Raw genomic sequence first — 115,343 nt, 5'->3', positions numbered from 1 at the left:
GTAAAGGTTCCCGAAGGCCGGATCTTCGTCATGGGCGACCACCGGTCCAATTCCGCCGACTCCCGCTACCACCTCGGCAACGGCTTCGACGGCACGGTGCCGCTGTCGGACGTCGTGGGGCGCGCCGTGGTCATCGCCTGGCCGGTGGGAAGCTGGGCCACGCCGGGCCACCGCGACGCGTTCTCCGGGGTGCCGGACGCGGCGGCGGGAGCGTCGGCCGCCCCCGGTCTCTCGCATAGTGTGTCCCACCAGGATCCCTACGGAATGATCCCGCTCCCGACCCCTGCGGAACTCCCGCTCGTTATGGGAGTGATGGGCCTGCGTCGCATCCGGCGCGGGCCGTGGCACGGATTGAGGAGTGGATGTGGGGGATTTGGCGGTCGGCGCACGATCCGGACACGACGAACCCGAGGACCGGCCCGGACGGGACGGGGACCCGGCAGAGGCGGCGGCGGACCGGACGGGGGATGACGACACTCCGGACAGTGCTGCCGGAGGCCCCAAGCAGCGCTCCTTCTGGAAGGAGCTGCCGCTCCTCATCGGGATCGCGCTCGTCCTGGCCCTGCTGATCAAGACCTTCCTGGTCCAGGCGTTCTCGATCCCCTCGGACTCCATGCAGGACACGCTCCAGCGCGGCGACCGGGTGTTGGTGGACAAGCTCACCCCGTGGTTCGGCTCCGAGCCGGAACGCGGCGAGGTCGTCGTCTTCCACGACCCGGGCGGCTGGCTGGAGGGTGCGGCCACCCCCGATCCGAACATCGCGCAGAAATTCCTCAGCTTCATCGGGCTCATGCCCTCCGCCGAGGAGAAGGACCTGATCAAGCGGGTCATCGCGGTGGGCGGCGACACGGTGGAGTGCAAGCAGAACGGCCCCGTCACGGTGAACGGGAAGGCTCTGGACGAGAAGTCGTTCATCTACCCGGGCAACACCCCCTGCGACGACAAGCCGTTCGGCCCGATCAAGGTCCCCGAGGGCCGGATCTGGGTCATGGGCGACCACCGTCAGAACTCTCTGGACTCCCGCTACCACCAGAACCTCCCCGGCCAGGGCACCGTCTCCGTCGACGATGTCGTCGGCCGTGCCGTGCTGGTGGTCTGGCCCGTCAACCGGTGGGCGACGCTGCCGGTGCCCAGCACCTTCGACCAGTCCGGCCTGAACGCCGCGGCGGCGGTCGGTCCGGCCGCGCTCGGGGTGGCAGGAGCGCTCCCCCTGGTCTTCTGGCGCCGCAGGAGGCTGACCGGCGGTCGTACCGACGGGTAGTGTGCCGACTCGGATCAGCGATTGTCGATCTCCGATGGGGGACGCTGGGATGAGTGGAACAGGACGTACGGGAGACGGCCACGGTCGGCTCGGCAGTGTGCTGTCGGGTCTGACCGTGGCCGTCGGCTGTGTGCTTTTCCTCGGCGGGTTCGCCTGGGCCGCACTGGTGTACCGGCCGTACACCGTGCCGACCGATTCGATGTCCCCGACCGTGGCGGCCGGGTCCAAGGTGCTGGCGCAGCGGATATCGGGCGACGAGGTGCGGCGCGGCGACGTCGTGGTCTTCACGGACAAGGTGTGGAGCGACTCCCCGATGGTCAAGCGGGTCATCGGGACCGGAGGCGACATCGTGGTCTGCTGCGACGCGAAGGGCCGGCTCACCGTGGACGACGTGCCGATCGAAGAACCGTATCTGCAGAAGCCGGTGGGCAGCTCCGGAGATCTCGGGGACTCCGGGGCTTCCGGGGCTTCCGCAGAGAGCGAGGGCTCCGCCCCGGCGGCCTCGTCGGAGTTCAGCGCGGAGGTCCCCGAGGGGGAGCTCTTCCTGCTCGGGGACAACCGGGTGACCTCCCTGGACTCCCGGGTCCACATGGCGGAGGAGGGGCAGGGTGCGGTGCCGCGCGACACGGTCGAGGCGCGGGTGGACGCCGTGGTCTGGCCCTCCCGCGGCATGCTCGACCGGGCGGACGGGTTCGCCGCGCTTCCCGGCGGGATCTCGTCCCGGGGTCCGCTGCCGCTCCAGCTCTCGGCCGTGGTGCTGGGCGTGATCCTGATCCTGGGCGGCTGCGCCTACGGGCCGGTGGCCGCGTGGATCCGGCGCGCCAAGTCCGCCGAGGCGGTGGCCGGTGTCCGCTGAGATCCGGACGGTCGCCCGGGTCGTCCTCCTCGACCCGCAGGAGCGGATTCTGCTGCTCCACGGCTTCGAACCCGAGGACCCCGCGAAGACCTGGTGGTTCACTCCGGGTGGCGGGCTGGAGGGCGACGAGAGCCACGAGCAGGCCGCCCGCCGCGAGCTCGCCGAGGAGACCGGCATCACGGACATCGAACTCGGTCCGGTCCTCTGGAAGCGCAGGTGTTCCTTCCCCTTCGACGGCCGCCGCTGGGAACAGGACGAGTGGTACTTTCTCGCGCGAACCGAGCAGACCGCCACCGACCTGGGGGGTCTGACCGAACTGGAGCGCCGCAGCGTGGCGGGTCTCAGGTGGTGGACTTCCGCCGAACTGCGGGCGACCCGTGAGACGGTGTATCCGACCAAGCTCGCCGAACTGCTGCGCACGCTGCTCGACGAGGGTTCTCCGAGCGTTCCGCAGATTCTCGCCCCCGAAATCGCCTGAACGTCCGGGGGCGTCACCGGCTGCAGCACAATGGGGGGACGCACGGCTGAAGGGGACGCATGCCATGAGCGCCGAGGACCTCGAAAAGTACGAGACCGAGATGGAGCTGAAGCTCTACCGGGAGTACCGCGACGTCGTCGGTCTGTTCAAATACGTGATCGAGACCGAACGTCGCTTCTACCTCACCAACGACTACGAGATGCAGGTCCACTCGGTCCAGGGGGAGGTGTTCTTCGAAGTGTCCATGGCGGACGCCTGGGTCTGGGACATGTACCGGCCGGCGAGATTCGTCAAGCAGGTGCGTGTGCTGACCTTCAAGGACGTGAACATCGAGGAGCTCAACAAGAGCGACCTCGAACTCCCGGGCGGCTGACCGCCACCCGGCGAGAGGGCGGGGAGTCGGGCCGGGGCGTGTGACGGATCGTTTCCCCACTCGTCAATGCGGGCGACCCGGTCATCCTCAAGGGTGGCCGGGTTTTCCACATCCGGGAAGTTGTCCACCAAGATCCACAAGGATCGGCCGCCCCGCGCAGAGTCGGTGCCGGAGGTGGTGCCGGATGAAGAACGCACGGGGAGCACTCGGGCGGTACGGCGAGGAGTTGGCGGCGCGGCTGCTGACCGAGGCGGGCATGGCCGTGGTGGAGCGCAACTGGCGCTGCCGGGCCGGAGAGATCGACATCGTCGCACGCGACGGTGACGCACTCGTCGTCTGCGAGGTGAAGACCCGCAGATCGGCGGAGTACCAGCACCCGATGGCGGCCATCACCCCCGCCAAGGCGGAACGGCTCCGGCGGCTCGCCGAGTTGTGGCTCGACGCGCACGGAGGGCCGCCGCGGGGCGGCGTGCGCATCGACCTCGTCGGGGTGATCGTGCCCCGGCGAGGCGGTCCGGTCGCCGAGCACGCGCGGGGGGTGGCCTGAGATGGGGTTCGCGCGAGCCTGTTCCGTCGCCCTGGTCGGCGTGGAGGGCGTGGTGGTGGAGGTCCAGGCGGACCTGGAACCCGGAATCGCGGCCTTCACACTGGTCGGACTGCCGGACAAGAGCCTGGTCGAGAGCCGGGACCGGGTCAGGGCGGCCGTCGTCAACTCCGGGGCCCAGTGGCCGCAGAAGAAGCTCACGGTCGGTCTCTCCCCGGCCTCCGTACCGAAGTCGGGTTCGGGTTTCGATCTCGCTGTCGCGTGCGCGGTGCTCGGCGCCGCCGAGCGGATCGATCCGGCGGGGATCGCCGACGTCGTCATGATCGGGGAGCTGGGCCTGGACGGACAGGTACGCCCGGTGCGCGGAGTGCTGCCCGCGGTCCTCGCCGCCGCCGAGGCCGGATACCACCACGTCGTGGTCCCCGAGCAGACCGCGGGGGAGGCGGCACTGGTGCCGGGAGTCTCGGTCCTGGGCGTACGGAGCCTCCGCCAGCTGATCGCGGTCCTGAGCGACGAACCGGTGCCGGACGAGCCGGCCGGTCAGCAGAGCAGGCCCGACACCCTGCTCGCCGGACTGATGGTGCCCGGCTCCGGATTCGGTGCGGGACTCGCGCTGCCAGGAGGGCCGGGCGGGACGTACGCCAAGGACCTGAGCGACGTCGCGGGACAGGGCAGGCCGCGCAGGGCCCTGGAGATCGCCGCGGCCGGCGGACACCATCTGCTGCTCTCAGGACCCCCGGGTGCCGGAAAGACGATGCTGGCCGAGCGGCTGGCGGGCATTCTGCCACCGCTGACACGGCGCGAAGCCCTGGAGGTGACCGCGGTGCACTCGGTCGCGGGAATCCTCCCGCCGGGCGAGCCACTGGTGAGCGCCGCACCGTACTGCGCCCCGCACCACTCGGCCACCATGCAGTCGCTCATCGGCGGGGGCAACGGACTGCCGAAACCCGGGGCCGTCTCCCTGGCCCATCGAGGAATCCTCTTTCTGGACGAGGCCCCCGAGTTCTCGGTCAGGGCCCTGGACGCCCTGCGCCAGCCCCTGGAGTCCGGCCACGTGGTGGTCGCCCGGGCGGCGGGGGTGGTCAGACTGCCGGCGCGCTTCCTGATGGCGCTGGCGGCGAATCCGTGCCCCTGCGGCCGGCACAGCCTGGCCGGGGCCGGCTGCGAGTGCCCGCCCTCGGTGATCCGCCGCTACCAGGCCCGGCTGTCCGGGCCCTTGCTGGACCGGGTGGACCTGCGGGTCGAGGTGGAGCCCGTCACCCGCGCGGACCTGGTGGACGGCGGGGGCCGGGGCGAGTCGACCGCCGTCGTGGCCGACCGGGTGCTCGAAGCCCGTGCCCGCGCGGCCGGGCGGCTGGCCGGCACGCCCTGGACGACCAACAGCGAGGTGCCGGGCCATCAGCTGCGCACCCGGCTGCTCGCGGCTCCCGGGGCGCTGGCCGCCGCCGAACGGGACATGGAGCGGGGCGCCCTGACGGCGCGAGGCCTCGACCGGGTGCTGCGGGTGGCCTGGACCGTCGCGGACCTGCGCGGCGCGGACCGCCCGGACGCCTCGGACGTCACCGTCGCCCTGGAACTGCGGACCGGCGTCCCGCGCGGAGTGCCCGTGAACGCGAGGGCCTCGTGACCGGGGCGCGGCGGGAGCCCGTGCCGCAGGGGCCCGTGCCCCAGGACCCCGTGCCCCAGGACCCCGTGCCCCAGCAGGGCCTTCCGCCGGGGAGCCCTCTGCCGGGGGGCCGGGAGGCGACGGGGGGCGGGGGTACGGCTCCGGGGAGGCCCGACGCCGAGCGCCTGGCGCGGGTCGCGCTCACCAGGATCGTCGAGCCCGGCGACGAGCGGGCGGGCCGGTGGCTGCGGACGCACGGACCCGCCGAGGTGCTGCGTCGCCTGACCGCGTACGACGGGTCTCCCCAGACGCTGCCCGGTATGACGGCGGCCCGGCTCGCCGGTTACCGGATGCGGGCCGCCGTGGCCGACCCGGAAGCGGACCTGGAGGCCGCGAGCCGGGCCGGCGGGCGGTTCGTCGTCCCGGGCGACCCGGAGTGGCCCGGTCAGCTGGACGACCTCGGCGACGCCCGCCCGGTGGGGCTGTGGATCCGGGGCGCCGCGGACCTGCGGCTCTGGGCGTTGCGCTCGGTGGCGGTGGTCGGTGCGCGGGCCTGTACCCCGTACGGCGCCCACATGGCCGCGACGCTGGGCGCCGGGCTCGCGGAGCGGGGCTGGGTGGTGGTCTCCGGCGCCGCCTTCGGCGTGGACGGCGCCGCGCACCGGGGGGCCCTGGCCGCCGGCGGCGCGACGGTCGCGGTCCTGGCGTGCGGGGTGGACGTGCCCTACCCGCGCGGCCACGCGGAGCTGATCGGCCGGATCGCGCGGGAGGGCCTGCTGGTGGGGGAGCTGCCGCCGGGCACCCATCCGACCCGCAGCAGGTTCGTCCTCCGCAACCGCGTGATCGCCGCCCTGACCAGGGGCACCGTCGTCGTGGAGGCCGAATACCGCAGCGGCTCCCTGGTGACCGCCCGGGGCGCCCAACGGCTCGGCCGCTCCACCATGGGGGTCCCCACACCCATTTCCGGGGGTGCCGCTCTGGCTCCGATCCGGTTCCGGGTGGCCATCGCCGCCTGAGCCCCAGTCTTCGCCCTCGCCCTGGCGCTACGCTGATTCAGATCGGCGTAGCGCCAGTTGATGTGAATCGGGGGCCTCAGGTTGGCGACAGATAGAGAAGACAGACCCACAAGTTCCCTCTTCGGGGTCACAGGCTCCGACGAAACGGGGCAAGTTACTCAGGATCGGCTGCAAGCTGCGACGCAAAACGCGCTGGAGACGCTTCGGAACATGATGCGGGACAGTGCCAACACCACCGAGGTGCGCCAAGAGGTCTCGAACGGTCAGATCGTCAACGTACAGCTGGGCACCAACACAACGGTCCACACCCCCAGCGATGGCCACCCCACCCTGGCTGAACAGCGGCAGGAATTCTTCTTCGACTTCTTGAAGCACTCGCTCAAGCAGGCCGAGTGGACGTTCCGGCTGAGCGTGTGGTTCATGGCTGGTGGCGCGGCCATCATTCTGACTGCGGCCGTCCTTGGCCTGGTGCACGCCGGAAACCCGGACCTCAGTTACCTTCCGATCGTGACGTTCCTGACGGGCGCACTGATCACGGGCGGCGGCGGCGCGCTGGCGGTTCACGCTCGGCGGGCCAGGGCTCACGTCACAGAGCAGGCCGACCGGATGGACGTCAAGATCGACCTGGACCACAAGATGGAGACAGCCACCACCTTCATCGATCGCGTCGACGATCCGGCCGTGCGTGATCGGCTCAACTCGGCCGCTGCCATGAAGGCGCTCGACATGCAGTCGACTCCCGAGGTGATGGTCGACCGTCTCTTGCCCGAGCGGGACAGCCGCCCGCCGGGCGAGATCGAGCCCGGCGGCGCAGCCCGCTGAACACCGCGAGGCCCGGGAGGGCATTCTCCCGGGCCTCGCGGTGTTCAGCGGGCCCGGGAGGCCGGGGCGGGGTCTCGTGCGCTCCGTGGTGCCACCGGAGGCCGGGACGGCCTATGCGGTGGGCTGGGAGTGCACTCCCTCCGGCTGTTCTTCCTCGGTTTGCTCCTGCTTCAGGTCACGCCAGGCAATCCGAGCACGACGTGCCGAAGCGAAAACGTCCGGCAACTGGTCGAGGAACCCTCGGATGGCGAAGAGCAGGATCGACAGCACACCGAAGATGGCGAGGATGCCGAGCGTCACGGCCGCGTCCAACAGTCTCAGTACCTTTCAGGCAGGTGACCGAGCCGGGTCTCTTGCGCAGGGCATTCGTCAGCTCGGCCACGGTGAAGTGGCTCGAACCGAGAAGCCCCACGCTCGACGCAACGCTGGGTGTCTCAGTGGCCGAGGCGGGTGCGCTCGGCAATACGGTGGTTCTTCATAGAGCTGTAGCGAGTCGAAGCTCCTCAAGCGACCTTGCGAGCCGACATCGATTGGATGTGACCAGCGGGTATCCGACCCGCCTGCCTCATCCCGGTCTCGCGCCTCCTGGAACGCCCTGCACCATCTGGATGCAGATCACAAGAAGCGAAGCAAAGGGCTTCGACTGCATGCGAGAGCTTGCAACCTCCCACACGCAGAACTGATAGTAAGTCAAGCTTGGGTGAGAACGCAGCTCGATCCTCCATAAAGCGAGCCCCGTCTCAGTCGAGTTGACTGGACGGGGCTCAGCTTCCTTGCGGCCTACGCCGCGAGGGGCGGCTCCTCCTCGTTGTCGGGCGCAGGCGGTTCGTCCTGCACGACGGGTTCGCCCTCCTTACCCCGGAAACGGCGCCACGCGGCGCGGGTCTGAGAGGCGGAATCCAGCAAGCCAGACACCTGATCCAGGGCGACCTTCAACGCGATGAGAATCGCGGCCACAGAGGCGATGGCGACAGTCACGGCCGTGTCCAACGGTCTCGAACCTTTCAGTTACGGGTGACCGAGGCAGGGCTCATGCTCAGGGCATTCGTCAGCTCGGCCACAGCAAGGTGGCTGAACTGAGAAGCCCTGCTTCCGACGCATCGCCGGGTATCTCAGACGGTCAGGCTCTCGCCCAACCGGTGAATCAGTACTCGAAAATCCCCTGAACAAGTATCAGTAGCCATGGTGATGATGACCCGGCGTCGGATGGCCTTCAGTGCCGTGCAGTTGGCAGCTATCAGGCCCGTCGGGTCGCTGTCCTCTGGAACGCCCCGCATATCGGATGCGGATCGCAGAGGCAACCACATGATCTTGTCCGCTACCCAGGCAGAAGAGTTCGCAGCTTCCGCCGCCTAGGTATCTCTCACGAGGATAGCGCCCCGTGCCTTAACTGTCGCCCTGCGCAGCGGGGTTGCTCTCTGGCCTGCTGAAACGCGGAAGCCCCGCACCGGAGAAACCGATGCGGGGCTGCGGACTCGGCCGGAACGGCCTACGTGGAGGGGGCGGCCCCGGTGAGGTCTTCCCAGCCGAGGTCGGCGGCCACTCGCGCCGCGTCCCTGTCAACCACCGTGGTGCCTGTCGTTCGGCGGACCTGGTGGCCACCCGCCCTCGCTTGAATCAGCAGCGATTTGAGCTTGGCGTCGTGCCCGGGAGCGAAGGTGCGTTTGGTCGTGGCCGTGCAGTCGGTTGTCGTCTGCTGCCATACCTTGTCGCCCTCGGTGTTCTCGTGAACGAGGACCAGGAGCGAGTAGCCGGAGCACTCGCAGGGCTTGGCGGTCTCAGATGTCGTCATGCGGTTGCCCCCACAGGTCGAATACGGTCGAGCGGCACATCCCACTCAATACCCCCGCCCTGGGGGCGCATGAACGCCTGACGGCTGACCACCCGCCCGCCTTCCTTGAGTCGTTCCTCGACGACGCCGACCAGGTGGCCCGTGCGCTCCGAGATCGTGTCCTCGACCAGGGTCCCCACCGGATACGGCAGGGCCCCGTGGCTCAACGTCGTCGGTGGCTTCTCGTTCATGGCGTCCGTCCCCTCGTCGGTCTGACCAGCAGGTATCGCGATATCGCGATGTCGCGTGATCGCATATTACTGCGGTAGCGCGGGTAACGGCGTGCTCTTACGGTCAAAGGGTGACTGGGGATCTTGACCGAAGCCGACCGATCTGGCGCCAGGTGGCCGCGACCATTGAGGCGCGCGTGGCCGATGGCACCTACCCGCCGGGCAGCCGCGTGCCGGGCATCGTGGACCTGAGTGCCGAGTTCGGCATTGCCACGTCGACTGCCCAGAAGGCGTTGGCGCATCTGCGGACGGCCGGCGTCGTGCGCACCGAGTTGGGCTTGGGTACCTTCGTCGCCGACGCAAGGTGACGAGGTCCCGGGGGAGGCCCCGGGACCTCCGAGCCCTCAGAGCACGCTGATCGAAGTGAGTGCCACTAGGCACAGCGTCAGCGCGCCCCCGAAGACGCCCCCGCCGTACAGGATTGCGGGTCCCTTTGGGGTGTTCGGCCGGTGGCTGATTAGAGCCGCCACCATGCCGACGATGACTGAGAACAGAAAGCAGACCGCGAAGACGAGCAGCTTGACGCTCAGGGAGAGATTCAAGGGTCCGAAAACCTTTCCGGTGATCGGACCGTGGCACGTCAAGCCTCAGCCGACCACCACGCTGAACACGTGTTGATCTTGCTGAGGCCCACCGACGCTGGGGCTCATCTCCCGCTGGCACCCCGTTTAGGTGCCCCACTTCTCCCGTCAAGCCTGTCGCAGGCTGCGCTAAAGCTGGGGCTCTACCCCTGCTATGCCCCTAGCCGTCGGTGCCGGTGGCCGCCCTGCGGAGTTCTTAAGGCTCAACTTTACCAAAGGCGCGGCGTCTTGACGTGGCGCCCGAGTGAGAGCCCGCGCGGGCGCGCCCCGCGCCTCGTGCTGGCGGGTACGGTTCCGCGAGCCCCGGGTGAGCACCAGAGGCCACCGGAGCCCCCACGGGAGGCCGGGACAGGGCGCGCAGTGTCCGCTGGCCGGAGCCCCGGACGGCCGGCCGTGGCCTCCGGGGCTCCGATGCGTTCTCAGAGCACGCTAATCGTGGACAGCACGGCCAAGCAGAGAATCATGCATCCAGCGAACGCCCCGCCGCCGGAGAGCACCGCGTCACCGAGCGTCGCGCCTGAGGCGCGATTGATCCACGCGGCCACCATGGCCACGATGATCGAGACCAAGGCGCACATGGCAATGATCAGCACCTTGACACCGAGAGTGATTTTCACTTCCGACCTTCCCGTTTCGGGTGGTGATCGGAGTCCGTGGCACGCAGCCCTCAGCCGACCACCACGTGTAAAGACGTGTGGTCCTGCTGAGGCCGTGCCGACGTTCAGGCTCTCGGTGCCTTTCCAAGGCTGACTTGGATTACTTCACCCTCTGACTGTGCGCCCTGCTGAACGCCTAGCTTTGGTTGTACGTCACGAGGAAGCTTGCTCGAGATCGCTGGACCCTCTGTGGCCCATCCATGTCTGCGATGCGGTCCGAACTGGATCCATCAACTGAAGACGGCCAGCTACTCAACCTACGGGGGCGTCGGACACCCCGCTCGCAGCACGAACAACGTTACCTGAAACAGAGGGCGTTGAGTGACCGGGTGGTCACAGCACCGTCAACGCTCAGCGCCTTCCTGTGTCAACTTCGCGCTTCAACAGGACGACGTACCAGGCGATAGCGCCGATGACCGAGGTAACGCCGAGGAGGATCATGATGAGCCCAATCCGTGCAAGCACGGACAGAACCGGGTCGCCCGCCTTGGAAGGGTCGTCACAGTGCATGGCTGTTCCACCGTCCAGGGGACAGCTGAGGGCGTCACCGGCAATCGTGAACAAGATGCCTCCGACGAACAGGTTCACGAACATCGAGGACCACAGGGCCAAGGCTCGCTTGGGGTGCCGGGCCGCCCACCGTTGCATCGTCGTCTGCCGCATAGAGTCCCCCTCTGGATAGCGTTGGCACATTAAAGCTCGTGAAGTCCACGGGGGCCCTCCCCGGACTTCGTGCTGGCGGGTACGGCCGCACGCCCCGGGTGAGTACCAGAGGCCGCCGGAGACCCCACGGAAGCCCGCCGCTGGGTATGCCGCCGCAGCGCGCTGGGCCGCAGCGCCGCCCCCTGTCGTGTTGAACCCCGCAGTCGCGGCCGGCCGTCACCACCCGTGTTGAAAATCGTCACCTCTCGTGACAGCCGCGGAAGGGTCGGGAACTCCCTGCGTGCTTGCGCAGTAAGCAAATTGTGCGCGGCTCGACCCCCGTGTTTTTCTGGGATCAGCCGGGCGGCTCAGCCCCCGGTCAGGCCCCCGCTTCGGCGGCGCGTGCCGAGGTTCCCGCTTTGGGCGGCTCTCCCACTTCACACCTATGACAGGACCGTCATGCCTGCACGCACATTCAGCCCAGACGCGTTGCGCCGGATTCGGCGTGATCGCGGGGTGACTCAGCGGAAGTTGGCGGCCGAGATCGGCCGTGACTTCACCACGGTCAGCCAGTACGAGACCGGTCGGTGCGCGCCCTCGGTCGGCACGCTGGCCACCATCGCCGCTGCCCTCGACGTCCGCCTGGATGACCTCGTCAAGGCTGCCGCGTGATAGCCGACGAGGCACGCCCCATGACGGACGCCGAGCGTCGTCGGCTCATACGACTCCTGTTCGGCCCCCGGCCGACCGAGTCGAAGTAACCCACCCCAAACACAGTTCGGCCCCGCTCGGTCTGCCAACCGGCGGGGCCACGAAAGGAACTGTCGTCATGATGATTACAGCATCCAGTTTCCCCGCTCAGCAAGTGGTGTCCGACGAGGCCGCCGACAGCATCCGCCAGCACTGGGCCAAATACGCCGACCAGGGCCTGACGATCTTCCCCCTCAAGAAGGGCGGGAAGAACCCCGGCACCGACTTCGGCATCAAGTGGCAACAGGACTGGGTGCAGGCCGGACGGGCCACCTTCCCTGACCTCGCCGACACCTACGAAACCGGTACGTACGGCCTCTGGCTGGCGACCGGCCAGGTGAGCAAGCGGGTCGTCCTGGACATCGACAGCCCCGAGGCCGAGCGGTATTGGCGCGAGAAGCTTGGCGAGGCCGTCTACAACCGAGCGCTCAAGGTCACGTCCGGCCGCGCCAAGGGCAACTTCACCGGGCACCACCTTCACTTCCGCATTCGTGAGGACGACGACCGGGCATGGTCTGGCCACTCCTGCGACGGCAGCGACGGCGACAGCAGCCGGAACGGGACCGGGGCGTACGACTTCCGGGCGGACGGCGGGGGCGTGGTCATGCCGCCGAGCATCCACAAGACGGGCGTCCGGTACGCCTGGCTGGCCGGTGAACTCCAGGACGCGCCCGAGTGCCTGCGCAAGGAAAACCAGCCGAAGCGCGTCAGGACGGGCGATGGCCGGAGCAGCGGATCGGTCGTGACCGACGACCTGTTGAAAGCACCCGACGACCCCGGACGCGGTAACAACTGGCTCTCTCGGGTGGGCGGTTACTTCGCGCGGACCGAGCGCCGGAACTACGAGCGGTACATCGCCATCTTGCGAAACCTCAACTGGGCCAGCACCGACCCGATCGAGGAGGGCGACTTCAACAGGACTGCCGAATCGATCTGGGCGGCCGAGCAGCAGCAGGGCGACCGGCACGAGCAGGCGAACGGCTGGCTCGTCGGCGACGGCGAGCGCCTGTTCACTCTGGTGGAGGTCGGCCAGGGCGACGAGAAGAAGCTCGTTCCGGCCGAGTGGTCGAACTTCGATATCAAGGTGACGGGCATCGCCACCCGCGCCGACGGGACTCGGACCTACGACCTCGATATGACTGTCGACGGCCGGACGATCCGGGACATCGAGTTTGATCCCACCATCATCTCGCAGGAGGCCCGGCTTACCGGATGGCTCGCCGCTCGCGGCGCGCTCGTCCTGGCCGCGCCCTTCGACAAGTACATGAGCTACCCGCAGCGGGTCCGGCTGGCCAAGTACCTCATGAGCCAGGCCGCACCCGAGTCGCTGATCGTGGACCACCTTGGATGGAGCAAGCAGCACAAGCAGTACGTCACCAACACAGGCGTGATTCTCGCTGGAGCGGCCGAGGAAGCCCGGTTCAACGGCGTCCGGCCGCATCGTGACGCGGTGCGTGACGCCAAGGTGCGGTACGGATTCGAGGCGACCCCGGCTGAGGCCGTCGAGATCCTGCGCGAGGTATTGACCTGGCACGACGAAGAGGCAACCTCGCTCATCGGGGCGTGGCTGATGATGGTGATTCTGCGGGGTCAGTACACCGAGCACGTGAAGCCGGGTCTCCAAATCGACGCACATAGCGGCTCAGGTAAGAGCACGTTGATGCGGATGGTGCTCCAGCTCATCGGCTACACCCGCAAGGGCGGCAACTGGACCCGGGCAGCTCTCGAAGACGCGCTGGCGGCCAACCTCAACGGCGTGGTGTGGCTGGACGACAAGGAGATTTCCGAGGAGTTCCAGACCATCATCCGGCAGGCATCCACGGGTGGTGGCAAGCAGAAAAAGCGCGCCGGAGAAGGCAGCGAGGACGGCGGACGCGATTACGTCGCGGCCACGGTCATCACGTCGGAAGGCATGCCGGACACCTGGAACACCCAGCAGGCCAACCGAGACCGGTTCATCCGGATCGGGCTGCCCAAGGTGACCGACCGGATGAGCCTCAAGGACCCGAGCCGCCAGCAGATCGAGGACATCAACGAGCTGTGGGGCGTGAGGTGGGGCGAGGACTTCACCCGCGTTGCCGGATCACTGACGGCCGAGGTCCTCACGCACATTGACGCGGTGGAGCCGATCCGGGGCGGATCGCGTGAGGAGCAGAAGTACGCACTCCTCCGCAACGGCGCTCGGGTGCTGGCCCGGGTGCTGGATGACGAACGCCACCCCGCCCGGGTGGATCAGTGGATCGGCAAGCAGGGCAGCCGGGGCAACGCGTCCACTGTGACCCTGGAGGCCATCCCCACTGTGTGGCGGAGCCTCGGGTTTCCGGTGAGCGCCGGAGTCGACGGCAAATGCATTCCGGTAGCGGTCTACCGGGACGGCGAGGACGGGTCGTTCTGGGTCAACGCGGCAAAGCTGGCCGACGCATTCGCCACCCTCCCGGATGGCAAGGGCGACCGGATGAAGGCGCTGATGAGCCAGACCGGTATCAGCAACGAGCTTCGGGCGATTGGTGCAGGACCGGGCGAGAGCAAGCGCACGGGGCTTTATGGGAAGGGCGCTGTTCTCAAATACCGCGAGATCCCCGAGCGGTACACCGAGGAAATCCACCGGATTGCGACGGGTGACACGGAATAGCCTCGGCTGTAGCGGCCAGCACCGCTACAGCCACCGCTACAGCACCGCTACACAGCCAAAACAGTGACGGCGCGTTAATTAGCCCGAGATGCAAATTGCTTGTAGCGGTCTCGTAGCGGTGCTGTAGCGGGAGGTACCGCTACGGCTCTCTGGCCGGTGAGAGGGGTTTGTAGCGGTGTAGCGGTCCTAGAGAACAGTTTTTTGGGGGTGTGGGTGTAGCGATAACTCCTCGTGGTTTTTCCTGGGAGAGGGGGGTGTGCGCGCCGGAGGACCGCTACACCGCTACGCCGTCCCGGACAAGTTGTCAGAACAGCAAAACGGAATGCCGATGGCGGGTCATGAGAGCTGAGGCCCAGGACAGTACTCCGGAGACCACGAGAGCGGCCGGGCGGCACGAGGCCCCGGGGCGGGCCCAGAGGCCACGGGAGGTACGGCCGGGGGCCGGGACGACACCAGGGCGCGGCGGCGAGTGGCCCCGGAGGCCGAGCCTAGTAACGACGCGTTTCAAGCAATCACGGGAAGTAAGGCCGGCGGCGGGTTAACCCTGAACACGCCAGAGCCCCAGACCGGTTACTACGGTCTGGGGCTCTTTGGTGCACCCGCTGGGACGTCCTAGTCCCGGCGTCAACCCGCGCCATGCCCAGAAAATACCCCATGGGATACCTGTGTCTATTTGCGCGAGAGGCAAGGCCCAATGGGTATTCCAGAGGGAAATACCTGCCTGCTGGAATTGGGGTACGGCAGGGAGAGAGGAGGCCCGGATGTTCTCGGGTCAAAAGTTGCGGGCTGTAAGGGAAAATCGCAACATCTCGCAACGCAAGCTGGCCGCTCGGATGGGGGTTAGCGCCTTCTATCTTTCGAGATGGGAAGGCGGCCGATCCGCGCCGAACGGCGTGAACATGGTCCGACTCCTTCAAGTGCTCGGATGCGAATTGGAGGAGGTGACGGAATGAGTGGGCTCGTGAAAGCGGACGCGGGGTGGGTGGCCATCGAGAGCGACCCGGAATTCGGAATCAAGGTGCAGCGGGTGCGGTTCTTCGAAGTGGACGACGAGGGCGTCCGACCGCTGGTCAAGAACCGGGACGGCCTGATGGTCGAACCGAGCCACCGCACCACCGACGTGATCAGGGCGACGCCGATTAACACCCTGCGGATCACTGCGTTGCGGGAGCTGCTCCGACTCGCGGGGCGGGCCACCACGCAAAAGCAGATGAACGGCATTGCCACCGGTCAGGCGCTGATCATGCGGGGCCCGGTCGGCGAGGAGCTGACCGAGGGGCCCGGCTGACCGGTTTGACACTCATGCAGGTGGGAGCGGTTCAAGGTCTGAACGAGGACCTTACGCACGCCCGGCTCTCGCTCCGCACCGCGTTCCATTCGACAACCCGATCATCGAATAGCAGGAGGAAAACAGAATGCCGAACCGCGATTTCAGCCAGGTGGCGCAGGGACCGACGACGCCGGACGGACCTGGCGTGGACGAGATCCGGGCAGACCTGTACGGCAGTTCGTCGGTGGGAACGCACGCCCTCCGGGAGATCCGGCGGACGGCCGGGATCAGATCCGAGGTCCGGAAGGCGTTGCCGCCGCAGATCGACCCCGTGGCGGGCGAGCCGGTCCGGATCTGCGCCAGCGGCCGTACCGAGCGGCCCCCGGCCCCCAGCGCGTAGCCCCGGCGGCGGACGGAGCGCCTCTCGTCCCGCCAGGGCCCCACGGGCCCGGCCAGCCGCCGGGAGGTCCAGGGAGAGCCGCCCCGGAGCACCGCCAGAACGACACCTGATACGGGCGTGAGCCCGCCCGTTCCGGGTGGACCTCCGTCTGGAGATCCGCCGGGTCCGCCGGACCCACGCTGGCAGGTCCACCGGACCCGGTCTGCCAGATCTCGCGGACCCGCCACCAGGTCCGGACTCAAGGGCCAGATCCCATCCCCAGGTCCAGACCCTAAGCCCAGACCCCGCCCCCGGGGTCCAGATCTCCGGGCTTCCGGGTCCGGACTCACGGACCTCAGGTCCGGACCGCACTTGCCGATCTCGCACAGACCTGCGGCGAGATCCGATATCTCATCAAGGAGTAACCGCCGTGACCGAAGAAGACCTGATGCAGCTTGCCCGCCAGGCGATCGAGGACGGAGACACCGACTGGCTGAACGCCAAGGCCGCAGAGCTGGCCGCAGCCGACGAGCTTGCGAAGGAGGCCGCCGCGAAGGAGGCCCACCGCCAAGCCGTCAAGGCCGCAGCCGAGGAGGCCATCAGGGCCGAGGGCGTGACGCTCCCCGACCTGGGCCGCAAGTTCGATGCGGCGGTGGCCGCCCTGGTTGAGCTTGCCCGTGGAGCCTGCGCGCGCAACGAGGTGATCCGTCAGCACGCGCCGGGCATTCAGACGGTTGGCCTCGTCGATGCCGCGCCGACCCCCGCGCGGGAGCTGCTGGCCCGAGCGGTGGCCGTGGCCGCGAGCGAGGTCGGCACGCCGGACAACGGACTCAACCAGCTGGCCTCTGGGGTCGGGAAGTACTCCGGCCCCCTGCACCGCCAGACGCCCGTGGAGCTGGCCGTCCGGTAGGGCCCGTCCCGGGCGTCCGTGGTATCTCCCGCCGCACGAGAGATCCGCCCCGGCCTCTGGGCCCGCTGGCGGCTCTCAGGCTCTCGGAGATACCACGGGCGCCCTCGGCCGGCCGAAGGTTAACGACGCACGCTGAAAGGCCCGGGAGGGACCGCTCGTGACCACGCACAAAACGTTCAGGCCCGAATTCCGTACCCGTACCGGAAAGCGCGTCAGCTTCGGCGCGAACTACACCCACGACACCACCGCAAAGCGTCGCGCGGGATTCACCAAGAACGGCCGTTCCCGGGGTTCCGCCGTGGGCGCTGGCACGGTCGTCCGGCGTCCCCGCCGCTGGATTCCGTGGGCAGTGTTCGGCGTGAATTCTGCGGCAGCGGGCGGGGCGTACGCCGTTCACGAACTCGGGCCCGTACCCGGCGCGCTGGTGGTCGGCGGCGGCCTCTACTTCGCTTACAGGGTCGCCCGCTGGACCGTGGGGGAGGTGGCCCACTGGAGTGTCAAGTCCCGGCAGATCAAGGGGGGCGGGCAGGTGGCCGTGTTCGCCAGCAACGGCCTGCCGATCCCCCAGGCCCCGGCCGACACGGTCAACCACTCCGGCTTCCAGCGGTAACGAGCCGTAACGACTGGAACCGTAATCGCCGGAACTGGAACGCCCCTCCCATACCCCCTGTGCCCGGGCACATATGGGGTGGGAGGGGGGCGAGTTCCAGCTTCCAGCTTCCAACTTCCGACTTCCAGTCGTTACGAGAGGTGACGAGAGAGGCCCGTCACGTGCCGTGAATGGCGGTGCGCCAAAGCGTGGTCACGCCGATTCTTCTTGTCATTTTTATTTTGGTTCAATTTAGGAAATTGTGCGGCGCGCAAGTCCCGTGATTGGATTTTCCTGGCAATTTCGGCACGGTGTCGGAATTCTGGAACTCGGGAGTCTCAAAATGGCCGCCAAAAAGAATGCCGAAGCCGATAAGGGTGAACGCTGGGTGCCGTGCACCTGTTCGCAGTTCTCCACCGGGGACGGCAAGACCACCGGCTGCGTCGCCACCACCACGCGCCAGTTCGCCCCGGGTCACGACGCCAAGCTGAAGTCGTTCCTCATCAAGGCCGGTGCTGGGGCGCAAGAGGTCACCCGCACCCGGGACGGCATCGTCACCAGCGGCCAGGCCGCCACCATGGCGGACGGGTTCAAGTTCGGCTACATGGTGCAGGCCGGTGTGGCGCGGGCCAAGGACAAGGCCGCCGAGGCCGCCATCCGCGCCGAACGGAAGGCCGAGGAGCGCGCCGCCAAGAAGGCCGCCGAGGACGAGACCGCCTGACCACCACCCCGCCGCCGGGGTGGTCGGTTCAGCCACCCCGGCTCCCCTGAGGAGCCCCAGTGTTCAAGATCCAGTTCCGTAACTCGCGCGGCCGTCTGGTTTCCGCGCGGTGCAGCAACGCCGACACGATCCGCCAGATGGCCGACAAGGCCCGACGCGAGATGCCCGAGACGCACGAGCTGAGGGTGCGCCGGATGGTCATGGACGACGTGTCCGGCGACTTCATCTGGGCCGACTGCACGGCCGATTTCACCCGCTGACGGACGGCCCGACCGGGGGTGCCACCCCCGGTCGGGCCGAATGCTGAGAGACGAGACCCATCTATGAAGCAGAAAGACACAGACGCTCTCGATATCGCCTTGGGAGTAGTCGAGCGCACCACCGAGTCGGTCAGATTGCGGGCCGTCGCCTATGCCCGTGTGTCCACCGAGGAGCAGGCCAAGGGTTACGGCGTGCAGGCCGCCTTGAAGAAGATCACCCGATACATCGCGCGCAAGGACTGGGACCACGTTGGCACCTACACCGACGAGGGCGTCAGTGGCTCCCTGAAGGCCGCCGACCGCGAGGACCTCAGTCGGTTGATGGCCGACGCCCACCGCAAGCCGAAGCCCTTCGACATCGTGGTGGTGAGCGAGGGCCGCGCCATCGGCCGAACAGGCCGGGCGTTCTGGCAATGGGTGTGGGAGCTCCAAGACATCGGCATTTTCGTCGGCGTAGTAGAGGACGACTACGACAACAGCACCTCCGAGGGTCGCAAGAAGATGCGCCGCGATGCCGACTACGCGGAAACCGAGTACGAGGTGATCCGCAAGCGCACCCAGGGCGGGTTGCAGGAGAAGGCGGAGGAGGGAGGGTGGCCCGGTGGCCAGCCCCCCTACGGTTACGAGATCGCTTGTCAGGGCCAGAAGGGCAAGTCGCACCTCGTCCAGTGCGAGGCTGAAGTTCTGGTCCTCCGAGCCATGTGGGGGCTGGTTGTCGAAGACGGCGTTAACACGAACCAGCTGGCCGAGCGGCTCAACATCATGGGTCTCTTCACGAGGTCGGGCGTGCCGTGGTCGGCGGCCAACGCTCGGGCGAAGCTCCTGTCCGAGTCCACGCTGAACGCCCGCGTGATCTTCAGGAACCCCAACCGGACGAACGCGGGGCACGGCGCCAAGTTCGGCCGCGACGGCAAGCCGCTGAACGGTGACACCGTCATCATCAAGCTTGTCCCTATCTTTACGCCGGACGAGGTGGCCGCCCTGAAGCAGGCCATGGGGCGGCTGGCGAATGGCAAGCCGAAGTCGCAGCCGCTGACGTACCCGCTGTCGAAGCGACTGTTCAATGAGCACACGGGCTGTTTGTCGCACCACGTCGGCATGGCGCGGTCATCCCGGGCCGGCCGCTGGTACCGATGTTCAGGGTTGGCGGCTAAGCATCCCGGCGGCCCGGTGTGCACCTGCAAGATGGTGGACGCCGACGCGATGGAGTCGGCCGTCTGGGGCGAGGTCGTCAATCTGCTGGGTGACCCCGCGCGGCTCAAGTCGATGGCGGCTGAGTGGGTCGGCATGACCGAGGGCGACAAGGTGCAGCACGGTGACCGCATCGCCGACTTTGAGCGCCAGATCGCGAACCTGGACAAGGCCATCACCACGATGGTCACGGAGTACGCCAAGGCGGGCCTTCCGGCGTCGGCGGTCGCGGCGGCCACCGCAGCGCTCGCGGAAGAGCGACGCCAGCTCGCCGACCTGCGCAACGAGGCGACCTCATGGCTGGAGGAGACCGAGGCCACCGCCCAGCGCGCCCGCGACCTGGAAACGCTGGCCACTCTGGCGCGCACCCGGCTGGCGGACATGAAACCGTCCGAGCAGGCCGAGGTACTGGCCCTCCTGGACGTGCGCGTCACGATCACCGGCCCGGTTCCCAAGCCGAAGCTCGGTCTGTCCTGCTCGCTGGCCGAGTGGTTCACGGCTGCCAGGCGAGGGGTGCCCCCGGAGCTGACCGACGAGGCATGGGCGCTGGCCCAGCCCGTCGTTAAGGCGTGGGAGCCGCCGAATCACAGGCTCGTGCCGGGACGCCTGATGCTCGACGCGATGTTCTACAAGGCGAGGACCGGAGTCCGCTGGCAGGACTTGCCCGAGCGGTTCGGCTTGTGGAAGGGCATTCACACCCGGTACAAGACGTGGCGGACCTGCGGGGTGTGGGACGAGGTGATGGCCGCCTTGCCGGTGGACGGCCCCGGCTACCTGCCGATTCCTGAACACAACCTCGTGCCGCCGTTCCGGGTGGAAGGACGAGTCGACCCGCGTGTCCTGACGGGCGCCGATATCCAGGAAGAAGCGGTGGTCCCGGAAACAGGTGTCCCGGGGCCCGCGACCAGCTCACTGTCGGCCGGTGTCCACGAACTGCTGCGCGGCGAAGGGGTACTGGTCACCGACGCGGCCGAAGTGGTCGAACTGGTCGGCGAGATCGGCGACCTGGCCCCGCTCCGGCGCGGGCCCGTGCTTCCCAGGGACCTGCTCGGCCCGGTGGCCGCCGCGGTCCTGGACGCGCTGCCCCGCGCGGGGACCGCGCGGGTACGCGATGTCGCCCGTGCCGCGGGCACTTCGGCCGACGAGGCACTCGCTCGGCTGTACGAGCTGCACTCACTCGGGTTCGTCGAACGGGAGGGCGACACCTGGCGGTCGGCGCCCGCGCCGAGACCCAACGACGACACCCGGCGAGGCGGTACTTGACCTGGGGCATTCGGGTGAAAAGGTAAGCCGGGTGACCTCGGTGGTTCGTACGGCGCCACTCCCGGGGCCGAGGCGTACGGTGTCGGCCCCGGTCGTCCCGTACGCCCGGCGGGTGGAGCGCGCGCGGCACCAGCGCGCTCCGACCGCCCTCTCCGGACGCGCAACGCGACGCCTCAGTCACGCTACGCTCACATGTCTCCGCTCCCCACAAGTCCCCAGTACTTCACGGCAGAACGGCTCAAGGCACCACATGCCCCAGCACACCTCCGGGTCTGACCGCGCGGCAGTACCACCCGCTGCGCGTGGCACTGTGCGGCCCCCCGCCCCCTCCTCCCTCGAAGAGTTGTGGCGCACGTACAAGTCCACGGGAGACGAGCGGCTGCGGGAGCAGTTGATCCTGCACTACTCACCGCTCGTCAAATACGTCGCGGGCCGGGTCAGCGTGGGGCTCCCGTCCAACGTCGAGCAGGCGGACTTCGTGTCCTCGGGCGTCTTCGGACTGATCGACGCCATCGAGAAGTTCGACATCGAGCGGGCCATCAAGTTCGAGACATACGCGATCACCCGCATCCGGGGCGCGATGATCGACGAACTCCGGGCGCTGGACTGGATTCCGCGCTCCGTACGCCAGAAGGCGCGGAACGTCGAGCGCGCCTACGCCACACTCGAAGCCCAGTTGCGGCGCACCCCGTCGGAGTCCGAGGTCGCCGCCGAGATGGGGATCGCCCTGGAGGAACTGCACGCGGTATTCAGCCAGTTGTCGCTGGCGAACGTGGTGGCACTGGAAGAGCTGCTGCACGTCGGCGGGGAAGGCGGCAACCGGCTCAGCCTGATGGACACGCTGGAGGACACGGCCGCCGACGACCCGGTGGAGGTCGCCGAAGGCCGTGAGCTCAGACGGCTGCTCGCCCGCGCCATCAACACCCTCCCGGACCGGGAGAAGACCGTGGTCACCCTCTACTACTACGAAGGGCTGACGCTCGCCGAGATCGGCAACGTCCTCGGAGTCACCGAGAGCCGGGTCAGCCAGATCCACACCAAGTCGGTCCTCCAGCTGCGCGCGAAACTGGCCGACGCGGGCCGCTGAGCGGCCCGCGTCCACCGGACGCCGAGGTCGGGCACCTCGCGGGCGGCCCCTCCGCCGTACAGTGGAGCCGTGCCCAGGATTCGAGCGGCCTCCGTGGCCGAGCACCGGACCATGCAGCGCGGCGCCCTCCTGGACGCCGCGCGCTCCCTGCTTTCCGAGGGCGGGACGGAGGCGTTGACCTTCCCCGCGCTCGCGGAACGCACGGGCCTCGCCAGGTCGTCGGTGTACGAGTACTTCCGTTCCCGCGCCGCCGTCGTCGAGGAACTCTGCGCCGTGGACTTCCCCGTGTGGGCGGCCGAGGTCGAGAACGCCATGGCGACGGCCGGGACGCCCGAGGAGAAGATCGAGGCGTACGTCCGCAAGCAGCTCGAACTGGTGGGGGACCGGCGTCACCGAGCCGTGGTCGCCATCTCCGCGAGCGAACTCGACGCCGGGGCACGCGAGAAGATCAGGGCCGCGCACGGCGGGCTGATCACCATGATCGTCGAGGCGCTGGGCGATCTCGGGCACACGCAGCCGAGGCTCGCGGCGATGCTGCTCCAAGGCTCCGTCGACGCGGCGGTGCGCCGGATCGAGCTGGTGGTGGCCGAGGAGCCGGGCGTGATCGCCGAGACCGCCGTCGCCATGATCCTGCGCGGCGTCCGGGGCTGATCCCGCTCCGCAGCCGGGCGGGGGCCGCGACCGCCGGTCCGTCCCGGCCCACTCCTTACGGCGCATCCCCCGGCAGCGGGACGCCCGACACCGGCAGCAGCCGTGACGGGCCGCGCGTCAGCAGGGCGGGCGGCAGCAGCGAGAGCGGGTCCACATAGGTGTCGCCGCGCCGCACGCCCCAGTGGAGGCACCCCGACGGGCAGTGCGAAGGGCCCGGCTCCGTCACCGCCACCGGCGCGCCCGCCCGGACCTCGTCGCCGACGCGCACCAGCGAGCGAACGGGTTCGTACGTGGTGCGCAGCGGCGGATCGCCACTCTCCGCCAGCTCCACGGTGAGGACCCCGCGCCCGGCCACGCGGCCCGCGAACACGACGTGTCCGGCCCCGACCGCGCGGACCGGGGTGCCGGTGGGTGCGGCGAGGTCGACGCCCCGGTGGCCGGGCGCGTACGGGCCCGGCGGCGGCTCCCATCCCCTGACGACCACTGGCCGGCCCGCCAACGGCCAGCTCCGGGCGCCGTCGTCGCCGCCGGTCCCGGCCGGCGCCCGGAGAGCCCCGGCTCCGGCCGGGACCCAGCCCGGCGGCGGGGGCGCCGGAGCGCCCGCCGGGGCCAGGAGGCAGGTCACCAGAAGTGCGAGCAGGGGCAAGAGGACCGGGCCGGACCGGGCCGCCGCCCGCACCCGTGGCCGAAGCCGTGCCCGTGACGGGTATGTGGTCGCGCGTGTCCACCGCATGCCGCAACTCTCCCGCCGGAGGCCGTCTGCCGGGGGATCTTGGGCCCACCCTGTGGAGTACTCGCCGGTTGTGGACAACGCCGTCACCCGGCACGCGAAGGGTCCCGTACACTTCTTGTGGCGACCCGGGTGACCGGGTCGACTTCGCACGCCCCGCCACCTCCCTCTCAGCGGACGGTGGCCGCGCCTCTCGGTCCTTCGTGGCACGGCGCGTGGGGCGTCAGGCGCGACAGCAATCCTGCGGTCGCGGAACCGAGTACTTCAAGGAGATGGCCATGGCCGTCGTCACGATGCGGGAGCTGCTGGAGAGCGGCGTCCACTTCGGTCACCAGACCCGTCGCTGGAACCCGAAGATGAAGCGCTTCATCTTCACCGAGCGCAACGGCATCTACATCATCGACCTGCTCCAGTCGCTGTCGTACATCGACCGCGCCTACGAGTTCGTCAAGGAGACCGTCGCGCACGGCGGCTCCATCATGTTCGTGGGTACGAAGAAGCAGGCCCAGGAGGCCATCGCCGAGCAGGCGACGCGCGTCGGCATGCCGTACGTCAACCAGCGTTGGCTCGGTGGCATGCTCACCAACTTCTCCACCGTCTACAAGCGCCTTCAGCGTCTGAAGGAGCTTGAGGTCATCGACTTCGAGGACGTGGCCGCCTCCGGCCTCACCAAGAAGGAGCTCCTGGTCCTCTCGCGCGAGAAGGCCAAGCTGGAGAAGACCCTCGGTGGTATCCGCGAGATGCAGAAGGTGCCCAGCGCCGTCTGGATCGTCGACACCAAGAAGGAGCACATTGCCGTCGGTGAGGCGCGCAAGCTCCAGATCCCGGTCGTCGCGATCCTCGACACCAACTGCGACCCCGACGAGGTCGACTACAAGATTCCGGGCAACGACGACGCGATCCGCTCCGTCACCCTGCTCACCCGCGTGATCGCCGACGCCGTCGCCGAGGGCCTCATCGCCCGTTCCGGTGCCGCCACCGGTGACTCGAAGCCGGGCGAGAAGGCCGCCGGCGAGCCCCTCGCCGAGTGGGAGCGCGACCTGCTCGAGGGCGACAAGAAGGACGACGCCGAGGTCCAGGCCTCCGCCGAGACCGAGAAGGCCGCCGACGCCGAGCCGGCCGAGGCCGCCGCCGAGACCGCCGAGGTCGAGGCTGCCGCCGAGACCGCCGAGGTCGAGGCTGCCGCCGAGACCGAGCAGGCCTGACACCTCCGTCACGGCTGACTGACGGCGGGGGCCGGTGCCACGCGCACCGCCCCCGCCGTTCACCCGTAGATCTTTCAGACTTCGAGAGAGAAACCCAGACTCATGGCGAACTACACCGCCGCTGACGTCAAGAAGCTCCGCGAGCTCACCGGCGCCGGCATGATGGACTGCAAGAAGGCGCTCGACGAGGCCGACGGCAGTGTCGACAAGGCCGTCGAGGCGCTCCGTATCAAGGGTCAGAAGGGCGTCGCCAAGCGCGAGGGCCGTTCTGCCGAGAACGGTGCGGTCGTCTCGCTCATCTCCGACGACAAGACGTCCGGCGTTCTGCTCGAGCTGAAGTGCGAGACCGACTTCGTCGCCAAGAGCGAGAAGTTCCAGGCCGTCGCCAACACGCTCGCCGCGCACGTCGCCGCGACCTCCCCGGCCGACCTGGAGGCGCTGCTCGCCTCCGAGATCGAGGCCGGCAAGACCGTCCAGGCGTTCGTGGACGAGGCCAACGCCAACCTCGGCGAGAAGATCGTCCTGGACCGCTTCGCGCAGTTCACCGGCGGTTACGTGGCCGCGTACATGCACCGCACCATGCCCGACCTCCCGCCGCAGGTCGGCGTGCTCGTCGAGCTGGACAAGCCGAACGCCGAGGTCGCCAAGGACGTCGCGCAGCACATCGCCGCCTTCGCCCCGAAGTACCTCAGCCGCGACGAGGTCCCGGCCGAGACGGTCGAGAACGAGCGTCGTGTCGCCGAGGCCACCTCGCGCGAGGAGGGCAAGCCCGAGGCCGCCCTCCCGAAGATCGTCGAGGGTCGCGTCAACGGCTTCTTCAAGGACGTCGTCGTCGTGGAGCAGTCCTTCGCCAAGGACGCCAAGAAGTCGGTTCAGAAGGTTCTCGACGAGGCCGGTGTCTCCCTGCAGCGCTTCACGCGCATCAAGGTCGGCATCTGAGTCCCGTCCGCGAATGACGGTGGACCCGGGATAGGGTCTGATGCAGTCGTCGGCCGCACACCTGCCGAGCGACCGCAGATCTGACGAGGAGGCCATTGCCGCTGAGGGACACCAGACCCACCGGCAATGGCCTTCTTCGTATGTGCACGAGGAGAATTTCCATGGACAAGGGCGCGGACGCCAAACAGGTTGACCACAAGCGCGACGAGAAGGTGCCCGGACGCTTCATGCTGAAGCTCTCCGGTGAAGCGTTCGCCGGTGGCGGTGGACTCGGGGTCGATCCCGACGTCGTGCACGCCATCGCCCGCGAGATCGCCGCGGTGGTGCGCGACGGTGCGGAGATCGCCGTCGTCATCGGCGGCGGCAACTTCTTCCGCGGCGCCGAGCTCCAGCAGCGCGGCATGGACCGGGCCCGGTCCGACTACATGGGCATGCTCGGCACCGTGATGAACTGCCTGGCGCTCCAGGACTTCCTGGAGAAGGAGGGCATCGACTCGCGCGTACAGACCGCCATCACCATGGGCCAGGTCGCCGAGCCGTACATTCCCCTCCGTGCCGTGCGCCACCTGGAGAAGGGGCGCGTCGTGATCTTCGGCGCCGGCATGGGCATGCCGTACTTCTCCACCGACACCACCGCCGCCCAGCGGGCCCTGGAGATCGACGCCGAGGCGCTCCTGATGGGCAAGAACGGGGTCGACGGGGTCTACGACTCCGACCCGAAGAAGAACCCCGGCGCGGTGAAGTTCGACGCGCTGGAGTACAGCGAGGTGCTCGCCCGCGATCTGAAGGTCGCCGACGCCACCGCGATCACGCTCTGCCGCGACAACCGGCTCCCGATCCTGGTCTTCGAACTGACCACCGCGGGCAATATCGCCCGTGCCGTCAACGGTGAGAAGATCGGCACCCTCGTGAGTGACGAGAGCACCCGGGCCTGACGGCCCACGGATGGACAACGGCCTGCCGGTCGGACACCGTGCAGGTGAGGACGCGACGCAGGATCCGCAGGGCCCGGCGATGACGATGCCGGGCCCACTCAAGACACGCAGGAGCACGTGGTGATCGAAGAAATCCTCCTCGAGGCCGAGGAGAAGATGGAGAAGGCCGTAGTCGTGGCGAAAGAGGACTTCGCCGCGATCCGGACCGGCCGCGCGCACCCGGCGATGTTCAACAAGATCGTCGCCGACTACTACGGCGCGCTGACCCCGATCAACCAGCTGGCCTCGTTCTCGGTTCCCGAACCGCGGATGGCCGTGGTGACGCCGTTCGACAAGACCGCGCTGCGCAACGTCGAGCAGGCGATCCGCGACTCCGACCTGGGCGTCAACCCCAGCAACGACGGCAATATCATCCGAGTGGTCTTCCCGGAGCTCACCCAGGACCGCCGCAAGGAGTACATCAAGGTCGCCAAGACCAAGGCCGAGGACTCCAAGATCTCGATCCGCTCCATCCGCCGCAAGGCGAAGGAGGCGCTCGACAAGCTCGTCAAGGACAAGGAGTCCGGCGAGGACGAGGTGCGCCGCGCGGAGAAGGAGCTCGACGACACCACCGCGAAGTACGTCACGCAGGTGGACGAGCTGCTGAAGCACAAGGAAGCCGAGCTGCTCGAAGTCTGATGAACGACTCCTCCCTGGGCGCCCCGCAGGGTGCCGGCTACTGGGGCTCGTCCGAGATCGCGGCCGCTCCGGCGGGTCCTGCCCACGATGCGCACGGCGCCCAGCAGACTCGGCCCATGCCCATCGTGCCGGACACTCCCGACGCAGGTAGAGACGACGCAGACGACCACGACGGCCGGGACGGGGACGCCACGCACATCAGTGGCCCCCTGTTCCGCGACGAGGTGCCGCAGGCACCCGCACCCGCCCCGCGGACACCCGCGCCTGTCCCGCCCCCCGCTCCGCAGAAGAAGCGGGCGGGGCGTGACCTGCGGGCCGCCATAGGGGTCGGCGTGGGCCTCGGCGCCGTCGTCGTGGCCTCGCTGTTCGTCGTCAAGGCCGTCTTCGTCGGTGTCGTCGCCGTCGCCGTCGTCGTCGGCCTGTGGGAACTCACCTCCCGGCTGGACGAGCGGAAGTCGATCAAGGCTCCGCTCGTCCCGCTCGCGGTGGGCGGCGCCGCCATGGTCGTGGCCGGCTACGCGTGGGGCGCCGACGGCGCCTGGATCGCGATGGCGCTCACCTCGCTGGCCGTGCTCGTCTGGCGGATGACCGCGAAGCCGGAGGGATACCTGCGGGACGTCACGGCGGGTGTCTTCGCCGCGTTCTACGTGCCGTTCCTGGCGACGTTCGTCGCGCTGATGCTGGCCGCGGACGACGGCCCCTGGCGGGTGCTCACGTTCCTGCTGCTGACGGTGGTCAGTGACACCGGCGCGTACGCGGTCGGCTGGCGGTTCGGCAAGAACAAGCTCGCCCCGCGCATCAGCCCCGGAAAAACCCGTGAGGGTCTGTTCGGGGCCATCGCCTTCGCGATGGTGGGCGGCGCGCTGTGCGTGCAGTTCCTGATCGACGACGGCTCCTGGTGGCAAGGGCTCCTGCTGGGGCTCGCGGTCGCCGCCAGCGCCACCCTCGGCGACCTCGGCGAATCCATGATCAAGCGGGATCTCGGCATCAAGGACATGGGTACGTTGCTGCCCGGTCACGGCGGGATCATGGACCGGCTGGACTCGCTCCTGCCGACCGCCCCGGTCGTCTGGCTGCTGCTGGTGCTGTTCGTCGGCAGCGGCTGAGGCGATACGTTCCGGCTGAGGTGCTCCGAAGCCGGTCCCATCGGCCGGAATGTTCCCGCGCCACCCGCTCCACCTGCGTCTTCTTGCGTCAAGGGCCCGCTGTCCACAGGACGGCGGGCCCTTCCCGTCGCGTCTGCGACACTGGAAGAACCATGCCTAAGCCCGGAGAACTCACCTTTGTCGCGCCCCGCGGAGCCAAGAGGCCCCCGCGGCACCTCGCCGACCTCACGCCCGCCGAGCGCAAGGAGGCAGTCGCCGCGACCGGCGAGAAGCCGTTCCGCGCGCAGCAGCTCTCGCAGCACTACTTCGCGCGGTACGCGCACGACCCGGCCCAGTGGAACAACATCCCGGCCGGATCTCGGGAGAAGCTCGCCGAAGCGCTGTTCCCGGACCTCATGTCCGTGGTCCGGCACATCAGCTGCGACGACGACACCACCCGAAAGACGCTCTGGAAGCTGCACGACGGGACGCTCGTGGAGTCCGTCCTCATGCGCTACCCGGAGCGCGTGACGATGTGCATCTCCTCACAGGCCGGCTGCGGGATGAACTGCCCGTTCTGCGCCACCGGACAGGCGGGGCTGGACCGGAACCTCTCGACCGCCGAGATCGTGCACCAGATCGTGGACGGCATGCGGGCGCTGCGCGACGGCGAGGTGCCGGGCGGGCCCGCGCGTCTCTCCAACATCGTCTTCATGGGAATGGGCGAGCCGCTCGCCAACTACAACCGCGTCGTCGGCGCCATCCGCCGGCTGACCGACCCCGAGCCGGACGGCCTGGGCCTCTCGCAGCGCGGCATCACCGTCTCCACCGTGGGCCTGGTGCCCGCCATGCTGCGCTTCGCGGACGAGGGCTTCAAGTGCCGGCTCGCCGTCTCGCTGCACGCCCCGGACGACGAGCTCCGTGACACCCTCGTGCCCGTGAACACCCGCTGGAACGTCCGCGAGGTGCTCGACGCCGCATGGGAGTACGCGGAGAAGTCGGGCCGCCGGATCTCGATCGAGTACGCCCTGATCCGCGACATCAACGACCAGGCATGGCGCGGCGACCGGCTCGGCCGGCTGCTCAAGGGCAAGCGGGTGCACGTCAACCTGATCCCGCTCAACCCGACGCCCGGCTCGAAGTGGACGGCCTCCCGTCCCGAGGACGAGAAGGCTTTCGTGGACGCCATCGCGGCCCACGGCGTACCCGTCACGGTGCGTGACACCCGTGGCCAGGAGATCGACGGCGCCTGCGGGCAGCTGGCGGCCTCCGAGCGCTGAATCCACGGCGTGGGGGCGTTCTCCCCGGTCAGGCCGCCGTCGTCGGCCCGACCGGGGAAAGCCCCGTACAGGGGCCCGTGTAGCCTGGCCCCGCATTCAACTTCATATTCCGACAGGGGAGCGCCACAGCGCTGAGAGTGCGGCACCGGTGAGACGGATGGCCGCAGACCCTCTGAACCTCGCCCGGGTCATTCCGGGTAGGAAGTTCGGACCTTACTCAAGCTGTTGCGCCCTGCCCGCTTCCGGTTTCCGCCGAGGCGTGCGGGGCCGCGTCTCTTCCTGGTCACCTCCAGGAGGAACCACATGCACACCACGACGAAGTACGCGGCGACCGCGCTCGCCGCCGCACTCGGCGTCACCGCGCTCGCCGGCTGCGGGAGCTCCGACGACGACACGTCCGGCTCCGGCACCTCGAAGGGCAGCAAGACCGTCACCCTGGTCAGCCACGACTCCTTCAACGCGTCGCCCGACGTGCTCAAGGAGTTCACGAAGGAGACCGGCTACACGGTCAAGGTCCTCAAGAGCGGCGACGCCGGCGCGGCCCTCAACCAGGAGATCCTCACCAAGGGCTCCCCGCGCGGCGACGTCTTCTTCGGCGTGGACAACACGCTGCTCTCCCGCGCCCTCGACCAGGGCCTCTTCACCCCGTACGAGGCGAAGGGGCTGGACGCCGTCGCCGCCGACACCCGGCTCGACGCCAAGCACCGGGTCACCCCGGTCGACACCGGCGACATCTGCGTCAACTACGACAAGAAGTACTTCGCCGACAAGAAGCTGGACCCGCCGAACTCCTTCGCGGACCTGCTCAAGCCCGAGTACAAGAACCTTCTCGTCACCGAGAACGCCGCCACCTCCTCGCCCGGCCTCGGCTTCCTCCTCGGCACCGTCGCCGACTCCGGCGCCGACGGCTACCAGGACTACTGGAAGAAGCTGAAGGCCAACGGCGTCAAGGTCGTCGACGGCTGGGAGCAGGCCTACAACGAGGAGTTCTCGGGTTCGGCCGGCGGCAAGAAGGCGCATGCCGACCGCCCGCTCGTCGTCAGTTACGCCTCCAGCCCGCCGGTGGAGGTGTACTACGCCGACCCGCAGCCCACCGAGGCTCCCACCGGCGTCGCCACCGCGACCTGCTTCCGCCAGATCGAGTTCGCCGGACTGCTGGACGGGGCGAAGAACCAGGCGGGCGGCAAGGCGCTGCTGGACTTCCTGATCAGCAAGACGTTCCAGGAGGACATGCCGCTCCAGATGTTCGTCGACCCGGTCGTCAAGGGCACGAAGCTGCCGGAGGTCTACACCAAGTTCGGCACCACCGTGGACAAGCCGTTCACCGTGGACCCGGCGAAGATCGCCGCCAACCGCGAGCAGTGGGTCCAGGCGTGGTCCTCGATCGTCGTGAAGTGACGAAGGCGTGACGAAGACCGCGGGCCCCGCCGCGCGCCGCCGCACCACCGGCGGCGCGCGCTCCGCCCTGACGCGGCTCGGCCTGATGGCCGTGCCCGTCGCGTTCTTCGCGCTGTTCTTCGCGTACCCGGTCGCCGCGATCGTCGCCCGGGGGCTGAAGACCGAGGACGGCTGGCAGTTCGCGCGCTTCGGCGAGGTCCTCGGCCGCGCCGACCTGCTGGACGTCCTCTGGTTCACCACCTGGCAGGCGTTCGCGTCCACCGCGCTGACGCTGCTGATCGCCCTCCCCGGCGCCTACGTCTTCGCCCGCCTCGAATTCCCCGGCAAACAGATGCTGCGCGCGATCGTCACCGTGCCGTTCGTCCTGCCGACCGTCGTCGTCGGTACGGCGTTCCTCGCCCTGCTCGGACGCGGCGGACTGCTCGACGAACTCTGGGGCGTGCGTCTCGACACCACTGTCTGGGCGATCCTGCTGGCCCATGTCTTCTTCAACTACGCCGTGGTCGTGCGGACCGTCGGCGGCCTCTGGTCACAGCTCGACCCGCGCCAGGAGGAGGCCGCCAGGGTCCTCGGCGCGGGGCGGTTCGCCGCCTGGCGGCGGGTGACGCTGCCCGCGCTCGCCCCCGCGGTGGGCGCCGCCGCGCTGATGGTCTTCCTCTTCACGTTCACCTCGTTCGGTGTCGTGCAGATTCTCGGCGGTCCCGCCTACTCCACGCTGGAAGTGGAGATCTACCGGCAGACCGCGCAACTGCTCGACCTGCCCACGGCCGCCGTGCTGACCCTCGTCCAGTTCGTCGCAGTCGGCGCCATCCTGGCCGTGCACGCGCGTACGGTACGCCGCCGGGAAACCGCGCTGCGCCTCGTCGACCCCTCGCAGACCTCCCACCGCCCGCGCGGCGCCGGACAGTGGGCGCTCCTCGGCGGCCTCCTGCTGACCGTGCTGCTGCTGATCCTGCTGCCGCTCGGTGTGCTGGTGGAGCGGTCGTTCGACCAGCCGGGCGGCCACGGATTCGCCTACTACCGGGCCCTGGGTTCCGCCGAGGCGAGCGGTTCCACCTTCCTGGTCGCCCCGTTGGAGGCGATCGGGAACTCTCTCCAGTACGCCCTCGCCGCCACCGGCATCTCGCTCGTCGTCGGGGGACTCGCCGCCGCCGCGCTCACCCGCAGGGCGGGGCGGCTGGTGAGGGGCTTCGACGCGCTGCTCATGCTGCCGCTCGGCGTCTCCGCGGTGACCGTGGGCTTCGGCTTCCTGATCACGCTGGACGAACCGCCGCTCGACCTGCGCACCTCGTGGATCCTGGTGCCGCTCGCCCAGGCGCTGGTGGGCGTCCCCTTCGTCGTACGGACCATGCTTCCGGTCCTGCGGGCGGTGGACGCCCGGCTGCGGGAGGCGGCGGCGGTCCTCGGTGCTTCGCCGCTGCGGGCCTGGCGGGAGGTCGACCTTCCGCTGGTGCGCCGGGCGCTGCTGGTCGCCGCCGGTTTCGCCTTCGCCGTCTCGCTCGGTGAGTTCGGCGCCACCGTCTTCATCGCCCGTCCCGACCGCCCGACCCTGCCGGTCGCCGTCGCGCGGCTGCTGGGCCGTTCCGGGGATCTCAACTACGGCCAGGCGATGGCCCTCAGCACGATCCTGATGCTGGTGTGCGCCGTCTCCCTGCTGCTCCTCGAACGCATCCGTACCGACCGATCCGGGGAGTTCTGACCATGCTGGAGCTGGAGACGGCGACGGTCCGTTTCGGCGGACGAGCGGTGCTGGACGCGGTGGACCTCTCGGTCACCGACCACGAGATCGTCTGCGTGCTCGGCCCGAGCGGCAGCGGGAAGTCCACCCTGCTGCGCGTCGTCGCCGGGCTCCAGCCGCTCGACGGCGGCCGGGTGTTCCTCGGCGGCGCCGACCAGGCGGGCGTCCCGGTCCACCGGCGGGGCCTCGGGCTGATGTTCCAGGACCACCAGCTCTTCCCGCACCGGGACGTGGCCGCCAACGTCGCGTTCGGGCTGCGGATGCGCGGGGTGGACCGGAGCGCCCAGCGGGCGAGGGTCGCCGAACTCCTCGATCTGGTGGGCCTCTCCGGGGCCGGCCCCCGGGCCGTCGCGGGACTGTCCGGCGGTGAGCAGCAGCGGGTGGCGCTCGCCCGCGCCCTCGCGCCCAGCCCCCGACTACTGATGCTGGACGAACCGCTCGGCCAGCTCGACCGGGGGCTGCGCGAGCGCCTCGTCGTCGAACTCCGTTCGCTCTTCACGGACCTGGGCACGACGGTGCTCGCCGTCACCCACGACCAGGGCGAGGCCTTCGCGCTCGCCGACCGGGTCGTGGTGATGCGGGACGGCCGGATCGCCCAGGCCGGCACCCCGCTGGAGGTCTGGCAGCGCCCCGCCTCCGCCTTCGTCGCCCGCTTCCTCGGGTTCGACAACGTGGTCGGGGCGACCGTGACCGGCACGGCCGCCCGTACCCCGTGGGGCGAGGTGCCCGTACCGGAGGGATCGCCGCAGGGCCACTGCGACCTGCTGGTACGGCCCGCGGGCGTGCGGATCGGCGCTCCGCGGGACGGTCTGCGGTGCACGGCCGGAGCGCGTACGTTCCGGGGCGACCGGGTCGCCGTACGGCTGACCCCCGAGCACGGTCCGGTCGTGGAGGCCGAGTGCGCGCTCGCCGACACCCCGGCCGAGGGCGCGGTCGTGGGAGTCACCTTCGACGCGTCGGGCACGGTGGTCCTGGCGGCCGAAGCGGAGTCCTGACCGTCCCCGAGTCCTGACCGTTCGTCCCCGAGCCGATAGCCTCCCCGCAGGGGGGTTGCGGTGGAACGAATGGTCTTCGAGTGCCTCACGTACCGGGCCGAGTGCCAGGACTGCGGCGCCGAGACGACGTGCTCGGGTGTTCAGGCACTCGTGGGCGGCTCCCTGACCTGGGACACGGAGATCAGCTGCCCGTCCTGCGGGTTGGCGCTCGCCGATCGCGGCGGTGACCTGCCCGCGGAACTGCGGGACCGCCTGCTGGCCGAGCACGGTGCGGCGCGGCTGACAGTGGATCCGGCGGCGAGCGAGGCCGTGGCCATGCGCGTGCTGAGGACCGTACTCGGCCTCGCACTGGCCGACGTCACGTCCGTGTTCCACGAGGTCGTCGCGGGCCGGTACGTGGGCACGATGCCCGAGATGGAGCGCCTGGCCCGCGGACTGCGGGCCGCCGGGGTCGATGCCGTGGCCGCCCGGACGTGAGCGGCGATCCGCCGCCGGGCGGGGGCGCGCCCCCGTGGAGGCCGGCCGGGTGGTGACTACGCTGCCGCGCATGACGACCCCGCAGCCGGCCGAGCCGCGCATATCCGTCCTGTACGACGACTCCCGCCGCGATCTGCGCGACGACTCCGCACCCCGCCCGGTACGGCTCTACGCGTGGGAGCCGGTCCGCAGGGTCACCGACGCGGGGCCGCTGGTCGTGGTGTCGCACGGAACAGGTGGTTCCGGCAGTGCGATGAACTGGCTGGTACGCCCGCTGGTAGGCGCGGGATTCCGTGTGATCGCGCTCGACCACCACGGCAACAACTTCGTCGACGGATACGAGCCCGAGGGCTTCCTCCTCGGCTGGGAACGCGCCCGGGACGTCACCTTCGCACTCGACGCGCTGGCCGCCCGGGGGCCCCTGGGGCCGGTGGGTGCGGCCGGGTTCTCGTTCGGTGGCTACACCGCCGGCGCACTCGCCGGGGCGCGGGTCGACCGGGACCTGGTGGCGGCCATGCTCGACGGGAAGGTGCCGGAGCCGTTGATCCCGGAGTTCCCCGCCCTGATCGCGGCCCTGCGGAAGAAGCGGTCGGCCGAGGAGCTGGCGGCGGCCGTCCAGGACTCCGGGGCGAACGTGTCCGACCCTCGCGTGCGGGCCGTCTTCCAGGTGGCGCCCGGCCTGGGTTCGCTGGTGACGCCCCAGAGCCTGGCGGCGATCCGGATTCCGGTGGAGATCCACTGGGGCGGGGCCGACACCATCACCCCGTACGCGGAGGACACCGCGCCGTATCTGGCACACGTTCCCGGGATCACCGGGGTCTGCGCCGGTCCGGGTGTCCGGCACGAGGACTTCTTCGAGCACGTGGAGGGCGACGAGGACGCACGGAAACGGACCGGCGCGGGTGCCGCCGCGTTCTTCCTGCGGCACCTCACCGGGCCCACTTTGGGCGGCCCGGACTCCTGACCGCCGCCGCGACAGCCCGGACCGGTCGGCGCAAGCTGGGAACGGGCCCGGAAGCCGCCGACCGGAGAGCGGGCCCCACCGGGACCGGAAACGGCCCCCGGCCCCGGCAAAGGAGACTGACGCGGATCATGAGCCACTCAGCACGCGAGGGCATCGACATCACCCGCGTACTCGACGCCCCCAGGCAGCGTGTCTTCCGGGCATGGACCGATCCCGAGGACTTCGCGGCCTGGTACGGCGGCGACGCGGAGGTTCCGCTCGACCGGATGTCCATGGACGTACGCCCCGGGGGCAGCTGGAGCCTGGTGCTGGTGGTGCCCGGCACCGAGATGCCGTTCCACGGGACGTACCTCGAAGTCGCGGACCCGGAGCGGATCGTCTTCACGCTCCAGGACGCCACCGCGTCCGAGGACGCGGGCGAGACGGTGACCGCCATCTTCCGCGAGCGGCCGGGCTCCACCACCGAGCTGGTCTTCCAGCAGCGCGGCGGCCATCTCACGCCCGAGCAGTACGCCGCAGCCGAGGACGGCTGGGAGGCCTTCTTCGACGCTCTCGCCGCGCGTCTGGCCGCGCGTCCCTGAGGTCCGCTCCTCGCCGGGACCCGGCGAGGAGCGGGACCCCTGTGTCCTCAGCCCGACAGGGGGAGGGCCGCCAGCTGGGCGATGGCCCAGGTCAGCGGCGCGAACACCAGCACCAGCACCACCGCCCGCAGCGCGGTCGCGGACCGCAGGACGGACGCGTGGGCGCCCATCCGGTGCAGGGTCTCCGCGTTCCGTGCCCTGTCCTGCCTCGCCTCGATCGCCGAGGTCAGCAGGGAGGCCGTCGTGCAGCCCAGCACCAGGACCGCCCCGAGCGCGGTGAGCGGCCCGTACGGGCGAGCCCCCGGTTGGTACAGCGCCATCGCCGCGACGGCGCCCGAAACCACGGCGCACACGATGCCGAGCGGCCGGCCGATGCGGCGGGCCTCGTCCATCAGGACCCGGCCCGCCAGCAGCCGCACGGCCCCCGGTCGTGCCGACTGGAGCAGCCGGCCGCAGAGGTGGGTGAGGCCGGGCCCGGCGAGAGCCAGGCCGGTCGCGGTGAGGACCCAGCCCGCCAGCACCCCGGCCGGGGTTGAGTCGAGCCGGCCGGGCAGCGGGAAGGGGCTGCCCCCCGATCCCCGGCTCGCGTACGCCTCCACCGCCAGCCCGGCGGCGGCGAGCGCCACACCCCAGGGCAGGCCGGCCGGAGCCGGAACGGGGGAGGGGGGCTCCTCCGCCGCGAACGGTTCGTCCCGGACCGGGGCCGTGGGCCGGGACCGCAGGGCCAGCGCGCTCGCCACGGACGCCGATACGGGAACGAGCGCCAGCAGCACCAGAGCGGCGGCGAGCGGCAGCGGGGTACCGGCGCCCAGGAACGCCGCCGCGCCGCCGTCGAAGGGGAGTCCCGTCAGATCGCCGCGCAGATGCAGGAAGAAGAGCAGGGCCACCATCGAGCCGAGGGTGGTGGCGACCGCCGTGGAGACCGCGGCGAGCACCGACAGCCGGATGGGCCCGAGGCCGAGGGAGGAGAGGCCGGTCCGCGGCCGGGTGCTCGGGTCGGTCCGGGCCACCGCGACGGCGAACTGCACGGTGGCCGCCAGAGGTACCGAGCACCACAGCAGGCGCAGGACCGAGCCCGCCGCCTGGGCCGGGTGCCCGGCGGCGTGGCCGAGCGTGCTCAGCAGCAGGAAGCCCACCCCGGCGGACGCGGAGGCGACCAGCAGCCGCCTCACCTGGACGAGGGGATGGGAGCCGCGGGCTAGACGGAGAGCGAGCACGCCGAGCGGCCTTCCGTATCGGCTCCGGCGGGCAGTTTGACGGTGGCGACCCGGCGGCCGTCCAGCATCGGGACCGTACGGTCGGCGAGTGCGGCGATCTCCGCGTCGTGGGTGGCGATCACCACGGTGATGTCGTGCGAACGCGCCGCCGCCGTGAGGGTCCGCAGCAGCTGGTCGCGGTCGGCACCGTGCAGGGTCGCGGTCGGCTCGTCCGCGAAGATCACGGAGGGGGAGGCGGTGAGGGCGCGCGCCACCGAGATCCGCTGACGCTGGATCTGGAGCAGCGCGTGCGGCCGCTTCTTGGCGAGCGGCCCGATGTCCATGCGCTCCAGCCACTCCATGGCGGCCTTCTTGGCGGCGCGGTGGGAGGTGCCGCGCAGCAGCAGCGGCAGCGCCGCGTTCTCCCAGGCGCTCAGCTCGGGGACGAGCTGCGGGTCGGAGGCGATCCAGCCGAACCGGTCGCGGCGCAGCTGCTCGCGCATGCGGGGGCCCATGGTGTGGACCGGCACACTGTTGAACCACACCTCGCCCTGCTGCGGCACCAGTTGACCCGAGAGGCAGTGCAGCAGAGTGGATTTGCCGCTGCCGCGCGGCCCGGTCACGGCGAGGATCTCGCCTTCGCGGACACCGAGCGAGACACCGCTGAGGCCCGGCGATCCATTGTGGGAGTGATGCAGGGAGCGTGCCCAGATCACGTCGTTGTCCGGCGGGGCCACCATGGCGTACACCTCGGTTCAGGTCAGTTTCCCGTTCCCTCGTACGGGGGAACGAAGACGCGGCCGATCGGTCACTGGGCACGGTAGGGAGTCGTGCCGAGGTGTGCGAACAGCACGCGGCCCGGACGAGTCCGTTCTCACTCGAACGGGTGCATTCGGGTCGAGGTGGCCACAGAGGGCGGGTCGGTGTGCAAGAGCTTTCGGGGCGTGGCTCGGGCCTCTGTCAGGACGGTCCGGAGGAGACCTTCGGTCCCGTCGAAGGAGGACGGAGGTCCTTGCTCACGGCTGTCGGGTTCCCCGCGTGTACGTCCGCTTCTTGAGCTTGAGACAGATGAAGCTCTCGGTGGAACGCACGCCGGGAATGGTCCGTATACGGGTGCCGATCGTCTCCAGGAGGTGGTCGTCGTCCTCGCAGACGATCTCCACCATCAGGTCGAACGACCCGGCGGTCATCGCCACGTACGCGCACTCGTCCATCGCCGTCAGCGCTTCGGCGACCGGTTCGACATCACCGGCCACACGGACGCCGACCATCGCCCGCCGGCGGAATCCCACGGCCAGCGGGTCGGTCACGGCGGCGATCCGCATGACGCCCTGGTCGAGCAGTCTCTGTACGCGCTGGCGCACGGCGGCCTCGGAGAGGCCCACGGTCTTGCCGATGGCCCCGTACGGCCTGCGCCCGTCCTCCTGGAGCTGTTCGATGATCGCCAGGGACACGGCATCGACCGCCGGGGTCGATCCGTTCCCGGTCCGGGACTCCGCGCTACGACTGGCCACGGGCATCACTGTGCACCGCGACCGAGGGAGGTGCAAGCATCCATCGATGGAATTCGTTGTCCTGGTACCGGAGTTCGACTGAATCCGCACATGGTGGCGGTGAGGCATGTCGAGAGCGTCTGTGCGCCCGTGGGTGCGCCGTAGGCTGGCCAGGAGACACCGGCCGACGAAGAGACCGACGAGAAGGAGGGGTGGCTGTGACCACCGAGGTGCGCCGACTGCGCAACTACATCGACGGGGAATTCCGGGACGCCGCGGACGGGCGGACCATCGACGTGGTCAACCCGGCCACGGAGGAGGTCTACGCGACGTCGCCGCTCTCCGGGCCGGCGGACGTCGACGCCGCCATGGCCGCCGCCGCCGCGGCGTTCCCGGGGTGGCGCGACACCACGCCCGCCGAGCGGCAGAAGGCCCTGCTCAAGATCGCCGACGCGTTCGAGGAGCACGCGGAGGAGCTGATCGCGGCGGAGTCGGAGAACACCGGCAAGCCGCTGGCGCTCACCCGAAGCGAGGAGGTCCCCCCGATGGTGGATCAGATCCGCTTCTTCGCGGGTGCCGCCCGCATGCTGGAGGGGCGCTCCGCCGGTGAGTACATGGAGGGCCTCACCTCGATCGTGCGGCGCGAACCGGTCGGTGTCTGCGCCCAGGTCGCGCCGTGGAACTACCCGATGATGATGGCGGTCTGGAAGTTCGCCCCCGCTCTGGCCGCGGGGAACACCGTCGTCCTGAAGCCGTCGGACACCACTCCCGCGTCGACCGTCCTGATCGCCGGGATCATCGGCGAGATCCTCCCCACCGGTGTCTTCAACGTCATCTGCGGCGACCGCGAGACCGGGCGCGCGATGGTGGAACACCCCACCCCCGCGATGGCCTCGATCACCGGTTCCGTCCGGGCCGGCACGCAGGTCGCCGCTTCGGCGGCCAAGGACGTCAAGCGCGTCCACCTGGAACTCGGCGGCAAGGCGCCCGTCGTGGTCTTCGAGGACGTGGACATCGACAAGGCGGTGGCCGGGATCTCCGAGGCGGGCTACTTCAACGCCGGCCAGGACTGTACGGCGGCGACCCGGGTGCTGGTGCACGAATCGGTGCACGACGCGTTCGTCGCGGCCCTGGCGGCAGTGGCCAAGGAGACGAAGACGGGCCTGCCGGACGACGAGGACGTGCTCTACGGCCCCCTCAACAACGCAGGCCAGCTCGCCCAGGTCAGCGGTTTCATCGACCGCCTCCCGGCGCACGCCACCGTCGAGGCGGGTGGCCACCGGGTCGGCGACAGGGGCTACTTCTGGGCGCCGACCGTCGTCTCCGGCCTTCGCCAGGACGACGAGATCATCCAGAACGAGGTCTTCGGCCCCGTCATCACCGTGCAGTCCTTCACCGACGAGGCCCAGGCCCTGGAGTTCGCCAACGGCGTCGAGTACGCCCTCGCCTCCTCGGTGTGGACCAAGGACCACGCCCGCGCGATGCGGATGTCCAGGAGTCTCGACTTCGGCTGCGTCTGGATCAACACCCACATCCCGCTGGTCGCCGAGATGCCGCACGGCGGGTTCAAGAAGTCCGGCTACGGCAAGGACCTCTCGGGATACGGCTTCGAGGACTACACCCGGATCAAGCACGTCATGACCTCGCTCGAAGGCTGACCGGCGCCGCGCGGCTCCCCGACGGCCCCCGGTCACCCGGGGGCCGTTCGGCGTCTCCGGGGTGCGGGACAGGCCGGCCGGGGCCCTTTTGAACGTGTTCATAAAAGGCGTAGAGTGCGGGGCATGAGCGAACGGGCCCTGTTGCGGCGCATACGCGTGTGGTTGGTCTTCTTCATCGTCTGCCTGGTGCTGAGCGGGCTCACCGCCTTCCCGCTCGTGCACGAACTCCGCTGGACCGAGGAGCTGCTGTCCTCCTCCGCGTCACCGGTCCCCGAGCACCTGCCCGCTCTCATGGAGTGGATCACCCGGGTGCGCGCCGGGCTCGACGACGCCGACGCGCGCCACCCCTTCGTGCTGTACGGGACCGACTGGCTCGCCTTCGCCCATCTCGTCATCGCCGTGGCGTTCTACGGGCCCTACCGCGATCCGGTCCGCAACATCTGGGTCGTGGAGTTCGGCATGATCGCCTGCGCCGGCATCCTGCCCCTCGCCCTGATCTGCGGGCCGCTGAGGGGTATTCCGTTCTGGTGGACGGTCATCGACATGTCGTTCGGCGTCTTCGGAGTGGTTCCGCTGCTCGTGGTGCGGCGGATGATCAAGAGGCTGGAGGTGGCGGGGAGTACCGCCGGCGGGCCGTCTTTCCGGCAGGCGCCCGCTCCGGCGGGGTGAGGAGCCGACCCGGTCCCTCGGTGGTTCAGTGCGCGGACGGGGGACCGTACGCCGCCACGATGACGCCCCGGTCCGTGGGGTTCAGCTCCTGGCGGAAGTGCGTGAGCCGTCCGAAGCCAGGTCCGCGCGGCGGCGGACCCGGCGGTCATGGTGCCGGACGACGGCCGGCCGGGACGTCCCGCAGAGGTCAGCTGCCCGTGCTGGAGGCGGAGTCGGTGAGCAGGCGGCGCAGCGCGTCGATCCGGTTGGTGGTGATCGAGTCGACGCCGTGGGAGACCAGCCGCCGCATGGTGCGCCCGGTGTCGGCCGTCCAGGCGGAGACGAGCAGGCCGTCCCGGTGTACGCGGTCCGCGAGGTCCCGCGTCACCAGCCCGAACCGGTAGTTCAGCCAGCGCGGGCCGATCGCCGCGAGGAGTTCGGGGCGCGGCGGGGCGAGGGTCGTCCAGGTCAGGGCGATCTCGGCCGAGGGGTCGTTGGCGCGTACCCGCAGCATCGCGTCGGGTCCGGCGCAGTAGTAGGCGCGCTCACCCGCCCCGCACTCGCGCACCGTGCCCACGATCGTCCGCACGGAGGCGTCGGTGGAGCCGGGCAGGTCCACCATCACCCGGTGCGGGCCGGCCGCGGCCAGCGCCTCGCGCAGGGTCGGCACCCCGCCGCCGGTCCGCTCCGTCAACTCGGCGTGGTCGAGGGCGTCCAGTCGGCGGTCGATGCCCCAGAGCCGTTCCAGCGTGGCGTCGTGGAGCAGTACGGGGACCCCGTCCCGGGTCACCCGGACGTCGATCTCGACCGCGGCCGCCCCCCGTTCGAGGGCGGACCGGATCGAGGGCAGGGTGTTCTCACGGACGCGGTAGGGATCTCCGCGATGCCCCACGGCGGTGACGGTGCGTGTCATGGGGCCATTGTTGCCTTCGGGACGGCCTTCCGGGCCGGTTCAGCGGCCGACCGCCGCCAGCCACTGTGTCGTGTACGTGTCGATCTCGGAGGCCAGCTTCCGCTTGCCGGCGGGGTCCATGAAGGAAGCTTCCACGGCGTTCTTCGCCAGCTCCGCGATCCCGCGCTCGTCGAGGTCCAGCAGGCGGGCCGCCACGGCGTACTCGTTGTTGAGGTCGGTGCCGAACATCGGCGGGTCGTCGCTGTTGACGGTGACCAGCACGCCGGCCGCGACCATCTCCTTGATCGGGTGGGCGTCCAGGTCCGCCACCGCGCGCGTCGCTATGTTGGACGTCGGGCAGACCTCCAGCGGGATGCGCCGCTCCGCGAGGTGCTGGAGCAGGGCCGGGTCCTGCACGGAGGTCGTGCCGTGCCCGATGCGCTCGGCACGCAGCGCCGTCAGCGCGTCCCACACCGTCTGCGGGCCCGTGGTCTCACCGGCGTGCGGCACCGAGTGCAGCCCCGCGGCGATGGCGCGGTCGAAGTACGGCTTGAACTGCGGACGGTCCACGCCGATTTCGGGTCCGCCCAGGCCGAACGAGACCAGCCCCTCGGGCCGCAGGTCCAGGGCCAGCCGCGCGGTCTCCTCGGCGGACTCCAGCCCCGCCTCCCCGGGAATGTCGAAGCACCAGCGCAGCACCGTGCCGAACTCCGCCTCGGCCGCCTTGCGCGCGTCCTCGATCGCCTCCATGAAGCCCTGGTCGGGGATGCCGCGCTTGACGGAGCTGTACGGGGTCACGGTCAGCTCGGCGTACCGGATGTTCTGCCGGGCCATGTCACGGGCGACCTCGTACGTGAGCAGCCGGACGTCCTCGGGGGTGCGGATCAGGTCCACCACCGAGAGGTACACCTGGATGAAGTGGCCGAAGTCCGTGAAGGTGAAGTAGTCGGCCAGCGCCTCGGGGTCGCCGGGCACCTGGGAGTCGGGGTGGCGGGACGCCAGTTCGGCCACGATGCGGGGGGAGGCCGAGCCGACGTGGTGCACATGGAGTTCGGCCTTGGGCAGCCCCGCGATGAAGGGGTGGGGGTCGGTCATCAGAGGTCTCCGGTGGTTCTCGGTACGCCGGCGCCGGCCGCCCAGGGCGCCCGGATTCTCCGGCGGGGACCGCCGGTGGCACCGGTAATCGTAGGCGGCTCCGGAAGGCGCCGGCCGGGCCGTAGCATGACGTGACCACGAGGGGGGAGTCACATGTCAGAGAACACCGAGCCGCCCGCAGGCGCGGAGCCGCCCCGCGATCCCTGGGCGGCGCCGGACGGCCGGGTCGAGTGGGGCAAGCAGGGCGGAGACGTCCGGCCGCCCGCGGTTCACGACCAGCCGACCGTCATCGCCGGGCCGGGCTCCGAAAGCCCGCAGCAGGGTGCCTGGACGGCCCCGGCCACAGGAGGCTTCGGCCCCCCGCCCGCGCAGGGCGGCTACGGGCCGGGGCCCTCGACGATGCCCCCGCCGCCGGTGTCCCCGAACGGGCCGGGGCAGCAGCCGGTGGGCCAGTACGGTTACCCGGCGCCGCCGCAGCCGTACCCCGCCTACACCGGCTACGACGCGTACGGCGGCCAGGGAGTCTGGGCGCCCGTGCCGTCGAACGGGATGGGCGTCACGGCAATGGTGCTGGGCATCGTCTCGATCTGCCTGTTCTTCCTGTGGGGGGTCGTGAGCATCGTCCTGGGGGTGCTGGCCCTGGTCTTCGGCATCCTGGGCCGCAAGCGCGCGCGACGGGGCGAGGCCAACAACGGCGGCCAGGCGCTCGCCGGCATCATCACCGGGTCGGTCGGCATTTTCATCGGCGCGGTGGTCATCGGACTCATCGTCTGGTCCATCGCCGTGTTCGAAGGCGAGATCGAGGACGGCGGCGATTCGTACGACGACCCGTACGCGTCCTCGCTGGTGATCGACCAGGACTGAGACGGCCGGTCCCGTCCGGGCCGTGCGGCCGCGGCCCGGACAGGGATCAGGCGGGCCCGGGCGTTCCTGGCACCGGCGCCCCGTCACGGAGCCGTTCCCGCGCCTCCATCAGCGCGAAGCCCAGCAGGTTCAGCCCGCGCCACCGCCGGGGGTCCTCGGCCCGCTCGTCGTCCTTCGCCAGCCCGATGCCCCAGACGCGGTCCAGCGGGCTCGCCTCCACCAGCACACGGTCTCCGGTGGCGAGCAGATACGCGCGCAGCCCCGGGTCCTGGCCGAACTTGTGGACGCTGCCCGCCACCACGAGCCCGAAGCGCTCCCGCGCCCAGACCTCCTCGTCGAAGCCCCGGACCAGGCGCCCCGCCTTCTTCGCGGCAGCTGGTGTGCGGGCCTCCCGCGCGGCCGGCTCCGCCTCGGCGTCACCGAACAGCCGCGCTTTGCCCGCCATCATCCAGTGCTCGGCCGAGGGGTACGTCACTCCGTCGACGGTGAACTCCGACGGCCACCACTGGCTGAGGCAGGACGGGCCCAGTCGGCCGTCCGGAAGGGGACGGTGCCCCCAGAACAGGAGGTACTTGACCCGCTTTCCGCGCTGGGTCCGGGCGACGAGATCGTCCATCTGTTCCATGAGGAGCAAGTGTGACAGCCGCCTGTGACAGCCCCTCCGGTGAGAGGGGCCAGGCTTCGGCGAGCGGTGGACGGAGTACGCGCGATCACCGCGAGTGAGTTCGGCGATACTGACAGTCCGGGGCGGGCGTGTATAGCATCGCGCAATGCATGGTGACGTGGGTGATCTGGTGGCGGCCCTGAACAAGGGCGAGTTGAAGCCGTTGCGCGACTGGCTGACCACCAAGCAGGTGGAGACCGGCGCGCTGCGCGAACTGCCGCAATGGGATTCCTCGCGCTTCCCCGCGCTGCTGTCGTCGAGCCGTCGGCTGGCCGACCGGACGGGATTCGCCCATGCGGAGACCCTCGCCCAGCTGCCGAAGGCCGCCGCCGAGTCGGGCGGGGTGCCGCTGATGCTGCTCTTCGTCCTCCATTCGGTCGAGGAAGAGTGGGAGATCTCCTACCATTACCAGCCGATGTGGGACACCCTGAGCGGTGCGCAGGAGTGCCTGCACGCCCACGGCGCGATGGTGACGGGGGAGGACGCGCTGCTGACCAGGGCCGTCCTGGCGCTCATGGCGAGCCTCTCGGAGCAGATACGGGCGGAGAACGCCATGACCTCCGGGCAGTGGGCCGGCCATGTGGCCGCCCTCGACGCCGCGGCGGCGCATGCGCGCGAGGCGACCGCGCTCGCCGGTCGCGCGGTCGGCGCGCACCCGGAGGTCAGTACCCACGTCATCGAATGCGCCGAGGAGTGGGTGGCCTACAACGTGGCCGTCGCCGTCGCCGTGCGCTCGGTGCGCGACTTCCTCTCGACGGGCGATTCGCTCGACGGGACCATCGCGGAGCTCGAAGCGGCGGAACGCGGTGGCGAGATCACCGACTCCGCGTACATCAGCGAACTGCGGGCCCACCGGTTCTCCCTGATGGAGCTGAACCGTGTCCGGCACGACCCCTGGTTGAGGATCGACCGGGGAAAAATCGTCTACCTCTACCCGTTCGCCACCCTCGGGGTTCCGACCCAGGCCGTGCTGGACGGCATCGGCGCGAAGGCGGCGGACTGGATCCTGGGGGGCGTGAAACCCCTCTCGGTACAAGGTTCGCTCACGCTCGACGACGTATGGGACGGTTCGGACGCGTTCGGGCGGCACTACCAGGGCGCTCTTCTCGCCCTTCCCGATGTGGTGATACCCACAGACGTCGGCGAATCCGTGCGGCTGCAGGCCGAGATCCGCTTCTCGGAACTGGGCAACCACTACGTGCGTTTCACCACGGGCATCAAGGACGCGATGCCGGGCGAGCTCTACGCGATGATGCTGCGTGCCGCACCCGAGCACGGCCGCGTACGGGTCGACTTCGAGGGCGCTCCGGACGCGCCGGCTGCCCCGGACGCGCCGGACGCTGCGGACACCGGCTGGCCGCGACTGGGGGATCTCGCGGTGCAACTGGCGGAGGACGTCGGCAGATGCCTGCGCCTCGACGCGGCCCTGAAAGAGACGGACGTCGTGGCCCGGCAGGGCATGTTCCAGCTCGTCGTCACCGTCGACGCGGCCTCGACCGCGCCGGGCCCGGCGAACTCCCAGCCCCGGCGCGAGGTGCGCTCCGCGAGCGACCTGCTCGACGCGGTGGGGGCGCAGGTGCTCACCAACCCGGTCGCCTTCATCATCGGAGGGCTCACGGAGTGGATCCGCTACGCGGCGGAGAACGAGCTCTCCTCGACGGCCACCGGTCTGATCGGGGAGCGGACCGTCCGCACCTCCAACACCACCGTCGTCCTGGCGCCCGGCGTGGCCGAGTTCACCCAGGGGACCCGTGGGAGCGTGGCCGAGTTCGCCGCCACGCTGGACGGCCTCTTCGCCGGCTGGTCGCTCGAGCTCGCCGGCCACTACCAGCGGGTCGGGGGCATCGAGGCACAGGTGAACGCCGCGGAACGAGGCGAGGACGCGGGCCCCCCGGCGCCGAGCCCGCTCCCGCGGACCGGGGACCCGGCGGGCAACGACGAGGACACGAGCGCCCTGACGCTGGGCCGGCTCTCGAGAGCCCTGGACGCCGAGAAGCTGCGACTCAACGACTTCGCCGTCCGGGTCCGGTCCACGGTCGCGTTCATCCGCTCGCCTTCCCTGATGGCGTCACCCGTCGCGGCGGACAGCCTCCGGCTGCTGCTGGAGTGCTCCGGCTTTCAGGAGCGAGTCGCGGAGCTCAACGCCACGATCGAGGAAGTGACGAACGAACAACTCGGCCTGACCATAGAGAAGCTGGCCAGGCAGCGCGAGGAGCGGCAGCGCGCCAAGCTGGAGGTGCTCCTCGCGGTGATCGCCGCGGCGGGCGTCTCGGGAGTGATCCAGGTGCTCCAAGCCGGTTTCTTCCAGGACGACATGGCCGCGCGATGGGCCATCGGGGGCGTGGTCGGCATTGTCGCCCTCGCGCTCCTGCTGGGCCTCGTACTGTGGCCACGACCCCGAAGGAACCAGTGACGGGCCCGCCCGCCCGTCCGGAGATCGGAGAAGGACGCTTGGCGACACACCCTTCGCCGCAGGCGCGGACGCGCGTCGTGGATGTCGGCGACAGCAGTCCGCTGGTCGGAGTGATCTACGACGAGATCCTCCACGGGGCCTTCATCCCCGACGAGTTGATCTCGTGCGACAGGCTGCGCGCCATACTGCGGGACGGCCTCGGCGTGCTGACCGCCGTAGTGGACGGTGAGGGAAGGCCGCTCGCGGCGGCGGTCGGCGAGTGGGACCCGGGGAGCAGGGTCCTGCTGCTCTCCTACGTCGCCGTACGCCGGGAGAGCCGGTCCGGCGGCCTCGGACGGCTGCTCATGGACGAGGTCCGCGGAGCCTGGCAGCAGCGGTTCCGGCCGGAGATGACACTCGCCGAGATCGAACACCCGGCGGCCCACTCCGGAGACGAGGAACGCGGTGACGCCGCGGCCCGGGTGCGCTTCTACGAGCGCCTCGGCGCCCGGGCCCTGGACCTGCCGTACTTCCAGCCCGCTCTGCGCCCCGGCGCCGAGCGGGTGTACGGGATGCTGCTCATCGCGTTGCCTCCCCTGCCGGGAGGCGGCGGCCCGGACGGTCCGGTCGACTCCGCCCCGGTGCGCGCCTTCCTCACCGCGTACTTCGTCGAATCCGAGGGAGCCGTCGGCACGGACCCGGCGTCGGCGCGGCTGTGGCGGGCGGTCGACCAGGCGGGCGGCATCGCCCTCCTGCCGCTGAGCGATCCGTCCGCGCTCCCGTTGTCGCACGCCTGACGCACCGTCCGTCACGGGAAGGCCCTGTGAGTCACCTCACAGGACATTGGTGGCTCCGACTCGCGTCATGATCCCGGCCCTCTCCCCTCTCAACCGTGTGGACGCACCGTCCGCGCATACGGAAGAGGGAGGCCGGCGTGGCTGACGCAAGGGCAGGGGCGGCAATCGGGTGGCTGGCATCGGCGGCACCCGATCCGGCGGCGTGCAGGCGGGAGTGGGAGCGCGATCCGCGGGGGATCGCGCTCCTGCCCACCGGCCGGCGCTGGGACGTGCTCGTCCTGTCCGCCAGTCTCGGTTATCCGACGCTCGACGTGCTCACCCGCCTGGTCGACCGGCCGGGCCCGGTGCTGGCGGACTTCGGCGACGCCCGGATGGGCTTCCTCGTGCCGCCGGGCACCGCCGCGCGGTGGATCGGCACGGGGGTGCGAGGCCTGGGGGCCGGTACCTGGATCGTGGTTCCGCGCCCCGGGCGGGCCGTCGGGGGAGTGCGCTGGCTGGTGCCGCCCGACGGGTCGGGGACGCTCACCGACCCCGTTCTGCTGGAACTCGCGATGCACGAGGCGGCGGCCGTCCTGGCGGCCCGTGAACGGTACGCGGAAGGCGGTGACCTGGGCCGATGAGCCGGCTGGGCGCCCGGCGCGTGGTGGTCGGGCGCGGGGTGCGGCGTGTGGTCCGGTGTCAATGGTCTTGACAACTCGATTGGTCTGGACCATGTTGTGCGCGCCGCCCCATTCCCCCCTTGTACGGAGGCAGTTGTGGAACGCACACGATGTCCTGCCCGATTCACCAGAGCTCTGGCCGCTTTCTCCGTGAGTCTGTTGGCGGCCGGCACCCTCGCCGCCGTCGCCCCGGCGGCCGTCGCCGCCGACACCGACCTCGCGCGCAACGGCGGCTTCGAGTCGGGCCTGAGCGACTGGGCCTGCTCGGCCGGGAGCGGAGCCGTCGTCAGCACGCCCGTGCACGGCGGCAGCTCCGCGCTGAAGGCAACCCCGGTCGGCAGCGACTACGCCAACTGCGCCCAGACCGTCACGGTGAAGCCGGGCTCCACGTACACGCTGAGCGCCTGGGTCCAGGGCGACTACGTCTACCTCGGCGCGACCGGTACGGGCACCACCGACGTCTCCACCTGGACGCAGTCCTCCGGCGCGTGGAAGCAGCTCACCACCACCTTCACCACCGGCTCCGCCACCACGTCCGTCAGCATCTGGACCCACGGCTGGTACGGCACCTCCGCCTACCACGTGGACGACCTCAGCCTGGTCGGCCCCGGCGGCGCCCCGGTCGCCGTGCCCGCCGCCCCCACCGGGCTGACGGCAGGCACCCCGACCGCCACCTCCGTACCGCTGTCCTGGACGGCCTCCTCAGGAGCCACCGGCTACCAGGTCTACCGGGGCGGTACGAAGGTCGCCGCGGTCACCGGCACCTCCACCACGGTGACCGGCCTCACCGCCTCCACGGCGTACAGCTTCCAGGTCACCGCCACCAACTCGGCCGGTGAGTCGGCGAAGTCGGCCGCCGTCGCCGCGACGACCGCCGCCACCGGTTCCACCGGCGGCGGGAACAACGCAGGGCTGCCCGACCACGCGCTCGTCGGCTACCTCCACTCCAGCTTCGCCAACGGCTCCGGCTACACGCGGATGGCCGACGTCCCCGCCTCCTGGGACGTCATCAACCTCGCCTTCGGTGAGCCGACCTCCGTCACCTCGGGCGACATCCGCTTCTCGCTCTGCCCGGTCACCGAGTGCCCGAACGTCGAGTCGGAGGCCGAGTTCAAGGCGGCCATCGCCGCCAAGCAGGCGGCCGGCAAGAAGGTGCTGATCTCGATCGGCGGCCAGAACGGCCAGGTCCAGCTCTCCACCACGGCCGCCCGGGACGCCTTCGTCACCTCGGTGTCCAAGATCATCGACACCTACGGGCTGAACGGTCTGGACATCGACTTCGAGGGGCACTCGCTCTCGCTGAACACCGGTGACACGGACTTCCGCTCGCCCACCACGCCCGCCATCGTCAACCTGATCGCGGCGGTGAAGACCCTCAAGGCCAAGTACGGCTCCGGCTTCGTGCTCACCATGGCACCGGAGACCTTCTTCGTGCAGCTGGGCTACCAGTACTACGGATCGGGCCCCTGGGGCGGCCAGGACCCGCGCGCCGGCGCCTATCTTCCGGTGATCCACGCCCTGCGCGACGACCTCACCCTGCTGCACGTCCAGGACTACAACTCGGGCTCCATCATGGGCCTGGACAACCAGTACCACTCGATGGGCGGCGCCGACTTCCACATCGCCATGACCGACATGATGCTCACCGGGTTCCCGGTGGCCGGCGACCAGACGAAGATCTTCCCGGCGCTCCGGCCCGACCAGATCGCCGTCGGCCTCCCCGCCTCCACCCAGGCCGGCAACGGGTACACCACCCCCGCCGAGGTCACCAAGGCGCTGAACTGCCTGACGAAGAAGACCGACTGCGGGAGCTACCAGACCCACGGCACCTGGCCGGGACTGCGCGGCCTGATGACCTGGTCGATCAACTGGGACCGCTTCAACAACGGTGAGTTCGCCCGGAACTTCGACGCCTACTTCGGCTGATCGGGACTCCCGGCCGCGGATCCGTCCCCGGCCGGGACTTCACCGGTACCGGTGGTCCGCCCGGGTCCGTCCCCGGCCGCGATCCCACGGTTGCCGGTCCTCCCGGTCCACCGCCGGGCGCACCACAGCGGGACGAGCAGCAGACCGCTCAGCCACAGGCTGCCGAGCACGTCGAGCGGCCAGTGGTAGCCCCGCAGCATCAGACCGGCGCCCGTCGCCGCCGTCAGCAGGGCGGCGGCGACGGGCGCCATCCAGCGTCGTGGCGGGTACGCCATGAGGAGCAGGGCCGACGCCCCGTACGCCACCGCCGCGGTCGCCGTGTGCCCGGACGGGTAGTAGCCGGTGTAGGGAACCAGCGGACCCTGCCGGTCGGTCCACACCTTCAGCGGTACGACCACCAGCGGCACCGCCACCATGGTCAGGGCCGCGATCAGCACGGTGCCCCGCGCACCCCGCCACAGGGCGTACAGCAGCGCGCAGGCGAGTACGGGCAGGGCGACCGGCATCCCGCCGAGATCGGAGAAGACCTGGGCGACCCCCGAGGGGCCGTGGCCGATGAGTCTCCTGCCGACGCGCTCGTCGAGCCGCAGCAGCGGTCCGGCCACCGCCACCTGCCAGGTGGTGAGGGCGAAGAGGGCCGCCATCAGGCAGGTCCAGGAAAAGAGGAGGGCCGGCCGCCGGGGAACAGGGGGGGTTGTTCCGGGACGGCCGGCCGGATCGGTCCGCCGCGCGCCCCGGGGGGTGTGGGGCGGGCGGCCGTCCGATCGGTGAGGAGTACCGGAGCCAGAGGCTCCAGTGGTGCGCGCCAGGGCGCCACCGGGCAGGTGCTGGGGAAGCCCCGGCCCGGTGCTGTCCGCAGTCCCCTGCGGACGGGGTGTTTCTCTCATCTGCCGAAACCGTACGGCAGCGGGGGCCGAGGGGGACAGACGGAACGTGATCCCGCCATCGACCTCGCACACCTTCTTCACAGGCCCTCACTCCACTGCCGCGAATCCCCTGGGAAACGGCTCTCCGCAGGGGACTCGCGTTCGCACGGATCAGACAGTGGCGAAGGACTGTTCGAGGATGTCGAGGCCCTCGTTCAGCAGCTCCTCGCCGATGACCAGCGGAGGCAGGAAGCGCAGCACGTTGCCGTAGGTGCCGCAGGTCAGCACCAGCAGGCCCTCGGCGTGGCAGGCCTTGGCCAGCTTGCCGGCGGTCTCCGCGTCCGGCTCCTTGGACCCGGACTTCACCAGCTCGATCGCGATCATGGCGCCGCGACCGCGGATGTCACCGATGATGTCGCCGTTCGGCAGCTTGTCCCGCATCGCGGAGAGACGGTCCTTCATGACCTCCTCGATGCGCTTGGCCTTCTTGTTGAGGTCCAGCTCGCGCATCGTCTCGATGGCGCCGAGCGCACCGGCGCAGGCGACCGGGTTGCCGCCGTAGGTGCCGCCCAGGCCACCGGCGTGCGCGGCGTCCATGATCTCGGCGCGGCCGGTCACGGCGGAGAGCGGCAGACCGCCCGCGATGCCCTTGGCGGTGGTGATCAGGTCCGGGACGATGCCCTCGTCCTCACAGGCGAACCACTGGCCGGTACGGCAGAAGCCGGACTGGATCTCGTCGGCGACGAAGACGATCCCGTTGTCCTTGGCGAACTGCGCGACGGCCGGCAGGAAGCCCTTGGCGGGCTCGATGAAGCCGCCCTCGCCGAGCACCGGCTCGATGATGATCGCCGCGACGTTCTGCGCGCCGATCTGCTTGGTGATCTCGTCGATGGCCTGCGCGGACGCCTCGGCACCGGCGTTCTCGGCACCCGTCGGCCAGCGGTAGCCGTAGGCGACCGGGACGCGGTAGACCTCGGGGGCGAACGGGCCGAAGCCCTGCTTGTACGGCATGTTCTTCGCCGTCAGCGCCATCGTGAGGTTCGTCCGGCCGTGGTAACCGTGGTCGAAGACGACGACCGCGGTGCGCTTGGTCCAGGCGCGGGCGATCTTCACCGCGTTCTCGACCGCCTCTGCGCCCGAGTTGAAGAGCGCGGACTTCTTGGCGTGGTCGCCCGGGGTCAGCTCGGCGAGCTGCTCGCAGACCTCCACGTAACCCTCGTACGGCGTCACCATGAAACAGGTGTGGGTGAAGTCGGCCAGCTGCGCGGAGGCGCGGCGCACGACGGCCTCGGCGGACGCGCCCACCGACGTCACGGCGATGCCGGAGCCGAAGTCGATCAGACGGTTGCCGTCCACGTCCTCGATGATCCCGCCACCGGCACGCGCGGCGAAGACGGGCAGCGTGGAGCCCACACCGGCGGCGACCGTGGCGACGCGGCGGGCCTGCAGTTCCACCGACTTCGGGCCGGGGATCGCGGTGACGACGCGGCGCTCCTGCGGGATTGCGGACATGAAGGGCTCCTGGGGGGGTGATGCGGACGGGGGCTGCGCCGACGGGGATGACGCTTCTGCTGCTTGCAGGCTAGGGGCGCGGGAGGCGACCGGTCATGCTCCGATCGGGAGTGGTACGGACGTGTCCTTGTCCGTCACGGACAGAACGAAGACGGAGCGAAACCGGGCGTACCGTCCGGGGGCCCGACCCGGCGCACGGACCTGCCGCGAGCCCGGCCCGGAACGAGGCACAGGCACTAGATTGGCCGGGGCAGCGGACGGACCTGGCTGGTCAGGGGGGAACGGTTCATGGAGAACGACGGCACGCACGGCGTCCGGGACACGCGGTCGGGGCGGGTGCCGCATCCCGTGGGGCCGCCGCCCCCTTCTCCACCGGTCCCGCCCCGCCCCCGCACCGCGCCCTCGGCGGTACCGTCCGTCGACGCCTGGCTGAGTGCCCCGCGCCCGGCCGAGGAACCCGGCGTCTGGCGGTACGGCCACCGGCCGCCGCCCCCCGAGAAGTCCGAGGAGGCCGAAGGGCGCCAGCTGCTGACCGGCGCCCTGATCTCCGTACTCGCCGGCATCCTGCTCTGGTCGCTCTGGCGCAACGGCTACCTCCCCTACCGCCTGCTGCCCCTGCGGGCGTTCACCCCGAGCGACTGGTGGTACGCGGGCACGAACAGCCCCGCCACCGTCGAGGGCCGCGACGCCATCAGCGTCTACGAGGGAATCCTCTTCGGCGTCCTCCTCTACGGCTGCGGCCGGCTGGGCAACTGGTCCGAGGTGTTCCGCCGGTACGTCGCCGAGCGCGGACAGCCCTTCCGCGCGGTGACCGCGCTCGGACTCGCCGGCTTCGCACAGCTCCTGGTGTGGAAGGAGACGATCCCGGTCGCGCGCCCGGTGCTCGCCCTCGTGGTGTCCGTCGCGGGCGGGCGGTTCCTCCAGAGCCAGGCCGCCTCCAACTGGATCTACGCGGCGATCACCCTCGCCGTGCTCGCACCCTTCGCCGTCCTCGGCGACTGGCGCTCCCTGCTCACCGGTCGGTCCAAGCCCGCCGCCGCCACGGACGGCACGCCGGACGGAGCCGGCGCCGCCGCCCCCGAAGGGTCCCCGGCCCGCTGGCCCGAACTCCGGGCGGCCGGCCAGACCGAGGCCGCCGAGACGCTCACCGCGGCGGTGCGGTCCGGCCGCATGAACGACGTGGACTGCGCCCGGCTCCGGCAGGCCTGGTCCGTGGCGCGGCAACGGCCCGACACCGTCGCCCCCTTCACCCACTCCGTGCTGCGCGAGGGCGGAGCCGCCTTCCTGCACCCCTCGGGTCTCCGCGACCTGCCGTCGCGCACCGCCGCCCACGACCTGCTCACCGGACAGGTCCGCATCGGCCGCTGCTCCGCCGACCCGCACAACCCGTACGTCCGCCGCGGCTCCGGCGTCGCCCTGGAGACCGCCCTGCTCGGCACCTCACTGCTGGCGGTCGGGCCTCCCGGCAGCGGCAAATCGGCCCGGCTGGTGCGCCCGGCCGTCGAATGCCTCGCCCTCCAGGCGCTCGCCGGGCGGGCCGCCGTACTCGCCGTTGGCGGGGGCGGCAGCGACCTGGGGCCGGACGGCCTCTACGACGTGGTGGTGCGGATCGGCGGGCGCGAGGCGGCCCACGGCCTCGACCTGTACGGCGGCACCACCGACCCCGACGAGGCCGCCGCGGTGCTCGCCGAGGGGCTCGTCGGAGACGTGGAGACGGTCGACGTACGCCGGGCCGTCACCGTGCTGGCCCAACTGCTCGGCCCGTACCGGGCGGTGTACGGGGTCTTCCCCTCCGTGCCGGACCTGCGGGAGCTCCTCGACGGCCACCCGGCCGCGCTCGCCGCGCTGCGGGAAGCGGCCGAGGCCGGCGGCCACCGGGCGATGCTCCGCGAGCTCGACGCCCGCACCCGGCAGTCCGGAGGCCCCGGGGACCCCGGCCCGGTTCTGGCCGACCGGCTCGCCCTGCTCGACCGGCCCGCGCTCGCCCCCTCCTTCGCCACCGGCCCGGACGCCGCACCGTTCTCCCTGCGTTCGATGGAGCGGCTGCCGCTGCGGGTCAGGATCGACCTGCCCGAGCGCGCGCACGCCGAGGCGTCCCGGCTGCTCGCCCGGCTGATCCTCGCGCAGTTCACCGCCGTCGCCGCCGCGCGCCCGGACCGCACCCTCTTCCTCGGGCTCGTCCTGGACGACGCGACGCGGGCCGTCACCGACGAGACCGTGCGCGGCATCCGCAGGCTCCGCTCCGTCAACGCCGGGGTGCTGCTCACCCTGCGGACCGTCGACGACGTCCCCGAGCGGCTGCACACGGCGCTGCTGGGCGCGGTCGGCTGCAGCATGGCCTTCGCCGGGGTCACCACCTGGGACGGCAAGCGCTTCTCCGAGGCGTGGGGCAAGGAGTGGATGGAGACCCGGGAGGTCGCCCAGCACGCCGTCTTCGCCGACCAGAGCGTCACCCGAGCCCTGCACGCGCTCCGCAAGCTGGTGACCGGAAAAGCGGTGACCCGCGACGCGGTGACCGTGCGCAGGGTCGAGCGGGAGCGCTGGTCGGCCTCCGAGTTGGCGTACGCCGTGCCGGCCGGCCACGCGGTGGTCTCCCTGACGAACGTCGCGGGCGAGCGCACCCCGCCGCTCCTGGTGGAGCTCGGTGGATGAGCTGACGAACGGATGAGTGGATGAGCGGATGAGCGGACGGGTGAACGAACGGACGAGCTGACGAGTGCATGAGCGGATGAGGTGGGAAGCCGCGGTTGCACCGGGGCGGCGTGGCGATTGTGCCGCCCTGGCACAATCGGATGTGCCCGTTCGTACAAGACGGCGCATCGCGAGCCGGTCGACCCGAGCCGGTTCCGGCGGCCCGACCCGACCCGTACCCGATCCCGAGGGTTTCGTTCCATGCCCCCCACGCTCGCTTCCCTCGTCCAGCACACGGCCCTCAGACTCCGCGTCCGCGCGGCGGCGGACCGGCTCGACACCCCGGTGCGCTGGGCCCACGCCAGCGAGCTCGCCGACCCCGTCCCGTACATGGACGGCGGTGAGCTGCTGCTCGTGACCGCCGCCAACCTCGACGCCGAGAACCCGCAGGAGATGCGCCGCTACGTGCGGCGGCTGACCGACGCCGGGGTCGCCGGACTCGGCTTCGCCGTGGGCGTCGTGCACGAGGCGGTCCCCGCGGCCCTCGTGGACGCCGCCGAGGAAGCGGGGATGCCGCTCCTGGAAGTGCCCCGGCCGACCCCGTTCATCGCCATCAGCAAGGCGGTCTCCGCCGCCATCGCGGCCGACCAGTACCGGGCGGTCACCGCGGGGTTCGAGGCCCAGCGGGAACTGACCAGGGCCGCGCTCACCGCCGAAGGACCCGCCCCGCTGCTGAGCCGCCTCGCCGCCCACGTCGACGGCTGGGCCGCCCTGTACGACACCTCCGGCGCGGTCGTCGCGGCGGCGCCGGAGTGGGCCGCCCGCCGGGCCGCCCGGCTCACCCCGGACGTCGCCCGGCTGCGCGAGCGGCCCGCACCGGCCAGCGCCGTGGTGGGCGCGGCGGAGGACCGGGTCGAACTCCAGACCCTGGGCACCGGCCGCCGGGCCCGGGGCGCTCTCGCCGTCGGTACGGGCGCCGCCCTCGGCACCGCCGAGCGGTACGCCGTCAACTCGGCCGTCGCGCTGCTCACCCTGACCACGGCCCGCTCGCGCGCGCTGCACAGCGCCGAGCAGCGGCTGGGGGCCGCGGTGCTCCGGATGCTGCTCTCCGGCGAGCCCGACCACGCGCGGGCCGTCGCGGGAGACCTCTACGGCGGGCTCTTCGACGCGCCGTTCCGGCTGCTGATCGCGGAGCCGGCGGCGGGGGCGGGTGCGAACGGCGCGGCGGGCAACGCCGTACCGGCCGTGGTGGAGGTCCTCGCCGAGGTTCTCGACACGGCGGCCATCCGGGCCGGCGAGCCGCTCCTGGCGGTCCCCGAAGGCGAGCGGCTGGTGGTGCTGGCCGTGGACGGGGGCGCGGCGGTCGCCGCGTGCGCCGCGTACGCGGAGGCGCAGGACGCCCGGCCGGTGCGCGACAAGGGCACGGACGGGGCTCGCCTCGTGGTGGGACTCTCCGCACCCGCCGGGCCGACTGCGGTCGCCGCCGCGTACAAGCAGGCCGGGCAGGCGCTCTCGGTCGCCCGCCGCCGCGGCAGGGCCCTCGTGGAGCACGAGGAGCTGGCGGCCGGTTCGCTGCTGCCGCTCCTCGGGGACGACGCGGTACGCGCCTTCGCGGACGGTATGCTCCGCGCCCTGCGCGAGCACGACGCCAAGGGGCGGGGCGACCTGGTGGCGTCGCTCCGCGCCTGGCTCTCCCGGCACGGCCAGTGGGACGCCGCCGCCGCCGACCTCGGGGTGCACCGGCACACCCTGCGCTACCGGATGCGGCGGGTCGAGGAGATCCTCGGGCGCTCGCTCGACGATCCGGACGTCCGGATGGAACTCTGGCTGGCCCTGAAGGCGACGGCCTCGCCGGCGGCGGACGACTGAGCGGACCGGACGACTGAGCGGACCGGACGACTGAGCGGGCCGGACGGTCGAACGGACCGGACGAGCGGACCAGGGCCGGGGCGTGCCGCCTTCGACAATTCGGCGTCCCACGGTCCGTGCCTGCTCCACCACGGACAAGCCCCACGGGCCGGGCCCCGTCCTACGGTGGGCGGGCGACACCCGCGACGGCGGGCCGCCGCACCCCACGAACCCGGGCGTGACACGACGGGCGTCCCGCGCACCGCGCGACGCACCGTACGGCGCACGTCACGCGCACCACACGACCTCCGAAGGGCCGGACTCCATGACCTCCACCCACGCCTTCTGGCTGGCCGGCCGCCAGGCCACCGGCGAGGACAGCTTCGCCGTCACCAACCCGTGGGACGGCCGGCTCGTCGGCACCGTCAGTGTGCCGACCGACGCGCAGATCGAGGAGGCCGTCGCCGCCGCGCACGCCGTCCGCGAGGAGTTCGCCGCGACCCCCGCGCACGTCCGGGTCGCCGCGCTCGACCACGTCGTACGCCGCCTCGCGGAGCGCACCGAGGAGATCGCCCAGCTGATCTCCGCCGAGAACGGCAAGCCGATCAAGTGGGCCCGCGGCGAGGTCGGCCGCGCCGTCTCCGTCTTCCGGTTCGCCGCCGAGGAGGCCCGCCGGTACAACGGCGGCGACTCCCAGCGGCTGGACACCGACGCGGGCGGTACCGGGCGCCTCGGCCTCACCCGCCGCTTCCCGCGTGGCACGGTCCTCGGTATCGCACCGTTCAACTTCCCGCTCAACCTGAGCGCCCACAAGGTCGCCCCGGCCATCGCCGTCGGCGCCCCGATCATCCTCAAGCCGGCCCCGGCCACCCCGATCTCCTCGCTGATCCTCGGCGAGCTGCTGGCCGAGACCGACCTGCCCGCCGGCTCCTGGTCCGTGCTGACCGTCCCCAACGACCGGATGCCCGCACTCGTCCAGGACGAGCGGCTGCCGGTGATCTCCTTCACCGGCTCCGGCCCGGTCGGCTACTCGATCATGGAGTCGGTGCCGCGCAAGCACTGCACCCTGGAGCTCGGCGGGAACGGCGCGGCCGTCGTCCTCGGCGACTACGCCGGCGAAGAGGACCTGGACTGGGCCGCGACCCGCATCGCGACCTTCTCCAACTACCAGGGCGGCCAGTCCTGCATCTCGGTGCAGCGGGTCATCGTCGACGCCTCGCTCCACGACCGCCTCGTCCCGAAGATCGTCGCCGCCACCGAGGCCCTGGTCACCGGCGACCCCTCCGACGACGCCACCGACGTCGGCCCGCTCGTCAGCGAGGACGCGGCCAAGCGGGTCGAGTCATGGGTCGACGAGGCCGTCGCCGCGGGGGCCCAGCTCCTCACCGGCGGCAAGCGCGACGGCGCCACCTACGCGCCGACCGTCCTCGCCGGCCTCCCCGACTCGACCACCCTCGCCCGCGAGGAGGTCTTCGGGCCGGTCATGTCGATCCAGAAGGTGGACGGCGAGGCGGAGGCGTTCGCCGCCGTCAACTCCTCGAAGTACGGCCTCCAGGCGGGCGTCTTCACGCACGACCTGCAGGCCGCCTTCCGCGCCCACCGGGCCCTGGAGGTCGGTGGCGTGATCATCGGCGACGTCCCCTCGTACCGCGCCGACCAGATGCCGTACGGCGGCGCCAAGCAGTCCGGCGTCGGCCGCGAGGGCGTGCGCTACGCGATGGACGACTACACCTACGAGCGCGTCCTGGTCCTGACCGGCCTCGCTCTGTAGGAAGGGTCCCGGCCGGCGCGAGTCGGCCAGGGACGCGTCACCACGGCCGGAGCCCACTGTGCGGGGGCTCCGGCCGCGGGCGTCCCCGGCGCGGGACGCCCGCCGCTGCGGTGGTGGGGGTGGGACGAATCGGGTAGATACGGACGTGTGCCACCGGTCGCAACCCCGCGGGCGCGGAGCCGGTCACCCGCCGTCAGGCAGTCCCCCGATCCGCCCCGCGGAGAGGTGTAGCCCCCATGTCCGCACCGCAGGCACCGCAGGACCTCCCCGAGCGCCCGGACCCGGCCGCCCGCTCCCGTACCCACCCGCCGCGGACGACGGTGACCGAGCGCGAGGCGCGCCGCGTCGCCGAGGACGCCCGTGAGCAGGACTGGCACCGGCCCAGCTTCGCGAAGGAGCTGTTCCTCGGACGGCTCCGTCTCGACCTGATCCACCCGCACCCGCTGCCCGCCGGGGAAGACGTCCGGCGCGGCGAGGAGTTCCTCGCCCGGCTGCGCGCGTTCTGCCTCTCCCACGTCGACGGAGCCCTCATCGAACGCGAGGCGCGCATCCCCGACGAGGTGATCGCCGGACTCAAGAAGCTCGGCGCGCTCGGCATGAAGATCGACCCGAAGTACGGCGGCCTCGGCCTCACCCAGGTCTACTACAACAGGGCCCTCGCCCTGGCCGGCTCGGCCAGCCCGGCGATCGGCGCGCTGCTCTCGGCCCACCAGTCGATCGGCGTACCGCAGCCGCTGAAGATGTTCGGCACCCAGGAGCAGAAGGACACCTTCCTGCCCCGGCTCGCCAGTACCGACATCTCTGCGTTCCTGCTCACCGAACCCGACGTCGGCTCCGACCCCGCCCGGCTCGCCACCACCGCCGTACCGGACGGCGACGCCTACGTCCTGGACGGCGTGAAGCTCTGGACCACCAACGGGGTCGTCGCCGACCTGCTGGTCGTCATGGCCCGGGTGCCCGAAGGTCCGGACCACCCCGGTGGCATCACGGCGTTCGTGGTGGAGGCGGACTCGCCGGGCATCACCGTGGAGCACCGCAACGCCTTCATGGGGCTGCGCGGCATCGAGAACGGCGTCACCCGCTTCCACGGCGTACGGGTGCCGGCCGCCCACCGCATCGGCCCCGAGGGCGCCGGCCTGAAGATCGCGCTGACCACGCTCAACACCGGCCGGCTCTCGCTCCCGGCGATGTGCGTCGGAGTCGGCAAGTGGTCCCTGAAGATCGCCCGCGAGTGGTCGGCCGTCCGCGAGCAGTGGGGGAGGCCCGTCGCCCGGCACGAGGCGGTCGGCGCGAAGATCTCCTTCATCGCCGCCACCACCTTCGCGCTGGAGGCCGTGGTCGACCTCGCCTCCCAGATGGCCGACGAGGACCGCAACGACATCCGGATCGAGGCCGCGCTCGCCAAGCTGTACGGCTCCGAGATGGGCTGGCGGATCGCCGACGAACTCGTCCAGATCCGCGGCGGACGCGGGTTCGAGACCGCCGACTCCCTCGCCGCCCGCGGCGAACGGGCCGTCCCTGCCGAGCAGATGCTCCGGGACATGCGGATCAACCGGATCTTCGAGGGATCGACGGAGATCATGCACCTGCTGATCGCCCGCGAGGCGGTCGACGCCCACCTCAAGGTCGCCGGCGACCTCATCGACCCCGACAAGCCGCTCGCCGACAAGGCGAGGGCCGGCGCCGCGGCGGCCGGCTTCTACGCCCGCTGGCTGCCGAAACTGGTCGCCGGACCCGGCCAGGTGCCCAGCTCGTACGCGGAGTTCCGGCCCGCCGGACACCCGGACCTCTCCCACCACCTGCGGTACGCCGAGCGCGCCGCCCGCCGGCTGGCCCGCTCCACTTTCTACGCGATGTCGCGCTGGCAGGGACGGATGGAGACCAAGCAGGGGTTCCTGGGCCGCACCGTCGACATCGGCGCCGAACTCTTCGCGACGAGCGCCGCCTGCGTCCGCGCCGAGCTGCTGCGCGGCCAGGGCGAACACGGCCGCGAGGCGTACGAACTGGCCGACGCCTTCTGCCGGCAGTCCCGGCTCAGGACGGAGGAGCTGTTCGGCCGCCTCTGGGCCAACACCGACGACCTGGACCGACGGGTCGTCGACCGGGTCCTCGCGGGCTCGTACACCTGGCTGGAGGAGGGGATCATCGACCCCAGCGGCGACGGCCCCTGGATCGCGGACGCCACCCCCGGCCCGGCCCGGGGCGAGAACGCCCGGCGCCCCTACCGGTGAGCCCGGTGGCCCGCTGAGCCCTCCGGCACACCGGGCCTGCCTTCCGGCACACCAGGCCTTCCGGCGCACAGGGCCCCGGGGCGCGTCCACCCGCTGGACGCGCCCCGCCCCGCGTGCGCGGACACGGCAAAATGACCCACCGTGACCGTCATCCAGATTCCCGGCTCCAAGTCCGTCACCGCACGCGCCCTCTTCCTCGCCGCGGCGGCGGACGGCACCACCACCCTCCTGCACCCGCTCCGCTCGGACGACACCGAAGGGTTCACCGAGGGCCTCACCCGCCTCGGGTACGCGGTCACGAAGGAGCCGGACCGCTGGCACATCGAGGGCCGCCCGGCCGGACCCGGCGTCACCGACGCCGACGTCTACTGCCGCGACGGCGCCACCACGGCCCGCTTCCTGCCCGCCCTCGTCTCCGCCGCGTCCTCGGGCACGTACCGGTTCGACGCCTCCGCGCAGATGCGGCGCCGCCCGCTCGCCCCGCTCAGCCGGGCACTGCGCGAGCTCGGCGTCGACCTGCGCCACGACGCGGCGGACGGCCACCACCCGCTGCGCGTGCACGCCGCCGGCATCGAGGGCGGCCGGATCACCCTGGACGCGGGGGAGTCCTCGCAGTACCTCACCGCCCTGCTGATGCTCGGCCCGCTGACGGCCGGCGGCCTGACGATCGACGTCACCGAGCTGGTCTCGGCGCCGTACATCGGGATCACGCTCGCGATGATGCGGGACTTCGGGGTCGAGGTCACCCGCGAGGGCGACACCTTCACCGTGCCGCCCGGCGGCTACCGCGCCACCACGTACGGAGTCGAGCCGGACGCCTCCACCGCCAGTTACTTCTTCGCGGCCGCCGCCCTCACCGGTGGCGAGGTCACCGTGCCCGGCCTCGGTGCGCACGCCCTCCAGGGCGATCTGCGCTTCGTCGACGTGCTGCGGCGGATGGGCGCCGACGTGACGATCACCGAGGACGCCACCACCGTCCGCTCGGACGGCACCCTGCGGGGCATCACCGTCAACATGCGGGACATCTCCGACACCATGCCGACGCTCGCCGCCCTCGCCCCGTACGCCGACGGGCCGGTCCGGATCGAGGACGTGGCCAACACCAGGGTCAAGGAGTGCGACCGGCTGGAGGCGTGCGCCGAGAACCTCCGTGCCATGGGCATCACCGTGCACACCGGACCCGACTGGATCGAGATCCACCCCGGGACCCCGCGCCCCGTCGAGATCACCACCCACGGCGACCACCGCATCGTCATGTCCTTCGCCGTCTCCGCGCTGCGCAACCCCGGCACCGCCTACGACGACCCGGGCTGCGTGCGCAAGACCTTCCCGGACTTCCACGAGGTGTTCGCGCGCTTCTCCAGCGGCCTGGTCCCGCAGGCCGGCTGACGGGCGTCCCGCGCGACGACTTCGGCGGCGTGCCGCAGGAGGTCACGACCGCGCAGTGGGAGAGATTCCGGGCCGCGCGAGGCTGAACCCGCGGGCCCGGACTCGTGCGAGCCGGGACGCCCTGTCCTCACGCACAGCGGAAGCGGCAACAATGGGGGCCATGACCGACAGCCCTGCCCCCCTCGCCGATCCGCATCTCGTCCACGACGCGACGGAAGGCCGCCGGGACCTCGTGGTCCTCGGATCCACCGGGTCCATCGGAACCCAGGCCATCGACCTGGTGCTGCGCAACCCCGACCGCTTCCGGGTCACCGCGCTCTCGGCGGCGGGCGGGCGGGTCGCCCTGCTCGCCGCCCAGGCGCGCCGGCTCGCGGTGGACACGGTCGCCGTCGCCGCCGAGGACGCCGTACCCGCCCTGCGCGAGGCACTGCGCGCGGAGTACGGCACGGGGGAGCCGCTCCCCGAAATCCTGGCCGGCCCCGACGCCGCCGCCACCCTCGCCGCGAGCCCCTGCCACACCGTGCTCAACGGCATCACCGGCTCCATCGGCCTCGCGCCGACGCTGGCCGCGCTGAAGGCGGGCCGCACCCTGGCCCTGGCCAACAAGGAGTCGCTCATCGTCGGCGGCCCGCTGGTCAAGGCGCTGGCCAAGCCCGGCCAGATCATCCCGGTCGACTCCGAGCACGCCGCGCTCTTCCAGGCGATCGCCGCCGGTACCCGCGCCGACGTGGCGAAGCTCGTCGTCACCGCGTCCGGCGGCCCGTTCCGGGGCCGTACCCGGGCCGAACTGGCCGACGTCACCCGGGAGCAGGCGCTCGCCCACCCCACCTGGGCGATGGGCCCGGTCATCACGATCAACTCCGCGACCCTCGTCAACAAGGGGCTGGAGGTCATCGAGGCGCACCTCCTCTACGACATCCCGTTCGAGCGCATCGAGGTCGTCGTCCACCCGCAGTCGTACGTGCACTCCATGGTCGAGTTCACCGACGGGTCCACGCTCGCCCAGGCCACCCCGCCCGACATGCGGGGACCGATCGCCGTGGGCCTCGGCTGGCCGCAGCGCGTACCGGACGCCGCCCCGGCCTTCGACTGGACCAAGGCGTCCACCTGGGAGTTCTTCCCGCTCGACACCGAGGCGTTCCCCTCGGTCGGCCTCGCCCGGCACGTGGGCGCTCTCGGCGGGACCGCGCCGGCGGTCTTCAACGCCGCCAACGAGGAGTGCGTCGACGCGTTCCTGTCCGGCGCGCTCCCCTTCAACGGCATCATGGACACCGTCACCGCGGTGGTCGCCGAGCACGGCACCCCCGCCCCGGGAACTTCACTGACGGTCGCGGACGTCCTGGAAGCGGAGACCTGGGCGCGCGCCCGGGCCCGTGAACTCTCGGCGAAGTCGACGGCGGAGGCGCACGCATGAGTCTGAGCACGATCCTGCTGACGGTCCTGGGAATCGCCGTCTTCGTGGTGGGCCTGCTGTTCTCGATCGCCTGGCACGAGCTCGGCCACCTCTCCACGGCCAAGCTCTTCGGCATCCGGGTCCCGCAGTACATGGTCGGCTTCGGCCCCACCATCTGGTCGCGCAAGAAGGGCGACACCGAGTACGGCTTCAAGGCCATCCCGGCCGGCGGGTACATCCGCATGATCGGCATGTTCCCGCCGGGGCCGGACGGCAGGATCGAGGCGCGGTCCACCTCGCCCTGGCGGAGCATGATCGAGGACGCGAGATCCGCCGCCTTCGAGGAGCTCGAACCCGGCGACGAGAGCCGCCTCTTCTACACGCGCAAGCCGTGGAAGCGCGTCATCGTGATGTTCGCCGGTCCGTTCATGAACCTGGTCCTGGCCGTCGCGATCTTCCTCGGCGTCGCCATGACCTTCGGCTTCCAGACCCAGACCACCGAGGTGGCCGGGGTCCAGAAGTGCGTCATCGAACAGAGCGAGAAGCGCGAGAAGTGCGAACCCGGCGACCCGGTCTCCCCGGCGCTCGCCGCGGGTCTGCGTGAGGGCGACAAGATCGTCGCCTTCGACGGCGCGAGGGTCGACGACTGGGACAAGCTCTCCGACCTCATCCGCCGGACCATCGGCCCCGCCGACATCACCGTCCAGCGGGGCGGCCAGGAGGTCACCCTCCACGCCGTGCTCGCCAAGAACGTCGTGGTGAAGAAGGACGACAAGGGCGAGGCGGTCGAGGGCAAGTGGGTGGACGCCGGTTACCTCGGCTTCGCCGCCCGCAGCGAGATCGTGCCCCTCTCCTTCGGCGACTCCGTCGTGCGGATGGGCGACATGATCGAGAACGGCGTCGACTCGATCATCGCCCTGCCCTCCAAGATCCCCGGACTGTGGAACGCCGCCTTCGACGGCGGGGAGCGCGCCGACGACTCCCCGGTGGGCGTGGTCGGAGCCGCCCGGATCGGCGGCGAGGTGATGACCCTCGACGTCCCCGCGCAGAACCAGATCGCGATGATGCTGTTCCTGCTGGCGGGCTTCAACCTCTCGCTCTTCCTCTTCAACATGCTGCCGCTGCTGCCCCTGGACGGCGGCCACATCGCGGGCGCCCTCTGGGAGGCGCTGCGCCGCAACCTGGCCAAGGTCTTCAAGCGGCCCGACCCCGGCCCGTTCGACGTGGCGAAGCTCATGCCCGTCGCCTACGTGGTGGCTGGAATCTTCATCTGCTTCACGCTCCTGGTGCTCGTCGCCGACATCGTGAACCCGGTCAAGATCAGCTGACCGTGACCTCGCCGACCTCGTGAACCCGGCGGGAATGGCCGGGCACGGGGCAGGAGTGGCGGCCGGGCGCACCCGTGGCGTCCGGCCGCACCCACGGACGGAACCCGTCGGCGTTCCGAACCGGGTGCTGCGTCCGCCGGGCCCTCGGTGCCGTAACCTCGAAAGCTGTAGCCCGCCGATTTCCGGGCCTCGATCCACACCTTGGGGATGCTCAGCGCATGACTGCGATTTCTCTCGGAATGCCGGCCGTTCCGATCAAGCTCGCCGACCGACGCGTCAGCCGTCAGATCCAGGTGGGATCGGTGGCCGTCGGCGGGGACGCTCCCGTCTCGGTGCAGTCGATGACGACGACGCGCACCTCGGACATCGGTGCGACGCTCCAGCAGATCGCCGAGCTGACCGCCTCCGGCTGCCAGATCGTGCGGGTGGCGTGCCCCACGCAGGACGACGCCGACGCGCTGGCCACCATCGCCAGGAAGTCGCAGATCCCCGTCATCGCCGACATCCACTTCCAGCCCAAGTACGTCTTCGCCGCCATCGACGCCGGCTGCGCCGCGGTCCGGGTCAACCCGGGCAACATCAAGCAGTTCGACGACAAGGTCAAGGAGATCGCCCGCGCCGCGGGCGCGGCGGGCACCCCGATCCGGATCGGCGTGAACGCCGGGTCCCTCGACGCCCGTCTGCTGAAGAAGTACGGCAAGGCCACCCCCGAGGCGCTGGTCGAGTCCGCCCTCTGGGAGGCGTCCCTCTTCGAGGAGCACGGCTTCCGGGACATCAAGATCTCGGTCAAGCACAACGACCCGGTGGTCATGATCAACGCCTACCGCCAGCTGGCCGCCGCGTGCGACTACCCGCTGCACCTCGGCGTCACCGAGGCCGGACCGGCGTTCCAGGGCACCATCAAGTCCGCCGTCGCCTTCGGCGCGCTGCTCTCCGAGGGCATCGGCGACACGATCCGCGTCTCCCTCTCGGCCCCGCCGGCCGAGGAGGTCAAGGTCGGCCTCCAGATCCTGGAGTCCCTCAACCTCAAGCAGCGCCGCCTGGAGATCGTCTCCTGCCCGTCCTGCGGTCGCGCCCAGGTCGACGTGTACAAGCTCGCCGACCAGGTCAGCGCCGGCCTCGAAGGCATGGAGGTGCCGCTGCGCGTCGCCGTCATGGGCTGCGTCGTCAACGGTCCGGGCGAGGCCCGCGAGGCCGACCTCGGCGTCGCCTCCGGCAACGGCAAGGGCCAGATCTTCGTGAAGGGCGAGATCATCAAGACCGTCCCCGAGTCGAAGATCGTCGAGACCCTCATCGAGGAGGCGCTGAAGATCGCCGAGCAGATGGAGAAGGACGGCATCGCCTCGGGCGAGCCCCAGGTCGCCGTCAGCTGACCACCGCACCGGGGCGTACCCGACCGCGCCGGCACCCTCCGCGCTCCGCCAGGACGACACCGTCCGGGCGGGGCGCGGCGGCGTTCCCGCGGCCGGCTCCGTGCGGTCCGCTGCCCGGCCTTCGGATGCGGGCGGCGCCCCACAGCCTTGTTGGGTACAGTGCGGAAATCAGCAGACCGTATGGTGAGGCCCCCTCGTGTTGACGCACACCACCACCCGGGTCCTCGAACCCAGTGACCTCGGCGCCGCTCTGGCCATTCTGGAGAGCGATCCCGTGGCCAACGCCTTCGTGACCTCCCGTGTCCAGATCGCCGGGCTCGACCCCTGGCGCCTCGGCGGTGAGATGTGGGGCTGGTACGCGGACGGGATGCTCCGCTCGCTCTGCTACTCCGGTGCCAACCTCGTCCCCATCTGCGCGGGACCCGAGGCCGTACGCGCCTTCGCGGACCGCGCCCGCAGGGCCGGGCGCCGCTGCTCCTCCATCGTCGGCCCGGTCGAGGCCACCGCACTGCTGTGGCGCCTGCTCGAACCCGGCTGGGGGCCCGCCCGCGAGGTCCGCGCCAACCAGCCGCTGATGGTCACCGACCGCCCCTCCACCACCGTGGACCCCGATCCGTACGTCCGCCGCATCCGCAAGGACGAGATGGACGTGATCCTGCCCGCCTGCGTGGCGATGTTCACCGAGGAGGTCGGGGTCTCCCCGCTCGCGGGCGACGGCGGACTGCTCTACCAGGCACGGGTCGCCGAACTCATCGGCGCGGGCCGCTCGTTCGCCCGCATCGACGACGGCAAGGTCGTCTTCAAGGCCGAGATCGGCGCGGCGACCGACCGGGCCTGCCAGATCCAGGGGGTCTGGGTCGCCCCGGAATTCCGGGGCCTGCGCCTCTCCGAGACCGGGATGTCCGCCGTGCTCAACCACGCGCTCGCCGACGTGGCCCCGCTGGTCAGCCTGTACGTCAACGACTTCAACACCGCCGCCCGCCGGGCGTACAGCCGGGTCGGCTTCCGGGAGACCGGGGCCTTCATGAGCGTCCTGTTCTGACGCCCCGCCCCGGGCGCCCCGCCCCGGGCGTGCGTACCGGTTCCGACGACGGCCGCGCCTCGTGCACCGGCCGTGCGGTGGGCGTCGCCCGGCCGACCTATAGTCGGCAAGGGGGACCGCTGAGGGCCGCTGACCGGTACGTCCGGGACGCCGCCGCCCTCCGACGCGAATGAGCACGCCGATGACCGAGACCGCGTCCCCCGCCGACGACCACGCCGCCCCGCCCACCACCACCGCCCCGGCGGGGGCGGACGCCCGTACGGCCTGGGAGGCGTGGCGCGAGGAGCGCCACGCCTCCGTCACCGCGCCCACCGGCAACCTCGCCCTGGTGGAGACCCGCCCGACGGCTCCCGGAGAGGTGCCCGACCCCGTCGCCGCCGCCGAGGGCCTGCCCGGCAGCGTCACGGTGACGGTCGTGGAGCGGACCGAGCCGGTCAGCGGAGCACCCGAACACTTCCTGCGCTTCTGGGACGCCGAGGCGCCCGCGATCCACTCCTTCCAGCGGATCGACACCTTCCCGTACGACCCGGCCTGGGTGCTCGACGCCGCCTACACGCCCGTCGAAGGCGCCCGCAAGGTCGCGTTCGAGCACATCCGCGACAACGGCGGCACCCGCGACCTGGTCGTCCCCGGCGACATCGCGCTGACCGTGGACGGCACCGATTACACCCTGAGCGCCTTCGACGACGACGGCACCCTGCTGCTGGTCTTCGGCGACCCCACCAACGGCGACTCCACCTACGGCGCCGGACGGTTCCTCTTCGTCCCGCACGAGGCCGGAAGCGACCGGGTCACCCTCGACTTCAACCGCGCCTTCGTACCGCCCTGCGGCTTCTCGGACCAGTACAACTGCCCGATGCCGCCCCGGCAGAACCGCCTCCACCTGCCTGTCGAGGCGGGGGAGAAGCTCCCCGTGGCCGAGGAACCGGACGGCACCGGGCACTGAACCCGCGCCGAACCGCACCCCGGTCGGCCCCCCGAGGCCCTCCCGGGCGGCCGGAGTAGTCTCCCGTGCCATGCCGCACTTTCCCGGAGACCTCAGCGAACCACCCCTGATCGGGCCGCTCGACCTCGCGTCCCGCGTGGACGAGGCGCTCCAGGTGCAGGCCCTCGCCTTCGGGCTCGACGCCCCGGAGGTCGCCGTACGCCGCCAGATCGTGCTGCGCCACCTCACCCTCCCCGGCGCCCGCGCGCTGGGCGCCACCTCCCCCTCCGGACGGCTGCTCGGCTTCGTCTACGGGCTGCCCAACGACCGCGGCCACTGGTGGTCGGGGGTGGTCGAGCCCTACCTGCGCGAGCGGGGAACCGAGGAGTGGCTGGACGACTCCTTCGTCATCACCGAACTCCACGTCCACCCCGGCTTCCAGCAGCACGGCATCGGCCGCGCCCTCATCACCGGGCTGACCGACTCCGCCGCCGAGCCGCGCTCCATCCTGTCGGCCATCGACACCGACAGCCCCGCACGCGGTCTCTACCGCTCTCTCGGCTACCGCGACCTCGCCCGGCAGGTGGTCTTCCCCAGCGCCCCGCTGCCGTACGCCGTCATGGGAGCCCCGCTGCCACTGCGCCGCGGAATCTGACGGATTTCCGCCCGCACCCGCCGCCCGGCTAATCTCGGGGCCATCACCTTCGGGGGTCCGGGGGCGTCCCCCCGGAAGACACAGTCGAGCAGGAGTTCACCATGGCCCAGGTCCAGCGCATGTCCCGATTGATGATCAAGACACTGCGCGACGACCCGGCGGACGCCGAGACGCTCAACCACAAGCTGCTCGTCCGGGCCGGTTACGTCCGCCGCACCGCCGCCGGTATCTGGTCCTGGCTGCCGCTCGGCAAGAAGGTCCTGGAGAACATCACCCGCGTCGTCCGCGAGGAGATGGACGCCATCGGCGGCCAGGAGGTGCTGCTCCCCGCGCTGCTGCCCAAGGAGGCGTACGAGGCGAGCGGCCGGTACGACGAGTACGGCGACCTGCTCTTCCGCCTCAAGGACCGCAAGGGCGCGGACTACCTCCTCGGCCCCACCCACGAGGAGATCTTCACCCAGGTCGTCAAGGACATGTGTTCGTCCTACAAGGACCTGCCGGTGATCCTGTACCAGATCCAGACCAAGTACCGCGACGAGGCCCGCCCCCGCGCCGGTGTGCTGCGCGGCCGCGAGTTCCAGATGAAGGACTCGTACTCCTTCGACACCACCGACGAGGGCCTGGCCGAGGCGTACCGGCTGCACCGCGCCGCGTACATCCGGATCTTCGAGCGCCTCGGCCTCGACCACCGCATCGTCTCCGCCGTCTCCGGCGCCATGGGCGGCTCCGCCTCCGAGGAGTTCCTCGCCCCGGCGCCCGCCGGCGAGGACACCTTCGTCGACTGCCCGAACTGCGACTACGCAGCCAACACCGAGGCCGTGACCTTCAAGGCCACCGCCGTGGACGGCTCGGCGCACGGCCCGGTCGAGGAGCTGGACACCCCGGACACCCCGACCATCGAGACCCTCGCCGCCCACCTCGGCGTCCCGGCCTCCGCCACCCTGAAGAACCTCCTGGTCAAGGTCGACGGCGAGATCGTCGCCGTGGGCGTCCCCGGTGACCGCGAGGTCGACCTCGGCAAGCTCGGCGAGCACCTGGCCCCGGCCGTGGTGGAGCTGGTCACCGCCGAGGACTTCGTGGGCCGCCCCGACCTGGTGCGCGGTTACGTCGGCCCGCAGGGCCTGGAGAAGGTCCGCTACATCGCCGACCCCCGCGTCGCCGCCGGCACCTCCTGGATCACCGGCGCCAACAAGGACGGCAAGCACGCGAAGAACGTCGTCGCGGGCCGCGACTTCGAGGTGGACGACTACCTCGACGTCGTCGTCGTCGAGGCGGGCGACCCCTGCCCGAAGTGCGGCACCGGCCTCCAGGTGGACCGTGCCATCGAGATCGGCCACATCTTCCAGCTCGGCCGCAAGTACGCCGACATCTTCAACCTCGACGTCCTCGGCCAGCAGGGCAAGCCGGTCCGCGTCACGATGGGCTCCTACGGCATCGGCGTCTCCCGTGCGGTGGCCGCCCTCGCCGAGCAGACCGCCGACGACAAGGGCCTGTGCTGGCCCCGCGAGATCGCCCCGGCCGACGTGCACGTCGTCGCCGCGGGCAAGGCGCTCCAGACCGAGCTGGCCCTGGAGGTCTCCGAGAAGCTGAAGGCGGCGGGCGCCCGGGTGCTGGTCGACGACCGCGCCGGTGTCTCCCCGGGTGTGAAGTTCACCGACGCCGAGCTGATCGGCGTGCCGACCATCCTCGTCGCGGGCCGCCGCTCCGCCGAAGGCGTGGTCGAGCTCAAGGACCGCCGCACCGGCGAGCGCGAGGAGCTCACCGTCGACGAGGCGATCGCCCGCATCGCCGCCGACCTGGGCTGACCTTCCGGCCCTTGGTACGACGAACCCCCCGCGCACCCGGTGCGCGGGGGGTTCGTCCGTACCAAGGGCGGGGAAGCGCGGGTCAGAGCCAGCCGGCGAACTCCAGCGACATCTCGCCGGTCTGCCGCCGCCCCTCGGCCAGTGCCCGGGTGCCCGACTCCACCGCACGGAACAGCGTCCAGCCGTGCAGCCGCTCCTGGCCCACCTCCAGCGAGTCCGCCAGCTTGCGCACCCGGCGCCGCGCGGTCGCGGGCCCGCCCGGCGAGGCGATCAGGTCCTCCACCCGGTCGCGCACCAGACGCGCGAGGTCGTAGGCGCGCTCACCCACCAGCGGCTCCGGCCCGACCGTCAGCCAGGGCGCCCGCTCGCCCGACAGCACCTTGCTCTGGCGGAAGTTGCCGTGCAGCAGCAACTCCTCGGCGGGGTCCGCGACCAGCTCCTCGCGGACCGTCAGCGCCGCCTCCACCAGGGGCGCCAGCTCCGGGTCCCCGGCGGCGAACGCACGCATCGCGCCGGTCCGCCGCCCGGTCCGTTCCGCGACCGTCTCGAACGCGTGCCCCTCGGGCGGTGTCACCCAGAGTCTGCGCACGGTGCCCGCCGCCTCCAGCAGGGCCTTGGCCTCCGGCAGCGAACGCAGCGACACCTCCGGATGCAGGCGTTCCAGCAGCATCCCGCCGCCGGGCTCCGCCCCGGGCGCGGCGTCGGGCGGCGACAGCAGGCGTACCGAGCCCCAGCCGTTCCAGTGGGCCAGTGCGGCGCGCTCGGCGTCCGGCGCCGCCCCGGGCGGGGCGATCTTCAGCGCGGCCGGGGTGTCGTCCGCCCGGCGTACCAGCAGGACCACGCTGGTACGCCCGCCGGGGGCGGCCACCCGGTCGACGGAGAGGTCCCGGCCGCCGGCGGACAGTTCCGCCTCCACCAGTGCGCCGAGCGAGCCCAGCCACGCGTCGGCCGCGGCCCTCCCGTACTGCTCCTCCAGCGCCCGCGCCAGACGTTGCGGCGGTTCGAAACCCATACCTGACCTGTACCTTTCCGAGGCCGGTCCAGTGACCCGTCTCAATGCGTCCCGGCGGCGCCCGCGGCCTCCAGGGGAGAGGGGGACCCGGTCCCCGCCCGCCCGGCCCGTTCCGCGAGCCCGGGGAAGGCCGTGCCGGAGCCCCGCCAGTGGGCCGCGCGCACGGCGGCCTCCCGCAGGGCGAGCGCGGCGTCCCGCCGGGCGGTGCCCTCCGTGGCGCGTACGAGGTCGGCGCAGGCACCCGCGACGCCGTCCTCCAGGACGGCCGCCAGCCGGAGCGCTGCCGCACCGTCACGCACCGCGAACGGCAGAGCGTACGCGGCGTCCGCCGCCACCGGTACACCGCCCAGGTCCCGCACCGCCCGGGCGAGGGCGTCCCGGCGGGCCCGGTGCGCGTGGTACGCGCCCGTCGCCTCGGAGCGGCGGCTGCCGGAGGCGCGCGCACCCACCACGCCGTAGCCGTACACGGCCGCGTGCTCGGCGGCCAGGGCGGCCTGCGCCGCCTTCAGTGCCTGGGCCGTCATGATGCCGGGGTCTCCTTGGCCAGTTCGGTCAGCAGGTACGCGTGCACGCCGCAGGCGGCGGCGACCGACGCCAGCAGCCGGGACAGCTCGGGTTCCGCCTCCAGCAGCGCGGCGGTGTGCGCGTCGCCCGCCCGCCGGGCCTCGGCCGCCAGCTCCTTCAGCGCCGTCCGCGCATCCCCCGCCGGGGTGGCGGACGGGGCGGGGGTGCTGCCGACCGCCTCGGTCGAGGGCGCGGCGGTCGCGGAGGGCAGCGGGGCCGGGTCGGTCGCCGACGGGCTCGGCGACGGACTCGTGGTGCCCTCGGCGAGCGCCTCGGCGTGCTGGCGTACGGCCGCTCGCAGCGGGGCGAGCCCGGCGTCGGTGACGGGGTGGGCGGCGGCGACCTCGTCGTACCGCGCCAGCAGGGCGGCGCTGGTCCGCACGCCGGCCGTCCGCAGTCTCTGCTCCGGGCTCGTCCGGACGGTCCGGGCGGTCCCGGTCCGCCCGGACGGCGACCGCTCCTCGCCGTCGCAGCCCGCCAGCACCCCTCCCGCCGCGAGCGCCCCGGCGGCGGTGAGTGCCCCCCTGCGCGTCGTCCCCGTGCGCCGCACTTTTCTCCTTCGGGCCTGAACAAGTCCTGACAGGATCTGTCCTGAAGTGATCACCGCAGGCGAGCGTACCCGCGCGAGGGCGCCCTGAGGACGGCAACACCCCCCGCGACCGGATACCCTTTGTCCTGACGCACGACGATCCCCACAACAGCAGACGCGGCCGAGGAGTCACCCGGATGAGCACCAACCAGAGCGAGAGGCTGCGCGGGCTGCTCGAACCGCTCGTCGCCGCCGCACAGCTCGACCTCGAAGAGATCGAGGTGTCCCGGGCCGGCCGCCGCCGTGTGCTGCGGATCGTCGTCGATTCGGACGACGGCGTCGAACTCGACACCTGCGCGGAGCTGAGCCGCTCCCTCTCCGAGAAGCTCGACGAGACCGACGCGATGGGCGAGGACGAGTACGTCCTGGAAGTGAGCTCGCCGGGCGCCGACCGCCCGTTGACCGAGCACCGCCACTACGTCCGCGCCACCGGCCGGCTGGTCAAGTTCAAGCTGACCGCCGAGGCGGGCGCCGACGAGTTGATCGCGCGCATCCTGGAGGCCGACGACGAGGGCCTCGACCTGGAGATCCCGGGCGTCAAGGGCCGCAAGCCCACCGCACGCCGGATCGCCTTCGCCGAGATCGACAAGGCGCGCGTGGAGATCGAATTCAACCGCAAGGACAAGAAGGAAGAGGAGGCGTAGCCGTGGACATCGATGTGAAGCTTCTGAAGGGCTTGGCGCAGGACAAGGGAATCCCGTTCGACGTGCTCGTCGGGGCGATCGAGTCGGCCCTCCTCATCGCGTACCACCGCACGGACGGCAGCTTCCGCCGGGCGCGCGTGGAGCTGGACCGCAACGGCCACGTCACCGTCTGGGCGACGGAGGACCCGGCCGACCTGGAAGAGGGCCAGGAGGCCAAGGAGTTCGACGACACCCCGTCCGGCTTCGGCCGCATCGCGGCGACCACCGCCAAGCAGGTCATCCTGCAGCGGCTGCGCGACGCCGAGGACGACCGGACCTTCGGCGAGTACGCGGGCCACGAGGGCGACGTCGTCACCGGCGTGGTCCAGCAGGGCAAGGACCCGCGCAACGTCCTCGTCGACATCGGCAAGCTCGAAGCCATCCTGCCGGTGCAGGAGCAGGTGCCGGGCGAGGAGTACACCCACGGTCTGCGGCTGCGCACCTACGTCGTCCGGGTGGCCAAGGGTGTTCGCGGCCCGTCCGTGACGCTGTCGCGCACCCACCCCAACCTGGTGAAGAAGCTCTTCGCGCTGGAGGTCCCGGAGATCGCCGACGGTTCCGTCGAGATCTGCGCCATCGCCCGCGAGGCCGGCCACCGCACCAAGATCGCGGTCCGCTCCACCCGGTCCGGGCTCAACCCCAAGGGCGCCTGCATCGGCCCGATGGGCGGCCGTGTCCGCAACGTCATGGCCGAGCTGCACGGCGAGAAGATCGACATCGTGGACTGGTCCGACGACCCGGCCGAGATGGTCGCCAACGCGCTGTCCCCCGCGCGGGTGAGCAAGGTCGAGGTCGTTGACCTCGGCGCCCGCTCCGCCCGGGTGACCGTGCCCGACTACCAGCTCTCGCTGGCGATCGGCAAGGAGGGGCAGAACGCCCGTCTGGCCGCCCGCCTCACCGGCTGGCGCATCGACATCCGCCCGGACACCGAGACGGACGAGGAGCGCGACGTCGCCGACCGTGAGCGGGCCGAGCGGGCCCGGGAGCGTTCGGAGCGCGGCTGACCGCCGTACGGTCACCGGCTGCCGGAGCCGTACCTCCGCGGCCGGGCCGCCGGAGCGGTGCCGCCCGCGAGGGTGGGCGCCCCCGGTGGAACCGGGGCCCTGAGGGGCCGCGAGGAATAGATCGACGCGGTAACCCGCTGGAGATCACAACAACATCCGTTCGATTTTTGCCCCAAAGGGGTGAGGTCGGCGCGGGGAGGTAGACTTAGCCGTGTCTGGCCGGACGCAAGCCCGCGCTTGTCCCGAACGCACCTGTGTGGGATGCCGGGAGCGAGCGGCCAAGAGCGAGTTGCTGCGCATCGTGGTGGACGAGGGCGCTTGTGCGCCTGATCCACGCGGTACGCTGCCCGGCCGGGGTGCCTATGTGCACCCGGCATCTGTCTGTCTCGACCTGGCGGTCCGCCGCCGGGCATTCCCCCGGGCCTTCAAGGCCAAGGGGCCGTTCGACACCTCCGCGTTGCAGCGGTTCGTCGAGCGGGTGGCACCGCAGGAAAAATGAACGTGAACGGCACGGGTCCCCGTGCGGTCAGGTACCTCGCGAGTTGGAAGTAGGTCGAGATTGCGATGAGCACTCGATGAGTACGCGATGAGTACGCCCATGAAGTAGCGACGGTCCGGCGGTAACCCGGACCTAAAAGGAGCGAAGTGGCTAAGGTCCGGGTATACGAACTCGCCAAGGAGTTCGGCGTCGAGAGCAAGGTCGTCATGGCCAAGCTCCAAGAACTCGGTGAATTCGTCCGTTCGGCGTCCTCGACGATCGAGGCGCCGGTTGTACGCAAGTTGACCGATGCACTGCAGGGACCCGGCGGCAACGCCGGCAAGTCCGCTGCCAAGCCGGGAGCGCCTCGCAAGGCCGCCCCCGCCAAGCCCGCGGCGCCCTCCCCGGCCGCTGCGGCACGTCCCGCCGCCCCCAAGCCCGGCGCACCGGCTCCCAAGCCGACCGCCGAGCCGGAGGCAGGCGCCCCCGCGGCTCCCGCCGCACCGTCGGCCGGTCCCCGTCCGGGCCCGCGTCCGGCTCCCCGGCCCGCCCCGGTGACCCCGGTCCCCGTCGCCGAGTTCTCGGCGCCGGCCCCGGCCCAGCCGGCCGCGCCCCAGCAGCCCCAGGCCCCGCGTCCCGCGGGTGCCACTCCGGGCCCGCGCCCCGCCCCCGCCCGTCCGGCCCCGGCCGGCGGTCAGCGTGACGGCGGCCAGCGCGACAACCGTGACGGCGGTCAGCGTGACAACCGCGGCGAGCGTGGCGGCGACCGCCCCGCGCGTCCCGCGGGTCAGGGCGCCCCGCGTCCCGGCGGCGCACGTCCGGCCGGTCCCCGTCCGGGCAACAACCCGTTCACCTCCGGCGGCTCCACCGGCATGGCGCGCCCCCAGGCGCCCCGTCCCGGCGGTGCCCCGCGCCCCGGTGGGCAGGAGCGCCCCGGCGCCCCGCGCCCGCAGGGCAACACCGGTGGCCCCGGCGGCGCTCCGCGTCCGCAGGGTGCCCAGGGCGGCGCTCGTCCGACCCCGGGCGGGATGCCCCGCCCGCAGGCTCCGCGTCCCGGCGCCCCCGCCGGTAACCGTCCGAACCCCGGCATGATGCCGCAGCGTCCCGCTGCGGGCCCGCGTCCCGGCGGTGGCCCCGGCGGTGGCCGTGGTCCCGGCGGCGGTGCGGGTCGTCCCGGCGGCGCCGGCGGTGCCGGTCGTCCCGGTGGCGGCGGCGGCTTCGCGGGTCGTCCCGGTGGCGGCGGCGGTGGCGGCTTCGCCGGCCGTCCGGCCGGTCCCGGTGGTGGCGGCGGCGGTGCCGGTCGTCCCGGCGGCGGTGGCGGCGGCTTCGGCGGTCGTCCCGGCTTCGGTGGACGTCCCGGCGGCCCCGGTGGCCGTGGTGGCACACAGGGTGCGTTCGGCCGTCCCGGCGGTCCGGCGCGTCGTGGTCGCAAGTCGAAGCGGCAGAGGCGCCAGGAGTACGAGGCCATGCAGGCCCCGTCGGTCGGCGGCGTCATGCTGCCTCGCGGCAACGGACAGGCCGTCCGTCTGTCGCGCGGTGCCTCGCTCACCGACTTCGCCGAGAAGATCGGCGCCAACCCGGCGTCGCTCGTCGGCGTGATGATGAACCTCGGCGAGATGGTCACCGCCACGCAGTCCGTCTCCGACGAGACGCTGAAGCTCCTCGCGGACGAGATGAACTTCGTCCTGGAGATCGTCAGCCCGGAGGAGGAGGACCGCGAGCTGCTCGAGTCCTTCGACATCGAGTTCGGCGAGGACGAGGGCGGCGAGGAAGCACTCATCGCCCGTCCGCCGGTCGTGACCGTCATGGGTCACGTCGACCACGGTAAGACCCGACTCCTCGACGCGATCCGCAAGACGAACGTCGTCGCGGGCGAGGCCGGCGGCATCACCCAGCACATCGGTGCCTACCAGGTCTCCGCCGAGGTCAACGGCGAGGACCGGAAGATCACCTTCATCGACACCCCGGGTCACGAGGCGTTCACCGCCATGCGTGCCCGTGGTGCGAAGTCGACCGACATCGCGATCCTCGTGGTGGCGGCCAACGACGGTGTGATGCCCCAGACGATCGAGGCGCTGAACCACGCCAAGGCGGCCGACGTGCCGATCGTGGTCGCGGTCAACAAGATCGACGTCGAGGGTGCCGACCCGGTCAAGGTGCGCGGTCAGCTCACCGAGTTCGGTCTGGTGGCCGAGGAGTACGGCGGCGACACCATGTTCGTCGACATCTCCGCCAAGCAGGGTCTGAACATCGACTCCCTGCTGGAGGCCGTCGTCCTCACCGCCGACGCCTCGCTCGACCTGCGGGCCAACCCGGAGCAGGACGCGCAGGGTATCGCCATCGAGTCCCACCTCGACCGCGGTCGCGGTGCCGTCGCCACCGTCCTGGTGCAGCGAGGCACGCTGCGGGTCGGCGACACGATGGTCGTGGGCGACGCCTACGGCCGTGTCCGCGCCATGCTCGACGACAAGGGCGAGAACGTCGAGGAAGCGGGTCCGTCGACCCCCGTCCTCGTCCTCGGTCTCACCAACGTCCCGGGTGCCGGCGACAACTTCCTGGTCGTCGACGAGGACCGCACGGCCCGGCAGATCGCCGAGAAGCGTGCGGCCCGTGAGCGCAACGCCAACTTCGCCCGCAAGGGTGTCCGGTTCTCCCTGGAGAACCTCGACGAGGCGCTCAAGGCTGGTCTGGTCCAGGAACTCAACCTCATCATCAAGGGCGACGCGTCCGGTTCGGTGGAGGCTCTCGAGTCCTCGCTGCTCCAGCTCGACGTCGGCGACGAGGTCGACATCCGCATCCTGCACCGCGGTGTGGGTGCGGTCACCGAGTCGGACATCAACCTGGCGACCGGCTCCGACGCCATCGTGATCGGCTTCAACGTGCGTGCCGCAGGGCGCGCGCAGCAGATGGCCGAGCGCGAGGGCGTGGACGTCCGGTACTACTCGGTCATCTACCAGGCGATCGAAGAGATCGAAGCGGCCCTCAAGGGCATGCTCAAGCCGGAGTACGAAGAGGTCGAGCTCGGCACGGCGGAGATCCGCGAGGTCTTCCGCTCGTCCAAGCTGGGCAACATCGCCGGTGTCCTGGTCCGCTCGGGCGAGGTCAAGCGCAACACCAAGGCGCGCCTGCTCCGCGACGGCAAGGTCATCGCGGAGAACCTCAACATCTCCGGTCTGCGCCGCTTCAAGGACGACGTCACCGAGATCCGCGAAGGCTTCGAGGGCGGTATCAACCTCGGAAACTTCAACGACATCAAGATCGACGACGTCATCGCGACGTACGAGATGCGCGAGAAGCCGCGAGGCTGACCCGTACCTCAACAGTCGGGGCCGATCGGCGGAAGGTAATTCCGTCGATCGGCCCCGGCCGTTCCGTGTACGGTTCTCGTGTCCCTGCCACGCGTGAGCAGGGCGCGAACCCGAACCGGCGGGACATCCGGACATCCATGTATGTGGGGACTCTGTCCTTCGATCTGCTCCTCGGCGACGTACGGTCGTTGAAGGAGAAGCGTTCCGTCGTCCGGCCGATCGTCGCCGAGCTCCAGCGCAGATTCGCGGTGAGCGTGGCGGAGACGGGCGATCAGGATCTCCATCGCAGGGCCGAAATCGGCCTCGCCGTGGTCTCCGGGGAAACCCGGCACCTCACTGACGTGCTGGACCGGTGCGAGCGACTCGTCGCCGGCCGGCCGGAAGTGGAGCTGCTGTCCGTACGGCGGCGGCTGCACAGCGACGAAGACGATTGAGCAAGGCAGAAGGAGACGGACCAGTGGCCGACAACGCGCGGGCGAAGAAGCTGGCGGACCTCATCCAGCAGGTGGTCGCCGAGAAACTGCAGCGCGGGGTCAAGGACCCCCGGCTGGGTACCCATGTGACGATCACGGACACCCGCGTCACGGGTGACCTGCGGGAGGCCACGGTCTTCTACACGGTCTACGGCGACGACGAGGACCGGGCCAGCGCGGCGGCCGGCCTGGAGAGCGCCAAGGGCGTTCTGCGGTCGGCGGTCGGAGCGGCGGCGGGGACGAAGTTCACCCCCACCCTCACCTTCGTGGCGGACGCCCTGCCGGGCAACGCCAAGGCGATCGAGGACCTCCTCGACCAGGTGCGGGCCTCGGACGCCAAGGTGCGCGAGGCGTCCTCGGGCGCCACGTACGCGGGCGGCGCCGACCCGTACCGCAAGCCGGAGGACGAGGACGACACCTCCGCATGACAGAGCAGATCAAGACGCCGGACGGCCTTGTCATCGTCGACAAGCCGTCCGGCTTCACGTCGCACGACGTCGTCGCCAAGATGCGCGGCATCGCCCGCACCCGGCGCGTCGGCCACGCCGGCACGCTGGACCCGATGGCGACCGGGGTACTGGTGCTCGGCGTGGAACGGGCCACCAAGCTCCTCGGCCACCTCGCGCTCACCGAGAAGGAGTACCTCGGTACGATCCGGCTCGGCCAGGACACCGTCACCGACGACGCCGAGGGCGAGATCACCTCGTCCACCGACGCCTCGAAGGTCACCCGTGAGGCCGTCGACACCGGTATCGCCGCCCTGTCGGGGCCGATCATGCAGGTCCCGTCCAAGGTCAGCGCCATCAAGATCGACGGCAAGCGGTCGTACGCGCGGGTGCGCGGCGGCGAGGAGTTCGAGATCCCGGCCCGTCCGGTGACGGTCTCCTCGTTCCGCCTGTACGACGTCCGCGAGGCGGTCGCCGAGGACGGCACCCCGGTGCTGGACCTGGTCGTCTCCGTCGTCTGCTCCTCGGGGACGTACATCCGGGCCCTCGCCCGGGACCTCGGCGCCGGGCTCGGTGTCGGCGGGCACCTGACCGCGCTGCGGCGCACCCGGGTCGGCCCGTACGGCCTCGACGCGGCCCGGACGCTCGACCAGCACCAGCAGGAACTGACCGTGATGCCGGTGGCCGAGGCCGCCGCGTCGGCCTTCCCGCGCTGGGACGTGGACGAGAAACGGGCCAAGCTGCTGCTCAACGGGGTCCGGCTGGACATGCCGGCGTACCCGTCGGGGCCGGTCGCGGTCTTCGGGCCGGACGGCGCCTTCCTGGTGCTGGTGGAGGAGGAGAAGGGCAAGGCCAAGAGCCTCGCCGTCTTCGCCTGAGCGGTCTGCGGGTGAGTGCGTGCGGGTGGAGTGTGTGCGGGTGAGCCGTCACCGGCCCTCGCACGGCGTTCCCGTACGGCGTTTCCCCGCACAGCCTTCTTCGCGGGCCTGTCTTCCGTCCGGTGCGCACCGGACGGAAGACAGGCCCGCCGTCGTGGAGCAGGCCCCCGGCTCTCCACGCCCCCCCGCCGAGCACTCTGTCCATGAGGGCCCCCGAACTCACCCCAATGGACGGGCGCTCGGAGTGAAACAGGGGCGTGAGGGGGCGTATTCACCCGTTCTGGCCTATCGGCCCGCCTCCGCCCGCCTACCTTCTGAACCATGGGTAGCGGGGACCGTACGACGCTGGTGAGGATCTGCGACCAGGCCGGCCGGCCCCGGGGCACCGGATTCCTGGCCGACGACCGGGGCACCGTCGTGACCAGCCACCAGGTCCTCGACGGCTTCCTCACGGGCGGGCCGCTTCTCCTGCGGGGGCCGGGGCCGGACGGCGTCACCCGGCCGGTGGGCCCCGACGACGTCCTCCCGCTGCCTGCTCTCGGTCTCGCGCTGCTGCACACCGCGGACGCCGCCGCACTCGGCCTGGAACCCCTGCCCATCGCGGCGCCCGAACGCGCGGAGCCCGGCGCGTACGTCCACATCGCCGCCCACGGCATCCGTCAGGCCCGCGTTCTCGGTACCACCCCGGCCACCTACACCACCCGGGACGGCCACGGGTACCAGGTGGCCACCGCGCTGGAACTCGCCGTCGGCACGGACGGCCGCGACGCGCTGCGCTCCGGCGGCGCCGCGATCGGCGGACCCGTCACCGACCCGCGTACCGGAGCCGTCCTCGGCGTGCTCTGCCCGGCTCTGCGCGCCGGACACGAGGCGGCGGGGCTCGCCGTGCTGCTGCACCCGGGCGACGGCGGCCCGCTCGACGAGCTCCTGGAACGGAACGCCCTCACCGTCCCCGGCCACGGCCCCGATCTCAACCTGGCGGGCGCCCTCCGGCTCACCGCCGCCACCGCGGGCGGGGCCGGCCCCGCCGAGCGGGGCCCCTGCCCACGCCCCGTCGCACGCGAGGACGTCGCCGCGGAGCTCGACGCCTTCGGCGGCGGTACGGCGACCGTCCTCGGCCTCGTCGGCGCCTCCGGCACCGGCCGTACCACCGAACTCGTCGCCCTCGCCGCCCGCCGCGCGGAGACGGCCGTCCGCGCGCCCACCCTGTGGCTGCGCGGCGCCGATCTGCGGGCCGACGACCTCTCGGTGGCCGACGCCGTCGCCCGGACCCTGGAGCGGGCCGCCCGCGTCGTGGGCGCGGCGGACGGCCCGGCCGCCGCCCCGGAGGAGTCGGCCGGAGCCACCCCCGAGCGGATCGCCGCCCTCGCCGCCCGAGCGGGGCGACCCCTGCTCGTCCTGCTGGACGGGCCCGAGGAGATGCCGCCCGCCCTCGCCCGCAGGCTCGCCGGATGGACCTCCGCCACCGCGGGCTGGCTCCGCGCGCACGAGGTCCGCATGGTGGTCGCCTGCCGCCCCGAGCACTGGGAGACGGCGGGGGCGCTCCATCCGCCGGGAGTCCTGCACCGTCCCGCGCGCCCCGTCGCCGGCCTGCCGCCCTGTCTGCTGCTGACCGATCTCGACCGGGCCCGGGCGGCCCTGGCCAGGGAGCGGTACGGCATCGCCGAGGGAGCCGTCGCGGCGGGCCACGACCGCCACCCGCTGACCCTGAGGCTCCTCGCCGAGGTCCGCGCGGTGCTGCCGCCCGACGTGCCGGGCAGCCCGGACACCGACGACGTCTTCGCCGCCCACCTCGACCTGACCTGTGCCCGGGTGGCCACGCGGATCGCGGCGCCCGCCGTGCCGCCCATGGGCGGCACCGCCGTGCGCAGGCTCGCCGCACGGGTGGCGGGCCAGGTGCACGAGGCGGCCCGCCGGTGTCTGGGCCCCGGCGAGGGGGAGCTGGACCCGGCCGCCTTCGAGGAGCTCTTCCCCCGACGTACCGGCTGGGCCCGTGCCGTCCTGGCCGAGGGCCTCCTCGTACCGGCCGGCGCGGGGTACCGCTTCGCCCACGAGGAGGTCGGCGACTGGGTGCAGGGCGCCCACCTCGACCTGGACGCCGCCCTCGGCTTCCTGGTGCACCGCTGGCACGCCGACGACGCGGCGGCCGGGAGCCCGGGGCCCTCGCAGCACCTGCCCGTACCCCGCCACCGCGTCGGGCCGGTCGTCCAGGCGCTGCTGCTGGCAGGGCGGCGCCACGGCGACGCCGCGCTCGCGCACCGGATGGCCGACCTGATCGAGGCACTGGACCACCTCGGCGCCCGCGCACGGGAGGGCGGCCCGTCGTCGCGCCCCGGCCACGAGGACGCCGCGTGGTGGGCCGCCCGGCTGCTGCGCGAGACGCTGCTCAAGGTCGCCGACGCCCGCCCGTACGCCGGGGTGCTGCGGGTGCTCGCCGGGCGCATCACCCGGGCCGCCGCCGGGCCCCTACGGGGCGGGGCGTACGCCGCGTTCGACCCCTGGTTCTGGCTGCGGCTGAGGCTGCCGGTGGAGGACCGCACCGATCTGCTGCGGATGCTGATGCCCGCCGACGGGGCTCCGGGACGCGACGGACAGGAGAGCTTCCTCGACTCGGCGGACCGCTTGCTGACGGCCGACCCGGCAGTGGTGCGGCGGCTGCTGTGCGGCTGGTTCACCGACGAGCGCCCGCTCCGCACCGACGGGTCCGACGAACGCGGCGACGGGTCCGACGAACGCGCGGACGGCCCGCCGGACCGGCGGCCCACGGTCGCCACCGCCGCGCAGACACTGCTGTACGCGCGCCGCGCACTCGCCCCCGACGACCTCACCGAGGCGCTGGTGGACACCCCGCACCCCTGCGCCGCGGAACTCCTCCTCGCCCTCGCCGAGGACGAGCCCGCCATCCTGAGCCGCGCGGTCGCCCGCTGGGCCCGCGACGACGAGCGGCCCGAGCGCCGCGCCGCCGCCGCGCGGTACGCCGGCGTCGTCCTCGGCCGGGCCGACGCGGCCGAGGACCGGGCGCTGCTGCGGGCCGCCGCCCTCGCCCTGCTCGGGCGGACGGAGGACGCCCCGCTGCACGGCCCGGCGCTCGCCCTGCTCGTCCGCGACCCGCAGACGCGGGACCGGTGGCTGCCCCAAGCGCTGCGGGCCTACGCCGAGGGCGCACCGGGCCTGCCGACCGCCCTGGTGGCCGAGGCGCTGCCGTCCTTCCCCCAGCCCGTGCTGACCGCCCTCCGCGACCGGTTGTCCCGGCCGGGGGAGGAGGCGGGCAGGGCGCTCGCCGAGCTGGCCGCCCTGGACCTCCCGGCTCTCTCGCTGCACACCGCCGGACTCGTCCGCACCTACGTCCAGCGTTCCGGGGACGGCGGGGGCTCCGCCGGCGCACGGGTCGCGGCCCTGGTGGACCAGCGGCTGGAACAGGGCGCCGCGGCCCGCGCGCTGCTGCTTCCACTGGTCGCCTCGCTGCTCCGGGACCCGCCCGCGCCCGCTCCGGTCCGCGCCGCGCTGGTCCGGACACTCGCCGCGGGGGGAAGCCCGGCGTCCCGGGCCGCCCGTGCAGAGCTGCTGGAGACGCTGATGGAGTACGAACAGACCACCGGACGCGATCCGGACGTGCTGCACGCCCTGCTCCGGACTGCCGCCACGGGCTCCGCGCGGCGCCCGGAGGCCCGTACCCGCGCGCTGGTGCACCGGACCGGGACACTCCTCGCCCGGTCGGCGGAGGGGGCCGGCCGGTTCGACCGGGAGCTGGTCGAACTCGCGTCCGACGTGCCGGGGTTCGCGCCGATGGTCTGCCGGTGGCTGGCCGCCGCTCCCGAGGAGTGGGCGGCGGTCGTGGGACCCGGTGCGCGGGCTGCCCTGGAACGGCTGACGGAGTCCCGGCGCACGATGAAGGTGCCGATGCAGTCGGCCGGGCACGAGCATGGCAGTCTTAGACCTGCGTAACCCACACACATGCAGGTTCGGGCGAGGAGCGGTCACGGTGCAGTGCTGGCGCGGCTTGGAGGACATCCCCGAGGACTGGGGACGCAGCGTCGTCACCATCGGGTCCTACGACGGGGTGCACCGAGGACACCAGCTGATCATCGGCCGGGCCGTGGAACGCGCCCGCGAGCTGGGTGTGCCGTCCGTCGTGGTGACCTTCGACCCGCACCCCAGTGAGGTCGTCCGCCCGGGGAGCCACCCGCCGTTGCTCGCGCCGCACCTGCGCCGCGCGGAGCTGATGGCGGAGCTGGGTGTCGACGCGCTGCTCATTCTGCCGTTCACTCCGGAGTTCTCGAAGCTGGCGCCGGACGACTTCATCGTGAAGGTGCTGGTCGACCGGCTGCACGCGCGGACCGTCATCGAGGGCCCGAACTTCCGGTTCGGTCACAAGGCGGCGGGCAACGTCGAACTCCTCGCCGAACTCGGCGCCACCTACGACTACACGGTCGAGGTCATCGACCTGTTCGTCAGCGGAGAGGCGGGCGGCGGACTGCCCTTCTCCTCGACGCTGACCCGCCGGCTGATCGCCGAGGGCGACGTCCTGGGAGCCGCCGAGATCCTGGGCCGGCCGCACCGGGTCGAGGGCATCGTGGTGCGCGGCGCGCAGCGCGGTCGCGACCTGGGCTTCCCCACCGCCAACGTCGAGACGGTCCCGCACAGCGCGATCCCCGCCGACGGCGTCTACGCGGGCTGGCTGAACGTGGCCGGCGAGTGCATGCCGGCCGCGATCTCGGTCGGCACCAACCCGCAGTTCGACGGTGTCGAGCGGACCGTGGAGGCGTACGCCATCGGCCGGATCGGCCTGGACCTGTACGGCATGCACGCGGCGGTGGACTTCCTCGCCTATGTGCGCGGGATGCTGAAGTTCGACTCCGTCGACGACCTGTTGGTGGCGATGGCCGCCGACGTCGAACGGTGCACCGAGCTGATCGCCGCGTACTAGGGCGTGCGCCGCATTCGCGACGCGCTTGAGGAGTGCCCTGAAGATCTTGCGATCACGCCCGGCTCGCACCGGTTCATGGCGATGGGCATGTACCGGCGATTCGGGATGATCCGGGTGGCCTGAGCAAGATCTTCAGCGGTCTTCCAGGGCGTGTGCATCGAGTTCTGGACGCCGCGAGCCCGGGCCCCCGTTACGGGCCCCGGGCCGGGCGCGGCGCCTGACCGCGCCCGGCCCCCGCCACTACGCCGGAGCCGGAGCCTGAGCCGGTTCCTCCCCGGCGGTCGAGTGCGCCCAGTGGCAGGCGACCTGCCCGGCGCCCGAGCCGTCGAGAACGGGCAGATCCCTGGTGCGGCAGGCGTCCGCCACTCCGGCCCGTTCGGCCTCGCCCGAGGCGAACACCTGGCAGCGGACGTGGAACCGGCATCCCCCCGGTACGTTCGAGGGGTCCGGCGCCTCGCCGGACAGCACCACCGGCTCGCCAGGTGCCTCCGGCAGCACCGACAGCAGCGCCTTGGTGTAGGGATGCCGGGGGGCCGTCAGGATCTGCTCGACCGGCCCGGTCTCCACGATCCGCCCCAGGTACATCACCGCCACCCGGTCCGCGATGTTCCACGCGAGCCCCAGATCGTGGGTCACGATCAGTGCGGAGAGGCCGAGTTCGTCCCGCAGCCGCAGCAGCAGCGCGAGGATCTCCCCGCGCACCGAGGCGTCCAGTGACGCCACGGGCTCGTCGGCGACCAGGAGTTCGGGTTCCAGTACCAACGCCCCCGCGATCACGACGCGCTGGCGCTGACCGCCCGACAGCTCGTGCGGGTAGCGCAGGAAGAACCGTTCCGGGGGCCGCAGTCCGGCCCGGGAGAGCGCCCCGGCCACCGCAGCGGTCTCGTCGCCCCGGTGGCCGTGGATGCGCAGCCCTTCCGCCACCGCGTCGTACACCGTGTGGCGGGGGTTGAGGGAGCCGCTGGGGTCCTGGAGCACCAGCTGGGCGCGCTTGCGGTACGCCTTCATGGCCCGCGCGGAGGGGTCCAGCGGCCGCCCCTCGAAGGTGATCCGGCCGGAGGTCGGCGCGACCAGGCCCAGCAGCGACCGGGCGAGTGTCGTCTTGCCGCACCCGGACTCGCCGACGAGGGCCACGATCTCGCCCGGCAGGATGTCGAGCGTCACCCCGTCCACGGCCCGTGCGGGCGCGGCCCCGCGGCGGCCTGGGAAGGTGACCTCCAGCGCCTCGGCGCTCAGCAGGGGTGCGGTCGTCGCGGGGGTGGACGTCGCCGGGGTGGTCGTCATGGGGTGCTCCTCGCTTCCTCTGCTCCTGGTTCGCCCGCGCCCGTGGTCGTACCGGTGTCCGTGGCGGACGCTTCGACGACCGGCGCCTTCGCGACCGGTACCTCCTCGGTGTGCGTGACGGCCGTCGCCGTCGCCGGTCCCACCAGGACGCAGGCCGCGCGGCGGCCCGGTCCGGCGTCCCGCAGCCACTGGTCCTCCTCGGCGCAGGTGTCCAGCGCCGCCGAGCACCGGGGGTGGAAGGTGCAGCCGGAGGGCAGTGCGGCCGGGTCCGGCGGATCGCCGGGCAGCCCGCGCGGGGCGTGCCGGGAGGCGGGGTCGCCGATGCGCGGGAAGGCTGCGGAGAGCGCCGCCCCGTACGGGTGGCGGGCGTGCCGGTACACCTCCTGGGCGGGGCCCTCCTCCACGATCCGGCCCGCGTACATCACGGCGAGCCGGTCGCAGGTGTCGGAGAGCACCGCCAAGTCGTGACTGATCATGACGAGCCCGAGATCCTGGTCGGCGACGAGCTGCTCGATCAGCCGGAGGATCTGGGCCTGGATCATCACGTCGAGCGCGGTGGTCGGCTCGTCCGCGACGATCAGCCGGGGGTCGCAGGCGAGCGCCATGGCGATCATGACCCGCTGTCGCTGGCCGCCGGAGAGCTCGTGCGGGTAGGCGGCGGCCCGGGCCGCCGGCAGCCCCACCTGCTCCAGCAGCTCACCGGCGCGGGTGCGGGCGGCGGCCGGGGTCGCCCGGTGGTGCAGCAGGATCGGTTCGGCGATCTGGTCGCCGACCCGGTGCACCGCGTTGAGGGAGTGCATCGCCCCCTGGAAGACGATGGACGCCCCCGCCCAGCGGACGGCCCGCAGCCGGCCCCACTTCATCGTCAGGACGTCCTCACCGTCCAGGAGGATCTCGCCGCTCAGGGTGGCCGATGCGGGCAGCAGGCGCAGCAGCGCGAGCGCCAGCGTCGACTTCCCGCAGCCGGACTCCCCGGCGATGCCGAGCTTCTGCCCGGCCTCGACCCGCAGGTCCACGCCGCGCACGGCGGGGACGGCCAGCGGCCCGGAGCCGTAGGTGACACGGAGGTCGCGCACCTCCAGCAGGGGCCCGCCGGTCTCGGTGGCTGTCATGCCGGTCCGTTCCTCGGGGATGCTCAACGCTCCACCCCCAGCTTGGGGTTGAGCACGGACTCGATGGTCCGGCCGCACAGGGTGAAGGCGAGCGCGACGACCGCGATGGCGAGTCCGGGCGGGGCGAGGTACCACCAGTCGCCCGAGCTGACGGCACCGGCCTCCCGGGCGTCCTGGAGCAGACCGCCCCAGGAGACGATCGTCGGGTCGCCGAGCCCCAGGAAGGCGAGGGTCGCCTCGGTGAGGATCGCGGTCGAGATCGCCAGCGTGGCCTGGGCGAGGACCATCGGCATCACGTTGGGGAGCACATGACGGCTCATGACGTGGCCGTGTCCGCCGCCCAGTGCCCGGGAGCGCTCGATGTACGGACGGGACTCCACCGACAGGGTCTGGGCGCGGACCAGCCGGGCGGTGGTCGGCCAGGTGGTCACGCCGATCGCCAGCACCGTCGTCCACAGCGAGCGGGAGAGCACGGTGGCCAGGGCGATGGCGAGCACCAGGGTCGGCATCACCAGGAACCAGTCGGTGACCCGCATGGCGACCGCCCCGTACCAGCCCTTGAAGTGACCGGCGGTGACGCCCACCAGGGTGCCGATGGCCACCGAGAGGAAGGCCGCCAGCAGCCCCACCGTCAGCGAGACCCGGGCACCCCAGAGCAGCAGTGCCAGCAGGTTCCGCCCGAACTGGTCGGTACCGAGCGGGAACGCGGCGCTCGGTGACTCCATCGGTCCGCCGGGGGCTTCGGTGACGCTCTTCGATTCGGCCCCCGCCAGCAGCGGCGCGGCCAGCGCCAGGACGGCGATGACCACCAGGACGGCGAGGCCCACCATCCCGGCCCGGTGCGTCCGGTACTGCGCCCAGAAGCGGGCCGCGGCCCGCCGCCTGCGGGTCCACGCGAGCGAGCGCGGGCCGCTGCCCGGGCCCAGCGCGTCCGTCGAGGTCGTCATCGGCCCACCCGGGGATCGAAGAGCGGATAGAGCACGTCGGCGAGCGTGTTCATCAGGATCACCGCTGCCGCGAAGACGAAGAACAGCGCCTGCACCAACGGCAGGTCGGGCACGCTCAGCGCCTGGTAGAAGAGGCCGCCGAGGCCCGGCCAGGAGAACACGGTCTCCACCAGGATGGCGCCGGCGACCGTGTTGCCGAGGTTGACGAAGAGCAGCGTCACCGTCGGCAGCATCGCGTTCGGCACCGCGTGCTTACGGCGGACCTGGTCGTCCCGCAGCCCCTTGGCGCGGGCCGTCGTCAGATAGTCGCTGCCCATCTCGTCGAGCAGCGAGGAGCGCATCACCAGCAGGGTGCGGGCGTACTCCACCGCCACCAGCGTGAGGACCGGCAGCACCAAGTGGTGGGCGACGTCCAGGACGTAGCCGAAGCCGGACGAGTCGCCGGACTCCATGCCGCCGGTCGGGAAGAGCCCCGGGATCGGGCCGATGCCCACCGAGAGCGTGACGATCAGCAGCAGTCCGAGCCAGAACGACGGTACGGAGTAGAGCGTCAGCGCGAACGCGGTGTGGAAGCGGTCCCCGAAGGAGCCGTTGCGCCAGGCGGAGCGGGAGCCCAGCCAGATGCCGATCGCCGTGTAGATCACGAACGCGGTGCCGGTGAGCAGCAGCGTCGCGGGCAGCGCCTCGGAGATCTTGTCGACGACCGGGGCGCGGAACTGGTACGAGGTGCCGAAGTCGCCGGTCAGCGCGTTGCCGCAGTACTGGGTGAACTGCTGCCAGAGCGGCAGGTCGAGCCCGAACTCCCGGCGCATCGCGACGATCTGCTCGGTGGTCACCTGACGCCCGCCGGTCATCTGCTTGACCGGATCGCCGGGGATCAGCCGGAAGAGGAAGAAGCTGGTGACGAGGACGGCGAAGAGCGAGACGGCCGCGCCGGCCAGCTTGCCCGCCACGTAGCGGAGGTAGGCGGTGGTGGATCGGGCGTGCGGAGAGCGGACCGCCGGCCCGGCCTGAGCCGGACCGGCGGTTCCCGCACCCTCCACGCCCGTCGGGCCGAAGCCCGGCAGGGGAGTGCTGTCAGTGCTCATCGGTTATTCCCGGTCCTCCGCGGTGGAACGGCGGCGGCGGGCGAACAGCAGTCCGCCGGCGGCCAGGACGACGACGGCGATGCCGACGCCGACGAGCACCCCGGTCGAGGAACCCGAGTCCGAGGAACCGCTCGCCGAGGCGGCCGGGACGGCGGACCACCAGCTCCAGTAGCCGTCCTGGCCGTAGATGTTGCCGGCGTCCGAGGGCATGGTGGTGATGGAGGCGATCTGGTCGGTGCGGTAGGCCTCCACGGCGTTCGGGTACGCCATGACGTTCATGTACCCGGTGTCGTACAGCCGCGACTGCATGTCCTTGACGAGCGTCGCGCGGGCCACGGGGTCGTACTCGGCCAGCTGCTTCGCGTAGAGGTCGTCGAACCGCGGGTCGCAGATGAAGTTGTCGGTGGCGGCCGTTTCCTTGGCCTTCGCGGGCAGCGCGCCGCAGGTGTGGATGGAGAGGACGAAGTCCGGGTCCGGGTTGACCGACCAGCCGTCGAAGGCGAGGTCGTACTCACCGGCGTACCAGGGGTCCGAGACGTTGTCGAGGCAGTCGACCTTCAGCCCGACGCCGAGGTCGCCCCACCACTCCTGGAGGTACTTGCCTACCGCCTTGTCGTTCGGGTCGGTGGCGTGGCACAGGATGCGAAGGTCCAGCGGCTTGCCGTCCTTGCCGACCCGCTTGCCGTCGCCGTTCTTCTTGTACCCGGCCTGGTCGAGCAGGGAGGCGGCGCGGGCGGGGTCGTAGCCCAGCTGCTGCCCGGCGGCGGGCTGCCACTGGTACGCGGAGAAGCGCGGCGGGATGTATCCCGCGCCCTCCACCGCGTGGCCCTGGAAGACCTTGTCGATGATGGTCTTGCGGTCGACGGCGAGGAAGAGCGCCTGACGGACCTTCTGGTCGAGCAGCGCCGGGTTGCCGTCGCCGAACTTCTGGCCGTCCTTGGTGCGCGCGCCCGGGTTGGTGGCCAGCGCGTAGAAGCGGCGGCCGGGGCCCTCGTTCACCTTGATGTCCGGGGCGTTCTTGAGCGAGGCCGCCTGGGCGGGGGTCAGGCTCGGACTGCCGGCGACGAAGGAGACCTCGCCCTTGCGCAGTGCGGCGACAGCGGCGTCCTGGTCCTTGTAGTACCGGAACACGATCTCGTCGAATTTGGGCGAACCGCGCCAGAAGTCCTTGTTGGCCTTGAGCTTGACGTAGCTGTCGACCTTGTAGTCGGTCAGGACGAACGGTCCGTCGCCGACGATGGGGAACTTCGTGTCGTTGTTGAACTTCGAGAAGTCGGCGACGTCCTTCCAGACGTGCTCGGGGACGATGGGCACGTCGAGCGCGGCCATCGTCGCCTGCGGCTTCTTCAGGGTGATGACGAGCTTGTCCGGGCTGGGGGCGGTCACCGTGTCGAAGTTGGTGACGAAGGAGCCGTTGGCCGTGGCCGCGCCCTCGTCCTTCATCATCGTGTTGAAGGTCCAGGCGGCGTCGTCGGCCGTGACCTTCTCGCCGTCCGACCACTTCGCGTCGGGCCGTATGGTGTACGTCCACGTCAGCTTGTCCGGGGACGGTTCCCACGCGGTGGCGAGCCCCGGGACGGCGTGGCTGTCCTTGGGGTCATAGTTCGTCAGGTAGTCGTACATGAGCCGCAGGACGCTGGTGCTCAGCAGCCGCTGGGCCAGGAACGGACTCAGTGAGTCCACGCTCTGCGCGACCGCGACCGTGAGGGTCGTCTTCCCGTCGTCTGCCTGTGCGGGGGAGGCGGCGAGCGGAGCGGGGGCGCCCGGTACGAGCGAGCCGGCGGCGAGCGCCAGCGCGGCGGCACCCGAGGCCGTGAGGAGGCGCAGACGATGGCCTGGCCGGGTGGAGCGGACGGGACTTCTTGTGACCATGGGACGTCGACCTCGCGTCATGACTCGCTGGTGGGGCGGCGGGTAGAGCAGTGGTTCGCCAACTGGTGATGGAGAGGTCTATCAGCGGCGGCCAACTGGAGTCAACGGTCGGCGAAACGGCGTGTGGGCTGCGGGAATACGCAAAAGGCCCGCACCGTCGCAACGGTGCGGGCCCTCATTGGTGTAGACCACTTTGCCTCAGCTGTGGGGCGGCGCGGGCGGCTGCTGCTGCCATCCCGGCGCGGGCCACGGGCCCTCGGGACCGGGCGGACCCGGCCGCTCGGGCTGTCCTGGCTGGCCAGCCTGCCCGTCCTGGCCGGGCCGCGCGCCGTACGCCTGCGCCGGCGGAGGCGGCCCCTGCTGCCAGCCGTTGCCGGACTGCGGCGGGTAGGACTGCGGGGGGTACGGCTGCGGGGGTGGCTGCTGTCCCCCGTACGGCTGCTGCCCGCCGTACGGCGACTGCGGCGGCTGCTGTCCCCCGTACGGCTGCTGCGGATACGGCTGTTGGGGGTGCGCCTGCGGCGGGTACTGCTGGTGCCCGGGCATCGGCGGCGCGTACTGCGGCGGCGGGCTCTGGCCGTCCGCGGTCCACAGGCCCTGCTGCTGCTGGGCGCGGGCGAAGTCCTCCGCGACGAGCGCGGAGAGGTGGAAGTACGCCTCGCGGGTCTTCGGCCGCATCATGTCGAGATCGACCTCGGCGCCCGCCGCCAGGTGCTCGTCGAACGGGACGACCACGACACCCCGGCACCGCGTCTGGAAGTGCTGGACGATGTCGTCCACCTTGATCATCTTGCCGGTCTCGCGGACCCCCGAGATGACCGTCAGGGAGCGCTGCACCAGGTCGGCGTAGCCGTGCGCGGACAGCCAGTCCAGCGTGGTGGACGCGCTGGACGCGCCGTCCACCGAGGGCGTCGAGATGATGATCAGCTGGTCCGCCAGGTCGAGCACCCCGCGCATCGCGCTGTAGAGCAGCCCGGTGCCCGAGTCGGTGAGGATGATCGGGTACTGCTTGCCCAGCACCTCGATCGCCCGGCGGTAGTCCTCGTCGTTGAAGGTCGTGGAGACCGCCGGGTCCACGTCGTTGGCGATGATCTCCAGCCCGGAGGGCGCCTGCGAGGTGAAGCGGCGGATGTCCATGTACGAGTTGAGGTACGGGATCGCCTGGACCAGGTCGCGGATGGTGGCCCCGGTCTCCCGGCGCACCCGGCGGCCGAGCGTCCCGGCGTCCGGGTTCGCGTCGATGGCGAGGATCTTGTCCTGCCGCTCGGTGGCCAGCGTCGAACCCAGCGCGGTGGTCGTCGTGGTCTTGCCGACACCGCCCTTGAGGCTGATCACGGCGATGCGGTAGCAGGAGAGCACCGGCGTCCGGATCAGTTCCAGCTTGCGCAGCCGGTCGGCCTCCTCCTTCTTGCCGCCCAGCTTGAAACGGCTGGCGGGGGAGGGGTTCCGACTGCTCTTCGCCTTCTGCTTCCCCCGCACCAGCCGGTCCGAGGAGAGCTCGACGGCGGCGGTGTACCCGAGCGGAGCGCCCGGCACCGAGCGCTCCCGCTGGTCGTGCGTGACCGGGGTGGGCCAGGCGCCGCTGGTCCGCGGGTCGACGGGCTGCTGCGCAGGTCCCTGCTGAGGCGGCTGCGGGGCGGCCTGCGCCGGGAACGGGATGTGCTCCTGAGGGGGCTGCGGCGGCTGCGGGAACTGCTGGGGCAGACCCTGCTGGGGCGGCTGGCCCTGCTGGGGCACGTAGGCCTGGGGCGTGTACGGCTGGTGGGGCTGCGGAGGGCCCTGCGGGTAGCCGTAGCCGGCCGGTGCGCCGGACGCCTGAGGCGGCAGAGGAGCGGGCGGCAGAGGAGCGGGCGGCTGCGGGGCCGGGGGCTGCGGGGCCGGGAGCTGCGGGGCCGGGGGCTGCTGGGGGAACCCGTAGCCGGCCTGCTGCGGCACCTGCGGGGGCAGCGAGCCGCTCCGGGGCGGGTACGGCGGGTACTGCTGCTGCGGGAAGCCGTAACCACCTTGCCCGTACGGGCCGTTGGGCTCGGGGATCCGCGGCGGCTGGGGCGTCGGAGGCTGGGGCGCCTGCGGGGAGCCGTAGCCTCCGGCCGGCCGGTCGGGGGAGGCGGGCCACTGGGGCGCCGGTTCCGGGGCGCTGGGCTGGGGTCCGGCCGGGTGGAAGGCGGGCGGCAGCGGGGGCAGCGCGTTCGGCACCTGCGCGGCCGGGGGTGCGGGGGACCACGGAACCGGGGCGGCCTGGTCACCCGGGTGCGGCGGTTCGGGCGCGAGGGGCTCACCGGCGGCCGGGGCGGCGGCGTCCCACGGGGTGGCCGACTCGTCCGCCGAAGCCGAAGTGGCCGGGGCGCCCGGGGCGTTCGCGGTCTCCGGGGCGGACGCGTCCGTGGGAGCGGGGCCGCCGGAGGAAGGGGCGACGTCGCTGGGGCGCTCGTCCGCCTCGGAGGCCGCGGTGGCTTCCGTGCCGGAGGCGTCCGCCCGGGCCTCGTCCGCCGGGGCCGTGTCGTCCGCCGGCGCCGTGTCGTGCTGACCGGCCGTGTCGTGTTGGGCGGGCGCGTCGGAGGCGGCGGTGCCGGTGACCTCGGCCCTCTCCTCGGCCCCGGCGGCGGGAGCGTTCCCGTACGCCCCCGGGGCGGAGCCGCCCCCGGGGGCGGGCGGGAGGGCGGGCGGCGGGGAGGACGACGGCGCTTCCGTACCCGTACCCGACCCGGCAGCGGCTGCTGCGGCCTCGGCGTCGCGGGCGGCGAACTCCCGCTTCAGCGCCGCCGCGGAGAAGCGCATCGTGGCACCGCTCTCCACGTCGCCGCCCCCGAGCGGCTGCGAGGCGATTCCGCCCCCGGCCGTGGACGCCGGCGGGACCGGGGCCGAGGACGACGCCGGCGGTGCGGACGGGCCGGGCGCGAAGGGCCCGGGCGCGAACGGCGCGACGGGCGGGACCTGTTCGGGAATCGCGGGCTGGACGGGCGGCGCGGGCGGCGCGGGCTGGACGGGCGGCGCGGGCGCCCACGCAGGCTCGAACCCGCCCTGGGACGGCAGGCCCGGCACCGGGAGCGGCGACCCGCTCGGAGGCGGCGGAGTCGCAGGTGTGCCGGATCCGCCCGAAGAGTCGCCCACGGCGTTCTGCGTGTACCAGGCGGGCGGGGTGTAGTCGATGGTGAACTCACCCGTCAGCTCGGCGGGATCGGCGTCGGACGACTCGTCGCCGGGCGTGTTCCATCCCTCGCGCATCTCGTCCCGATCGCTGTTCACTGTGCCTCCTGGTGTGGTCGAGCACCCTTGTGCCGTGGTGGGCAGGGACGACCGTCTCCCCGTTGTCCGATACGCCCGGCTCTCCCTCCGGGCCGGGCGCCGCACACCCGAAGGTACCGCGACACGCCCACACCCCACCCTAAGGGCCATCGGGCCCCCTACGTCAGGCCGTACCCGGGGCCGGGGACGGTCCGTTCCGTCACATCCGCCCGCACCGGGCCGAGTCCCACCACGGCGGCGGCCACGAGGCTCCCTTCGACGTGTGGAAACGCGAACGGGGCGGCGGCCCGGCCGGACCACCGCCCCGCACACTCCGCGACCCCTACTTGAGGTCGAACTCCCCGTCGCGGGCGCCGAGTACGAAGGCCCGCCACTCCGCCTCGGTGTAGCGCAGCACCGTCCCGGGGTCCAGCGAGGAACGCATCGCGACCGCGCCCTCGGGCAGATGCGCGATCTCGACCCGCTCCTCCTCGGCCTCGGTGCCGGGGGCGCTCAGCCACACGGCGTCCGTGATGTCGAGCGCGTAGAGCTCGTCCTTCTCCTGCTGGGTGCCCATTGCGGCGCCCCTTTCGATCGAACGGTGACGTTGAACCCCATCGTCCACGGTACGGAGCCGCCGCGGGGTGGAACCGGACGGATTCAGTCCATCCTGCGGGCCGCCCCCAGCAGCCCGGTCTCCGCGTCCGTCGCGCTCGTCATCACCCAGTGGTGCTCACGGCCCGACACCCAGAGGGTGACCCCGTCCGCGAGCGTCGGCAGCGCCTCGCTCTCGACGCGCGAGAGGCCGAGGATGCGGCCGATCTGGTCCGCCTCGGCGGGGGAGACCCGCTGCACGCCCACCAGCGACGAGGACCGCATCAACCGCGGTGCCACCGGGCTCAGATAGGGGAGCAGCGTCAGCACGGACTGCCACGGCGAGGAGACGACCCGGCCGCGGGGAGGCCGCATCCCGCAGTCCCGTACGACGACCACCGGACTGCCCACCGTCGCACCCGTGGGGGGCACCCGGCCCACCTCGTGCAGGGAGACGCACTCCAGCCCGGCGCCCGCCGCCTGCGCCATCGCGGTCCACGCCTGCGTGCGGCCCGTCTCCACCGCCACCCGCGCACCCGTGCCCGCCGCGCGCAGCGCCAGCACCTGAGCGGTCCACAGACCGCCGATGAGCAGCACGTCGTACGGGGCCGGGCGGTGGAACCCGATGATCTGCGGGCGGTTCTCCGCGTCGTTGCCGATCACCACGCCGTCGTCGCCGACCGGCAGCGACAGCGCGCCCAGATGGTCCGCCGCGATGGTGTGGCCCGCGTGCCGCGGACCCCGCAGCCCGTGCCTCGACATGATCCGGCTCACTGCGCGCCTCCCAGCGGAAGAGTGGCGAGCACACCGGGCAACTGTTCGCGGTCCAGACGTACGAGACCGACCTTGGCCACCCGGGCCGCCTGCACCAACGTCCTGCGCACGCTGACCAGTTCCGTGTCGGAACCGCCCGTGATCCGGACGTGCCCGGCCACCGACACCGCCCCCTGGTGCGCGCCGCGCCGCACGGTGAGGCTGAACGTCGTGGCGTACGCCGGTACCGAGGTCAGCAGCGCGACCAGCTTGGGCAGCGGCGTCGCGCCCCGGCCCAGCTCGGGCCAGCGGTCGACGGCGTACGTCGTGTGCCACCGGTCGTCGCACCGCCACACCCGCGACGTCTCCTTCGTCCGGCGCTGCGCCGCCGCCTCCTGGCGCACCGCGCGTGCCGACTGGATCGGGTTCGCACAGGCCGACGTGGCCACGGCCGCGTTCAGCTCCTCCTGGTTGAGGACCGTCGCCCGGAACCCGGCCCCGGTGATCCGGCTCGCCACATGGTCCGCCATCCGCACCAGGCAGCGCTGGGCACCGGCGACCCCGCCCCCGCGCGCCTCCACCGCCTCCCGGCAGAGTTCCGGGTCGAGCTTCACCGCCACCCACGTCATCCGCAGCGCCGGAGCACCGGTCTGCTCCTGCAGAGGGGCGTACGAGAGCCGGGCCACCGACCGCGCCGGGAGGTGCGGCGCCGGGGCGCAGCGGACCTGCTGCACCAACTGCGCGGACTCCAGCACGATGTCGTCCACCTCAAGGGCCTCGCCGAGCAGCGTCAGCGGGAGCGCCCGGGCGCCGAAGGCCGGGCGGAGCGCCTCGCCGCTCGCCTCGACCCGCACCACGGCGGTGAGGAAGGTGCCGTCGCCGAGCATCCCGACCGTACGGCGCTCCCGGTCGATGTAGACGAAGGGGGCGAAACCCGGCACGTTCTCCGCGATCGGAGCCAACGAGGCCTCCGCGTCGGGCTGGTGACTCACCGGCATCCGTTGCCGGGCCCGCAACGCGAACGCCGTCGACAGCCAGTCCTGCAGAGCGGTACCGCGCCGCCGGATGACCGCGATCACCACCAGGAGGCCGGCGACCACCATGCCGGGAACCATCCACGTCCCGCCGAGCGCGGCTCCCACCACCGCCGCGCCCAACGCCACCTCGACCAGCACCAGCTGCCGCAGCAGAGGGCTGACCCGGCTGGTCCGCGAGGCCGACCGCAGCACCGCGGCGGCGGGCGCGGTGGAGGCGGAAGCGGCGGCGGCTCCGGTCCCGGGCCGCCGGCCGCGGCGTTGCCGCCGGGAATTGCCGGACGCGTCCGCGGTCCCCCGGCCCGTACGCTCGCGCGTCGCAGTGCCCATCGCCGTGTTGCCCCCTCGTGTCCCTGTTCAGGGCGTGTCCGGCGGACCAGGACCGGGTCCGCTACGCCTGGCACGGCGCCTCGCGGCGTTGCCGAAATACCCGGATCGCTCCGCGACGCGGGCATTCCAGCGCCTTGCGATGCACCGCACCGGACGCCGCGTCCTGTCCTGGCCCGCCGGACGGGCCCCAGCTCTTTCCCACGGGTGTTGACCGGGCGATCACCCTACCTGAGGGGTGTCCGCGCACCGTCAACAGGCATAGTAGGGGCGCCGGTGCGACAACTGAATCCGCAAACGGATGTGGTTATCTGGTCGCCCGTCGGGGAGAAGGGGCAGCGGACCATGGCATCAAGGCGGGACGAACTCAACGCCTACACCTTTGCGAAGCGGAGGTTGATCGCACAGTTCGTGCAACCCCACCCGAGCGGTTCCGAGGAGGGTGCGCCGCGCCCCCTGCGCGCGGTGGTTCCCGGGACCATCGTCGGCGTCGTGATCCTCGCGGTCTTCGGTGCCTGGGGCATGTTCAAGCCGGTGGCGCCCACCGGGTGGGACACCCCCAACGAGAACGTCATCATCGCCAGCGAGTCGACGACGCGTTACGTCGTCCTCAAGACCAACGGCAAGACCCAGCTCCACCCGGTCCTCAACATGTCCTCCGCGAAGCTGCTGCTCGACCCGGACAAGGGCAAGGTCATCAACGTCGCCGAGTCCGAACTCGACAGCGGCGAGATCCCGCACGGAGCGACCCTCGGCATCCCCTACGCCCCCGACCGCCTGCCCGACGGCGGCGACGCCGGCGCCGCCAAGCGCTGGGCCGTCTGCGAGCGCCCCGGCGAGGGCGGTCGGGCGATCCAGAAGGCGGCCTTCGTCTTCGCCGAGCGCGAGGAGAAGAAGACCGAAGGCACCCAGCGGCTCTCCGCCGGAGAGCTGATGTACGTCGAAGGCCAGGAGGACGGCGTCCGCCACGTCGTGGACGCCCAGGGCCGCGCGTACACCGTCGACAAGTCCGACGAACTTCTCCTGCGCACCCTCGTGGGCGAGCGCCGCACCCCCCAACGGGTCTCCTCCGCCTGGCTGGCGACCCTGCACACCGGGGACCCCATCACCTTCCCGGTCGTCCCCGGTACGGCCGGCGAGGACGCCGGGGTGGGCGGCGACCTGGATCCCGCGCTCGACAAGGTCGGCATGGTCCTCGAAGCGACCTCGGGCACCTCGACCCGGAAGTACGTGGTCCTCAAGGGCCGGGTGGCGCCGATCTCCGAGTTCACCGCCAAGCTGCTCCTCAGCAGCCGCGACCTCATCGGCCTCGGCCAGGCGGGCACCGCGAAGGCGGTCAGCGCCGCGGCCATCGCACCGGGCCAGTCCTTCGGCGACGACAAGAACTGGCCGCAGGACGCCCCCCGCGCCGTCAACTCCGCGAGCACCACGAGCGGCAGCCGCAACACCGTGTGCAGCGTGCTGCGCGGGGTGAACGGCGACACCGGAGCCACCACCCTCTCCACCTGGGCCGGCACCGGTTTCCCCGCCACCTTGCCCACCGGTTCCAGCAGCGCGTACGTCACCCCCGGTTCGGGCCAGCTCTTCCGCCAGTTCAAGGGCTCGGACACCTCCACCGGGTACCTCTTCCTGGTCACCGACACCGGGCTGCGGTACGCGATGCAGTCCAACGGCGACAGCGCCGGGGGCGACTCGGGGATCGGTGAGTCCGGCTCCGCGAAGGAGAAGGCCGAGCGCCTGGCCGAGGCGCAGCAGGCCCAGACCCGGCTCGGGTACGGGAAGGTGGACCCGGCGCCCGTCCCCGCGGCCTGGTCCGAGTTCCTGCCGACCGGCCCCCGACTGTCGACTGCGGCTGCCCGTCAGCCGCAGGGCTCCTGAGAAGGGCGGCGGACAGCCGATGACCCCCTCGAACTCCTCCGGACAGGCACAACCCCCGAAGCGGCGTCTGCTGACGGTCGTCGCGGCGACCGCCGTCGCCCTCGTCTCCGTACCGGTCGTCCCCGCCGCCGCCGACGACGTCACCCAGTGCACCTTCCCCTCGAAGCCGTACGCGGGACGCCCCTGGTCGCTCCAGCGAGTCCTGCTCGACCAGCTCTGGAGCCGTTCCACCGGGAAAGGTGTCCGGGTCGCGGTGATCGACACCGGGGTCGACACGGTGAACCCGCAGCTGAAGAAGGCCGTCGACGCCTCGGCGGGGATCAACCTGATGGCCAAGGGCATCAAGGACGAGAACGGCGACCCGCTCCCGCGCGGCAAGGAGAACGGCACGACGGACACCGTCGGCCACGGCACCCGGGTCGCCGGCATCATCGCCGCCAGGGAGGCGAAGGACACCGGCTTCGTGGGCCTCGCCCCCGACTCCGTGATCATCCCGATCCAGCAGAACGACGCCCAGGGACACGGCACGGCGAAGAGCCTCGCCGCCGCCATCGTCTACGCCGTCGACACCGCCCACGCCGACGTCATCAACATCTCCCAGGACACGGCCAACGCGGTGGAACCCGAAGCCGCGCTCAAGGAGGCCGTCGAGCACGCGCTCGCCGCGGAGGTCGTCGTGGTCGCCTCGGCGGGCAACGACGGACTCGACGCGACCGACAAGAGGACCTACCCGGCCTCGTACCCGGGGGTTTTGGCGGTGGCCTCCTCGGACCGCAACAACGAACGCGCCGGCTTCTCGCAGACCGGTGACTGGGTGGGTGTCGCGGCCCCCGGCGTCGACATGATCTCCACCGTCCCCGCGGGAGGGCACTGCGCCGACAACGGCACCAGTTTCTCGGCCCCTTACGTGGCGGGAGTCGCCGCCCTGATCAAGTCCAGGCACCCGAAGTGGGAGCAGGAGGAGATCGTCGCCCAGATCGAGCAGACCGCCGAACGTTCCGTCGCGGGGCACGACCGCCTGGTCGGCTGGGGGGTCGTCGATCCGGTACGCGCCCTCACCGAGGACGACAAGCCGGTCAAGGAGCCGACCGCACGCGAAGGGATGAGTTCGGCCGAGGCTCCCACCCCGGCCGAACTCACCCTGGGGGAGACGGCCGAGGAGCGCGACGCCCGCCTCGCCACGTACGTCGTGGTGGGCGCGCTGGTGCTGGTCGCCGCGATAGCGGGGGTCGCCGTGGCGCTGCGGGACGCGCGTCGGCGCCGGTTCTCCGGGGCGCGGGGCGCGTGAGCCCTTTGCCGTCGGCTTCCGCCATCACCGTTCGCACGGTGCTCGGTTGGCAAGAAGAAGCCGGACCGGCCCTGTATTGCGAAGTGTCCATCTGTAAGTCACATGGCTGACAACACAGTTGGACCCGTATAGGGCTGTGGATAGAGTATGGGGTGCGTGACGACCGTGGGGTGTCCCGGTGCGATCGCAACGCAGGACGGTTTGTGCAAACGAGAACAACGGGGGAAAGGCAGTCACCGTGCTCGCAGACGACGGAGGAAGCTCCAGCGGCGGAACGGCCGACCTTGAACATGGTGTCGGCGCGCTGGAGCGGTTCAAGAAGAGAGTGGACGTACTCCTGGCCGACCTCGAGAGCTCGGCGGCGGGTCGCACCAAGATCGGTGCCCACGAGATCTCGCGCACCTCGTTCAGTGGCCACAACGCGGGCTTCCACGAGGCGGACGCCCTGTACTCCCAGTACACCCGCGTCCACGAGTCGCTCACCTCGCTCTCCAAGACGCTCGGCGACCAGATCGAATACCTCAGCCTCGGTGTGCACGCCGCCGCTGTCGGCATGGACAACACCGAGGACGAGGTGCGGCGCCGGTTCTACGTGGTCAAGGGGCGCCTCGACAAGGAGCACGAGCAGAACGCCAAGAACCAGGACACCACGGTCGACTCAGGGTGGGCAGCCGAATGACCGAGAACCAGCCGGAGCTGACCCCGGCCGAGCAGCGGACGTACGACCACGGCCGGGTCACGGCGCAGATCGCCGGTACGGACATCACCGAGCGGGTCCGCGAGGTGGCCGGCTCCTTCTTCGGCGGCTCGGGCCGCCCGGCCGGCCGCACGTCCTTCGAGGGCCACGACCTCAACGCGATGATCGACCTGGTCGAGAACTCCAACCCGGCCGACCTGGAGGCCGCCGGACAGGCGCTCTACAAGGCGCGGGACGCGATCAGGGAAGCGGCGAAGGAACTGGGCGACCACATCGCCGTCGTGGACTGGAAGGGCGAGGCCAACATCGCCTTCCGTGACTGGGGAGCGGGCCTGGTGGCCCATGCGACCCGGCTCAGCGAGTTCGCGGACTCGGCCGCCACCCAGATCACCGTCGCCGGTACCGGGCTGGCCTCGGTCAAGAGCTCTCTGCCCCCACGCGACAGCCGGGCGATCCGCAAGGACGTCAAGGACATCCCCGCCCCGGAGCGCATCGAGGCCAATCCGGAGTACACGGCCGCCGTCAGGGTCGAGGAGCACCGGCAGGAGGCCATCAACCAGGCGAACCGGCTGGCCTCCTACTACTCCGTCACCTCGGAGGTGCTGGCCACGCAGGAGGCGCCGCGGTTCGACATGCAGCTGTCGGTGGACATGCCGCGCCCCGGTTCCGACCACGTGAACGTGGGTGGCCGTATCGACTCCTCGGGGCAGACGGGTGGCAGCCTCGGTGGGCACTCCACCGGTTCCGGCACGGTGAGGTCGGTGACCGGGGAGGTGAGCAGCCCGCAGGCGCACCACACCGCCGACGAACTGGTCACCACCACCAAGCCCGTCCTGGACAGCGACACACACACCGAAATCGACAGCGTCACCGCGCCGACGACGCTCCCGCCCACGGCGCAGAGCCCGTCGCCCGCGCCCACCGCCACGGGCGGGACCCCGGGGCCCGGAAGCACGCTGTTCCCGTCGACCGGTCCACTCGGCGGCGGTGGGGTGCGGGGCGGCAACGTGAAGCCTGCATCCGGCACCACCGGGACCGCGAGGGGCGCCGCCCGGACCGGGCTTCCGGGCGGAAACAACTCGGCGACCCAGCGAACGGCGACCGGGAACTCTGGGCGGACGACCGGTGGTTCCCAGGCTCTCGGGCGTTCCGCCGGAACCGGAGGCACATCGTCGGCCTCCGGCCGGTCCGGCGTGAGCGGCGGCCGTCCGGTGGCGGGACAGAGCGGTTCGAGCACGGGCTCCACACCCCGGGCCGGACGCGGTGGCATCAGCGGCGGGACGCCCCAGCAGAAGGGCTCCGCCTCGGGCACCTCGGGCGCTCGTGCGGGCGGGCGCGGCACCGTGATCGGCGGCCAGAACACCGGTCAGGGCGGGGCTTCCGCCAGGAGCGCCGGTCAGCGCGGCGTCATCGGCAACGGTTCTTCCGGGACCCGGCCGACCGGCAGGGGCACTCCGGGTTCGAACGGTGTCGTCGGCACTCCGCGCGGCCGTTCGGGAGGCAAGGGCTTCACCTCGGGAGGAGCGGGCCTGGTGCGCCCCGGGGGGCGGCAGGAACGCGAGGAAGAGGAAGAGAACAACGCGTCGACGCGGCCCGACTACCTGACGGAAGACGAAGAGACCTGGACAGCCGGACGGCCCGAGGCCGCACCACCGGTGATCGAGTAGGCACGTGGAAGGTTCGGAAGTCAGGATGACCGCAGAGATGAGCCATGCCCCGACGCGCCGCAGATCCCGGGGAGCAAGCCGCCGACTGATCGGCGCACTTGCCGCGACCGCCGCCTGGAGTGCCTGCTTCGCCGGGCTGGCTCCGTCCGCCGTGGCCGAGGACGTGCAGGCGAGACAGTGGTACCTCGACGCCATGCAGGCCGAGGAGATGTGGAAGGTCTCCACGGGCAAGGGCATCACGGTCGCGGTCATCGACACCGGCGTGAATCCGGACACACCGTCACTGAGTGGTCAGGTCCTCAAGGGCCTGGACGCCACCGAGGCGGACGGCGACGAGAACGACGACTACAAGGGTCATGGCACCACGATGGCCGAGCTCATCGCCGGGACGGGCAACGGAGGCGGCCTGAAGGGGCTCGCGCCGGACGCGAAGATCATTCCGTACCGCATCGCCAACACGGACTTCCAGCACAGCAACAAGCACGTCAACGCACGCGACAGCGCGGACGCCATCAGGGCTGCCGCCGACAGCGACGCCCGGATCATCAACATGTCCTTCGGCAGCGATTTCTCGATGGACGCGGAGCGCGAGGCGGCGGAGTACGCGCTGTCGAAGGGAAAGCTGTTCTTCGCTGCCGCGGGCAACGACGGTGACGGGGCCAACGCGGTGCAGTATCCGGCGGCGTACGAGGAAGTCGTCGCAGTCTCCTCGGCGGACAGCAAGGGGACGGTGGCCAAGACGTCCCAGCACGGTGGTTTCGTGGACGTCGCCTCGCCGGGAGCCGACGTTCCCGTCTGGTGCGACAACACGTTCCAGTCGTACTGCGACGGTAACGGAACCAGCGCGGCCACCGCCATCGCCTCCGCCTCCGCCGCCCTCGTCTGGTCCGCCCACCCCGACTGGACGGCGAGCCAGGTCCTCCGGGTCCTCTTCGACACGGCCGCCAGGGACTGGCCCGACGACGAGACCAGCGCCTACCTCGGGCACGGTCTGATCCGCCCGTCGATGAACCTCCTCAAGCACAAGGGCGACCCCGGCGATCCGGACGTCAGCCCGCTCACCGGGAAGAGCACGAGCGCGTCGGGCTCCGGCTCCACCGCCTCGGCTGCCCCCTCGGGCTCGGCCTCCCCGTCCGCCTCTGCTTCAGCTTCGTCACAGCCTTCGCAGGGGAAATCCGGCGACGCCACGGTTGTGGCAGGCTCCAGCGAGTCCGAGGACAGCGGCAACAACCTCGGCCTGATCGCCTGCGGAGTGGTGGTCGTGGTCGTTCTCGGCGGGGGCGCCCTCTACTACCTCCGCAGGCGCCGCAGCACCGTCTGACCGTGCGACCGGCCGGAGCGGCCCGACCGGCGACGGCCACGGCCGACGGCGGTGCGCGCGGCCGGTTCACCCATGAACTTCCGGCGAGAACCTGCCGGTCCGTAGAGAGAACCCGAAAGGAAACCAGGTCCATGGCAGATCAGAAGGTCACAGAACACAGTCTCCTTCAGCTGGAGAACGAACTCTCGACGCGGTTCGACTCCGTCAAGGGGCAGCTGAAGACGCTCCAGGCGACGATCGACAGCCTGGAAGGCGCCTGGAAGGGCATCGGCGCCAACGCCTTCAACGACAAGCAGCGCCAGATCAACGACAGCATGGTGTCGATCGGCATCCGGCTGCAGAACTTCCAGGAGGCCATCAAGGCCGCCCGCACCATCTCCGGCAACACCGAGGACGAGGTCGGCGCCGCCCTCCGGGGTATCGACGTGGTGCCGGGTTACACGGGCGACTCGGGCGCTTCCGCGCCCACGTCGAGCCTCAACAGCTTCTGACCCACGCGGCTGCCCGCGCTTCGCGGCAGTCGTCTCGCAACCACCCCGAATCGGAGGACCACATGACGACCAACGACGGTACGACCGTTGTCACATATTCCAGCCTGGAAGGTGCCGCTGCTTCCATCGAGCGGCAGGGCAAGCAGCTCGACGAGGACCTCGCCGCGATCAAGCGCCGTGTCGCCTCCGTCGCCGAGCTGTGGCAGGGCGAGGCCAAGGGCGCGTACGACACCGCCCAGGCCGGGTGGGACAAGGACGCCCGGTCGGTCCACGACTCCCTGCTGCAGATCACCCGCGCCGTGCGCGAGGCCGCGTCCGCGTACCAGGCGGGCGACAAGAAGGCCGCGCAGAACTTCTAGCTTTTTCTGCCCTGGGTATGACAGCGGCGGCTACGCAAGACAGGTGTGGGCACGCGCGGGAGGTGCCCACACGCGACCGCTCAGCCCGCCCCGGCCGTACATACCGGGACGGCGTCCGGGAACGAATGATGGCGCCCCCTCCGACCGGAGGGGGCGCCATCATTCGTTCCCGGTGTGCTTCAGCCCTTCGGCAGGGGAGTCGGAGCGTCCAGAGTCTCCGGCAGGGAACTCTCCGCGAGACAGCCCACCTCCCGCGCCACCGCGAGCGCCGCACCGTGGGCGGCCTTGAGCAGCAGCCCGGGCCTCACCGGCTCTTCGTCGGGTGTGACCGATCCGTGCGAAGTGCGCAACTCCACGTCGAGTGCGACGCCCGGTGCGGCGCCGCCGCCGACGGGGCAATGGAGGGACACCGCACCCCAGGTCTGCGACGCGGTCGCGTAGGGCGCGGTGCTGCTGTGCACTCCGTGGGCCGTGAGGTCGTACACGGAACTGATCGCGGTGCTGTGCCAGGTACGGTCGCCCGCCTTGATCCGCGTCCAGCGGGTGGACACCTGGAAATCGCCTCGGCCACCCGGGTTGCCGGGTTCCGCCAGACACAGGTAGAGCCGTTCGCCGCTGCCGGTCGCCGGCAGCCCCGAATTCCGCAGCTTCTGGGCCGCGTCGGCGACCGACCGGACCTCTGTCGGACCGGATCCGGGTGACTCGGTGAAGCGCGCGGACTTGGTCAGCTGTTCCAGCGCGGCCCCTCCGTCCGCTCTGAGGAGACCTGAGCAGACCTGCCGGCCGGTCTCTCCGGGAGCCACCGGCCGTGAGGCCGAGGGTGTGCCGGGACCGTCCGACGAACCCGAGCAGCCGCCGAGTACCGCCGCCGACATCACCACGGCGAGAGGCGGGGCCGCTTTCCTCAGGATGGATTTCATGTGCCCGACCTCACGTGGTGGGGAGCTGACCGACATTTTCCTGTTGCTGACTGCCGCTGTTGTAGCCGAGTTGCTGGGCCCGTGTGAGGGCGTCGCTCAGTTTCCGGTAGTTTTCGCCGTCCCAGGCGCTCGACGCGTCGGCCTCCTGCAGGACTGCGTGCCCGGGCCTCCAGGAGGCTGCGAAGCCGCTCGCGTACACCTCGTTCCCCTCCGCGTGGTACTTCTCCGAGTTGTCCCGATGGTGCGCCTCCGCGTACTCGTCGAGGTTCTTCTCGATGAGGCCGCCCACGACTCCCTCGGTCTGGTCCCCCACGATCGGGACCACGGTCGCGGCCATCCCGGTCGTCGCTTCGGGGGTGAGCGAGAAGAGGCCGCCCGTGACCGCGCCCGCGATCATCTTGTCCCGCTCGATACGGGCGTCGACCGCGTCGTTGTACTTCTTGTCCGCCTCCACTCCGCCGGCCTTGATCTCCTCCGCCCGCGACCGGTCCAGAACGCCCTGGACCTCGGCGCCGTTGCGCAGGACCGTCTCGGCCTCGCTGGACGAGACGTCGCCGTCCGCCTCGATCGTGGGCGGGTGCTCGTGGAGCAGCGACGTGGTGTACACCTGCTGGGCGGTACCCAACGACGCGTAGGCGTCGGGATCCTGGCCGAGGGTGCTGATGAACTTGGTGAGGCCGAGCTCGCTGTTGTCGAAGTGGGCCCGCTCGGCCGACGAGGTGCGCCCGCCGTCATCCAACGCGTACACCGACTTCTCGGCGTTTCCGTCCATGGCCCAGTTGATGTCGTCGATGTAGGCGGCGCCGATACTGCCCAGACTGTCGCCGATCCCCTCCTGCTCGGCCAGGAGCTGCGCACCGCTGAGGCCGGTCTGCTTGTCGCCCTTGTACTCGGCGTCCTGCCCGTAGCGCTCCACGACCCGCTGCGCGACGGCGGCGGTCTCGCTGTCGCGGTGCAGCTGCGGCGGGTCGGCGTCGTAGGGGGCGCCCTTGGTCGCCGACTCCAGGGCGTGTCCCAGCGAGTCGTATCCAGCGATGGTCTTGGCGTCGGTCTTCGCGTGATCCTCGAACCACTCACGGTCCTCGGTGAGGTAGTCGAAGTGGGTTCCCTCGTTGAAGAAGTCCGTGGAGGCCTCGGCGTTGTGCCCCAGGGCTTCCATGAAGCCGGTCATCGGGTCGGAACCGGCGTCGTTCCCCGCCCCGTAGTGAAGCCGCTCGAAGGCGCCGGAGTGGTTCCACGGGAGGACGTTCTCGCGCGTGGTCCGCCTCTGGAGGCCGCCGACCTCGTCGGAGGTGTTCTCCCTCTCGAACGCGATCAGGCTGTCCCCGTAGCTCTTCAGGAAGTTGTCCTCGTACGCGCCGTTCCGCATCAGGTTGCTCATCACCTGGTACCCGTAGACGCGGTCCTGCCCGGGGGTGCCGACATCCTTTCCGCCCGCCACCAGGAGATCCCTCTGCCACTGCGCCATGTCGTCGCTGCCCGAGTGCGTGGCCGTCGCCAGGGTGGTGCCGAGGCTCGACTCCAGCCCGCCGAGCAGTCTCATCCGGGTCCGCATCTCCTCCGAGAGGCCGCTCCCGGAGCGGGGGTGCACGTAGAACTGCTGGTCGTCGGCGAGACCGGCGTAGAGCGAGAGAGTCTTCTCAGGTCCGAGGTCGGTCGCGAAGCGCTCGGCGAACAGCGGATCGTCCTTGTTCTCCTTCATCAGCGCGATGAGCCGCGTGAGTTCCGTGTTCGACATGCCGGAGCCCTTGGAGTAGAGCGCGGCAGCCTCCTTGGCGTCCTTGAGGGCGTTGGCGGCGGAGTCACGGTCCTGGTAACCGGCGTCGGAGAAGCCGTACTTCGCCTGGTCCACGAGGAGTCGAAGCGTCTCGTCGGCGGTGGCGTCGCTCTGGGTGGCCTTCGTCAGGATGGACTGGACCTCGTCGCGCAGCAGATCCACGTCCTGCCGGCTGTGCTCGGGCACCTTGGTCCCGGCGGCGGCGCGGTCCGGGTGGATGTTCATGTCGACGGGAACGTGCCTTTTCCGGTGTCCCTGACCGTGAGGTTCTTCGCCACCCCGCGCTCGATCGCGGCGACGAGCTGTCCCCGGTAGGAGACGAGCTCATCGCGGGTGTCACCGAGGATGGCGGCGATGCTGCTCGCCTGGGTGTGCGCGTCGGTGAACTCCGCGGCGGTCTTCGTGACGAAGTCCCGGGTGACGTTGGCGTTGAGGCCGGCCCAGTCGGCCTTCACCGCCGTTGCCTTCAGACCGTCTTGGGCCTCGTCCTGGAGTGCCTTCAGGTTCTTGACCTGCCGTTCCCAGTCCGAGACGGCCGAGTCGAGCGCGGAGAAGTTGCCGAAACGCAGTGCGTCGAGATCCATCAGCGCTCCACCCGTCGGCCGGATATCACGTCGGGCCGGGAGACCGGGCCGGCCGCGCGGACGCGGATCTCGCACCTGGCGGGCGCACACCCGGCATACGAGCTCCCGGCGTACGAGGCCCTGTTACGGGCGAGGAGGTCCGGCATTCGGGCGTGGACGTCTTCTGGGCGCCACGGTCCCTCACACCTCCGGAACGCCGAATTCCCCCTGGCCGGCCGACCGTCCCGACCAACCCGGAGATCACCTCGCGGGTCTTCTCCGCGGTTTCCGCGCTCCCGTGTCGGGTGTTTCCTTCGCGCGTCCGAAAAACGCCGGTCGGCCACACCCGAATTCCATGGTTCCCACTCGTGCCACGCCATTTCTCGCCGGGTACCTTCCCGTCGCTCTCCGCGCGCAGGGGGGCGCGGGAGACCCTGGTGAACATCGTCCGGACCTGTCGCGCATGATGGCGCCGCGGGAACGCCGTGCACGACGGCGTGCGGACCGCGTGCCCGGCACATCGTCCCGCGCGTCCCCGGTCCGTGGCACTCCGCAGGACGGCCGCCGCCCGTCCGCCCGGGGAGCGGAGGGGCGAATGTTCGCGCGTACAGATGTGTTCGGTCGTACGAATCCCGAGCGTACGGCGGCGGAGTGAATTCGTGGGTGGTAATGCGCCACGCCGCGGAGGAATGGCGGAAATCGCCGACAGGGGGTCCGGTCTGTTCCCGGGAATTGTGGACGACCGGAATCACGCGTTCGGGAAAAGGACGTCCTCGTAGAGCGGGACCGGGCCGGGCGCCCCGAAAGGGGACCCGGCCCGGCACCACGCGGTACTGCTCGGGGCCTACCGCTCCCCCTCCACCAGCCCCGTCTGCACCAGCGGGTTGCCCCGGCGGCGGGAGACGAACACGCCCCGGCCCGCGGGCATCGGACGCGGGCGGACGTTGCCCATGATGTCGCCCTCGTTCGGGTCGCCGGACAGCAGCAGCCCCTGGGCGCCCAGCTCGGTCATCCGCTGGATGAACGGCTCGTACGCGGCCCGTCCCGCGCCCGCGGAGTTACGGGCGATGACGAAGCGCACGCCCACGTCCCGTGCGAACGGCAGCAGTTCGGTCAGCCTGCCCAGCGGGTTGCCGCTCGACGTGGAGACCAGGTCGTAGTCGTCGACGACCACGTACACCGTCGGGCCCCGCCACCAGCTGCGGTCCCGCAACTCCTGCGCGGTGACCGTCGCCGACGGGGTGCGCCGCTGCATGAGGTCGTACAGCGCCTCCATGTGGTGCTCCATGTTGTTGGACATGGGCACGTACTCCGCCAGGTGGGACGGAGGGGTGACGTCCAGCAGGGAGCGCCGGTTGTCGATGACGAAGAGCTTGCAGGCGTTGCCGTCGTAGCGCTCCGTCAGCTGCTTGATGAGCAGGCGCAGCAGGTTGGACTTGCCGGACTCGCTCTCCCCGAACACCATCAGGAACGGGTCGTGCTCGAAGTCGAGGAAGACCGGTTCCAGGTTGTTCTCGTCGATGCCGAACGCGATGCCGCGCTCCGGGTGCGCGTCACCCGGCGGCAGTGCCGAAGCGGGCAGCTCGCGCGGCAGGAGACGTACGGCCGGCGCCGGGGACGCCGTCCAGTGGCGGGCGACCTCCTGGTTCATCGCGGCGGTCGCCTCGGAGAGGTCGCTGTCGGAGTTGATGCTGTCGATGCGCGGCACTGCCGCCATGAAGTGCAGCTTCTCCGGTGTCAGACCCCGGCCCGGCACCCCGGCGGGCACGTTGACGGCCGACTTGCGGTCCAGCTCGGAGTCCATGACGTCACCGAGCCGCAGCTCCAGCCGGTTCATCAGGTGGTCCTTGAGGTTGGCGCGCACCTCCATGGACCGCGAGGCGGTGACGACCAGGTGGATGCCGTACCCGAGACCGCGTCCCGCGATGTCGAGGACGGCCGGCTCCAGGCCCTCGTAGTCGGTACGGAAGTTGCCCCAGCCGTCGATGATCAGGAAGACGTCGCCCCACGGCTGGTCCTCCACGGACACCTGGCCGCGCTCGCGCATCCTGCGGAAGGTGGCGATCGAGTCGATCCCCGCGCTGCGGAAGTACTCCTCACGCCGGGTCAGGATGCCGTACACCTCGGAGACCGTACGCCGCACCCGCTCGGGGTCCAGACGCGACGCGACCCCGCCGACGTGCGGGAGACCGCTGACCGACGCCAGACCGCCGCCGCCGAAGTCCAGTCCGTAGAACTGCACCTCGTGCGGGGTGTGGGTGAGCGCGAAGCCCGCGACGAGGGTCCGGAGCAGCGTCGACTTGCCCGACTGCGGACCACCGGTGATCTGCATGTGCCCGGCGGCACCGGAGAAGTCCCGGTACAGCGTGTCGCGGCGCTGCTCGAACGGCTTGTCGACCACGCCGAGCGGGACGACCAGGCGCCCCGCGCCCTCGAACCCCGGCTGGGTCAGGCCGCGTCCCTGCACCGGCGCGAGGCCGGGCAGCAGCTCGTCCAGCGAGGGCGGATTGTCCAGCGGCGGCAGCCACACCTGGTGTGCCGAGGCGCCGCGCCCCTCCAGCCGGCGCACGATCACGTCCAGCACGGTGTCCGCGAGCGCGTCGTCCTCGGACTTGCGGGCCTCCGGCACGTCCAGCCGCTGCGCCGGCTCCACGTAGCGCACCGGAACCGGCGCCGCCGTGAAAGCGACCGGCCGGCGGTCCACCGGTAGCGGCCCGCCGGGCATCGACGCCCGCTCCGCGCCCGTGCGGTAGACCCCGGAGACGTACGCCGCCTTGAACCGGACCATCTCGTCGGTGCCGTACTTCAGGTAGCCGGAACCCGGCACGTTCGGCAGGTGGTAGGCGTCCGGCACACCGAGCGCCGCGCGGGACTCGCCCGCGGAGAAGGTCCGCAGACCGATCCGGTACGACAGGTACGTCTCCAGCCCGCGCAGCCGGCCCTCCTCCAGGCGCTGCGAGGCCAGCAGCAGGTGCACGCCGAGCGAACGGCCGATACGGCCGATCTGCACGAACATCTCGATGAAGTCCGGCTTCGCGGTGAGCAGTTCGCTGAACTCGTCGATCACCAGCACCAGCGAGGGGATCGGCAGCAGCGGGGCACCCGCGGCGCGCGCCTTCTCGTAGTCGTGGATGTTGGCGTAGTTGCCGGCGTCGCGGAGCATCTCCTGGCGCCGGTTCAGCTCACCGCGGATGGAGTCGCCCATGCGGTCCACCAGCGTCAGATCGTCCGCGAGGTTGGTGATCACGGCGGCGACGTGCGGCATCTGCGCCATGCCCGCGAAGGTGGCACCGCCCTTGAAGTCGGCGAGGACGAAGTTCAGCGTCTCCGACGAATGCGTGACGGCGAGCCCCAGCACCAGCGTGCGCAGCAGCTCCGACTTGCCGGAACCCGTCGCGCCCACGCACAGGCCGTGCGGGCCCATGCCCTCCTGCGCGGCCTCCTTGAGGTCGAGCATGACCGGGGTGCCGTCCTCGCCGACACCGATCGGGACGCGCAGCCGCTCCGCCTGCGAGCGGGGACGCCAGGTCCGGGAGACGTCCACCGAGGAGGCGTCCCCGAGATTCAGCAGATCGGTGAACTCCAGGTTGGCCAGCAGCGGTTCGTCGTCGTCCCCGCCGGCCGCCACGTTCAGCGGGGCCAGCTGGCGGGCCAGCGCCTCCGCGGCCTCGTAACTCAGCAGATCCGGCAGGCCCTCGTAGACCAGCCCGTGGCCCGACTCCAGCTGGAGCGTCTGCGGATGGACCACCACGGACAGCCCGCCGCGGGCACCGGTCACCTCACCCGGTACGACCTCGATGACGGTGACACCCTGCACGCCCTCCGGGGAGGCCAGCACCGACATCGGCGGAACCGACTCCCCGTCGAGCACCACCACGATGTGCGGCTGGTCCATCAACGGCTGCCCGCCGGCCTGGAAGCGGGGGCGGCCGCCGAGACGGCTCCCGAGCAGCTCCTCCAGCTCGGAGCAGCTCGTCGAGATGAGCCGACGGCTGCCCGCCCCGTCCGTGGAGCCGGGCAGCTGGACGTGCGGGAGCCACTTCGCCCACTCCCAGTGCGGCGACGACTGCCGGTCCGCCGCGATCGCCACGACCAGGTCCTCGGGGGAGTGCAGCGAGGCGAGCGAACCGATCAGCGCGCGGGCCGAGGAGCGCACGGAGTCCGCGTCACCGCTGACCGTCACGTGGTAGAAGGCGCGGAGCGAGACGGCCATCGGCAGCCCGTCCAGCGACGAGTGGGTGTGGAGGAACTGCTGCATCGCCCCGGCGGTCAGCGGCTCCAGCTCGTCCACCGGCGCGGTCTGCGGCGGAACGAGCGGCGTGGCCAGCTCCTGGATGCCCAGGCCGATGCGGACCTGCCCGAAGTCGACGTCGGCGACCCGGCGCTCCCAGACCCTGCTGCCCTCGGCGACCAGCGCCCACAGCTGCTCGGGGGACGGGTGCAGATAGAACTGGGCGTCCCGCTGGAGGCGTGCCGTGCGCAGCACCTCGCGGCGGGTCTGCGTCAGGTACTTCAGGTAGTCGCGCCGCATGTCGGCGAGCTGCCCCTGCGTGCCGCGCCGGTGACGGACCAGCATCGAGATCGCCATGGCGACCGTCGACGCGATCATCACCATGCCCATGATCCGCATGATCGGGTTCGGCGTCATGAAGAAGAAGACCACCGACCCGCCCATGCCGAGCATCGGCAGCAACTGCATCATCGCGCCCTCCTGCTGCCCACGCGGCAGCTCCGGAGGAGATTGCAACTGCACCTCCGCATCCGGCACTTCGGAGGGCAGCGCGCGCGGAGGGCGCTTGACGACGATGTGGCTCACGGCTCACCAATTCCCTTGCCGGACAGATCTGTTCCTCTCGACGCCCCCGTGGCGACGGGCTCCGCCCGGGCAAAGATCCTACTGACGGAGCGGCCGGGCGGAGAGCGGTAGGGTAGCGCGACGCGTGTACGCACCCGCGAACTACCGCCAAAAAACCGGGCATTCGGGACGGGCTGCGAGGGCACGCGGAGAGACACGGCGACGAGGTCTCGGCCGGGAGAAGGCTCCCGGCGGAGGCGGATGGCAATGAGGGGGAGCGACAGGTGACCACGACGGCCCGAGCGGCGACCACCGGACCCGGCCGAACCGGCCCCGGGGTTCCGGCCGGCAACGGAACCGGATTCTGCAGGGTGACCGTCGTCGCGCCCGACAGCCGCGTCGACGTCGCCCTGCCCGAGGACGTCCCCCTCGCCGACCTCTACCCCGAGGTCCTCCGCCTCTCCGGGCAGAGTCCCGCAGAGGGAGCGCCCGTCGGCTACCACCTCGTACGCCGCGACGGCACCGTGCTCGACAGCGGACGCACCCTCGCCGCCCAGCGCATCCTCGACGGCGAGCTGCTCTCGCTCCGCCCGTTCTCCGAATCGCTGCCGCCCGCCGTGTTCGACGACGTCTCCGACGCCGTCGCGTCCGCGGTGGCCCGTGACCGCACCCTCTGGGGCGACGCCCTGATGCGCGGCTCGGGCCTCTTCGGCGGCTCGGTGCTCCTCGCCCTCCTCGGCTTCGTCCTGTGGACCGCCGACCCGCTGCACGACATGCACGGCCTCCCCGGTGTCATCGCCGCGGTCGCCGCCGTCCTGCTGCTCGCCGTCGCCGGAGTGCGCGCCCGGGTGTACGAGGACCGGGGCTCGGCCGTCGCCCTCGGCACAGGCGCCCTCGTCAACGGGGCGGTCGCCGGGTCCGGCCTGCTGCCGCTGGACGCCGGGGAGGGGATCGGCCGCCTCCAGTTCCTGCTGGCCTGCGTCGCCGTCCTCGTCGTCTCGGTGATCCTGGTGATCGTCGCCCCCACCGGCGACGGCCCCTTCGTCGCCTTCGTCTTCGCCTCGGCCGTCGGCGTACTGGTGACCTTCGCCGCGATCCTCACCGACCTGGAGCCCACCGAGACCGCGGCCGTCTGCGCCCCGCTCTCGGTCGGGGCGCTCGGATTCCTGCCGGCCCTCTCCACCCGTTTCGCCCGCCTCCCCATCGGCTTCGAGCCGCCCCGCACCACCAGCGGCGACTACGGAACGGCCGAGCAGGCCCCCCAGGGGCCGGTCGACGCGGTCAGGATCGCCGCGCAGGCCCGGCGCGGCCACGAACTGCTCCTCGGCCTGGCCGGCGGCTGCGCCATGGTGGCGGTCGCCGGCGCGGCCGTCCTCGGGTTCTCGGCGGACGTCTTCGGACAGCTGCTGGCGCTGGCCACCGGCTGCGCCATGCTGATGCGGGCCCACCTCTTCCGCTACACCGCCCAGGTCGCCTGCGCGCTGGCCGCGGGCCTCGGCGCCCTGGTGCTCCTCGGCCTCGGCCTCTGCCTGCGCCCCCCGACGGGCATCATGATCGACGCCCTGCGCGGCGACACCGCGGCGCTCGACATCCGTACGATCTGGCTCACCGCGGCCGTGGCCGCGACCGCCGCGGTGATCACTGCCATAGGGCTCATCGTCCCCCGCAAGGGGGTCACCCCCTTCTGGGGCCGCTTCCTGGAGATCGCCGAGGCCTTCGTCCTGCTCACGCTCCTGCCGCTCTGCCTCGCGGTCTTCGGCGTCTACACCTCGATCCGGTCCCTCACCAGCTGATTCCCCCGCCCCGAGGGGTGCCGCGCCCGCGCGCGAGGACGGCCGGGAAGGGCGCTGCGCGGCGGCTGGTAGTCTGTGCGGTGGCCGTTTGTGTACGCGTCCCCGGTTCCTTTCTGGGGGCAGCGCCCATCGGACCTTCGCCTCCGAGTCACGGAAGCTCCCCTGAGATCCAGACCAGGGGCACTCGTGGGCGCATCGAACACCAAGAGGAGTACGCGTGCCGCTCGACGCCGCTACGAAGAAGCAGATCATGTCCGAGTTCGCCCAGAAGGAGGGTGACACCGGTTCCCCCGAGGTTCAGGTCGCCATGCTCTCCCGCCGGATCTCGGACCTGACGGAGCACCTCAAGACGCACAAGCACGACCACCACTCCCGTCGTGGCCTGCTGATCCTGGTCGGCCAGCGTCGCCGCCTCCTGCAGTACCTGGCCAAGAAGGACATCCAGCGCTTCCGCGCCCTCGTCGACCGCCTCGGCATCCGCCGCGGTGCGGCCGGCGGCGCCAAGTAAGCACGCTGTGAGAGGGAGCGGTGCCCACTTC

General features: G+C 71.4%; 100 protein-coding genes and 4 pseudogenes (1 of these 104 running past the window's edge). 72 read left to right on the top strand and 32 right to left on the bottom strand.

Annotation, left to right across the window (positions count from 1 at the left end; genetic code table 11):
- The 9 genes and pseudogenes from lepB (OHT52_RS06415) to OHT52_RS06375 all read left to right on the top strand — a co-directional run.
- Window positions 1-471, top strand: partial view of a signal peptidase I gene (gene lepB / locus OHT52_RS06415; protein ID WP_328719168.1) — the final stretch only. Its footprint begins 630 nt before the window's first position; only the last 471 of its 1,101 coding nucleotides appear in the window; its start codon lies off the left edge, out of view; its stop codon occupies window positions 469-471.
- Window positions 374-1,261 (top strand): signal peptidase I, encoded by an 888-nt coding sequence (lepB, locus tag OHT52_RS06410; protein ID WP_328723636.1) that lies wholly within the window; start codon window positions 374-376, stop codon window positions 1,259-1,261. The genes lepB (OHT52_RS06415) and lepB (OHT52_RS06410) overlap by 98 nt, the downstream gene beginning before the upstream one ends.
- 49 nt (window positions 1,262-1,310) lie before the next feature.
- Window positions 1,311-2,117, top strand: a complete 807-nt coding sequence (lepB, locus tag OHT52_RS06405; protein WP_328719167.1) for a signal peptidase I — start codon at window positions 1,311-1,313, stop codon at window positions 2,115-2,117.
- A complete protein-coding gene (locus OHT52_RS06400; protein WP_328719166.1) occupies window positions 2,107-2,595 on the top strand; it encodes an NUDIX hydrolase in 489 nt (162 codons plus the stop codon). The genes lepB (OHT52_RS06405) and OHT52_RS06400 overlap by 11 nt, the downstream gene beginning before the upstream one ends.
- Window positions 2,596-2,659: 64 nt before the next feature.
- Window positions 2,660-2,968 (top strand): DUF2469 domain-containing protein, encoded by a 309-nt coding sequence (locus OHT52_RS06395; protein ID WP_003965949.1) that lies wholly within the window; start codon window positions 2,660-2,662, stop codon window positions 2,966-2,968.
- Window positions 2,969-3,152: 184 nt separating this feature from the next.
- The gene (locus OHT52_RS06390; RefSeq protein WP_328719165.1) at window positions 3,153-3,515 is read left to right on the top strand and encodes a YraN family protein; all 363 of its coding nucleotides are present in this window, start codon (window positions 3,153-3,155) and stop codon (window positions 3,513-3,515) included.
- 1 nt (window position 3,516) lies between these two features.
- Window positions 3,517-5,139: a YifB family Mg chelatase-like AAA ATPase gene (locus tag OHT52_RS06385; RefSeq protein WP_328719164.1), complete on the top strand. Its 1,623-nt coding sequence runs from the start codon at window positions 3,517-3,519 to the stop codon at window positions 5,137-5,139.
- A 98-nt stretch (window positions 5,140-5,237) separates the two neighbouring features.
- Window positions 5,238-6,089: pseudogene (gene dprA / locus OHT52_RS06380) on the top strand (DNA-processing protein DprA); the annotation flags it as partial.
- 255 nt (window positions 6,090-6,344) lie between these two features.
- Complete coding sequence (locus OHT52_RS06375; RefSeq protein WP_328719163.1) at window positions 6,345-6,956, top strand: TRADD-N-associated membrane domain-containing protein; 612 nt, start codon at window positions 6,345-6,347, stop codon at window positions 6,954-6,956.
- 111 nt (window positions 6,957-7,067) lie between these two features.
- Here OHT52_RS06375 and OHT52_RS06370 read toward each other — a convergent pair whose 3' ends face one another.
- The 4 genes from OHT52_RS06370 to OHT52_RS06355 form a co-directional block, all read right to left on the bottom strand.
- Complete coding sequence (locus tag OHT52_RS06370) at window positions 7,068-7,256, bottom strand: hypothetical protein (RefSeq protein ID WP_328719162.1); 189 nt, start codon at window positions 7,254-7,256, stop codon at window positions 7,068-7,070.
- A 480-nt stretch (window positions 7,257-7,736) separates the two neighbouring features.
- Window positions 7,737-7,934 carry a hypothetical protein gene (locus OHT52_RS06365; protein WP_328719161.1) on the bottom strand — a complete coding sequence of 66 codons (198 nt, stop codon included), beginning with the start codon at window positions 7,932-7,934 and terminating at the stop codon, window positions 7,737-7,739.
- Window positions 7,935-8,445: 511 nt separating this feature from the next.
- On the bottom strand, window positions 8,446-8,748 hold the full coding sequence (locus tag OHT52_RS06360; protein WP_328719160.1) for a hypothetical protein: 303 nt from the start codon (window positions 8,746-8,748) through the stop codon (window positions 8,446-8,448).
- Window positions 8,745-8,978, bottom strand: a complete 234-nt coding sequence (locus OHT52_RS06355) for a hypothetical protein (RefSeq protein ID WP_328719159.1) — start codon at window positions 8,976-8,978, stop codon at window positions 8,745-8,747. Before OHT52_RS06355 ends, OHT52_RS06360 begins: the two co-directional genes overlap by 4 nt.
- Window positions 8,979-9,088: 110 nt before the next feature.
- Between OHT52_RS06355 and OHT52_RS06350 the strand changes: the two genes are divergently transcribed.
- On the top strand, window positions 9,089-9,325 hold the full coding sequence (locus tag OHT52_RS06350; protein ID WP_328719158.1) for a GntR family transcriptional regulator: 237 nt from the start codon (window positions 9,089-9,091) through the stop codon (window positions 9,323-9,325).
- Window positions 9,326-9,361: 36 nt separating this feature from the next.
- On the opposite strand, the gene OHT52_RS06345 is transcribed toward OHT52_RS06350, so the two are convergent.
- The 3 genes from OHT52_RS06345 to OHT52_RS06335 form a co-directional block, all read right to left on the bottom strand.
- Window positions 9,362-9,559 carry a hypothetical protein gene (locus OHT52_RS06345; protein WP_328719157.1) on the bottom strand — a complete coding sequence of 66 codons (198 nt, stop codon included), beginning with the start codon at window positions 9,557-9,559 and terminating at the stop codon, window positions 9,362-9,364.
- Window positions 9,560-10,017: 458 nt separating this feature from the next.
- Window positions 10,018-10,215 (bottom strand): hypothetical protein, encoded by a 198-nt coding sequence (locus OHT52_RS06340; RefSeq protein WP_328719156.1) that lies wholly within the window; start codon window positions 10,213-10,215, stop codon window positions 10,018-10,020.
- A gap of 390 nt (window positions 10,216-10,605) precedes the next feature.
- Entirely contained in the window at window positions 10,606-10,917 is a 312-nt protein-coding gene (locus OHT52_RS06335; RefSeq protein ID WP_328719155.1) for a hypothetical protein, read from the bottom strand.
- Between the two features lie 438 nt (window positions 10,918-11,355).
- Here OHT52_RS06335 and OHT52_RS06330 point away from each other — a divergent pair, with 438 nt between their 5' ends.
- The 13 genes and pseudogenes from OHT52_RS06330 to OHT52_RS06275 all read left to right on the top strand — a co-directional run bounded on the left by OHT52_RS06330 (window position 11,356) and on the right by OHT52_RS06275 (window position 22,599).
- Window positions 11,356-11,568, top strand: coding sequence for a helix-turn-helix domain-containing protein (locus tag OHT52_RS06330; protein ID WP_328719154.1), 213 nt, complete (start codon window positions 11,356-11,358; stop codon window positions 11,566-11,568).
- 157 nt (window positions 11,569-11,725) lie between these two features.
- Window positions 11,726-14,278 carry a bifunctional DNA primase/polymerase gene (locus OHT52_RS06325; RefSeq protein WP_328719153.1) on the top strand — a complete coding sequence of 851 codons (2,553 nt, stop codon included), beginning with the start codon at window positions 11,726-11,728 and terminating at the stop codon, window positions 14,276-14,278.
- Between the two features lie 761 nt (window positions 14,279-15,039).
- A complete protein-coding gene (locus OHT52_RS31435; protein ID WP_443046509.1) occupies window positions 15,040-15,231 on the top strand; it encodes a helix-turn-helix domain-containing protein in 192 nt (63 codons plus the stop codon).
- Window positions 15,228-15,566 carry a hypothetical protein gene (locus tag OHT52_RS06320; protein WP_328719152.1) on the top strand — a complete coding sequence of 113 codons (339 nt, stop codon included), beginning with the start codon at window positions 15,228-15,230 and terminating at the stop codon, window positions 15,564-15,566. The genes OHT52_RS31435 and OHT52_RS06320 overlap by 4 nt, the downstream gene beginning before the upstream one ends.
- 127 nt (window positions 15,567-15,693) lie before the next feature.
- Window positions 15,694-15,948, top strand: a complete 255-nt coding sequence (locus tag OHT52_RS06315; protein WP_328719151.1) for a hypothetical protein — start codon at window positions 15,694-15,696, stop codon at window positions 15,946-15,948.
- Between the two features lie 409 nt (window positions 15,949-16,357).
- Entirely contained in the window at window positions 16,358-16,837 is a 480-nt protein-coding gene (locus OHT52_RS06310) for a hypothetical protein (protein WP_328719150.1), read from the top strand.
- 358 nt (window positions 16,838-17,195) lie between these two features.
- Window positions 17,196-17,447: a hypothetical protein gene (locus OHT52_RS06305; protein ID WP_328719149.1), complete on the top strand. Its 252-nt coding sequence runs from the start codon at window positions 17,196-17,198 to the stop codon at window positions 17,445-17,447.
- A gap of 322 nt (window positions 17,448-17,769) precedes the next feature.
- Window positions 17,770-18,147, top strand: coding sequence for a hypothetical protein (locus tag OHT52_RS06300; RefSeq protein WP_328719148.1), 378 nt, complete (start codon window positions 17,770-17,772; stop codon window positions 18,145-18,147).
- 59 nt (window positions 18,148-18,206) lie between these two features.
- Window positions 18,207-18,407 (top strand): hypothetical protein, encoded by a 201-nt coding sequence (locus tag OHT52_RS06295; protein ID WP_328719147.1) that lies wholly within the window; start codon window positions 18,207-18,209, stop codon window positions 18,405-18,407.
- Between the two features lie 63 nt (window positions 18,408-18,470).
- Window positions 18,471-20,330: pseudogene (locus OHT52_RS06290) on the top strand (recombinase family protein); the annotation flags it as partial.
- 153 nt (window positions 20,331-20,483) lie between these two features.
- Window positions 20,484-20,861 (top strand): annotated as a pseudogene (locus tag OHT52_RS06285) (DNA-processing protein DprA); the annotation flags it as partial.
- 250 nt (window positions 20,862-21,111) lie between these two features.
- Window positions 21,112-21,948, top strand: coding sequence for an RNA polymerase sigma factor WhiG (gene whiG, locus OHT52_RS06280; RefSeq protein ID WP_328719146.1), 837 nt, complete (start codon window positions 21,112-21,114; stop codon window positions 21,946-21,948).
- A 93-nt stretch (window positions 21,949-22,041) separates the two neighbouring features.
- On the top strand, window positions 22,042-22,599 hold the full coding sequence (locus OHT52_RS06275; RefSeq protein ID WP_328723635.1) for a TetR/AcrR family transcriptional regulator: 558 nt from the start codon (window positions 22,042-22,044) through the stop codon (window positions 22,597-22,599).
- Between the two features lie 55 nt (window positions 22,600-22,654).
- Here OHT52_RS06275 and OHT52_RS06270 read toward each other — a convergent pair whose 3' ends face one another.
- Window positions 22,655-23,224: a murein hydrolase activator EnvC family protein gene (locus tag OHT52_RS06270; RefSeq protein WP_328719145.1), complete on the bottom strand. Its 570-nt coding sequence runs from the start codon at window positions 23,222-23,224 to the stop codon at window positions 22,655-22,657.
- Between the two features lie 383 nt (window positions 23,225-23,607).
- Between OHT52_RS06270 and rpsB the strand changes: the two genes are divergently transcribed.
- The 12 genes from rpsB to OHT52_RS06210 all read left to right on the top strand — a co-directional run bounded on the left by rpsB (window position 23,608) and on the right by OHT52_RS06210 (window position 35,604).
- Entirely contained in the window at window positions 23,608-24,534 is a 927-nt protein-coding gene (gene rpsB / locus OHT52_RS06265; RefSeq protein ID WP_328719144.1) for a 30S ribosomal protein S2, read from the top strand.
- Window positions 24,535-24,636: 102 nt separating this feature from the next.
- Complete coding sequence (gene tsf / locus OHT52_RS06260) at window positions 24,637-25,473, top strand: translation elongation factor Ts (RefSeq protein ID WP_328719143.1); 837 nt, start codon at window positions 24,637-24,639, stop codon at window positions 25,471-25,473.
- Between the two features lie 161 nt (window positions 25,474-25,634).
- On the top strand, window positions 25,635-26,408 hold the full coding sequence (pyrH, locus tag OHT52_RS06255; protein ID WP_328719141.1) for a UMP kinase: 774 nt from the start codon (window positions 25,635-25,637) through the stop codon (window positions 26,406-26,408).
- Between the two features lie 120 nt (window positions 26,409-26,528).
- On the top strand, window positions 26,529-27,086 hold the full coding sequence (frr, locus tag OHT52_RS06250) for a ribosome recycling factor (RefSeq protein WP_275495954.1): 558 nt from the start codon (window positions 26,529-26,531) through the stop codon (window positions 27,084-27,086).
- Complete coding sequence (locus OHT52_RS06245; RefSeq protein ID WP_328719140.1) at window positions 27,086-28,192, top strand: phosphatidate cytidylyltransferase; 1,107 nt, start codon at window positions 27,086-27,088, stop codon at window positions 28,190-28,192. Before frr ends, OHT52_RS06245 begins: the two co-directional genes overlap by 1 nt.
- 152 nt (window positions 28,193-28,344) lie before the next feature.
- Window positions 28,345-29,451 (top strand): 23S rRNA (adenine(2503)-C(2))-methyltransferase RlmN, encoded by a 1,107-nt coding sequence (rlmN, locus tag OHT52_RS06240; protein WP_328719139.1) that lies wholly within the window; start codon window positions 28,345-28,347, stop codon window positions 29,449-29,451.
- Window positions 29,452-29,754: 303 nt separating this feature from the next.
- Window positions 29,755-30,849 carry a thiamine ABC transporter substrate-binding protein gene (locus OHT52_RS06235; protein ID WP_328719138.1) on the top strand — a complete coding sequence of 365 codons (1,095 nt, stop codon included), beginning with the start codon at window positions 29,755-29,757 and terminating at the stop codon, window positions 30,847-30,849.
- Between the two features lie 85 nt (window positions 30,850-30,934).
- Window positions 30,935-32,548, top strand: coding sequence for an ABC transporter permease (locus OHT52_RS06230; RefSeq protein ID WP_328723634.1), 1,614 nt, complete (start codon window positions 30,935-30,937; stop codon window positions 32,546-32,548).
- A gap of 2 nt (window positions 32,549-32,550) precedes the next feature.
- Entirely contained in the window at window positions 32,551-33,582 is a 1,032-nt protein-coding gene (locus tag OHT52_RS06225; RefSeq protein WP_328719137.1) for an ABC transporter ATP-binding protein, read from the top strand.
- Between the two features lie 69 nt (window positions 33,583-33,651).
- On the top strand, window positions 33,652-34,059 hold the full coding sequence (locus OHT52_RS06220) for a hypothetical protein (RefSeq protein WP_328723633.1): 408 nt from the start codon (window positions 33,652-33,654) through the stop codon (window positions 34,057-34,059).
- A 70-nt stretch (window positions 34,060-34,129) separates the two neighbouring features.
- A complete protein-coding gene (locus tag OHT52_RS06215) occupies window positions 34,130-35,023 on the top strand; it encodes an alpha/beta hydrolase family protein (RefSeq protein WP_328719136.1) in 894 nt (297 codons plus the stop codon).
- Between the two features lie 128 nt (window positions 35,024-35,151).
- The gene (locus OHT52_RS06210; protein ID WP_328719135.1) at window positions 35,152-35,604 is read left to right on the top strand and encodes an SRPBCC family protein; all 453 of its coding nucleotides are present in this window, start codon (window positions 35,152-35,154) and stop codon (window positions 35,602-35,604) included.
- Between the two features lie 47 nt (window positions 35,605-35,651).
- On the opposite strand, the gene OHT52_RS06205 is transcribed toward OHT52_RS06210, so the two are convergent.
- From OHT52_RS06205 to OHT52_RS06195, 3 genes are all read right to left on the bottom strand, one after another.
- Window positions 35,652-36,821, bottom strand: coding sequence for a hypothetical protein (locus OHT52_RS06205; protein ID WP_328719134.1), 1,170 nt, complete (start codon window positions 36,819-36,821; stop codon window positions 35,652-35,654).
- On the bottom strand, window positions 36,803-37,540 hold the full coding sequence (locus OHT52_RS06200) for an ABC transporter ATP-binding protein (RefSeq protein ID WP_328719133.1): 738 nt from the start codon (window positions 37,538-37,540) through the stop codon (window positions 36,803-36,805). Before OHT52_RS06200 ends, OHT52_RS06205 begins: the two co-directional genes overlap by 19 nt.
- Before the next feature lie 276 nt (window positions 37,541-37,816).
- Window positions 37,817-38,314 (bottom strand): Lrp/AsnC family transcriptional regulator, encoded by a 498-nt coding sequence (locus OHT52_RS06195; protein ID WP_328719132.1) that lies wholly within the window; start codon window positions 38,312-38,314, stop codon window positions 37,817-37,819.
- Between the two features lie 197 nt (window positions 38,315-38,511).
- Here OHT52_RS06195 and OHT52_RS06190 point away from each other — a divergent pair, with 197 nt between their 5' ends.
- Together OHT52_RS06190 and OHT52_RS06185 are read left to right on the top strand one after the other, a co-directional pair.
- Window positions 38,512-39,951 carry a gamma-aminobutyraldehyde dehydrogenase gene (locus OHT52_RS06190; protein WP_328719131.1) on the top strand — a complete coding sequence of 480 codons (1,440 nt, stop codon included), beginning with the start codon at window positions 38,512-38,514 and terminating at the stop codon, window positions 39,949-39,951.
- Window positions 39,952-40,074: 123 nt separating this feature from the next.
- Entirely contained in the window at window positions 40,075-40,620 is a 546-nt protein-coding gene (locus OHT52_RS06185) for a hypothetical protein (RefSeq protein ID WP_328719130.1), read from the top strand.
- A gap of 187 nt (window positions 40,621-40,807) precedes the next feature.
- On the opposite strand, the gene OHT52_RS06180 is transcribed toward OHT52_RS06185, so the two are convergent.
- Together OHT52_RS06180 and OHT52_RS06175 are read right to left on the bottom strand one after the other, a co-directional pair.
- A complete protein-coding gene (locus OHT52_RS06180) occupies window positions 40,808-41,512 on the bottom strand; it encodes a glycerophosphodiester phosphodiesterase (RefSeq protein WP_328719129.1) in 705 nt (234 codons plus the stop codon).
- Window positions 41,513-41,551: 39 nt separating this feature from the next.
- The gene (locus OHT52_RS06175) at window positions 41,552-42,586 is read right to left on the bottom strand and encodes an adenosine deaminase (RefSeq protein ID WP_328719128.1); all 1,035 of its coding nucleotides are present in this window, start codon (window positions 42,584-42,586) and stop codon (window positions 41,552-41,554) included.
- A gap of 153 nt (window positions 42,587-42,739) precedes the next feature.
- Here OHT52_RS06175 and OHT52_RS06170 point away from each other — a divergent pair, with 153 nt between their 5' ends.
- Complete coding sequence (locus OHT52_RS06170; RefSeq protein ID WP_328719127.1) at window positions 42,740-43,450, top strand: DUF4190 domain-containing protein; 711 nt, start codon at window positions 42,740-42,742, stop codon at window positions 43,448-43,450.
- Between the two features lie 46 nt (window positions 43,451-43,496).
- Here the strand turns inward: OHT52_RS06170 and OHT52_RS06165 are convergent, their stop codons facing one another.
- Window positions 43,497-44,075, bottom strand: coding sequence for an NADAR family protein (locus OHT52_RS06165; protein ID WP_328719126.1), 579 nt, complete (start codon window positions 44,073-44,075; stop codon window positions 43,497-43,499).
- A 145-nt stretch (window positions 44,076-44,220) separates the two neighbouring features.
- Here OHT52_RS06165 and OHT52_RS06160 point away from each other — a divergent pair, with 145 nt between their 5' ends.
- From OHT52_RS06160 to OHT52_RS06145, 4 genes are all read left to right on the top strand, one after another.
- Window positions 44,221-46,527 carry a hypothetical protein gene (locus OHT52_RS06160; protein ID WP_328719125.1) on the top strand — a complete coding sequence of 769 codons (2,307 nt, stop codon included), beginning with the start codon at window positions 44,221-44,223 and terminating at the stop codon, window positions 46,525-46,527.
- Between the two features lie 38 nt (window positions 46,528-46,565).
- Complete coding sequence (locus OHT52_RS06155; RefSeq protein ID WP_328719124.1) at window positions 46,566-47,303, top strand: GNAT family N-acetyltransferase; 738 nt, start codon at window positions 46,566-46,568, stop codon at window positions 47,301-47,303.
- A gap of 137 nt (window positions 47,304-47,440) precedes the next feature.
- The gene (locus OHT52_RS06150) at window positions 47,441-47,923 is read left to right on the top strand and encodes a hypothetical protein (RefSeq protein ID WP_328719123.1); all 483 of its coding nucleotides are present in this window, start codon (window positions 47,441-47,443) and stop codon (window positions 47,921-47,923) included.
- A gap of 135 nt (window positions 47,924-48,058) precedes the next feature.
- Window positions 48,059-49,888 carry a chitinase gene (locus tag OHT52_RS06145; RefSeq protein ID WP_328719122.1) on the top strand — a complete coding sequence of 610 codons (1,830 nt, stop codon included), beginning with the start codon at window positions 48,059-48,061 and terminating at the stop codon, window positions 49,886-49,888.
- A 110-nt stretch (window positions 49,889-49,998) separates the two neighbouring features.
- Here the strand turns inward: OHT52_RS06145 and OHT52_RS06140 are convergent.
- A pseudogene (locus OHT52_RS06140) lies at window positions 49,999-50,775 on the bottom strand (phosphatase PAP2 family protein); the annotation flags it as partial.
- A gap of 150 nt (window positions 50,776-50,925) precedes the next feature.
- Window positions 50,926-52,266, bottom strand: coding sequence for a 4-aminobutyrate--2-oxoglutarate transaminase (gabT, locus tag OHT52_RS06135; RefSeq protein ID WP_328719121.1), 1,341 nt, complete (start codon window positions 52,264-52,266; stop codon window positions 50,926-50,928).
- Between the two features lie 288 nt (window positions 52,267-52,554).
- Here gabT and OHT52_RS06130 point away from each other — a divergent pair, with 288 nt between their 5' ends.
- The 12 genes from OHT52_RS06130 (at window position 52,555) to OHT52_RS06075 (ending at window position 70,657) form a co-directional block, all read left to right on the top strand.
- Window positions 52,555-54,918 (top strand): ATP/GTP-binding protein, encoded by a 2,364-nt coding sequence (locus tag OHT52_RS06130; RefSeq protein WP_328719120.1) that lies wholly within the window; start codon window positions 52,555-52,557, stop codon window positions 54,916-54,918.
- 240 nt (window positions 54,919-55,158) lie between these two features.
- On the top strand, window positions 55,159-56,766 hold the full coding sequence (locus OHT52_RS06125; RefSeq protein ID WP_328719119.1) for a PucR family transcriptional regulator: 1,608 nt from the start codon (window positions 55,159-55,161) through the stop codon (window positions 56,764-56,766).
- A 304-nt stretch (window positions 56,767-57,070) separates the two neighbouring features.
- A complete protein-coding gene (locus OHT52_RS06120) occupies window positions 57,071-58,516 on the top strand; it encodes an aldehyde dehydrogenase family protein (protein WP_328719118.1) in 1,446 nt (481 codons plus the stop codon).
- 236 nt (window positions 58,517-58,752) lie between these two features.
- Window positions 58,753-60,747: an acyl-CoA dehydrogenase family protein gene (locus OHT52_RS06115; protein WP_328719117.1), complete on the top strand. Its 1,995-nt coding sequence runs from the start codon at window positions 58,753-58,755 to the stop codon at window positions 60,745-60,747.
- 141 nt (window positions 60,748-60,888) lie between these two features.
- Complete coding sequence (aroA, locus tag OHT52_RS06110) at window positions 60,889-62,136, top strand: 3-phosphoshikimate 1-carboxyvinyltransferase (protein WP_328719116.1); 1,248 nt, start codon at window positions 60,889-60,891, stop codon at window positions 62,134-62,136.
- Window positions 62,137-62,296: 160 nt separating this feature from the next.
- Window positions 62,297-63,550: a 1-deoxy-D-xylulose-5-phosphate reductoisomerase gene (dxr, locus tag OHT52_RS06105; protein ID WP_328719115.1), complete on the top strand. Its 1,254-nt coding sequence runs from the start codon at window positions 62,297-62,299 to the stop codon at window positions 63,548-63,550.
- The gene (locus OHT52_RS06100; protein ID WP_328719114.1) at window positions 63,547-64,857 is read left to right on the top strand and encodes a M50 family metallopeptidase; all 1,311 of its coding nucleotides are present in this window, start codon (window positions 63,547-63,549) and stop codon (window positions 64,855-64,857) included. Before dxr ends, OHT52_RS06100 begins: the two co-directional genes overlap by 4 nt.
- A gap of 218 nt (window positions 64,858-65,075) precedes the next feature.
- Entirely contained in the window at window positions 65,076-66,230 is a 1,155-nt protein-coding gene (gene ispG / locus OHT52_RS06095) for a flavodoxin-dependent (E)-4-hydroxy-3-methylbut-2-enyl-diphosphate synthase (RefSeq protein ID WP_328719113.1), read from the top strand.
- 199 nt (window positions 66,231-66,429) lie between these two features.
- Window positions 66,430-67,272 carry a GNAT family N-acetyltransferase gene (locus OHT52_RS06090; protein ID WP_328723632.1) on the top strand — a complete coding sequence of 281 codons (843 nt, stop codon included), beginning with the start codon at window positions 66,430-66,432 and terminating at the stop codon, window positions 67,270-67,272.
- A 181-nt stretch (window positions 67,273-67,453) separates the two neighbouring features.
- Window positions 67,454-68,218 carry a DUF1684 domain-containing protein gene (locus OHT52_RS06085; protein WP_328719112.1) on the top strand — a complete coding sequence of 255 codons (765 nt, stop codon included), beginning with the start codon at window positions 67,454-67,456 and terminating at the stop codon, window positions 68,216-68,218.
- A gap of 70 nt (window positions 68,219-68,288) precedes the next feature.
- Window positions 68,289-68,852: a GNAT family N-acetyltransferase gene (locus OHT52_RS06080; RefSeq protein ID WP_328719111.1), complete on the top strand. Its 564-nt coding sequence runs from the start codon at window positions 68,289-68,291 to the stop codon at window positions 68,850-68,852.
- 101 nt (window positions 68,853-68,953) lie between these two features.
- On the top strand, window positions 68,954-70,657 hold the full coding sequence (locus tag OHT52_RS06075) for a proline--tRNA ligase (RefSeq protein ID WP_328719110.1): 1,704 nt from the start codon (window positions 68,954-68,956) through the stop codon (window positions 70,655-70,657).
- A gap of 82 nt (window positions 70,658-70,739) precedes the next feature.
- Here the strand turns inward: OHT52_RS06075 and OHT52_RS06070 are convergent, their stop codons facing one another.
- The 3 genes from OHT52_RS06070 to OHT52_RS06060 are packed head-to-tail and all read right to left on the bottom strand — an operon-like array spanning window position 70,740 to window position 72,783.
- Window positions 70,740-71,669 carry an aminoglycoside phosphotransferase family protein gene (locus OHT52_RS06070; protein WP_328719109.1) on the bottom strand — a complete coding sequence of 310 codons (930 nt, stop codon included), beginning with the start codon at window positions 71,667-71,669 and terminating at the stop codon, window positions 70,740-70,742.
- 41 nt (window positions 71,670-71,710) lie between these two features.
- The gene (locus OHT52_RS06065) at window positions 71,711-72,193 is read right to left on the bottom strand and encodes a DUF4439 domain-containing protein (RefSeq protein WP_328719108.1); all 483 of its coding nucleotides are present in this window, start codon (window positions 72,191-72,193) and stop codon (window positions 71,711-71,713) included.
- Window positions 72,190-72,783 (bottom strand): hypothetical protein, encoded by a 594-nt coding sequence (locus tag OHT52_RS06060; RefSeq protein ID WP_328719107.1) that lies wholly within the window; start codon window positions 72,781-72,783, stop codon window positions 72,190-72,192. The genes OHT52_RS06065 and OHT52_RS06060 overlap by 4 nt, the downstream gene beginning before the upstream one ends.
- Before the next feature lie 176 nt (window positions 72,784-72,959).
- Here OHT52_RS06060 and rimP point away from each other — a divergent pair, with 176 nt between their 5' ends.
- From rimP to OHT52_RS06015, 9 genes are all read left to right on the top strand, one after another.
- On the top strand, window positions 72,960-73,466 hold the full coding sequence (rimP, locus tag OHT52_RS06055) for a ribosome maturation factor RimP (RefSeq protein WP_328719105.1): 507 nt from the start codon (window positions 72,960-72,962) through the stop codon (window positions 73,464-73,466).
- Window positions 73,467-73,468: 2 nt separating this feature from the next.
- Window positions 73,469-74,509 carry a transcription termination factor NusA gene (gene nusA, locus OHT52_RS06050; RefSeq protein ID WP_266709799.1) on the top strand — a complete coding sequence of 347 codons (1,041 nt, stop codon included), beginning with the start codon at window positions 73,469-73,471 and terminating at the stop codon, window positions 74,507-74,509.
- A gap of 211 nt (window positions 74,510-74,720) precedes the next feature.
- A complete protein-coding gene (locus OHT52_RS06045) occupies window positions 74,721-75,008 on the top strand; it encodes a YlxR family protein (RefSeq protein ID WP_328719104.1) in 288 nt (95 codons plus the stop codon).
- A gap of 146 nt (window positions 75,009-75,154) precedes the next feature.
- Complete coding sequence (infB, locus tag OHT52_RS06040) at window positions 75,155-78,295, top strand: translation initiation factor IF-2 (protein WP_328719103.1); 3,141 nt, start codon at window positions 75,155-75,157, stop codon at window positions 78,293-78,295.
- Between the two features lie 137 nt (window positions 78,296-78,432).
- Complete coding sequence (locus OHT52_RS06035; RefSeq protein WP_328719102.1) at window positions 78,433-78,729, top strand: DUF503 domain-containing protein; 297 nt, start codon at window positions 78,433-78,435, stop codon at window positions 78,727-78,729.
- A 23-nt stretch (window positions 78,730-78,752) separates the two neighbouring features.
- Window positions 78,753-79,196, top strand: a complete 444-nt coding sequence (gene rbfA, locus OHT52_RS06030) for a 30S ribosome-binding factor RbfA (RefSeq protein ID WP_328719101.1) — start codon at window positions 78,753-78,755, stop codon at window positions 79,194-79,196.
- Window positions 79,193-80,092 (top strand): tRNA pseudouridine(55) synthase TruB, encoded by a 900-nt coding sequence (gene truB, locus OHT52_RS06025; RefSeq protein ID WP_328719100.1) that lies wholly within the window; start codon window positions 79,193-79,195, stop codon window positions 80,090-80,092. The genes rbfA and truB overlap by 4 nt, the downstream gene beginning before the upstream one ends.
- 321 nt (window positions 80,093-80,413) lie before the next feature.
- Entirely contained in the window at window positions 80,414-84,037 is a 3,624-nt protein-coding gene (locus tag OHT52_RS06020) for a trypsin-like peptidase domain-containing protein (RefSeq protein ID WP_328719099.1), read from the top strand.
- A gap of 37 nt (window positions 84,038-84,074) precedes the next feature.
- The gene (locus OHT52_RS06015) at window positions 84,075-85,019 is read left to right on the top strand and encodes a bifunctional riboflavin kinase/FAD synthetase (protein ID WP_328719098.1); all 945 of its coding nucleotides are present in this window, start codon (window positions 84,075-84,077) and stop codon (window positions 85,017-85,019) included.
- A 240-nt stretch (window positions 85,020-85,259) separates the two neighbouring features.
- On the opposite strand, the gene OHT52_RS06010 is transcribed toward OHT52_RS06015, so the two are convergent.
- The 9 genes from OHT52_RS06010 to eccE all read right to left on the bottom strand — a co-directional run bounded on the left by OHT52_RS06010 (window position 85,260) and on the right by eccE (window position 97,258).
- Window positions 85,260-86,303 carry an ABC transporter ATP-binding protein gene (locus OHT52_RS06010; RefSeq protein WP_328719097.1) on the bottom strand — a complete coding sequence of 348 codons (1,044 nt, stop codon included), beginning with the start codon at window positions 86,301-86,303 and terminating at the stop codon, window positions 85,260-85,262.
- The gene (locus OHT52_RS06005) at window positions 86,300-87,550 is read right to left on the bottom strand and encodes an ABC transporter ATP-binding protein (protein ID WP_443046508.1); all 1,251 of its coding nucleotides are present in this window, start codon (window positions 87,548-87,550) and stop codon (window positions 86,300-86,302) included. The genes OHT52_RS06010 and OHT52_RS06005 overlap by 4 nt, the downstream gene beginning before the upstream one ends.
- Window positions 87,439-88,362, bottom strand: coding sequence for an ABC transporter permease (locus OHT52_RS06000; RefSeq protein ID WP_328719095.1), 924 nt, complete (start codon window positions 88,360-88,362; stop codon window positions 87,439-87,441). Before OHT52_RS06000 ends, OHT52_RS06005 begins: the two co-directional genes overlap by 112 nt.
- Window positions 88,359-89,450, bottom strand: a complete 1,092-nt coding sequence (locus OHT52_RS05995; protein ID WP_328719094.1) for an ABC transporter permease — start codon at window positions 89,448-89,450, stop codon at window positions 88,359-88,361. The genes OHT52_RS06000 and OHT52_RS05995 overlap by 4 nt, the downstream gene beginning before the upstream one ends.
- 3 nt (window positions 89,451-89,453) lie before the next feature.
- Window positions 89,454-91,322 carry an ABC transporter substrate-binding protein gene (locus tag OHT52_RS05990; RefSeq protein WP_328719093.1) on the bottom strand — a complete coding sequence of 623 codons (1,869 nt, stop codon included), beginning with the start codon at window positions 91,320-91,322 and terminating at the stop codon, window positions 89,454-89,456.
- A 198-nt stretch (window positions 91,323-91,520) separates the two neighbouring features.
- Complete coding sequence (locus tag OHT52_RS05985) at window positions 91,521-94,568, bottom strand: SCO5717 family growth-regulating ATPase (RefSeq protein ID WP_328719092.1); 3,048 nt, start codon at window positions 94,566-94,568, stop codon at window positions 91,521-91,523.
- A gap of 322 nt (window positions 94,569-94,890) precedes the next feature.
- Entirely contained in the window at window positions 94,891-95,124 is a 234-nt protein-coding gene (locus tag OHT52_RS05980) for a DUF397 domain-containing protein (protein ID WP_328719091.1), read from the bottom strand.
- A gap of 83 nt (window positions 95,125-95,207) precedes the next feature.
- Window positions 95,208-95,903, bottom strand: a complete 696-nt coding sequence (locus OHT52_RS05975) for a hypothetical protein (protein ID WP_328719090.1) — start codon at window positions 95,901-95,903, stop codon at window positions 95,208-95,210.
- A gap of 8 nt (window positions 95,904-95,911) precedes the next feature.
- Entirely contained in the window at window positions 95,912-97,258 is a 1,347-nt protein-coding gene (gene eccE / locus OHT52_RS05970; RefSeq protein WP_328719089.1) for a type VII secretion protein EccE, read from the bottom strand.
- A gap of 342 nt (window positions 97,259-97,600) precedes the next feature.
- On the opposite strand from eccE, the gene eccB reads away from it, so the two are divergent.
- The 7 genes from eccB (at window position 97,601) to OHT52_RS05935 (ending at window position 104,956) form a co-directional block, all read left to right on the top strand.
- Window positions 97,601-99,133 (top strand): type VII secretion protein EccB, encoded by a 1,533-nt coding sequence (eccB, locus tag OHT52_RS05965; RefSeq protein ID WP_328719088.1) that lies wholly within the window; start codon window positions 97,601-97,603, stop codon window positions 99,131-99,133.
- A 19-nt stretch (window positions 99,134-99,152) separates the two neighbouring features.
- On the top strand, window positions 99,153-100,421 hold the full coding sequence (gene mycP, locus OHT52_RS05960; RefSeq protein ID WP_328719087.1) for a type VII secretion-associated serine protease mycosin: 1,269 nt from the start codon (window positions 99,153-99,155) through the stop codon (window positions 100,419-100,421).
- Between the two features lie 238 nt (window positions 100,422-100,659).
- The gene (locus tag OHT52_RS05955; RefSeq protein WP_328719086.1) at window positions 100,660-101,100 is read left to right on the top strand and encodes a hypothetical protein; all 441 of its coding nucleotides are present in this window, start codon (window positions 100,660-100,662) and stop codon (window positions 101,098-101,100) included.
- On the top strand, window positions 101,097-102,785 hold the full coding sequence (locus OHT52_RS05950) for a hypothetical protein (protein ID WP_328719085.1): 1,689 nt from the start codon (window positions 101,097-101,099) through the stop codon (window positions 102,783-102,785). Before OHT52_RS05955 ends, OHT52_RS05950 begins: the two co-directional genes overlap by 4 nt.
- A 25-nt stretch (window positions 102,786-102,810) precedes the next feature.
- Window positions 102,811-104,106: a S8 family serine peptidase gene (locus OHT52_RS05945; protein ID WP_328719084.1), complete on the top strand. Its 1,296-nt coding sequence runs from the start codon at window positions 102,811-102,813 to the stop codon at window positions 104,104-104,106.
- A 131-nt stretch (window positions 104,107-104,237) separates the two neighbouring features.
- Complete coding sequence (locus OHT52_RS05940) at window positions 104,238-104,597, top strand: WXG100 family type VII secretion target (RefSeq protein ID WP_328719083.1); 360 nt, start codon at window positions 104,238-104,240, stop codon at window positions 104,595-104,597.
- Window positions 104,598-104,659: 62 nt separating this feature from the next.
- Window positions 104,660-104,956, top strand: a complete 297-nt coding sequence (locus OHT52_RS05935; protein WP_328719082.1) for a WXG100 family type VII secretion target — start codon at window positions 104,660-104,662, stop codon at window positions 104,954-104,956.
- A gap of 179 nt (window positions 104,957-105,135) precedes the next feature.
- Here OHT52_RS05935 and OHT52_RS05930 read toward each other — a convergent pair whose 3' ends face one another.
- From OHT52_RS05930 to eccCa, 4 genes are all read right to left on the bottom strand, one after another.
- Window positions 105,136-105,876, bottom strand: a complete 741-nt coding sequence (locus OHT52_RS05930; protein WP_328719080.1) for a hypothetical protein — start codon at window positions 105,874-105,876, stop codon at window positions 105,136-105,138.
- 10 nt (window positions 105,877-105,886) lie between these two features.
- Window positions 105,887-107,878: a DUF6571 family protein gene (locus tag OHT52_RS05925; RefSeq protein ID WP_328719079.1), complete on the bottom strand. Its 1,992-nt coding sequence runs from the start codon at window positions 107,876-107,878 to the stop codon at window positions 105,887-105,889.
- Entirely contained in the window at window positions 107,875-108,237 is a 363-nt protein-coding gene (locus tag OHT52_RS05920) for a hypothetical protein (protein ID WP_328719078.1), read from the bottom strand. Before OHT52_RS05920 ends, OHT52_RS05925 begins: the two co-directional genes overlap by 4 nt.
- Window positions 108,238-109,060: 823 nt before the next feature.
- Complete coding sequence (gene eccCa, locus OHT52_RS05915; RefSeq protein WP_328719077.1) at window positions 109,061-113,032, bottom strand: type VII secretion protein EccCa; 3,972 nt, start codon at window positions 113,030-113,032, stop codon at window positions 109,061-109,063.
- A 263-nt stretch (window positions 113,033-113,295) separates the two neighbouring features.
- Here eccCa and eccD point away from each other — a divergent pair, with 263 nt between their 5' ends.
- Together eccD and rpsO are read left to right on the top strand one after the other, a co-directional pair.
- A complete protein-coding gene (gene eccD / locus OHT52_RS05910) occupies window positions 113,296-114,804 on the top strand; it encodes a type VII secretion integral membrane protein EccD (RefSeq protein ID WP_328719076.1) in 1,509 nt (502 codons plus the stop codon).
- A gap of 217 nt (window positions 114,805-115,021) precedes the next feature.
- Window positions 115,022-115,312 carry a 30S ribosomal protein S15 gene (gene rpsO / locus OHT52_RS05905; protein ID WP_003965855.1) on the top strand — a complete coding sequence of 97 codons (291 nt, stop codon included), beginning with the start codon at window positions 115,022-115,024 and terminating at the stop codon, window positions 115,310-115,312.
- The last annotated feature ends 31 nt before the right edge of the window (window positions 115,313-115,343 follow it).

Source organism: Streptomyces sp. NBC_00247, assembly GCF_036188265.1.
In the GTDB taxonomy this organism is placed as follows: domain Bacteria; phylum Actinomycetota; class Actinomycetes; order Streptomycetales; family Streptomycetaceae; genus Streptomyces.
This window is presented reverse-complemented; position numbering and strand designations above follow the sequence as displayed.

Bases quoted from the DNA above. Each gene is read 5' to 3' on its own strand.
- lepB (WP_328719167.1), top strand. From the start codon at position 1,311: ATGAGTGGAACAGGACGTACGGGAGACGGCCACGGTCGGCTCGGCAGT.
- OHT52_RS06395 (WP_003965949.1), top strand. From the start codon at position 2,660: ATGAGCGCCGAGGACCTCGAAAAGTACGAGACCGAGATGGAGCTGAAG.
- OHT52_RS06390 (WP_328719165.1), top strand. From the start codon at position 3,153: ATGAAGAACGCACGGGGAGCACTCGGGCGGTACGGCGAGGAGTTGGCG.
- OHT52_RS06385 (WP_328719164.1), top strand. From the start codon at position 3,517: ATGGGGTTCGCGCGAGCCTGTTCCGTCGCCCTGGTCGGCGTGGAGGGC.
- OHT52_RS06375 (WP_328719163.1), top strand. From the start codon at position 6,345: ATGATGCGGGACAGTGCCAACACCACCGAGGTGCGCCAAGAGGTCTCG.
- OHT52_RS06360 (WP_328719160.1), bottom strand. From the start codon at position 8,748: ATGACGACATCTGAGACCGCCAAGCCCTGCGAGTGCTCCGGCTACTCG.
- OHT52_RS06355 (WP_328719159.1), bottom strand. From the start codon at position 8,978: ATGAACGAGAAGCCACCGACGACGTTGAGCCACGGGGCCCTGCCGTAT.
- OHT52_RS06335 (WP_328719155.1), bottom strand. From the start codon at position 10,917: ATGCGGCAGACGACGATGCAACGGTGGGCGGCCCGGCACCCCAAGCGA.
- OHT52_RS06330 (WP_328719154.1), top strand. From the start codon at position 11,356: ATGCCTGCACGCACATTCAGCCCAGACGCGTTGCGCCGGATTCGGCGT.
- OHT52_RS06325 (WP_328719153.1), top strand. From the start codon at position 11,726: ATGATGATTACAGCATCCAGTTTCCCCGCTCAGCAAGTGGTGTCCGAC.
- OHT52_RS31435 (WP_443046509.1), top strand. From the start codon at position 15,040: ATGTTCTCGGGTCAAAAGTTGCGGGCTGTAAGGGAAAATCGCAACATC.
- OHT52_RS06320 (WP_328719152.1), top strand. From the start codon at position 15,228: ATGAGTGGGCTCGTGAAAGCGGACGCGGGGTGGGTGGCCATCGAGAGC.
- OHT52_RS06315 (WP_328719151.1), top strand. From the start codon at position 15,694: ATGCCGAACCGCGATTTCAGCCAGGTGGCGCAGGGACCGACGACGCCG.
- OHT52_RS06300 (WP_328719148.1), top strand. From the start codon at position 17,770: ATGGCCGCCAAAAAGAATGCCGAAGCCGATAAGGGTGAACGCTGGGTG.
- whiG (WP_328719146.1), top strand. From the start codon at position 21,112: ATGCCCCAGCACACCTCCGGGTCTGACCGCGCGGCAGTACCACCCGCT.
- rpsB (WP_328719144.1), top strand. From the start codon at position 23,608: ATGGCCGTCGTCACGATGCGGGAGCTGCTGGAGAGCGGCGTCCACTTC.
- tsf (WP_328719143.1), top strand. From the start codon at position 24,637: ATGGCGAACTACACCGCCGCTGACGTCAAGAAGCTCCGCGAGCTCACC.
- pyrH (WP_328719141.1), top strand. From the start codon at position 25,635: ATGGACAAGGGCGCGGACGCCAAACAGGTTGACCACAAGCGCGACGAG.
- OHT52_RS06245 (WP_328719140.1), top strand. From the start codon at position 27,086: ATGAACGACTCCTCCCTGGGCGCCCCGCAGGGTGCCGGCTACTGGGGC.
- rlmN (WP_328719139.1), top strand. From the start codon at position 28,345: ATGCCTAAGCCCGGAGAACTCACCTTTGTCGCGCCCCGCGGAGCCAAG.
- OHT52_RS06235 (WP_328719138.1), top strand. From the start codon at position 29,755: ATGCACACCACGACGAAGTACGCGGCGACCGCGCTCGCCGCCGCACTC.
- OHT52_RS06230 (WP_328723634.1), top strand. From the start codon at position 30,935: ATGGCCGTGCCCGTCGCGTTCTTCGCGCTGTTCTTCGCGTACCCGGTC.
- OHT52_RS06225 (WP_328719137.1), top strand. From the start codon at position 32,551: ATGCTGGAGCTGGAGACGGCGACGGTCCGTTTCGGCGGACGAGCGGTG.
- OHT52_RS06220 (WP_328723633.1), top strand. From the start codon at position 33,652: ATGGTCTTCGAGTGCCTCACGTACCGGGCCGAGTGCCAGGACTGCGGC.
- OHT52_RS06215 (WP_328719136.1), top strand. From the start codon at position 34,130: ATGACGACCCCGCAGCCGGCCGAGCCGCGCATATCCGTCCTGTACGAC.
- OHT52_RS06210 (WP_328719135.1), top strand. From the start codon at position 35,152: ATGAGCCACTCAGCACGCGAGGGCATCGACATCACCCGCGTACTCGAC.
- OHT52_RS06200 (WP_328719133.1), bottom strand. From the start codon at position 37,540: ATGGTGGCCCCGCCGGACAACGACGTGATCTGGGCACGCTCCCTGCAT.
- OHT52_RS06185 (WP_328719130.1), top strand. From the start codon at position 40,075: ATGAGCGAACGGGCCCTGTTGCGGCGCATACGCGTGTGGTTGGTCTTC.
- OHT52_RS06180 (WP_328719129.1), bottom strand. From the start codon at position 41,512: ATGACACGCACCGTCACCGCCGTGGGGCATCGCGGAGATCCCTACCGC.
- OHT52_RS06175 (WP_328719128.1), bottom strand. From the start codon at position 42,586: ATGACCGACCCCCACCCCTTCATCGCGGGGCTGCCCAAGGCCGAACTC.
- OHT52_RS06170 (WP_328719127.1), top strand. From the start codon at position 42,740: ATGTCAGAGAACACCGAGCCGCCCGCAGGCGCGGAGCCGCCCCGCGAT.
- OHT52_RS06165 (WP_328719126.1), bottom strand. From the start codon at position 44,075: ATGGAACAGATGGACGATCTCGTCGCCCGGACCCAGCGCGGAAAGCGG.
- OHT52_RS06160 (WP_328719125.1), top strand. From the start codon at position 44,221: ATGCATGGTGACGTGGGTGATCTGGTGGCGGCCCTGAACAAGGGCGAG.
- gabT (WP_328719121.1), bottom strand. From the start codon at position 52,266: ATGTCCGCAATCCCGCAGGAGCGCCGCGTCGTCACCGCGATCCCCGGC.
- OHT52_RS06130 (WP_328719120.1), top strand. From the start codon at position 52,555: ATGGAGAACGACGGCACGCACGGCGTCCGGGACACGCGGTCGGGGCGG.
- OHT52_RS06125 (WP_328719119.1), top strand. From the start codon at position 55,159: ATGCCCCCCACGCTCGCTTCCCTCGTCCAGCACACGGCCCTCAGACTC.
- OHT52_RS06120 (WP_328719118.1), top strand. From the start codon at position 57,071: ATGACCTCCACCCACGCCTTCTGGCTGGCCGGCCGCCAGGCCACCGGC.
- OHT52_RS06115 (WP_328719117.1), top strand. From the start codon at position 58,753: ATGTCCGCACCGCAGGCACCGCAGGACCTCCCCGAGCGCCCGGACCCG.
- dxr (WP_328719115.1), top strand. From the start codon at position 62,297: ATGACCGACAGCCCTGCCCCCCTCGCCGATCCGCATCTCGTCCACGAC.
- OHT52_RS06100 (WP_328719114.1), top strand. From the start codon at position 63,547: ATGAGTCTGAGCACGATCCTGCTGACGGTCCTGGGAATCGCCGTCTTC.
- ispG (WP_328719113.1), top strand. From the start codon at position 65,076: ATGACTGCGATTTCTCTCGGAATGCCGGCCGTTCCGATCAAGCTCGCC.
- OHT52_RS06085 (WP_328719112.1), top strand. From the start codon at position 67,454: ATGACCGAGACCGCGTCCCCCGCCGACGACCACGCCGCCCCGCCCACC.
- OHT52_RS06080 (WP_328719111.1), top strand. From the start codon at position 68,289: ATGCCGCACTTTCCCGGAGACCTCAGCGAACCACCCCTGATCGGGCCG.
- OHT52_RS06075 (WP_328719110.1), top strand. From the start codon at position 68,954: ATGGCCCAGGTCCAGCGCATGTCCCGATTGATGATCAAGACACTGCGC.
- OHT52_RS06070 (WP_328719109.1), bottom strand. From the start codon at position 71,669: ATGGGTTTCGAACCGCCGCAACGTCTGGCGCGGGCGCTGGAGGAGCAG.
- OHT52_RS06065 (WP_328719108.1), bottom strand. From the start codon at position 72,193: ATGACGGCCCAGGCACTGAAGGCGGCGCAGGCCGCCCTGGCCGCCGAG.
- rimP (WP_328719105.1), top strand. From the start codon at position 72,960: ATGAGCACCAACCAGAGCGAGAGGCTGCGCGGGCTGCTCGAACCGCTC.
- OHT52_RS06035 (WP_328719102.1), top strand. From the start codon at position 78,433: ATGTATGTGGGGACTCTGTCCTTCGATCTGCTCCTCGGCGACGTACGG.
- truB (WP_328719100.1), top strand. From the start codon at position 79,193: ATGACAGAGCAGATCAAGACGCCGGACGGCCTTGTCATCGTCGACAAG.
- OHT52_RS06020 (WP_328719099.1), top strand. From the start codon at position 80,414: ATGGGTAGCGGGGACCGTACGACGCTGGTGAGGATCTGCGACCAGGCC.
- OHT52_RS06010 (WP_328719097.1), bottom strand. From the start codon at position 86,303: ATGACGACCACCCCGGCGACGTCCACCCCCGCGACGACCGCACCCCTG.
- OHT52_RS06000 (WP_328719095.1), bottom strand. From the start codon at position 88,362: ATGACGACCTCGACGGACGCGCTGGGCCCGGGCAGCGGCCCGCGCTCG.
- OHT52_RS05995 (WP_328719094.1), bottom strand. From the start codon at position 89,450: ATGAGCACTGACAGCACTCCCCTGCCGGGCTTCGGCCCGACGGGCGTG.
- OHT52_RS05990 (WP_328719093.1), bottom strand. From the start codon at position 91,322: ATGGTCACAAGAAGTCCCGTCCGCTCCACCCGGCCAGGCCATCGTCTG.
- OHT52_RS05980 (WP_328719091.1), bottom strand. From the start codon at position 95,124: ATGGGCACCCAGCAGGAGAAGGACGAGCTCTACGCGCTCGACATCACG.
- OHT52_RS05975 (WP_328719090.1), bottom strand. From the start codon at position 95,903: ATGTCGAGGCACGGGCTGCGGGGTCCGCGGCACGCGGGCCACACCATC.
- eccE (WP_328719089.1), bottom strand. From the start codon at position 97,258: ATGGGCACTGCGACGCGCGAGCGTACGGGCCGGGGGACCGCGGACGCG.
- eccB (WP_328719088.1), top strand. From the start codon at position 97,601: ATGGCATCAAGGCGGGACGAACTCAACGCCTACACCTTTGCGAAGCGG.
- mycP (WP_328719087.1), top strand. From the start codon at position 99,153: ATGACCCCCTCGAACTCCTCCGGACAGGCACAACCCCCGAAGCGGCGT.
- OHT52_RS05950 (WP_328719085.1), top strand. From the start codon at position 101,097: ATGACCGAGAACCAGCCGGAGCTGACCCCGGCCGAGCAGCGGACGTAC.
- OHT52_RS05945 (WP_328719084.1), top strand. From the start codon at position 102,811: ATGACCGCAGAGATGAGCCATGCCCCGACGCGCCGCAGATCCCGGGGA.
- OHT52_RS05940 (WP_328719083.1), top strand. From the start codon at position 104,238: ATGGCAGATCAGAAGGTCACAGAACACAGTCTCCTTCAGCTGGAGAAC.
- OHT52_RS05935 (WP_328719082.1), top strand. From the start codon at position 104,660: ATGACGACCAACGACGGTACGACCGTTGTCACATATTCCAGCCTGGAA.
- OHT52_RS05930 (WP_328719080.1), bottom strand. From the start codon at position 105,876: ATGAAATCCATCCTGAGGAAAGCGGCCCCGCCTCTCGCCGTGGTGATG.
- OHT52_RS05925 (WP_328719079.1), bottom strand. From the start codon at position 107,878: ATGAACATCCACCCGGACCGCGCCGCCGCCGGGACCAAGGTGCCCGAG.
- OHT52_RS05920 (WP_328719078.1), bottom strand. From the start codon at position 108,237: ATGGATCTCGACGCACTGCGTTTCGGCAACTTCTCCGCGCTCGACTCG.